The organism is Syntrophaceae bacterium (assembly GCA_013177825.1).
In the GTDB taxonomy this organism is placed as follows: domain Bacteria; phylum Desulfobacterota; class Syntrophia; order Syntrophales; family PHBD01; genus PHBD01.
Map to the genome: position 1 here is coordinate 1 of JABLXX010000008.1, position 115,343 is coordinate 115,343.

Annotated in this window: 101 protein-coding genes and 2 pseudogenes (1 of these 103 running past the window's edge); 41 read left to right on the plus strand and 62 right to left on the minus strand. The window is 57.3% G+C overall.

The window, feature by feature from the left end:
* Positions 1 to 368: 368 nt before the first annotated feature.
* Together HPY65_15150 and HPY65_15155 are read left to right on the plus strand one after the other, a co-directional pair.
* Complete coding sequence (locus tag HPY65_15150; GenBank protein NPU85812.1) at positions 369 to 716, plus strand: cytoplasmic protein; 348 nt, start codon at positions 369 to 371, stop codon at positions 714 to 716.
* Positions 717 to 921: 205 nt separating this feature from the next.
* Positions 922 to 1,209, plus strand: coding sequence for a hypothetical protein (locus tag HPY65_15155; protein NPU85813.1), 288 nt, complete (start codon positions 922 to 924; stop codon positions 1,207 to 1,209).
* On the opposite strand, the gene HPY65_15160 is transcribed toward HPY65_15155, so the two are convergent.
* From HPY65_15160 to HPY65_15175, 4 genes are all read right to left on the minus strand, one after another.
* The gene (locus HPY65_15160; protein NPU85814.1) at positions 1,168 to 1,671 is read right to left on the minus strand and encodes a hypothetical protein; all 504 of its coding nucleotides are present in this window, start codon (positions 1,669 to 1,671) and stop codon (positions 1,168 to 1,170) included. The genes HPY65_15155 and HPY65_15160 overlap by 42 nt on opposite strands.
* Before the next feature lie 21 nt (positions 1,672 to 1,692).
* A complete protein-coding gene (locus HPY65_15165) occupies positions 1,693 to 2,328 on the minus strand; it encodes a cysteine hydrolase (protein NPU85815.1) in 636 nt (211 codons plus the stop codon).
* 44 nt (positions 2,329 to 2,372) lie between these two features.
* Positions 2,373 to 2,789 carry a hypothetical protein gene (locus HPY65_15170; protein ID NPU85816.1) on the minus strand — a complete coding sequence of 139 codons (417 nt, stop codon included), beginning with the start codon at positions 2,787 to 2,789 and terminating at the stop codon, positions 2,373 to 2,375.
* Positions 2,790 to 3,094: 305 nt separating this feature from the next.
* Complete coding sequence (locus HPY65_15175; protein ID NPU85817.1) at positions 3,095 to 4,018, minus strand: 3-keto-5-aminohexanoate cleavage protein; 924 nt, start codon at positions 4,016 to 4,018, stop codon at positions 3,095 to 3,097.
* Between the two features lie 589 nt (positions 4,019 to 4,607).
* Between HPY65_15175 and HPY65_15180 the strand changes: the two genes are divergently transcribed.
* The 4 genes from HPY65_15180 (at position 4,608) to HPY65_15195 (ending at position 8,987) form a co-directional block, all read left to right on the plus strand.
* A complete protein-coding gene (locus HPY65_15180; GenBank protein ID NPU85818.1) occupies positions 4,608 to 6,410 on the plus strand; it encodes a molybdopterin-dependent oxidoreductase in 1,803 nt (600 codons plus the stop codon).
* A gap of 2 nt (positions 6,411 to 6,412) precedes the next feature.
* On the plus strand, positions 6,413 to 6,958 hold the full coding sequence (locus HPY65_15185) for an NADP oxidoreductase (GenBank protein ID NPU85819.1): 546 nt from the start codon (positions 6,413 to 6,415) through the stop codon (positions 6,956 to 6,958).
* 12 nt (positions 6,959 to 6,970) lie between these two features.
* The gene (locus tag HPY65_15190) at positions 6,971 to 8,401 is read left to right on the plus strand and encodes a Ni/Fe hydrogenase subunit alpha (protein NPU85820.1); all 1,431 of its coding nucleotides are present in this window, start codon (positions 6,971 to 6,973) and stop codon (positions 8,399 to 8,401) included.
* A 79-nt stretch (positions 8,402 to 8,480) separates the two neighbouring features.
* A complete protein-coding gene (locus HPY65_15195; GenBank protein ID NPU85821.1) occupies positions 8,481 to 8,987 on the plus strand; it encodes a hydrogenase maturation protease in 507 nt (168 codons plus the stop codon).
* 29 nt (positions 8,988 to 9,016) lie between these two features.
* Here HPY65_15195 and HPY65_15200 read toward each other — a convergent pair whose 3' ends face one another.
* The 9 genes from HPY65_15200 to HPY65_15240 form a co-directional block, all read right to left on the minus strand.
* Positions 9,017 to 10,393: a sigma-54-dependent Fis family transcriptional regulator gene (locus tag HPY65_15200; protein NPU85822.1), complete on the minus strand. Its 1,377-nt coding sequence runs from the start codon at positions 10,391 to 10,393 to the stop codon at positions 9,017 to 9,019.
* A gap of 6 nt (positions 10,394 to 10,399) precedes the next feature.
* The gene (locus HPY65_15205; protein NPU85823.1) at positions 10,400 to 11,479 is read right to left on the minus strand and encodes a PAS domain S-box protein; all 1,080 of its coding nucleotides are present in this window, start codon (positions 11,477 to 11,479) and stop codon (positions 10,400 to 10,402) included.
* A gap of 103 nt (positions 11,480 to 11,582) precedes the next feature.
* Positions 11,583 to 12,527 (minus strand): electron transfer flavoprotein subunit alpha/FixB family protein, encoded by a 945-nt coding sequence (locus tag HPY65_15210; GenBank protein ID NPU85824.1) that lies wholly within the window; start codon positions 12,525 to 12,527, stop codon positions 11,583 to 11,585.
* Positions 12,528 to 12,530: 3 nt separating this feature from the next.
* Positions 12,531 to 13,289 carry an electron transfer flavoprotein subunit beta/FixA family protein gene (locus HPY65_15215; GenBank protein ID NPU85825.1) on the minus strand — a complete coding sequence of 253 codons (759 nt, stop codon included), beginning with the start codon at positions 13,287 to 13,289 and terminating at the stop codon, positions 12,531 to 12,533.
* Positions 13,290 to 13,337: 48 nt separating this feature from the next.
* Entirely contained in the window at positions 13,338 to 13,613 is a 276-nt protein-coding gene (locus HPY65_15220) for a hypothetical protein (protein NPU85826.1), read from the minus strand.
* Entirely contained in the window at positions 13,610 to 14,911 is a 1,302-nt protein-coding gene (locus tag HPY65_15225) for an FAD-dependent oxidoreductase (GenBank protein NPU85827.1), read from the minus strand. Before HPY65_15225 ends, HPY65_15220 begins: the two co-directional genes overlap by 4 nt.
* Before the next feature lie 110 nt (positions 14,912 to 15,021).
* Positions 15,022 to 16,164 (minus strand): acyl-CoA dehydrogenase, encoded by a 1,143-nt coding sequence (locus tag HPY65_15230; protein NPU85828.1) that lies wholly within the window; start codon positions 16,162 to 16,164, stop codon positions 15,022 to 15,024.
* A gap of 63 nt (positions 16,165 to 16,227) precedes the next feature.
* Complete coding sequence (locus tag HPY65_15235; protein NPU85829.1) at positions 16,228 to 17,535, minus strand: hypothetical protein; 1,308 nt, start codon at positions 17,533 to 17,535, stop codon at positions 16,228 to 16,230.
* A 29-nt stretch (positions 17,536 to 17,564) separates the two neighbouring features.
* On the minus strand, positions 17,565 to 18,731 hold the full coding sequence (locus HPY65_15240; GenBank protein ID NPU85830.1) for an acyl-CoA dehydrogenase: 1,167 nt from the start codon (positions 18,729 to 18,731) through the stop codon (positions 17,565 to 17,567).
* A 145-nt stretch (positions 18,732 to 18,876) separates the two neighbouring features.
* Between HPY65_15240 and HPY65_15245 the strand changes: the two genes are divergently transcribed.
* Positions 18,877 to 19,176: a hypothetical protein gene (locus HPY65_15245; GenBank protein NPU85831.1), complete on the plus strand. Its 300-nt coding sequence runs from the start codon at positions 18,877 to 18,879 to the stop codon at positions 19,174 to 19,176.
* A 28-nt stretch (positions 19,177 to 19,204) separates the two neighbouring features.
* Here HPY65_15245 and HPY65_15250 read toward each other — a convergent pair whose 3' ends face one another.
* The 9 genes from HPY65_15250 to HPY65_15290 all read right to left on the minus strand — a co-directional run bounded on the left by HPY65_15250 (position 19,205) and on the right by HPY65_15290 (position 29,270).
* The gene (locus HPY65_15250) at positions 19,205 to 20,386 is read right to left on the minus strand and encodes a pyruvate carboxyltransferase (GenBank protein NPU85832.1); all 1,182 of its coding nucleotides are present in this window, start codon (positions 20,384 to 20,386) and stop codon (positions 19,205 to 19,207) included.
* 195 nt (positions 20,387 to 20,581) lie between these two features.
* Entirely contained in the window at positions 20,582 to 22,225 is a 1,644-nt protein-coding gene (locus HPY65_15255; GenBank protein ID NPU85833.1) for a propionyl-CoA carboxylase, read from the minus strand.
* A 64-nt stretch (positions 22,226 to 22,289) separates the two neighbouring features.
* On the minus strand, positions 22,290 to 22,754 hold the full coding sequence (locus tag HPY65_15260) for a dehydratase (protein NPU85834.1): 465 nt from the start codon (positions 22,752 to 22,754) through the stop codon (positions 22,290 to 22,292).
* A 172-nt stretch (positions 22,755 to 22,926) separates the two neighbouring features.
* Positions 22,927 to 23,571, minus strand: a complete 645-nt coding sequence (locus HPY65_15265; GenBank protein ID NPU85835.1) for a response regulator transcription factor — start codon at positions 23,569 to 23,571, stop codon at positions 22,927 to 22,929.
* The gene (locus HPY65_15270; GenBank protein ID NPU85836.1) at positions 23,568 to 24,758 is read right to left on the minus strand and encodes a PAS domain S-box protein; all 1,191 of its coding nucleotides are present in this window, start codon (positions 24,756 to 24,758) and stop codon (positions 23,568 to 23,570) included. The genes HPY65_15265 and HPY65_15270 overlap by 4 nt, the downstream gene beginning before the upstream one ends.
* The gene (locus HPY65_15275) at positions 24,755 to 25,585 is read right to left on the minus strand and encodes a uridine kinase (GenBank protein ID NPU85837.1); all 831 of its coding nucleotides are present in this window, start codon (positions 25,583 to 25,585) and stop codon (positions 24,755 to 24,757) included. Before HPY65_15275 ends, HPY65_15270 begins: the two co-directional genes overlap by 4 nt.
* A 16-nt stretch (positions 25,586 to 25,601) precedes the next feature.
* Entirely contained in the window at positions 25,602 to 25,820 is a 219-nt protein-coding gene (locus HPY65_15280) for a hypothetical protein (protein NPU85838.1), read from the minus strand.
* A gap of 18 nt (positions 25,821 to 25,838) precedes the next feature.
* Positions 25,839 to 26,558 (minus strand): hypothetical protein, encoded by a 720-nt coding sequence (locus tag HPY65_15285; protein ID NPU85839.1) that lies wholly within the window; start codon positions 26,556 to 26,558, stop codon positions 25,839 to 25,841.
* 9 nt (positions 26,559 to 26,567) lie between these two features.
* Positions 26,568 to 29,270 carry a glycosyltransferase gene (locus HPY65_15290; GenBank protein NPU85840.1) on the minus strand — a complete coding sequence of 901 codons (2,703 nt, stop codon included), beginning with the start codon at positions 29,268 to 29,270 and terminating at the stop codon, positions 26,568 to 26,570.
* Positions 29,271 to 29,409: 139 nt separating this feature from the next.
* On the opposite strand from HPY65_15290, the gene hrpA reads away from it, so the two are divergent.
* The 3 genes from hrpA (at position 29,410) to HPY65_15305 (ending at position 35,511) form a co-directional block, all read left to right on the plus strand.
* Positions 29,410 to 33,249 (plus strand): ATP-dependent RNA helicase HrpA, encoded by a 3,840-nt coding sequence (gene hrpA / locus HPY65_15295; protein NPU85841.1) that lies wholly within the window; start codon positions 29,410 to 29,412, stop codon positions 33,247 to 33,249.
* 139 nt (positions 33,250 to 33,388) lie between these two features.
* On the plus strand, positions 33,389 to 34,933 hold the full coding sequence (locus HPY65_15300; GenBank protein ID NPU85842.1) for a flavocytochrome c: 1,545 nt from the start codon (positions 33,389 to 33,391) through the stop codon (positions 34,931 to 34,933).
* A 53-nt stretch (positions 34,934 to 34,986) separates the two neighbouring features.
* On the plus strand, positions 34,987 to 35,511 hold the full coding sequence (locus HPY65_15305) for a hypothetical protein (GenBank protein NPU85843.1): 525 nt from the start codon (positions 34,987 to 34,989) through the stop codon (positions 35,509 to 35,511).
* A 112-nt stretch (positions 35,512 to 35,623) separates the two neighbouring features.
* Here the strand turns inward: HPY65_15305 and HPY65_15310 are convergent, their stop codons facing one another.
* The 12 genes from HPY65_15310 to HPY65_15365 form a co-directional block, all read right to left on the minus strand.
* On the minus strand, positions 35,624 to 37,009 hold the full coding sequence (locus tag HPY65_15310) for a short-chain fatty acid transporter (protein NPU85844.1): 1,386 nt from the start codon (positions 37,007 to 37,009) through the stop codon (positions 35,624 to 35,626).
* A 202-nt stretch (positions 37,010 to 37,211) separates the two neighbouring features.
* Entirely contained in the window at positions 37,212 to 38,585 is a 1,374-nt protein-coding gene (gene atoC / locus HPY65_15315) for an acetoacetate metabolism transcriptional regulator AtoC (GenBank protein NPU85845.1), read from the minus strand.
* Complete coding sequence (gene atoS, locus HPY65_15320; GenBank protein ID NPU85846.1) at positions 38,582 to 40,447, minus strand: two-component system sensor histidine kinase AtoS; 1,866 nt, start codon at positions 40,445 to 40,447, stop codon at positions 38,582 to 38,584. The genes atoC and atoS overlap by 4 nt, the downstream gene beginning before the upstream one ends.
* A gap of 297 nt (positions 40,448 to 40,744) precedes the next feature.
* Complete coding sequence (locus HPY65_15325) at positions 40,745 to 41,056, minus strand: hypothetical protein (protein NPU85847.1); 312 nt, start codon at positions 41,054 to 41,056, stop codon at positions 40,745 to 40,747.
* A gap of 132 nt (positions 41,057 to 41,188) precedes the next feature.
* Positions 41,189 to 41,725 carry a phospholipase D family protein gene (locus tag HPY65_15330; GenBank protein NPU85848.1) on the minus strand — a complete coding sequence of 179 codons (537 nt, stop codon included), beginning with the start codon at positions 41,723 to 41,725 and terminating at the stop codon, positions 41,189 to 41,191.
* Positions 41,726 to 41,741: 16 nt separating this feature from the next.
* Positions 41,742 to 42,608 (minus strand): hydratase, encoded by an 867-nt coding sequence (locus tag HPY65_15335; protein ID NPU85849.1) that lies wholly within the window; start codon positions 42,606 to 42,608, stop codon positions 41,742 to 41,744.
* Positions 42,609 to 42,716: 108 nt separating this feature from the next.
* A complete protein-coding gene (locus tag HPY65_15340) occupies positions 42,717 to 43,901 on the minus strand; it encodes a hypothetical protein (GenBank protein NPU85850.1) in 1,185 nt (394 codons plus the stop codon).
* A gap of 122 nt (positions 43,902 to 44,023) precedes the next feature.
* Complete coding sequence (locus HPY65_15345; GenBank protein ID NPU85851.1) at positions 44,024 to 44,620, minus strand: nitroreductase family protein; 597 nt, start codon at positions 44,618 to 44,620, stop codon at positions 44,024 to 44,026.
* Positions 44,621 to 44,699: 79 nt separating this feature from the next.
* Positions 44,700 to 46,085 (minus strand): PAS domain S-box protein, encoded by a 1,386-nt coding sequence (locus HPY65_15350; protein ID NPU85852.1) that lies wholly within the window; start codon positions 46,083 to 46,085, stop codon positions 44,700 to 44,702.
* Between the two features lie 125 nt (positions 46,086 to 46,210).
* Positions 46,211 to 47,878 carry an AMP-binding protein gene (locus HPY65_15355; protein NPU85853.1) on the minus strand — a complete coding sequence of 556 codons (1,668 nt, stop codon included), beginning with the start codon at positions 47,876 to 47,878 and terminating at the stop codon, positions 46,211 to 46,213.
* A 13-nt stretch (positions 47,879 to 47,891) separates the two neighbouring features.
* Entirely contained in the window at positions 47,892 to 49,286 is a 1,395-nt protein-coding gene (locus HPY65_15360; protein NPU85854.1) for an NAD(P)/FAD-dependent oxidoreductase, read from the minus strand.
* 89 nt (positions 49,287 to 49,375) lie between these two features.
* Complete coding sequence (locus HPY65_15365) at positions 49,376 to 50,179, minus strand: enoyl-CoA hydratase/isomerase family protein (protein NPU85855.1); 804 nt, start codon at positions 50,177 to 50,179, stop codon at positions 49,376 to 49,378.
* An 856-nt stretch (positions 50,180 to 51,035) separates the two neighbouring features.
* Between HPY65_15365 and HPY65_15370 the strand changes: the two genes are divergently transcribed.
* The 6 genes from HPY65_15370 to HPY65_15395 are packed head-to-tail and all read left to right on the plus strand — an operon-like array spanning position 51,036 to position 57,614.
* Positions 51,036 to 52,586, plus strand: coding sequence for an asparagine synthetase B (locus HPY65_15370; protein NPU85856.1), 1,551 nt, complete (start codon positions 51,036 to 51,038; stop codon positions 52,584 to 52,586).
* A 14-nt stretch (positions 52,587 to 52,600) separates the two neighbouring features.
* Entirely contained in the window at positions 52,601 to 53,479 is an 879-nt protein-coding gene (locus HPY65_15375; protein ID NPU85857.1) for a carbon-nitrogen hydrolase family protein, read from the plus strand.
* Entirely contained in the window at positions 53,472 to 54,797 is a 1,326-nt protein-coding gene (locus HPY65_15380) for an extracellular solute-binding protein (GenBank protein NPU85858.1), read from the plus strand. The genes HPY65_15375 and HPY65_15380 overlap by 8 nt, the downstream gene beginning before the upstream one ends.
* Before the next feature lie 4 nt (positions 54,798 to 54,801).
* Positions 54,802 to 55,728, plus strand: coding sequence for a sugar ABC transporter permease (locus HPY65_15385; GenBank protein NPU85859.1), 927 nt, complete (start codon positions 54,802 to 54,804; stop codon positions 55,726 to 55,728).
* Positions 55,725 to 56,549, plus strand: a complete 825-nt coding sequence (locus HPY65_15390; protein NPU85860.1) for a carbohydrate ABC transporter permease — start codon at positions 55,725 to 55,727, stop codon at positions 56,547 to 56,549. Before HPY65_15385 ends, HPY65_15390 begins: the two co-directional genes overlap by 4 nt.
* 3 nt (positions 56,550 to 56,552) lie before the next feature.
* Positions 56,553 to 57,614, plus strand: a complete 1,062-nt coding sequence (locus HPY65_15395) for an ABC transporter ATP-binding protein (GenBank protein ID NPU85861.1) — start codon at positions 56,553 to 56,555, stop codon at positions 57,612 to 57,614.
* Between the two features lie 108 nt (positions 57,615 to 57,722).
* Here HPY65_15395 and HPY65_15400 read toward each other — a convergent pair.
* The 4 genes and pseudogenes from HPY65_15400 to HPY65_15415 form a co-directional block, all read right to left on the minus strand.
* Positions 57,723 to 57,977: pseudogene (locus HPY65_15400) on the minus strand (hypothetical protein).
* Positions 57,978 to 58,062: 85 nt separating this feature from the next.
* Positions 58,063 to 58,905 carry an enoyl-CoA hydratase/isomerase family protein gene (locus HPY65_15405; protein ID NPU85862.1) on the minus strand — a complete coding sequence of 281 codons (843 nt, stop codon included), beginning with the start codon at positions 58,903 to 58,905 and terminating at the stop codon, positions 58,063 to 58,065.
* A 115-nt stretch (positions 58,906 to 59,020) separates the two neighbouring features.
* Positions 59,021 to 60,427, minus strand: coding sequence for an NAD(P)/FAD-dependent oxidoreductase (locus HPY65_15410; protein NPU85863.1), 1,407 nt, complete (start codon positions 60,425 to 60,427; stop codon positions 59,021 to 59,023).
* Between the two features lie 33 nt (positions 60,428 to 60,460).
* On the minus strand, positions 60,461 to 61,777 hold the full coding sequence (locus HPY65_15415; protein ID NPU85864.1) for a 4-hydroxybutyrate CoA-transferase: 1,317 nt from the start codon (positions 61,775 to 61,777) through the stop codon (positions 60,461 to 60,463).
* A 171-nt stretch (positions 61,778 to 61,948) separates the two neighbouring features.
* Between HPY65_15415 and HPY65_15420 the strand changes: the two genes are divergently transcribed.
* The 4 genes from HPY65_15420 to HPY65_15435 all read left to right on the plus strand — a co-directional run bounded on the left by HPY65_15420 (position 61,949) and on the right by HPY65_15435 (position 67,126).
* Positions 61,949 to 63,418, plus strand: a complete 1,470-nt coding sequence (locus HPY65_15420; GenBank protein NPU85865.1) for a sigma 54-interacting transcriptional regulator — start codon at positions 61,949 to 61,951, stop codon at positions 63,416 to 63,418.
* A gap of 141 nt (positions 63,419 to 63,559) precedes the next feature.
* Entirely contained in the window at positions 63,560 to 64,057 is a 498-nt protein-coding gene (locus tag HPY65_15425) for an SH3 domain-containing protein (GenBank protein NPU85866.1), read from the plus strand.
* On the plus strand, positions 64,054 to 64,968 hold the full coding sequence (locus HPY65_15430; GenBank protein NPU85867.1) for a M48 family metalloprotease: 915 nt from the start codon (positions 64,054 to 64,056) through the stop codon (positions 64,966 to 64,968). Before HPY65_15425 ends, HPY65_15430 begins: the two co-directional genes overlap by 4 nt.
* 10 nt (positions 64,969 to 64,978) lie before the next feature.
* Positions 64,979 to 67,126, plus strand: coding sequence for an adenylate/guanylate cyclase domain-containing protein (locus HPY65_15435; protein NPU85868.1), 2,148 nt, complete (start codon positions 64,979 to 64,981; stop codon positions 67,124 to 67,126).
* A gap of 238 nt (positions 67,127 to 67,364) precedes the next feature.
* On the opposite strand, the gene HPY65_15440 is transcribed toward HPY65_15435, so the two are convergent.
* The 14 genes from HPY65_15440 to sppA form a co-directional block, all read right to left on the minus strand.
* Positions 67,365 to 68,291 carry a sulfurtransferase gene (locus HPY65_15440; GenBank protein ID NPU85869.1) on the minus strand — a complete coding sequence of 309 codons (927 nt, stop codon included), beginning with the start codon at positions 68,289 to 68,291 and terminating at the stop codon, positions 67,365 to 67,367.
* A 212-nt stretch (positions 68,292 to 68,503) separates the two neighbouring features.
* On the minus strand, positions 68,504 to 68,899 hold the full coding sequence (locus HPY65_15445; GenBank protein NPU85870.1) for a hypothetical protein: 396 nt from the start codon (positions 68,897 to 68,899) through the stop codon (positions 68,504 to 68,506).
* Positions 68,900 to 69,059: 160 nt separating this feature from the next.
* Positions 69,060 to 69,854 (minus strand): EcsC family protein, encoded by a 795-nt coding sequence (locus HPY65_15450; protein NPU85871.1) that lies wholly within the window; start codon positions 69,852 to 69,854, stop codon positions 69,060 to 69,062.
* Positions 69,855 to 69,899: 45 nt separating this feature from the next.
* A complete protein-coding gene (locus HPY65_15455) occupies positions 69,900 to 70,973 on the minus strand; it encodes an HD domain-containing protein (GenBank protein NPU85872.1) in 1,074 nt (357 codons plus the stop codon).
* A gap of 267 nt (positions 70,974 to 71,240) precedes the next feature.
* A complete protein-coding gene (locus HPY65_15460; GenBank protein ID NPU85873.1) occupies positions 71,241 to 72,227 on the minus strand; it encodes a hypothetical protein in 987 nt (328 codons plus the stop codon).
* Positions 72,228 to 72,414: 187 nt separating this feature from the next.
* Positions 72,415 to 72,687 carry a hypothetical protein gene (locus tag HPY65_15465; protein ID NPU85874.1) on the minus strand — a complete coding sequence of 91 codons (273 nt, stop codon included), beginning with the start codon at positions 72,685 to 72,687 and terminating at the stop codon, positions 72,415 to 72,417.
* Between the two features lie 46 nt (positions 72,688 to 72,733).
* Positions 72,734 to 75,028: a hypothetical protein gene (locus HPY65_15470; protein ID NPU85875.1), complete on the minus strand. Its 2,295-nt coding sequence runs from the start codon at positions 75,026 to 75,028 to the stop codon at positions 72,734 to 72,736.
* A 246-nt stretch (positions 75,029 to 75,274) separates the two neighbouring features.
* Entirely contained in the window at positions 75,275 to 77,101 is a 1,827-nt protein-coding gene (locus HPY65_15475; GenBank protein NPU85876.1) for an alpha/beta hydrolase, read from the minus strand.
* A gap of 460 nt (positions 77,102 to 77,561) precedes the next feature.
* Positions 77,562 to 77,903, minus strand: a complete 342-nt coding sequence (locus HPY65_15480; GenBank protein ID NPU85877.1) for a DsrE family protein — start codon at positions 77,901 to 77,903, stop codon at positions 77,562 to 77,564.
* Between the two features lie 38 nt (positions 77,904 to 77,941).
* Positions 77,942 to 78,544: an oxidoreductase gene (locus tag HPY65_15485; protein NPU85878.1), complete on the minus strand. Its 603-nt coding sequence runs from the start codon at positions 78,542 to 78,544 to the stop codon at positions 77,942 to 77,944.
* A 36-nt stretch (positions 78,545 to 78,580) separates the two neighbouring features.
* Positions 78,581 to 79,300 carry an HAD family hydrolase gene (locus tag HPY65_15490; protein ID NPU85879.1) on the minus strand — a complete coding sequence of 240 codons (720 nt, stop codon included), beginning with the start codon at positions 79,298 to 79,300 and terminating at the stop codon, positions 78,581 to 78,583.
* Positions 79,301 to 79,343: 43 nt separating this feature from the next.
* Entirely contained in the window at positions 79,344 to 79,541 is a 198-nt protein-coding gene (locus tag HPY65_15495; protein NPU85880.1) for a DUF2892 domain-containing protein, read from the minus strand.
* Positions 79,542 to 79,654: 113 nt separating this feature from the next.
* Complete coding sequence (locus HPY65_15500) at positions 79,655 to 80,686, minus strand: TIGR00730 family Rossman fold protein (GenBank protein ID NPU85881.1); 1,032 nt, start codon at positions 80,684 to 80,686, stop codon at positions 79,655 to 79,657.
* Between the two features lie 87 nt (positions 80,687 to 80,773).
* Positions 80,774 to 81,760, minus strand: coding sequence for a signal peptide peptidase SppA (sppA, locus tag HPY65_15505; protein NPU85882.1), 987 nt, complete (start codon positions 81,758 to 81,760; stop codon positions 80,774 to 80,776).
* A 143-nt stretch (positions 81,761 to 81,903) separates the two neighbouring features.
* Between sppA and HPY65_15510 the strand changes: the two genes are divergently transcribed.
* From HPY65_15510 to HPY65_15530, 5 genes are all read left to right on the plus strand, one after another.
* Entirely contained in the window at positions 81,904 to 82,527 is a 624-nt protein-coding gene (locus HPY65_15510; GenBank protein ID NPU85883.1) for a MarC family protein, read from the plus strand.
* A 437-nt stretch (positions 82,528 to 82,964) separates the two neighbouring features.
* A complete protein-coding gene (locus tag HPY65_15515) occupies positions 82,965 to 84,113 on the plus strand; it encodes an acyl-CoA dehydrogenase (GenBank protein ID NPU85884.1) in 1,149 nt (382 codons plus the stop codon).
* A 226-nt stretch (positions 84,114 to 84,339) separates the two neighbouring features.
* Positions 84,340 to 84,579 carry a hypothetical protein gene (locus HPY65_15520; GenBank protein ID NPU85885.1) on the plus strand — a complete coding sequence of 80 codons (240 nt, stop codon included), beginning with the start codon at positions 84,340 to 84,342 and terminating at the stop codon, positions 84,577 to 84,579.
* Positions 84,560 to 84,748, plus strand: a complete 189-nt coding sequence (locus tag HPY65_15525) for a hypothetical protein (protein NPU85886.1) — start codon at positions 84,560 to 84,562, stop codon at positions 84,746 to 84,748. The genes HPY65_15520 and HPY65_15525 overlap by 20 nt, the downstream gene beginning before the upstream one ends.
* A gap of 235 nt (positions 84,749 to 84,983) precedes the next feature.
* On the plus strand, positions 84,984 to 87,887 hold the full coding sequence (locus tag HPY65_15530; GenBank protein ID NPU85887.1) for a PAS domain S-box protein: 2,904 nt from the start codon (positions 84,984 to 84,986) through the stop codon (positions 87,885 to 87,887).
* 270 nt (positions 87,888 to 88,157) lie between these two features.
* Here the strand turns inward: HPY65_15530 and HPY65_15535 are convergent, their stop codons facing one another.
* Positions 88,158 to 88,784 (minus strand): septal ring lytic transglycosylase RlpA family protein, encoded by a 627-nt coding sequence (locus HPY65_15535; GenBank protein ID NPU85888.1) that lies wholly within the window; start codon positions 88,782 to 88,784, stop codon positions 88,158 to 88,160.
* Between the two features lie 466 nt (positions 88,785 to 89,250).
* Between HPY65_15535 and rsgA the strand changes: the two genes are divergently transcribed.
* From rsgA to HPY65_15570, 7 genes are all read left to right on the plus strand, one after another.
* The gene (gene rsgA, locus HPY65_15540) at positions 89,251 to 90,306 is read left to right on the plus strand and encodes a ribosome small subunit-dependent GTPase A (GenBank protein ID NPU85889.1); all 1,056 of its coding nucleotides are present in this window, start codon (positions 89,251 to 89,253) and stop codon (positions 90,304 to 90,306) included.
* A 264-nt stretch (positions 90,307 to 90,570) separates the two neighbouring features.
* Entirely contained in the window at positions 90,571 to 91,926 is a 1,356-nt protein-coding gene (locus HPY65_15545) for a sigma 54-interacting transcriptional regulator (GenBank protein ID NPU85890.1), read from the plus strand.
* Between the two features lie 239 nt (positions 91,927 to 92,165).
* On the plus strand, positions 92,166 to 92,705 hold the full coding sequence (locus HPY65_15550) for a hypothetical protein (GenBank protein NPU85891.1): 540 nt from the start codon (positions 92,166 to 92,168) through the stop codon (positions 92,703 to 92,705).
* Between the two features lie 10 nt (positions 92,706 to 92,715).
* Positions 92,716 to 93,018 carry a hypothetical protein gene (locus HPY65_15555; GenBank protein ID NPU85892.1) on the plus strand — a complete coding sequence of 101 codons (303 nt, stop codon included), beginning with the start codon at positions 92,716 to 92,718 and terminating at the stop codon, positions 93,016 to 93,018.
* Entirely contained in the window at positions 93,015 to 93,509 is a 495-nt protein-coding gene (locus HPY65_15560; protein NPU85893.1) for an isoprenylcysteine carboxylmethyltransferase family protein, read from the plus strand. The genes HPY65_15555 and HPY65_15560 overlap by 4 nt, the downstream gene beginning before the upstream one ends.
* A gap of 256 nt (positions 93,510 to 93,765) precedes the next feature.
* On the plus strand, positions 93,766 to 94,656 hold the full coding sequence (locus HPY65_15565; GenBank protein NPU85894.1) for an RNA polymerase sigma factor: 891 nt from the start codon (positions 93,766 to 93,768) through the stop codon (positions 94,654 to 94,656).
* A 13-nt stretch (positions 94,657 to 94,669) separates the two neighbouring features.
* Positions 94,670 to 95,116 (plus strand): DUF3795 domain-containing protein, encoded by a 447-nt coding sequence (locus tag HPY65_15570; protein NPU85895.1) that lies wholly within the window; start codon positions 94,670 to 94,672, stop codon positions 95,114 to 95,116.
* Between the two features lie 38 nt (positions 95,117 to 95,154).
* Here the strand turns inward: HPY65_15570 and HPY65_15575 are convergent.
* Together HPY65_15575 and HPY65_15580 are read right to left on the minus strand one after the other, a co-directional pair.
* Positions 95,155 to 95,867 (minus strand): annotated as a pseudogene (locus tag HPY65_15575) (hypothetical protein).
* Complete coding sequence (locus HPY65_15580; GenBank protein ID NPU85896.1) at positions 95,864 to 96,376, minus strand: hypothetical protein; 513 nt, start codon at positions 96,374 to 96,376, stop codon at positions 95,864 to 95,866. Before HPY65_15580 ends, HPY65_15575 begins: the two are co-directional and overlap by 4 nt.
* Before the next feature lie 628 nt (positions 96,377 to 97,004).
* Here HPY65_15580 and HPY65_15585 point away from each other — a divergent pair.
* From HPY65_15585 to HPY65_15605, 5 genes are all read left to right on the plus strand, one after another.
* A complete protein-coding gene (locus tag HPY65_15585; GenBank protein ID NPU85897.1) occupies positions 97,005 to 97,304 on the plus strand; it encodes a hypothetical protein in 300 nt (99 codons plus the stop codon).
* Between the two features lie 81 nt (positions 97,305 to 97,385).
* The gene (locus HPY65_15590; protein NPU85898.1) at positions 97,386 to 97,661 is read left to right on the plus strand and encodes a DUF4242 domain-containing protein; all 276 of its coding nucleotides are present in this window, start codon (positions 97,386 to 97,388) and stop codon (positions 97,659 to 97,661) included.
* Between the two features lie 103 nt (positions 97,662 to 97,764).
* Entirely contained in the window at positions 97,765 to 98,295 is a 531-nt protein-coding gene (locus HPY65_15595) for a hypothetical protein (protein NPU85899.1), read from the plus strand.
* A gap of 249 nt (positions 98,296 to 98,544) precedes the next feature.
* Positions 98,545 to 99,540 carry an aldo/keto reductase gene (locus HPY65_15600; GenBank protein NPU85900.1) on the plus strand — a complete coding sequence of 332 codons (996 nt, stop codon included), beginning with the start codon at positions 98,545 to 98,547 and terminating at the stop codon, positions 99,538 to 99,540.
* A 353-nt stretch (positions 99,541 to 99,893) separates the two neighbouring features.
* A complete protein-coding gene (locus tag HPY65_15605; protein NPU85901.1) occupies positions 99,894 to 100,430 on the plus strand; it encodes an N-acetyltransferase in 537 nt (178 codons plus the stop codon).
* 246 nt (positions 100,431 to 100,676) lie between these two features.
* Here the strand turns inward: HPY65_15605 and HPY65_15610 are convergent, their stop codons facing one another.
* The gene (locus tag HPY65_15610; GenBank protein NPU85902.1) at positions 100,677 to 101,384 is read right to left on the minus strand and encodes an SDR family oxidoreductase; all 708 of its coding nucleotides are present in this window, start codon (positions 101,382 to 101,384) and stop codon (positions 100,677 to 100,679) included.
* Between the two features lie 278 nt (positions 101,385 to 101,662).
* Here HPY65_15610 and HPY65_15615 point away from each other — a divergent pair, with 278 nt between their 5' ends.
* The 3 genes from HPY65_15615 (at position 101,663) to HPY65_15625 (ending at position 105,356) form a co-directional block, all read left to right on the plus strand.
* On the plus strand, positions 101,663 to 102,418 hold the full coding sequence (locus HPY65_15615; protein ID NPU85903.1) for a class I SAM-dependent methyltransferase: 756 nt from the start codon (positions 101,663 to 101,665) through the stop codon (positions 102,416 to 102,418).
* A gap of 129 nt (positions 102,419 to 102,547) precedes the next feature.
* Positions 102,548 to 103,681, plus strand: a complete 1,134-nt coding sequence (locus tag HPY65_15620) for an aminopeptidase P family protein (GenBank protein NPU85904.1) — start codon at positions 102,548 to 102,550, stop codon at positions 103,679 to 103,681.
* Between the two features lie 535 nt (positions 103,682 to 104,216).
* Positions 104,217 to 105,356: a Fic family protein gene (locus tag HPY65_15625; protein NPU85905.1), complete on the plus strand. Its 1,140-nt coding sequence runs from the start codon at positions 104,217 to 104,219 to the stop codon at positions 105,354 to 105,356.
* A gap of 102 nt (positions 105,357 to 105,458) precedes the next feature.
* On the opposite strand, the gene HPY65_15630 is transcribed toward HPY65_15625, so the two are convergent.
* The 5 genes from HPY65_15630 to HPY65_15650 form a co-directional block, all read right to left on the minus strand.
* Entirely contained in the window at positions 105,459 to 106,286 is an 828-nt protein-coding gene (locus HPY65_15630; protein ID NPU85906.1) for an FRG domain-containing protein, read from the minus strand.
* A 61-nt stretch (positions 106,287 to 106,347) separates the two neighbouring features.
* Positions 106,348 to 109,059: a hypothetical protein gene (locus tag HPY65_15635; GenBank protein NPU85907.1), complete on the minus strand. Its 2,712-nt coding sequence runs from the start codon at positions 109,057 to 109,059 to the stop codon at positions 106,348 to 106,350.
* 494 nt (positions 109,060 to 109,553) lie between these two features.
* Positions 109,554 to 111,419: an acyl-CoA dehydrogenase gene (locus HPY65_15640; GenBank protein ID NPU85908.1), complete on the minus strand. Its 1,866-nt coding sequence runs from the start codon at positions 111,417 to 111,419 to the stop codon at positions 109,554 to 109,556.
* A gap of 53 nt (positions 111,420 to 111,472) precedes the next feature.
* On the minus strand, positions 111,473 to 113,149 hold the full coding sequence (locus HPY65_15645) for an AMP-binding protein (protein ID NPU85909.1): 1,677 nt from the start codon (positions 113,147 to 113,149) through the stop codon (positions 111,473 to 111,475).
* 95 nt (positions 113,150 to 113,244) lie between these two features.
* Positions 113,245 to 114,012, minus strand: a complete 768-nt coding sequence (locus HPY65_15650; GenBank protein ID NPU85910.1) for an enoyl-CoA hydratase — start codon at positions 114,010 to 114,012, stop codon at positions 113,245 to 113,247.
* Positions 114,013 to 114,260: 248 nt separating this feature from the next.
* On the opposite strand from HPY65_15650, the gene HPY65_15655 reads away from it, so the two are divergent.
* Positions 114,261 to 114,872 (plus strand): TetR/AcrR family transcriptional regulator, encoded by a 612-nt coding sequence (locus HPY65_15655; protein ID NPU85911.1) that lies wholly within the window; start codon positions 114,261 to 114,263, stop codon positions 114,870 to 114,872.
* Positions 114,873 to 115,041: 169 nt separating this feature from the next.
* On the opposite strand, the gene HPY65_15660 is transcribed toward HPY65_15655, so the two are convergent.
* A protein-coding gene (locus HPY65_15660) for a hypothetical protein (protein ID NPU85912.1) crosses the window boundary here: on the minus strand, positions 115,042 to 115,343 show its 3' portion. 502 nt of this gene lie beyond the right edge of the window; the window shows 302 of its 804 coding nt (coding positions 503–804); the start codon falls outside the window, past its right edge; the stop codon is at positions 115,042 to 115,044.

Consider the following 115,343-nt stretch of genomic DNA (forward strand, 5'->3'; position numbering starts at 1 on the left):
CCGCGTATTCCGCGAAGCTGAAGGTTGCCGTCAGAAGAACCACAATCCCTGCCACCATCATCGTTCCCAGTGTCTTTTTCATGATCCGTCTCCTCTCTGAGGGTTTTTTGTCTTGTTTGACTATCTCTAAAGCGAAAGACGTGCCAGAAGAACAAGCGTGGAGGCTTGCCTTTTCAACCAAATGATATTACTGCTATATTGCCATGACAAAGGGTTCCCCGGGTGGGCCGTGGAAGTGCCGGTACGGCGGTTCCGGTTGAACGGTTCATTCAATCGGTTGAACGGAACGGGAAAGGAGATTCTTTCGGCTTGACCGCCCGGCATGCTCCCCTTTACAATGCCGCCAATATGCTGACGGGATGGAAATTATGAAAAAGATTGCAATTTTTGCTTTTCAAGACGATCCCATGTGCTTTATCCATGTGCTTCTCAATGCCCTGGATCTGAAAGAGCGGGGGATCGAGGCGAGGGTGATCCTCGAGGGAAAGGCCACGGCGCTGATTCCGCTGCTGGCGGCGGAGGATCATCCCCTGCATCGCCTTTGGAACCGGGTAAAGGAGTCCGGCCTCGTGGACGGCGTCTGCAAGGCCTGCTCGTCCAGGATGAAGACCCTGGAGGCGGCCATTGCGCAAGAACTCCGGCTGCTGGATGAAATGGCGGGCCACCCGTCCATGGGACGCTACCGCGAGGATGGATTCGACATCGTCACCTTCTGACGTTCCGGTCGGGTGATCGTGATTAACCGGGACCTGCAGGCGCGAGTGTCTCGCATGGAAAAGACGGTCTGCCGAACGACCCGACAGACAACCCTTCCTGCGTGCTATGCGGCGTCTGCATGCCTGCAGAATCCCCGAGGGAAGCCGCGGATTCTGCAGCCGGCGATTAAACCGCAAGTGAACGCTGGAGGGGACGTTTCCCCTGATGGGAAAGCTGTCCTGGTATCATGATTCCCTGCCCACGAACTGCGTGACTGATTGGGTCTGTGCCGGAGGTTCCGGATATGTGGATGCGGAGGAAGTATTCCGGATCGCCGGGTTCATTGCGTCCCTCGACCCTTCTATTCCCTATGATCTGCCGGCCTTCCAGCCCCGGTTCATCCTGTCCGATCTGCCGCTCCCGACCCGGGAGTTCATGGATGCCTGTCTCAAGGCCGCCCGTTTAAAGGGCCTAACGAATCTCCGGGTCAGCAATCCAGATCTGATTCAGTGAAGGCTTGGCAAGAGGCGGGGAGGCGGGCTGTCGGGCGGGAATCCGTTCCTTGGTCGGGAAATAGGCCTCCAGCCCCGGTGATGCGGGCCGCTTTTTCCCCTGTCCCCACAGGCAGTTCAGGCGCGGGTAGTTGTCGGGATCGCTGACATGGAGGCAGGAAAACGTCAGCGCATTGGGACTTTCCCCATGAAAGAGGAGGATGTCGGACTCCCCGACGGAAGTCTGCTCGAAACATCCGCGGAAAGTCGTTTCCTTTCCGTCCACGATCCTCACGAGTAGGAGCCCCTCCCCGGCAACGGATATTCTTGCGCTGCCGGTGTAGGAGGCGCCTTCATCCGGCATGGATCCCACGATGTTGTAGTCGCCGGCAAAGAAATCGTATGGAGGAAGGCCTGACGGCGCTGCAAAGGCAGTGACTGCCGCCAAGATCAGGACGAGTGATGCAAACGTGATTTCCCGCATGAAGAGTCCCTTTCCCGTTGTTCAGGCTTTCCGACGCGTCGGCGAGGCATGGCTTGTCCGGTCGGCATCATGTGACTTCTTCGTTTGTTTTTTCCATCGTTCCCGGAACTCCTTCAGGGTGACACAGAGGACGCCGATGTTCTTCATGTCCAGAATGTTGGCTTCGCAGACGGCCCGGGTCTCTCCGGCCGTGGCGTCCGTGATCAGCGTGACGGTGTAATCCAGGCTCACGGCGTCAAGGACCGTCGCACGGACGCAGTTAGGATATTGAAGCCCGCAGACGACAACTCCGGTGATTCCCCTTCGCCTGAGAAGCAGGTCCAGTTCCGTGTTCATGAATCCGCTGAACCGCTTCTTGAAAACCACCGGCTCGTTCTCCGTGGGCGTCAGTTTCTCGATGATCTTGGCGCCTCGGGTCCCCTGAACGACAAGTTTCCCCCCGGCCTGGAATGCGGGAAGGCGAAACGCCTCCACGTCGCTGCCGTCGGGCCGGTAGGTCCGGATGACGTGGACAACAAGTCCCTTGCGCTCCCGGACGAAACTGCTAAGCCGGGCGACGGAATCGACAATCCGTTCGGCTCCCGGGATGTAGCCGGGAGATCCGGGCAAGACGAAGTCGTTCTGCATGTCGATGATCAGCAGGGCGATACGCTGCATGGGAAGACCTCTTTGATAAAGAAACGGTTTCGGGGCGGGCACTTTCAGTGCGGGTGGCTTTGCCGGGCCAGATTGTCCAGGATCAGGCCGAAGAAGCTCTCCGCTCCTGAATCATAATGCCATCCCAGGTGGAGCCCGCAGCGCCCGCAGCTGCAGAAGCGCCACCGGAATCCGGGAAACCAGGTGAATGCATGAGTCGGAACGCCGTGTAGAATGCAGTTCCAGGCCTTCGAGAAGCATCCGAGGCGAAAGGTATACCCCGCCGGGTTGTCGAAGGTGTGCTCAAATCGGCCGTGCCGGTGGATGCCGAAGTCGGCCTCCGTGATCTCGTTTCCGCAGGCCTTGCAGCGCAGAGGGTCCCTTCGTTCTTCTTGGTCTTCCTCTTCCTCCCGGGATAGAAGCCGGACATCCGCTTCGTCCTCCCCTGACTCTTTCAGGAATTGGAAAATACGCTGTCCCATCGATTCCCCCGGGTCCGGTTGGTCCGTCCGTCTGCCCGCCCGCCCGCCCGCCATGGCTTGCCTTTCCCCTGCCGAGAAGATAGCGTTTCGGAGGATAAAAAAGAAGCATTTTGTCAACGGCAGTCCTGCGAACCGCAGTCAGGTGCATGGGAACTGGAAAACGGGTAGATCGGAGCCTTTTCCGCCGGGATGGAACCGTTGGCGTTGCATGTTTTTTTAGAGCGAGTTCGAAATAAGAGGGAGGCTGGTCCGATAAGGGGGGAGGGGGCCGGCAAAACTCCCGCCGGCCCCCTCCTGAGGGGGGATCAGTAATTCACGTTGGCAATGCCCTTGAGGCCCAGGATCCGGCGGGCTTCATCCGGTGTCGCCGGCTCGATGCCGAGCTCTTTGGTAACCCGGACCATCTTGGCCACCTGCTCGGCGTTGCTCTTCGCCATCCTGCCCTTTTCCAGCCAGAGGTTGTCCTCCAGGCCCACCCGGCAGTTGCCGCCCAGGAGCAGCGACTGGGTGCAGATGGGAACCTGGGCCCGGCCGGCAACGCAAACGGAGAACTCGAACTCGCCGATGTGCCGCTTCGCGTGCTCCACGAGGAACATCAGGTTCTCGGGGCTCGCTGAAAGCCCGCCCAGGATGCCCAGGACGAACTGGATGTAGACGGGCTTCTTGATGTAGCCGGCCTGGATCAGGAAAGCCACGTTGTTCACCATGCCCGCGTCGTAGATCTCGAACTCGGGCTTCGTGTTGTTTTCGCTGAAGACCGCGCAGTACTCCCGCAGGGTCTTGAAGGTATTGGTGAAGATGAAGTCTTCCGTCATGCCCAGCATCACCTTCTCCCACTCGTGCTTCCACTCCTTGTAGCGAGTCAGCATCGGGAAGAGCCCCCAGTTCATGGACCCGGCGTTGCAGGAGGCCAGCTCGGGCTTGTATGCCGTAACCGGGGCAACCCGCTGTTCCAGGGTCATGCCGGCTCCGCCGCCGGTGGTGATGCAGACGACGGCGTTGCAGCGGCTCTTGATGTTGGTGATGATTTCCTTCATCAGGTTGATGTCCGGGGAAGGAAGCCCGTTTTCCGGATTACGGGCGTGAACGTGGACTACTGCCGCTCCCGCCTCGTAGGCCCGGACGGCCTCGTCGGCGATCTGCTTCGGCGTGATGGGGAGGTAGTCCGACATGGTCGGGGTGTGGATGCTGCCGGTGACAGCGCAGGTGATGACCGCCTTTTCTTTCATGAAAACATTCCTTTCTCTTTCTCTTTTTTATCCCTTTGGGAAATCCGGTTTTGCCTCACCCGGGATCGGCACAGGCACAGAGCCCCTCGCCCGTCTTCGCAACCGGCTCCTTTCGGTTGATCATGTCCTTGAACACTGACGTTACAAACGCACAAAAGGTGCCAAGGGGCAATGAGCTGATTCATTTATTATAACAGCTTGTTGTCCATTGATCGGGAATCTGCGGAGATTCCCCGGCGGTCGTTATGCGGTCAGATGTTCTTATTTTGACACTCCTTCTTTTGACATTTCCATGGAGCATCGTTCCCGTGAGCCGAAAGTATATCCGGGGTGAAAGGCGGCCCATAAATCGAATCGGTTCAGAATATTTCGCTTTCTCCCTCCCCCTTTCCGCACATCGAACTGGACTATTTATCATTCGTGGAGTAAAAATAACCCTCGAGATCAGGTATGGAACGCAAAGCCGTCAACCATCCACCGAACCGGGCGAATTCCAGCCTCCGGGATGAATTCAAACAATCCGCCGTAAAATAAAGAACCTCTGAACCACAGGGAAAGACGCCTTGGCAGGAAAGGAGGAAAACAACCGATGGAGATCGTAACGCTCACCATTACCATCAATGGTCAGACCATCAAGGCGCCGTTCGGTTCCACCATCCTCCAGGCGGCACGACAGGCGGGCATCGACATCCCCACGCTCTGCAACCATCCCGCGCTCGTTCCCGTCGGCGCCTGCCGCGTATGTCTCGTGGAGGTGAAAGGACAGCGCAATCTGCAGCCCGCCTGCACCTTTCCCGTCGTGGACGGCATGGAGGTCCAGACGGAGACGCCGGCGCTGGTGAAGGCAAGGAAATTCGTCATCGACATGCTTTTTTCCCAGCGCAACCACTTCTGCATGTTCTGTGAAATGAGCGGAAAGTGCGAGCTTCAGGACCTCGGTTACCGCTACGGGATCGACCACTGGATTTATTCCACCTATACGAAGCGCTTTCCGGTCGATGCCACAAGCCCTTATTTCCTTCTGGACCACAACCGGTGCGTCCTCTGTTCCCGCTGCCTGCGCGCCTGCGACGAACTCCCGGTCAACCGCACGCTCGGTCTCGGACAGCGGGGCGCCGACTCCATGATCTGCGCCGACGGCATCGCCCCTCTCGGTTCATCGACCTGCATCTCGTGCGGCTCCTGCGTTCAGGTCTGTCCCACGGGAGCCCTGTTCGAGAAACACAGCGCCTTCATGGGGACCGACGAAAAGATGTCCTGCACGAAAAGCATCTGCAGCTTCTGCAGCATCGGCTGCGGGATGACGATTGTGACCCGCGGCGACCAGGTCCAGCGCATTGAAAGCGACTGGGAGGCGCCCGTCAACGGCGGACGCCTGTGCAGGAAAGGCCGCTTTGAACCCCTTTACGACGGACGAAAGCGGCTGACGACACCGCTGGTCCGGCGAAACGGAAAGCTGGCCGAAGCAGACTGGGATGAAGCGCTGCAGATTGCATCCGAGCACATCGGCCGGACCGATGCAGCGGCACTGGGAGCATTGAGCTCCGGCGATGCCACCAATGAGGCTCTTTATCTGTTTCAGCGGCTGTTCCGCCGGGAGTTGGGCGCCGCCGGCGCCGGTCTTCTCCGGGGCGGCATTTCCCGGCTGACCGGCATGAAACCGGGGAAGCTGTCCGACCTGGAAAACAGCGACCTGATTCTCCTCATCGGTGCCGATCCGACCAAGGATCAGCCTGTCGCCTCCTTCCTGATCAAGCGGGCCCTCGACAAGGGTGCGAAGCTGGTCATCGTGGATGACCGGGAAAACTCCCTTTCCCCGTTTGCCTGGCAGACCGTACCGTCCGGCGACCTGGACAAACTCCTGGTCATGGCCGTTCAGGCAAGCCGGCCTGTCGTCTTGCATGGGGCCGAAATGACGGCGGATGCCGCCAAATCCCTGATGCAGCTCGGCAAAAAAGCCGTTGCCATCGCCCTGGAACCAGCGGGCAACGGCTGCGCTGCAAGAGCCCTGGGGTTTCAGAACGGCCTTCCGTCCGGTACGCACAGGCTTCTTTACATCCTCCTGGGAGAAGAAAAGGATATCGGCGAGAACCTGCAGCAGGCCATCGCCCCGGATGCATTTCTCATCGTTCAGGCCAGCTACACCTCGCCGTTGGCGGAGAAGGCCCATGTGCTGCTGCCATCGGCCATCTGGTCGGAGCGGGACGGGACCCTGACCAACACGGAAGGCCGCGTGCAGAGAGCCCGCAAGGCCCGGGAACCCCTGGGTGAAAGCAGGCAGGACTGGGAGATTCTTGCCCTCCTTGCCGACCGGCTTGGCAGGAAAATGGGCGAATCCTTTGACGACATCTCTGCACAGACCGTCCGGGAAGTTCAGGGAAAGGAGATCTGAAAATGGCCAAAATCAAGATTGCCACAGACTGGCTTGCCGGCTGCGCCGGTTGCCACATGTCCTTCCTGGATATCGATGAACGCATCGTGCAGCTGCTCGATGCGGTGGAATTCACATCGAGCCCCGTCACCGACCTGAAACACCCCCCGAAGGAAGGCGTGGACATCGGCATCCTGGAAGGGGCGATCAGCAACACCCACAACGTCGAAGTTGCCAAACAAATGAGGGAGCGGGCCAGGTTCCTGATCGCCGTCGGCGACTGCGCAACCTTCGGCGGGGTCGTCGCCATGCGGAACCTCTGCGGAACCGATGCGGCGCTGCGGCGTGCGTACCTCGAGACGGAAAGCGTGTGCGGCGGCGTGATTCCCGATTCCCAGGAGCTGGGGAAACCTCTGGAAATGGTGACCGGGGTGGACAGCGTAGTCAAGGTGGACCTTTTCATTCCGGGCTGCCCGCCCCGGGCCGACGCCTTCTTCTATGCCCTGTCGGAACTGCTCGCGGGACGGACTCCCGTGGTTCTTCCACCCGAACTTTTCCTGTACGACTGAAGGAGGGGACCCATGAGTGCCAGAAAGATCACGATCGAGCCGGTGACTCGCATCGAAGGACACGGCAGGGTCACCATCCATCTGAACGAAGAGGGGCAGGTCGAGGAGACCTTTTTTCACGTGGACGAGTTCCGCGGGCTGGAGAAATTCTGCGAGGGGCGTCCGTACTTCGAGATGCCTCAAATCACCCAGCGGATCTGCGGGATATGTCCCGTCAGTCACCACCTGGCCGCCTCCAAGGCCTGCGACGCCGTAGCCCGGCTGGAGCCGCCGCGGCCCGCAAAATTGCTGCGTGAGCTCATCCACATGGGACAGCTTGTCCAGTCCCACGGGATGCATTTCTTCCACCTGGCGGCGCCGGACCTGCTCCTGGGATTTGACGCCGATCCGGCGGTCAGGAACGTCTTCGGCATCATCCGGGCGAACCCGGAGCTGGCCCTGAAAGCCGTGAGCCTGAGGCGTTTCGGACAGCAGGTCATCGAGCGGCTGGGAGGCAAGCGGGTTCATCCGAATTTCGCCGTGGCCGGCGGGGTCAACGGCCCCCTGTCCGACAAGGACCGAACGGAGATCGCGGCGGAACTCAAGGCCATGACCGGCATCGCCGGCGAGGCCATCGCCATCGCCAAAAACTGGCTGGAGTCCAACCAGTCCATCGCCGAGGCCTTCGCCTCCTTCCCGTCGAGTTACATGGGCCTTGTGGACAGCGAGGGCGGCCTTCAACTCTACGACGGAGAGATCCGCGTCAAGGACGCCGCCGGGAATTTCGTCGCCCAGTTCAGGCCCGAGCACTACCTCGCCCATGTGGCCGAGCACGTGGAGCCCTGGTCCTTCCTGAAGTTTCCCTACTACCGCAAGCTGGGATTCCCGGAAGGAACCTATCGCGTCGGTCCGCTGGGACGCCTGAACGTCATCGACAGGATCGGTACGCCCATGGCCCAGGCAGAGTTCCTGCAATACCGGCAGATCAACGGGGGCAGGCCCATCGAAGGGTCCCTCTACTACCATTACGCCCGGATGATTGAGGCTCTCTATTGCCTGGAGCGCATCGACGAACTTCTGGGCGACCCCGAGATCATGTCCAGGGATCTTCGATCCGTTCCCTCGGAGGTGAAAGTACCGGGCCAGGGAGTTGGCGTCATCGAGGCCCCGCGGGGAACCCTCTTCCACGACTACAGCACCGATGAAGACGGCCTCCTGACCCGTGTGAACCTTATCGTTGCCACGGGGAACAACAACTGGGCCATGCACACGGCGTCGGGCCTTGTGGCCAGGGCGTTCGTCGACGGCAACAAGCTGAGCGAGGGGATGCTGAACCGGGTGGAGGCTGCGATCCGCTGCTACGACCCCTGCCTGTCGTGCTCCACCCACGCCATCGGGCAGATGCCCCTGGTCGTGACCCTTGTCGGGGCCGACGGCAGCGTTCTGGACCGCATTTCGCGCTAGAATGGTATATTTATGGACGTGGCGGGCATACCGGCATCCGGTTTGCCCGCCTTTTCCTTGTTCGGATCACCGTTGACTCATGCCCAGAACCCTCGTTGTCGGCTATGGCAATCTCGACCGTGCAGACGATGGCGTGGCCTATCACGTCGTCAACGCCCTCCGCCGACGGCTGGGCCGGCCGCCGCTGCCCGAAGACGCCACAGGCCTGGACGATCTGGGGGACCGGGTGGACTCCGTATTCCTGGTCCAGCTGGCACCGGAACTGGTCGAGATCATGAAGGATTACGGGATTATATGTTTCGTGGACGCTCATGTTCGCGAGCGGGTGGAGGACCTTTACTGCACGCATGTCAGTCCGGAAGACGCCTCCCTGACGTTCACACACCACATGACGCCGGCCCTGCTTCTGGCCCTGCTTCAGACCCTCTATCGGCATCCGGTCGCCGCCCATCTTGTGTCCATCCGCGGCCGTGATTTCGATTTCCACCGCCGGCTCTCCCCCCGGACACAGGCACAGGTGGAACCGGCCGTCGCCCGCATCCTCCATCTGACGGATATGGGCGGGACGGACGGCGGGTCGGCCTGACGTTCCCCACCTTGAAAACGGACATTGTTTTACTGCCCCTTCAATGGAGACATGGAACTCAAGTCGATATTCAGCTTCTTGATGCGATAATACAGGGTTCTTTTGGGCATCTTCAACGCCTGGGCACATTTCTCGATGTTCAGGTTGTTTTCGATCAACGCCTGCTCGATGGCATGTTTTTCCGTCGTCTCGAGAATCTCGTTCAATCCCAGATTCAATTCCCGGAACGCCCAGTATCCCTGGTTCAATTCCAGCGGAAGGTGGCTGATTTCGATCACCTGGCCCTGCCCCATCAGAATAAGCGCTCTTTTGATTACATTCTCCAGTTCGCGGATGTTGCCGGGCCACTCATAGGAGGTCAGTTTCATCGCGGCTTCCGTGGAAAGGGACACGCCTTTCCTGATGCCGAACTTGTTGATGAAAAAATAGGCAAGGGGAATGATGTCCTCGGCGCGATCCTTGAGCTTCGGCATGACGAGGGTAAAAACGTTCAGACGGTAGTACAGATCGTGGCGGAAGGTTTTCTGCTTCAACATTTCCTGAAGGTTCTGGTTGCTGGCGGCAATGATCCGGATATCCAATTTATGAAGACGATTGCCCCCCACCCTTTCGAATTCCAGATTCTGGATCAGGCTCAGTAGCGCAGCCTGGGCATTGAAATCCAGGAGGCTGATCTCATCCAGAAAAAGCGTCCCCCCGTCTGCCCGCTCGATTTTTCCCTGCTTCTGGCTGGAAGCACCTGTGAATGCCCCTTTTTCGTAACCGAACAGCTCACTCTCCACGAGATTGCTCGGTAGCGTGGCGCAGTCCACCCTGACGAAAGGGCCGTCCTTGCGGCGGCTCCGGTCGTGAATTTCTTTCGCAATCAGGCTTTTCCCCGTCCCGCTTTCCCCTTCGATCAGAATCGGGGAATCGGACTGGGCGATCTGGTCGATAAACTGATCGAGCTTTTTCGCTCCGCACGAAATATCCGAGAAGTAAATGCCGGGGGAATTCAAACGGGCATCGTTCTGGGCCTGCAGGTTTTCATAGACGACCTTCCACTTCCTGGAGGCCTTCTCGATGACGGACAGAAGGTTATCCACTTCGAACGGTTTCGTAATGAAGTCGTAGGCGCCTTTTTTCATCGCCTCGACGGCTATATTGATGGTGGCGTTTCCCGTCAGGATGATGACGATCGTTTCCGTACTGATTTCTTTGACTTTCTGCAGGACATCCAGACCGCTGATTTTCGGTATCTTCAAATCCAGCAGAACGATGTTCGGGGAATGGGCGGCAAAGAGATCGAGGGCCTCCTGTCCGTCACGGGCCAGGAGTGTCGTGTAGTTTCTCCCCTTCAGGCATTCGTCGAGAACGAAAAGCATGCTGACGTCGTCTTCCACCACCAGAATGGGGGATGTGTTCATTCTTTCTCAATAACCTCTTTTCACGGGCAATCGAACCGTAAAAACCGTGCCGTTGTCTTTGTCGGAAGCGACCTCAATGTGCCCGTCGTGCTTGCTGATTGTCGTATGTGTAATGGAGAGGCCGAGCCCCGTTCCGCTGTCCTTGGTCGTATAAAAGGGATCGAATATCCTGTCCAGGCAATCGCCGGGAATGCCCTTCCCCGAATCCGTTATTTTTACCACGATCCAATCGTCATCCGGAAAGGCTTTGATCCGGATACGGTCTTTGTCCCCCGTGGCCTCCATTGCGTTGATCATCAGATTGAGAAATGCCTGCATGAGCATTTCCTGGTCCCCGTATATGACCGGCAGGTCCGCGGCGATCTCCTCTTCAATCACGGTTTTCTTCAGTGGATTGTTCAATTGCCCGAGATAAACGACTTTTTTGAGCAACTCCGCGATATTCAGGGACGCGACGCCGAGATTCGATTTCCCCGCATAGGCCAGAAGCTCGCGGCTTAGTTTATCCAGCCGGTCCACCTGGCTGACGATCATGTTCAGGTAAGTCAGGCTTTTCTCGTCGCTTTTGGTTTTCTCCTTCACCAGCGTGGCCAATGCCTTGATGGTTCCCAGGGGCGTCCTGATTTCGTGGGAGATGCCGAGGGACAACTGCCCAAGGGCGGCAAGCCTGTCCGCCCGCTGAACCTCGGCTTCCAGTTTCTTTTCTTCGCTGATGTCCTGCGTCCACATGATCACGCCGAGTTTCTCGCCCGAGGCATCCCGGCATAACGTGGCAAAGCAGTTGATGTCGAGAATCGTTCCCGCGTGGTTCTGAAACACGACCCGGGTGGCTTTTATACCCTGTTCCGTCCGGATGACATACTCGAAGGTTCTGTTCATCCGGGCTCTTTCATGCTCCGCAAGACAAAGAAGAAAAGACTTGCCCATCAGCGCCGCTTTCCGGAATTCCCACATCTCTTCGGCGGCTTTGTTGAAGGCCAGGACGTTCCCGTTCAGGTCGGTCAGGAGGATGCCGATGCCGATATTTTCGAGGATGCTTTCCTGAAAATCCTTTGGCCTGGGCAGTTCTATCTTCTGGATATCCACGGTTCGCTTCCTGTTTGAGCGCTGCATCCCGTCATAACATATCTGCGAATGGACCCCAATACGAAGTTTCCCGTTCTGTTCCATACCCGGTCAGGCGGTTGGATCAATGTGCCGCTCCCCCCAGCATGTCGTCGAGTTCCTGAAGGATATCGTTCAGATCCACCGTCATGACATAGTCTGCGCATTGCATGACGTTGGCATTCTCGTCGCGGTTGACCGCAACGATCGTTCCGGCATCGCGGATGCCGACCATGAACTGAACCTGTCCGGAAACACCCAGCAGCAGTGCCAGTTCCGGCTTGCAGATTTTCCCCGAAAGCCCGACGACCCGGTCTTCCGAGAGCCACTTCCTGTCCGTGGCCACCGGCTTCGAACAGGCGACCTCGCCCTTCAGGGCGGCGGCGATTCTGTTCACGATCGCCAGATCCTCCCGGTTCTCCAGACCGCATCCCACGACCACGAGAACGGGTGCCACTTCAATCTGGACGGCATCCCCTGCCCTCGTGCGGGATTCCAGAAGCCTGATGCCGGAGCCTTTGACGTCCAGTGCCAGATCGCTGATCCGGCCGGCGCCTTCCGGGGCGGCGGCAAACGCCTTGGCTGCGAGGGCGATCACCTTCCTGGGGGTTGTCACGGCCTGGACGGCAACGGTGGCACCGCCCAGGGCATTCCGCGTGCACTCGATCCTTCCCGACCGGACTTCCAGGGCGCTGACATCGGTCAGGCATCCCGCGTCGAGCATCTGGGCCAGACGCCCCGCCAGTTCCTTGCCCCGCCGGTTGGAAGACAGGAGGACGACGTCGACGTCCAGGGCCTCAACGGTTTTTTTCAGGACCCGGGCCACTGCGGCCGTGTCTTCAAGCCGGATGTCGCCGCCTTCTACCCGGCAGGTGTCGGCTCCCCGGCCGGCGAGCGCTTCCGCCTGCCCCGGATTGTTGATGCTGACCGCCTTCACGGCGGCTCCCGTCTTTTCGGCAATGGATCGAGCCGCCGTCAGCAGCTCGAAGCCAAACCGGTCCTGATCGCTGTAAATGAGTATCCCCGCCATGTTCTACCTCCCCAGGAATCCTTCCTTTTCGAGCGCTGTGCGCAATGCCTCACAGGTTTTCACCGGCTCACGCCTGCGAGAGGTTTCCGGCGCCAGGTTGCTGACCGTTTCGATGCGCTGCTTGCCCGTTTCGACGGCCAGATCGGCCGCATCCATGATTTCCCTTCGTTTTTTCCCGGCCTTCAGGATCTGGGTGACGGACGGAATCCGCGGTTCGTTGATGTCCGCCAGAATGCCGACAACGACGGGCAGCTCCACCTCGACGGTCTCTTCGCATTCCTCCAGCACCCGGGTGATTCGGGCCGTCCGGCCGTCCATCTCCACGCGGCCTGCGTAGCCGACCTGTGGTAAATCGAGAATCTCGGCCACCCTCGGCCCCACCTGTCCCGAATAGTTGTCGCCGCTGCCTTCGCCGAAGAGAAGCATGTCCACCGCACCGATTCTCCTGACCGCTTCGGCCAGGAGAGCGGCACTGACGGAGCTCTCCCGTACGCCGGCGCCATCGTCCACGACGATGAAGGCCTCGTCGGCCCCGGCTGCCAGCGCTTCCTTGACGGTATCCTCTACGTCCGGGGTTCCCGCCGACACGACGATGACCCGGCTGTCATCCCCCATGGATTCCCTGATCCTCAATCCCTCTTCGAGGGCGTTCCTGTCGATTTTCCCGAGCGTCAGGGGAACGTCTTCCATAACCGGGCGGCGGTTCCGGATCCTGATCTGCTGCAGATCGGGAATCTGCTTCATGGCAACAACAATATTCACGATATAACCTCCTTGTATGGTGCAGCGACGGTCCGTTCGAACCGGCTTTCAGCCGAACCGGAACTGAACGCCCGCACCGCCGTTCGGATATTGCCAGTCCAGGATATCCTCTCCGCACACCCTCAGGCATGTCCCGCATTCCAGGCACCCGTCCTGGCTCGCTGAGACCGCCCCCGACGCATCTTCGCGGTACAGGCCGGCGGGGCAGATCAGGACCATTCTCCTCAGGCGGGGGTCCCGCTCACGTCCCGCCCGGATGACAATGGGGAAGTCCTTGTCTTCCTTGAAAACGTCCAATGCCAGTTTGGCCTTCAGGTCGTTCATAGCTTCATCATCCTCCGGCACAGCGAAGCCATTGCCCACAATTCACGCACTCCGAGATGTTTTCTCACGGTGGGGAATATGCGGGCCTTCGGCCCCGCGGGTATCTCGTACAGGTCTTTCATGAGCCCGAGAATCCATTGGGGGTACCGCCCGTACAGCGGCGGATATTCGAGAACGTTGAGGGAATCCCTGAAGCTTTTGAAGTCCGTGAGGACGAAACATTCGTTCAGCAGCTTTTCGTAAACGGACAGGGTGGATGCACCGAAGTCATTCTTCTTCCTGGCCTCGATCACAGCCCGGGCGGCGTAATAGCCCGAAGCCATGGCGTATTCCATCCCCCTGACGGTGATGCCGATGTTGACGGCAAAGCCCGCGGCGTCCCCCGCAACCAGAATGCCGTCTCCGTAAAGCCTGCCCATGGCTTTCAGTCCCCCTTCCGGGATCATGTGCGCAGAGTACTCGACGGCTTCTCCTCCCGAGATCAGCCGGGATATCTCGGGCCGCTGCCGGAAGCCCTCCAGGAGACCCGGCACCGAAACCGCCGCCCCGTCCCTCGTGAGAGCGCCGATTCCCAGGACCACTCCCAGGCTGACGCTGCTCCTGTTCGTGTAGAGGAAACCGCCCCCGAATTTTCCCGCCGTGACGTCGCCGAGAAAGAGACGGGCGGCGCCTTCGTCCCCGGTCAGGTTGAACCGCTCCTCGATCACGGCGGGGTCCATTTCGATCACTTCCTTCACTCCGACGCCGAAGTGGCCGGCTTCGGGCGTTTTGTTCAGCCCGGCCTTTTCGGCGGTAAAGGAGAGGACGCCGTCGCAGGCGATCACGACGTCGGCCGTGAGCCTGTCCCCCGCCGCCACGACGCCGACGACCCGTCCGTTCTCGCGGATGACGTCGTCCACCCGGGTCTTGCAGACGATCGTGGCGCCCTTGCGCTCGGCCTGCCTGGCGAACCACTTGTCGAACCGGCTGCGCAGGACGCTGTAACTCCGGCGCGACTCCTGCGACAGCTCCCGCCCGTCGTACCTCATGGTCAGGGAGCTGTCGCGGCCCATCAGGCAGATCTCTTCGTGGGCGATGAAGCGCTCGAGGGGAGCTTGCTTCCACAAATCCGGGAACAGATCCCGGATGGGGCTCACGTAGATCCGGCCCCCCGTGACATTTTTGGCTCCCGGATAATCGCCCCGCTCGAGAACCAGCACATCCAGACCCTCCGCAGCGAGGGTGTAGGCGGCGGAGAGTCCCGCCAGGCCCGCACCGACGACAATGGCATCAAATCGTATATTCTCTTCCCGTTCCATGGACCTTCGTTCCCATGAAAAAGCGCCGGCGGAAGGATTCTCCGCCGGCATGGCCCGCGCTTCCCCCGCGGCGGGATCGTCCTGATGAACCCGGTGGCGGGGGATACGGCTTAACCGTTCAAAATAATTCCGGCGCCCATAATTTTCAGGAGCGGCGCCGTGCCTTCCACCTGCGGGCCGATGACGACATCTCCCCAGGTATGGGAAATCGGGTAATCGTCCATCAGGCCGTAGGACCCGTGGATGCCCATGGAGATCCGGGCAATGTCGATGGCCGTTTCGGCAACAAACACCTTGGACAGGGCCGCTTCCTTCATGAGCTGCATCGGATCGCGGTAATGGTCCGCCGCCCAGCCGAGGTGATAGGCATGCCATTTGGCGGCGTCGTATTTCATCATCATGTCGGACACCGAGATCTTGATATGCTCGAATTTCCGCCCGATAGGCTCACCGCGGTGCGTCTTTTCCGTGGCGTACCGGATGCCGTCTTCCAGCGCAGCCAGCGCCCGTCCCAGAAACAGGCCGGCCAGGCCGATCTTTCCGTAAACCATGGCCGTCTTGAGCGTCATCAGGCCGTCGCCGTTCCGTCCCACCATGTTTTCCGCGGGGATCTTCACGTCCTTGAAATAGACGTCGTAGAGGCCACCGCCGTGAGCGCCGATCTTCTTCCAGGGCTCGGAAAGCGAATACCCTTCGCAGAATTTTTCGATCACAAACGCCGTCGCCTTGCCCGTATCGTTTTCTTTGGCGACAACGACCATGGGCCCCTCATGGCCCGCGTTGCTGATGAATCGCTTGGTGCCGTTGAGGATGTAGCTGTTTCCGTCCTTCGTCACGGTGGTCGTGAGCTGTTTGGGATCGGAGCCCGTGCCGGGTTCTGTAAAGGCAAACGACATGATCTTCTTCCCGTCGATGCTCGGGGGAAGATGCGCCTGCTTCTGTTCTTCGGTGCCGAATACATTGATCACGGCCTGCCCCACCGTATTGACCGAGATGACCATCCCCACGCCGGCCGAAGCCTTGGAAAGCTGCTCCAGGGCAAGGATGTAGCTCAGGTAGCCGGCTTCACCCCCGCCGTACGTTTCCGGAAATGGAATACCGAACATGCCCAGCTCGGCCAGGCCGGACAGGATCTCCCCGGGCATCGCGTTGTTTCGCCGGATGTCCTGGGCGACCGGGACGATTCTCTTGTCCGCGAATTCCCTGGCCGCTTTCTGGATGAGTTGTTCTTCTTTGCTGAAACCGAAATCCATAGTCCCTTGACTCCTTCTCTCGTCACGGGCGCCGGAACGCCCTTGTTTGCGAGGGGCAATCCTTCAGCGAATCCAGCCGTATTTCCTGGCTTCCAATCGCAGTTCGTCCCGGAAATCGGGATCGGCGATCCGGATCATGGCCTCGACCCGCTCCGGAATGGTTTTGCCTTTCATGTTGGCGATTCCGAATTCCGTAACGACATATTGGGTATTCCAGCGGCTCATGCCCACCGTTCCCATCGCTTTGGGCAGGATGTTGGAATGCTTCTTCCCTTCCTTGTCGACGCGCGATGCGGCCAGGGTCAGAAACGCCTTCCCGCCGTTGGACCAGTATGCGGCCAGGGTGAAGTCCTGCTGGCCGCCCAATCCGGAATAGGTCCTGCCGTTCATTTCTTCCGAAACGCATTGCCCGGTCAGATCGGCTTCCACAATTCCGTTGATGGCGATCAGATTGTCGTTCTTGCAGGCCGTACGCGGGTCGTTGACAAAATCCGCCCCCCACATCTCGATCCCGGGATTCATCGTTACCCATTCGTAAAGCTCCTTGCTTCCGAACACGAAGGTGCCGACGCCCCGATGGGGCATGAAGTTCTTCCTGCTGTTGTTCAACGCCCCGGCCTTGTATAGATGGAGGAAGGCGTCGCAGATCATCTCCGAGTGAATACCCAGGTCCTTCTTTCCCTCCAGGAGTGTGCCGATGGCGTTGGGTGTCCCGCCGATCCCGAGCTGCAGGCAGGCCCCGTCGGGTATCATCGTCACGATCTGTTCGGCGATCTTCATGTCCGACTCGCTAGGGGGGGCCGGGGGGACGGCGATGATCTGCCAGTCGTGCTCCACGATAGAGTCCACTTCCGTGATGTGCACCCGGTTGTACCCGAAGGTGGGGGGAAAGTGTTTGTTCACTTCAAAGATCACGCGAAGCGGCTTGCCGCTTTTGATGACCGGGAACGTGTAGTCCGGTTCGATCCCCATGCTGAAGAAGCCGAATTCGTCCATCGGCGAGACCGTCTGAAAGACCGTATCGTATTCCGCCGCGAGCTCGACGGGACCGTCCGACAGCATCGTCGGCTTGTATTCGACGAGTCCCGATGGAATCAACTTGCGGACGTTGACCGTGGCGTAGGCATCGCGATAGTGGCACAGGCCCGATACGGCGGGATCGGCCATGATGTTGCCCATGACCGCCAGCGTGTTGAAGTAGCACAGGTCCTTATGGTTCCCCTGTTTGACCAGCTGGGCCAGCCCGCTCAGAAGCCCCTGGGGCTGGCCGTTTCCGATGCCCGACATGATTTTTGCCCCGTTGGGGATGGTCGCCATAACCTCTGGAATGGTCTTTCGTTTTTCCTTGTACAGATCCTGCCAGCGATTCATTTGTCATGCTCCTTGTCAGCGGTAATCCGTTAAATCGTCAACGAACGCGTGCCCGTCACGAGCCTCGCGATCAGTTCCAGGAGCATCTGCTCCGAGCCGGCACCGATCTGCCCCAGTTTGGCATCCCGCAGGGACCGTTCGATCTTCATCTCCTTCATCAAGCCCATACCGCCGAAGATCTGGATCGCCTCCAGCGCGCTGCGGCAGCTGGACTGCCCCACGAACACCTTGAACTCCGTGGCCTCCATAGGCGCCGGCTTTCCTGCATCCTTCCTGGACGCGGCGGCGTACATCATCAATTTGCAGATGTCGTAATCCATTTTCATGTGGGCGATTTTTTCCCTGATCTGGGCGTATTGAACGATCGGATGACCGAACTGTACCCTCTGTTTGGCATAGGCAACGGCGAGATCGATGTTGTACCCCAGGTTTCCCGTCCAGATCGATGTCAGGCACGTCCGCTCGAATTCGAGATTCTGCACGCCGACCTTGATGAACCCGTCCCCTTCTTCCAACAGGCGGTTCTTCACCGGGATCTTCACGTTGTCGAAGTGGACTTCGCTCTGCTCGCTGCCGCGCGGGCCGATCTTTTCGAAGGGTTCGCTGACGGTGATCCCCGGCGCATGCATGTCGACGATGAAGGCGGTGATCCCTTTGGCGCCCTTGCTCTTGTCCGTGGTCGCCATGATCATGCCGACATCCGCCCGATAGGCGTTGGTGATGAATGTCTTGGTGCCGTTGAGGACATAGAAATCGCCCTCGCGCACGGCGGTGGTTTCGATGCCTGCCGCATCCGATCCGACGTTCGGCTCCGTCAGCATGAAGCAGCTCATCCACTCGCCGGAGGCCATTTTGGGCAGGTAGGCTTTCTTCTGTTCGTCGTTTCCGCAGATCAGAAGCGGAACGCTGCCGATGGAAAGGTGCGTCGCCCAGGCCAGCGTCGATCCGATATCGCCGCCCGCGTGCGTCGCCGCCTCCAGTGCAATACAGGTGTTCAGCAGGCCGAGACCGGCGCCGCCGTATTCCTTCGGGATCATCATCCCGCACCAGCCTTCTTTTTTGAAGCGCTCCCAGAGCCACATGGGAAACCGGTTCGAGTCGTCGATCTCAACGGTCCGCGGTTCCCACTCCTCTTTTGCAAACTTGTAAATGGTGTCGTGCAGCAGTTTCTGTTCCTGACTCAGATTCAGATCCATCGTACTCCTCCTTCTGCATTGCCGTTCAAGATTGGGCTTATTTACAAAGCCGCTCTGACCCGTGGAGAGCATCTTGCGTGCCAGATCCCGAACTACACATACTGCACTGAAAATACTGCGATAAGCGGAAATCAGAGGTGGAGGTTTGCAAGAAGTTGCATGCCTTTTTTCGGATCCCGAATCGAAGGAAATGCGAAAGCAGAACAAAATCAAAGGCGTGACGAATGTAAGAATCCGCACCGACGTTTGCAATTTATTGCACGACGGCGTCGGCTGCTGTCGCCAACGGAAACCGGATTATCGCGCACCTGACCCGTTACAAATGTCTGCGAGCGAAAACCGAACGAACATCAGCGACCTGAATCCGGATGAGGAACATCTGACAGGCAGGAGTCCAAAAGTGATCACCACGGAACCGGGCGAGAAAAAAGGGGTTACCGTGTGATGTGTAACCCCTTTTGGGTATTCTCTATCTATCCCACCCAGACCTTGGGTCCCCATTGGGAAGGCAGGACGGCCAGCTCAGGCCACTCGGCCGGAACGAGTTGTCCCGGCTCTTCCCCTTCCCGTTCGATCAGTTTCCGAAGGCCCGGGCGACGGAACTGCGGGTTGCCGCCCTTCTCCGTCCGGCCGTTGTAGATGGCCTCGGAGCGAAGCCGCCGCCCAATGGTCTTCTCCATCTTGTTTCCCAGCCACAGGACGCGGTCCACGTCGTAGCCGTGTTCGATCCCCAGTTCGTCGATCTGGACAAGGAGGTCCTCCAGCGTGACGAGGCCGACGTACCGGTGGTCCTTGTAGTAGTACTCCCCGGTGCCCCGGACGGGGCAGTCGTCCAGGAAGTTGGCGGGCTGACCGCCAATTCCGCCCAGTGTCCCCTCGAACCGGGCGATTCCCGCATGGAGGGCCGCGAGGATCGAAGAGGAGGCGACCCGTTTCGTCTCGTGAAGGTGGCACAAATGGGCCTCCGGGTCGGGCATGGCGTCCATGACCATCGAGAAGTAGCGGTAGACCTCCGCTGCCGAGGCGGAACCGTCGTGATCCGCGTGCTCGATGTCGTGGGCACCGATGGAGAACCAGCGCTTCGTGAACTCCACGGCGTCCTCCAGCCTCGTGGCGCCGCTGATGGGGCTCCCCCAGATGGTGCTGACGACACCGCACATCTTGATGCCCACGTCCCGGCATTTCCGGATGCAACGCTCGGCTTCCCTCCAGTACTGGGACAGGGTCGTGCCGGAATTGGCGAAGTGGTGCTCCGGGTCCGTGGAGACCATCATCAGGACCCGGTCCGGGCCGATCCCCCGCTTTTTCAATTCCACGGCACGATCCACGGCGTTCTCGCGGATCGTAACGGCGCTGAAGACGAGTTCCCCGTAATTGATCCCTTTCCGTTTGCAGCGTTTCCTGAATCCATCACTCCGGAAGTGGGCAAGAACCTCCTCGGCGTCCCGGAACTGGGGGATGGCCGAGGGGTTGCCCAGGTTCGTGACCTCCAGCTCCGTGCAGCCGGCCATGATGATCTCCTCTCCATAGAAGATCTTGGCGGCCGTGGAGATGAACTTCTCCTCATGCTGGAAACCATCACGGATCGTGATGTCTCCGATCATGACCTTCCGGGGCATCCGGGGGAATATCTTCCAGTAATCATATTCGGTCATGCTGTTTCCCTCCCTCATGCTGTGTTCGCGGGGGTGAGGCCGGGGGGTCTTGACGAAAAGCAAATCCCAGCGACCTCGCAAAAAGCCCGCAGGCAAGGCGCGCAAGTCCTAAGGAGTGAGTCGTACTCTTAGTACGTCGCAACGACGAAGGACGCAGCGCAACGTAGCATCCGGGCTTTTTGCGAGGTCGTCTCATTAGAACTTGAAGTTGCCAAAGTTCGACTCCCTGATCGGTTGCAGGAGCGCCACCTCGAATCCCAGCGCCAGGGCGTCCCGGCACTGTCCGAGGGGCAGCGTCCCGTCGTTGAACAGGCGTGATTCCATGTAGAACGGGTGTGCCTCCCGATTGTACTTGTCGATCATCATCTGCCGGAATTTCGCCGCCGCCTCTTCATCCATCTCCTCGCCCCGCTTCTTCCGGTTGACCCGCTCCAGGCTCGTCAGGATGAAGCCCGCCGTGTCCCCCGACATGACCGAGGTCCGCGACCGCATGGTGGCGAAGATGAAGAGCGGATCGAAGGTGCGGCCGGACATGCCGAAGTTCGCCGCCCCGTGGTCCGGTCCGATGATCCACTGGATCCTCGGCACTTCCGCACAGGCGCAGGCCCGGACCATCCCGGAGCCGTACTTGCCGATGCCCGCGTACTCCTCCGCCGTGCCCACCATGTAGCCGGGGGAGTTCTGGATGTAGAGGAGGGGGATCTTCATGGTGCAGCAACGGATAACCCACTCGATGGCCTTCCGGGCGGAGTCGACGAAGATGACGCCGTTGTTGTTGCTGGCGATGACGCCGACCGGCAGGCCCTTCAGGAAGATCTTTCCGCAGACGATGTTGTCCCCGCGTCCGATGTTGTACTGCCGCTTGTACTCGCTGAACCAGCTGTCGTCGGCGATGGCGGCGATGACCTCCCGGACGTTGATCCCCTTGGAGGTCTCCTTCGGCAGGACCCGGTAGAGGTGGTCGGCGGATACTTTCGGGTCGGCGGGCTTGCGCCGGTCCGCGTACAGGGTCTGCTTGGGATCGAAAGCCAGCAGTTCCCGAAGCTTCTCGATGCCCTCGTCCTGGGACTTCACGAAGTGATCTGCCCCGCCGGAGATGTGCGTATGGACCTTCGCGCCCCCCAGGTCCTCCATGGAAACGGTCTCGCCGATGGCCGACTTCACCATGGGCGGCCCGCCCAGGAAGGAGTAGGACAGGCCGTCGATCATGATGGATTCGCAGGCAAGATAGACGATATAGGCACCGCCGGCGGTGTTGCCGCCGGTGCTCAGTGTGTACTGCTTCAAGCCCTTCGCCGACATGCGGCACATGTTGTAGAAGAAGTGGCCGAACTGGTTCCGTCCCGGGAAGATCCGGTCCTGCAGGGGAAGGTAGGCCCCCGCCGAGTCGGCGATGTAGACGAAGTTGAGCCCGCACCGCTCGGCGATCTCCTGGGCCCGGAGGTGCTTCTTGCAGCTGATGGGATAGTAGGCCCCGGCGGTGACCCGGCTGTCGTTGGCCAGGATCATGACCCAGTTGCCGTGGATCTTGCCGATCCCCGTCACCAGCCCGGCGGAGGGGACGTCCTCGACGCCCTCGTAGCCGATCCCGAAGCCGGCGCCCCGGGAGAGCTCGAAAAACTCCGTCCCGGGGTCGATGAGCTGCCGGATCAGCTGGCGCGGAGGCTTCTTCCCCTGCTTGGCCAGGCGCTGGTTCTGGGCGTCGCCGCCGGGGTTGTAGGCCTTCTCCCATAAAGCATGAATCCGCTTCTCCTCCTCCAGCCAGTGCAGCCGGTTCTCCTCGAATTCCGCTTCCTTTTTCTGTGCCCGGGAAATCTTCTTTTCCGGTTGGTCCCCCATCGTTCCTCTCCTTTCCGTCATCGCCCGCCGCGCGGCGGGCGTTTCTTCCAGTCGATCCTTCCGGTCACTGAGGCCTCTTGCCGCAGAACAGCTTCATCACAAAGGAGACAACCGCTTCGCCCCGCTGGTTCCTGATCCGGTTCTGGATGGTGAGGATCCCTTTTTCATTTCCCTTGTGTATGATGTCGACGACCTCCACCTCGCAGTGGATGGTGTCGCCGATCCGCACCGGCGCCGTGAAGCGCACTTCCTCCATTCCGTAAAAGGCGATGAATGACTTCGGCAAGTAGCTCGAATATGGACCCAGCCGGAACGGAAGGGCCATCCCGATCGACAGCGTCAGCATGCCGTGGGCGATCCGGCCCTCGAAGGGCGTGCCGGCGGCATATTCCACGTCCGTGTGCAGCGGGTGCCAGTCTCCGGTCAGACCGGCAAAGGTGATGATGTCCGCCTCCGTGACGGTCCTGGCGGGCGATACCATTTTCTCGCCCAAGACATAGTCATCCAGGTACGCATATTCTTTTGACATGGCTCCCCCCTCCAGTGGCTGGCCGCTCCCGCACCTGCCGTGTCTTCACGGCTTCCGTACGGCTTCGTATCGCAGGATTGGAATCTGCGATCACATAGCCCGTGAAAGGGATTCTGTCTGTCGGGTAACCTTGACGATCCGTGAGGGGGAAACAGGAAAAACGCTTAAGGGGTTATTCCAGGGAGGTGAGTCCCTGCTGGATGGCAAACTTGATGAGGCCGGGGATGTCCCGGATGTTCAGTTTCTGCATAAGGCGGCTCCGGTACGTCTCCACGGTCTTGACAGACAGGAAAAGCATCCCGGCGATCTCCGCGCTGGTCCGACCCTCCACGACCAGCTGCAGGACTTCCCGTTCGCGACTGCTCAGGACGGACAGCGGATCTTTGAACCTGTCCTCTTTCACGTATGCGCCGACGACCTGGTCGGACACCTTCGCACTCAGGTAGCGGTGTCCGGCAAGGACGGCATGGATGGCCTGGATCAGCTCCCTGCCGGCGGATTCCTTGAACAGGTAGCCCCGTGCCCCCGCCCGGAGTGCCCGTAGGATGGACTCCGTCGAGGACTGCATGGATAGGATGATGATGCGCATGTCCGGGAACTCGCGGCAGATCTGCTCCGTGGCCTCGATCCCGTTCAGGTCTGCCATGACGATGTCCATGATCACGACATCGGGCCGGAGGTTGCGGATGGCCCGGACTGCGTCCCGGCCGTTACCAGCTTCGCCCACGACCTTGATGTCGCCGTCGGCCTCCAGCAGGTACTTGAGGCCGTCACGGACGATCGTGTGGTCGTCGGCCAGGAAAACGCTGATCTTCAAAGGGGCACCTCGACTGTCACCCTTGTTCCCTTCTCGATCTCCGATTCGAGGATGAAACGGCCCCCGATCACCTCGGCGCGCTCAGCCATGTTCATGATCCCCCAACCGCCCTGTTCTTCCATTCTCCTCGCCCGGGACGGATCGAATCCGACACCGTCGTCGGTGAGGACGATCCGGAGTATGGAACCGTGGATCTTGACCCGGATCCTGGCGCAGGTTGCCTGGGCGTGCTTCCCGATGTTGGTGAGAACTTCCTGGACAATCCGGAACAGGTTATTCTCCACATCCGGGTTCAGCCGGGGACGGATCTCCTCCCCTTCCACGACGACCTCCACGCCGGTCCGCATGGAGAAGCGCTCGGCATACCAGCCGATGGCCGCCACCAGTCCCAGGATATCCATGTCCGGGGGCCGGAGGTCGCTCATCAGGGTGCGGGTGAATTCGGTGATCTCTTCGACCAGGACCATCGAATCCTCCAGCCGGGCACGGAGCATCTTCATTTCTTCCTCGGGAAGTTTCGATTTCACGATGCTCAGGTTGATTCCGACCACCGTCAGATTCTGTCCCACCTGGTCGTGCAACTCCCGAGCGATCCTCTTCCTTTCGGACTCCTCCGCCTCCGAGAGCTTTGCGGAAAGTATCCGGAGCTGTCGGCTTTTCTGCCTCAGGATCTCCTCGGCCCGCTTGCGCTCTGTGATGTCCCGGCCGATGCCGAACCGCCCCACGGCCTTTCCCGCCAAGTCGTACTGGGTCGTGACCAGGAATTCGACGGGAATGCGTTCTCCGTTCCGGTGAACGAGATCCGCGTCGTAGGGAAGGGTGTAATCGCCCCGAATCCCTTTCCTGAAGCGCTGAATCGTCGTCTTGATGTGCTCGGGAGAGACGAGGAACGTAAAGGGCTGCCCGATCAGGTCCTGAACGGAATATCCCGTCACGCGTTCGAACTGGGGGTTGACATAAGTGTAGATCCCCTTCTCGTCAACGATGAAGATCAGGTCTCCCGTCGATTCGATCAGGGTACGGTATTTTTCCTCGCTCTCCCGCCGCGCCGCCTCCGCCTTGCCGCGCTCCACTTCCGCCTTTTCCAGCCTGGCGACCTTGCGCTGCAGGAGGGCGATCTCTTCGATCAACTGTTGTCTTGTTTTTTCCCCGATGTCCTTGTTGCACTCAAGAGGTTGCTTTTTCATGATTTGGATATGACCGTGCCGACCGGTTTTCCGGCCAGTGCCTTCGTCAGATTTCCTTTCTCCAGGCCGTTGATTACCTGGATCCTGTCCACGACCTCGCTGTTCCGAAGGATCTCCAGGCAGGGACGCTCGATGATCAGGTCTTCCAAGTTCCTCTCCAGGAGCTCCTCGACGCTGATTTTCGGGATGAACTCCGCCTTTTCGTTCTTCTTCGGATCGTCCGTGTAGAGACCCCGCTCGTCCTTGACGAAGATGCAGCTTCGGGCGCCGATCAGGTCGGCCAGGACAAGGGTGCCCACGTCCGTCCGGTGAATCGGGATCCGCTGCTTTGCCGACGGCAGGGCGAAATAGTCGTAGGGCGGCATGCCGTGCATGACGGGGATGCAGTCCTGGGCAAAATAAGTCGACAGCTTGATGACCTCGTCGTGGCCGATCTTGATGCCGCCCCAGGGCGACAGGAGGGTGGCGACCAGGAGCGCGTTCTGCTCGGAGATGGAACTCCCGAACTTCGCGATGATCCCCGTGGGCATGCCCAGCTCCAGGCCGATCGTGTAAATGTGCCGGCTCCGGGTGCCTCCACCCGTGGTGATCAGCATCTTGTGCTTCTTCTTGCAGGCGACGATCTCCCGGACCAGACTCGGCAATGCCTTGATCCCGCGGTCGCAGATGGACTGTCCGCCGATCTTGATCACATTCACGTCGGGGAAGAGCCTCTGCTGCGGCGCGACCTTCAGGCTTTCCAGAAAGGTCTTCCCCACTAGGCTCTCCCCCATCAATCGACTCTTCACATGGAGACGGCGTCCGTCCCGTTCTCGGAAAAGGGCCATGGATTTCGTCTCTCCTTCAGTCCTTCAGCTCGATCTCGTCGTCCTTGTCCTTGCCCGATTCCAGAAGGACAAGCTCCGCCCCCACGGCTTTCGCGATGTCCTCCAGCTCTTTCTTCCGGAGATGCTCGCTGTAGAATTTCATGTCCACGCCGGCGATGGCAACGAGTTTGAAACGGGGTTTCTTCTCCTTTTCGCCGACCTTCCTGCGCTCCCGGTAAAAAATCTTCCCTGCCATGGTTGCACCTCCTCTTTCTTACGATTTGTTTCTCTTCTCTCCCATCGTCACCCACTCGCCGGGCCCCGCCGGCAAGACCGGCAGGACGGCTCCGGATCCCCACAGCCGGGGCCGGAGCCAGCCCTTCGTGTGCACGACATCCTCGGGACGGGGAAACAGGGCGTCCCGATCCAGGGAGACCACGCGGATTCCCTTCCCTTCCAGCGCCGAAACGGAGACAGGGTCCGGCAGGGACCGCAGCGATGCGTATTCGATGAAGCGTCCGCTCCAGCCCGAGGCGGTGAGGCCGACGGCGGCGGCGGCGCCGATGATCCCGTCGTTCGTCCCGCCATGCCCGGAGAGGTGGGCCTTCCCGGCGGCATCCAGGGCCTCGCTCTGTTTCACCAGCCGCCGGGTGCAGCTTCGGCCGAGTTCCATCAGCGCCGCCAGGGTCGGATCCCCCTCCCGGACGATGCAGAGTCCCGGGTCGCTTCCCGGGGACGACACCTCTTCGATGTGCCCCGCCGCCTGCCGCACCAGATCCTCCAACAATGATGGATCGGGAAGATCCAGGACCATGCAGGCGGAGCTGTTGTGCGATGTGTATGGAATGCGTGGATCCACCAGGAGCTGCTGGCGGACGACGCCCCAGATCCCGGCCTCCGCCGGTACGTATGAAGCGAATCGGCGGGCCACCTTGCCCGTTCCGAAATCCGCTTCCAGGTTGTCCGTATCGTCAAATCCGATGTAAATGCGCATGTACCTTTCCTAAAATATGGGCCGGCCTCCGTTGAGCCGTTCGTAAATTCGCATGTATTCGGCGATCATCCCGCCCAGGTCGTACCGCTCCCGGGCCTCCCGCATGATCCGCCGGATTTGCGCCTCCCGGACTTCCGGGGGCTTCCGGTGAAAGGCCAGGCTCTTTTCCAGGGCATACCAGAGCCCGCCCGTGTCGTAGTCCCGGAAGAGAAATCCGTTGCCTACGTCGAGGGGGGAGCCGTCGATCTTGAGCCTCAGCTCCCTGATCTTGTCGTGATATCCCCCCGTGTCCCGGTTCGTGGCGGTGCATCCGAAGAGATTGCCCACCTGGTCGATCTGGCCGCAGGGTTCGTAGAGGGAGGCGCCGAAGACGTCGCTGGCGGCGGCGAATCCGAGCATGGACAGGTCTTCGCTGTATGGCTGGAAGGTGATGCGCCCTTCCGAGCTCCAGGCGATCCGCCCCAGGATGTCCGCATGGGTTCGGTCTGTGCCTACGGGATCGGCGACGACGGCGATCTGGGCGTCCCTGTGCACTCCCGTGAAATGGCCGGCCACGGCCTCCAGGAGATCCACCCCCTTCTGAACGGTGTCGAGCCGCGACGGCCAATAAAACAGGATGGCGTCAGGGTCTACGTTCAGGCCCGTCCGTCGCTGGAACTCCACCCGGTTTTCCCGCTTCGCCTCCAGGATGTCGTCCTCGGGACCGTATTTCCGGGCGAGGAGATCGCAGTTTTCCGGATACATGTTCGAGGCCGGCGCGTTGATGATCGCCCGGGCGGCGTCGAAGTAATATTTCTCTTTCACTTCCCGGCGAACGCTCGGGGGAACGATGGGCCGGTCCAGGAAATAGTCCCCCACGACCTCCCGGAGAAACCTCTCCCCGACGAAATTGACAATCGTGGCGTTCTTGATCGCCGTGGCCTGGCAGTCGATGCAACGTCGGCCGAAGGCCTCGCTGAAATAGAGGCGGGGATGGAGATTCGCCAGGTTCACCCCTTCCAGCAGATCCAGGGGCAGGTCCGCCGTGAAGACGTTGTGGACGGTGTGGAGGATCGGGAGACCCGTAGCCGCTCCGTAGGCCGTGATCGCCCCTCCCGCCATCCAGTCGTGGCTGTGGATGATCAGCCTGCCCTTGTGCTTGGCCCGGACCTCCTTGATGAGGCTGTTGACGACTTCCCGCTGGAACTCCGCTGCCGTCCGCAAAACGTCTCCCGCGTAAGCGCCGGCGTTGTTCTCGAAGATGGAGGAGCTGACCAGGTGGATCCGCCCGGCGTCGATCTTGTAGCGGATCTCCCGCCACTCCTGTTCGTCCAGCCTCGATTCCCGCTGGAAGCGTTTTTTCAGATTCAGAGTGGCCAGATGCACGTCGATTCCGCGTTCCGTAAGTCCTTCGCACAGAGCGGACACCACCTCTCCTAGACCGCCGCTTTTCCCGGAGACATACTTTGCCAGCGGCCCCATCTCCTCGGGCAGCCGCCCCGTTTCCGGCGTAATCATGAGAATCGCCGTCGTCTCCCGCTTCCGGAGGACCTCGAAGCGAACCATGGCAACCTGGAGATCGTCGATCTTCCGGGTCAGGATCTGCGTAGGTCGGGCGATGGAGCCTCCGTAGGGGTTGAAATAGGCGTGAACCGCATGATCCTCCCCGATCCGCTCGTGGATGAAGTAGACGTGGTCCGACGTCGTGAGTTGCCGCCATTGCAGGAGCAGTTCCCCTCCGGCCCGCCTGGCCCGCGGCTCCATCATCTGGATGTCCCGGAACAGATCGTACTGGGTCGGGTTGCCGAGCCACCCGAACGTGTCCCGTCCAGCATCGGCCCACGACGACGTCGAGAGGTCGTGGATGTCGACGACCGGGCAGTCGGCCTCTCGGAATCGTGCGGCGACTTCCGTCGGGGTCGACGGGACTACGTTTCCATGGCGCTCGAGGGCCTCCGGAAGGCCGCGCCAGAACTCGAAGATCCCCTTGTCGGCCCAGATGTGCTCCCCGATGTGCTCGAAGTCGTACCCCAGGAGGACCGCCTCCCCGTCGATTTTCGCGATGTAGGAGGCATAGACTTCCGGCAGGATGGGCTGGTGGGGGAACCGGAAGGCCACGTCGTCACTCAGCTCCCGATTGCGGGGAAGAACGACGAGGGGCGAGCCGGCGGCCCGGAAGACGGCGTTGGGGGAGATTGGAACCTCGCTCCCGGTGAACATGTCGTTCCGCTTCTCGCAGAGGATGGAGGCGTATCCCATGTCCGCTACGACTTCGGCGATGCGGTTGTTGTACATCAGCTCCGTGTTCCGGAAGGACGTGGGAAACACGCCGAAGAGCTTCCGGATCAGGTCCCGGTGCAGGGAGACCTGGTCCCGGAATTCCTGTTTCCGCGGATCGTCGAAGAGGCTCGCCAGGGAGTGGTAATACGTCTCGCTGAGGAACTCCACCCGCTCCCCGTCTCGCCCCGCATCTTGCAGCGCCTGGAGCGCCTGGATCACCTCGGGCCGGTACTGCTGGGCCTGTTCCAGGAACGTCCCGGACATGCCGAGGGTGATCTTGAAGCGGGGATGTCGCGCGACCAGGTCGGTGAACATCTCCACGGCGGGAAGATAACACTTCTCCGCCACCTTTTCGAAGATCGCCTGATTCTGCTCGTCCCACAGGAATTTATCCCGATCCGGGTGGAGCCTGAGCGGCTGGTGGAGCTGGAAATAGAAAATAGCAAGCGGCATGTCCGTTCCCCGTGCAATGCCCGAATCCACTTGTCAGGCGGGGGCGATTCTGATAGCTGCCTTATACCACACTGCAACCCGTTTTCCAAAGGCAACCGCCCCTTTAAGAAATCCGGCCGAACGGAGGGAAGCACGCGGCATGGATCCGCAGGCCCCGAAACAGCCCATTGACCGTCCGAAAAACCCGCCCCGTCCGGTCCGCACGCCCTACCGGGACCTTCACTATCCCCGGGCCCTGCCCATCGTCCGTCGCCGGCGGGACATCGTCGCGGCCATCCGGGACAATCCCGTCGTGATCATCACCGGGGAGACGGGCTCCGGGAAGAGCACGCAGATTCCAAAGATGTGCATCGAGGCCGGACGCGGACGCCGGGGGCTCATCGGCTGCACACAGCCGCGCCGGGTGGCAGCGGTGACGGTGGCCCAGCGGATCGCGGAGGAGCTGGGGGAGGAGCCCGGCGGAACCGTGGCCTACAAGATCCGCTTCGAGGAGCGGTCGGGCCCAGCCACCCGGATCAAGATGATGACCGACGGAATCCTCCTCATGGAGGCCCAGGCGGATCCGCGCCTTTCCCGCTACGATACGATCATCGTGGACGAGGCCCACGAGCGTAGCCTGAACATCGATTTCGTCCTGGGGATCCTGAAGAACCTCCTGCTCCGCCGCCGGGACCTCAAGGTGATCATCACCTCCGCCACCATCGATGCCGAAAAGTTCTCACGCTTTTACGGGGGCGCCCCGATCATCGAGGTCTCGGGCCGCCTCTTTCCCGTTGTGGTCCGCTGGCGTCCCCTCGACAAGGCCCTCGAGGAGGAGGGGGAGCTGACCTACATCGACGCCGCCGTCCGGAACGTGGAGGAGCTCCTGGCGGAAGATCCCCGGGGGGACATCCTCGTCTTCATGCCCCGGGAGCAGGACATCCGCGAGGCCTGCGATCTCCTGGAGTCCAGGGCCGGGGGGGACGTACTCGTTCTCCCGCTGTTCGCCCGCCTCTCCTGGGGGGAGCAGAAGCGGATCTTCCAGTCCGCTTCCCGTCGGAAAGTCGTCGTCGCCACGAACATCGCCGAGACCTCCATCACGATCCCCGGCATCCGCTATGTCGTGGACACGGGGCTGGCCCGGCTCCTCCAGTACAACCCGCGGACCCGGACGACGAGCCTACCGGTCAAGAAGGTCTCCCGGAGCAGCGCCGACCAGCGGAAGGGGCGCTGCGGCCGCGTCGAGGGCGGCGTCTGCATCCGGCTGTATGACGAGGGGTCCTACGAGGAGCGTCCTCTGTTCACCCCCCCGGAGATCTCCCGGGCCAACCTGGCGGAAGTCATCCTGCGAATGCTCTCCCTCAACCTGGGAAAGATCCAGTCCTTCCCCTTCGTGGACCCGCCCCAGCCCCGAAGCATCAAGGACGGTATCGAGCTTCTCCAGGAGCTCGGCGCCATCGCGTCCAGAAAAAAAGATGAGCGGGAGGGGGACGACCGGCCCTATACACTGACCGATCTGGGCCGCCGGATGGCCCGCCTGCCCATGGACCCGCGGATCTCCCGGATGATCCTGGAGGCGTCCGGCCTCGACTGCGTCGACGAGGTCGCCGTCATTGCCTCCGCCCTGTCCATCCCGGATCCCCGGGAGAGGCCGCTGGAGAAGGAAGACGAAGCGGACCGCATGCATGCGCCCTTCCGGGACCCGTCCTCGGATTTCCTGACGATGCTCAACATCTGGAATGCCTTTCACCGCCAGTTGGAGAGCCTCAAAACGCAGAACCGGATGCGGAAGTTCTGCAAGGCCCATTTTCTTTCATATCGCAGGATGCGGGAGTGGCGGGATGTGTACGACCAGATACGGGGCATTCTCGCCGAGGGAGGCGCCCGGCAAAAACGCGGCGGGACCGATCGCGCTCGTACCGACCAATCCCCTGCCGGAACACCGGAAGAGCGTTTCGCCGCCATCCACAAGTCGATCCTGAGCGGCTACCTCTCGAACATCGCCGTCAGGAAGGAGAAGAACATCTACACCGCCACCCGGGGCCGGGAGGTCATGCTCTTTCCCGGCTCGGGGCTCTTCGGCCGCGGGGGCGCCTGGATCGTGGCGGCGGAGATGGTGGAGACCTCCCGCCTATTCGCCCGCACGGTTGCCTCCATCGAAAGCGCCTGGCTGGAGGAACTGGGTGGCGAGCTCTGCCGTTTCTCGTACGCCGACCCCCGCTGGGTGAAGGACCGGGGCGAGGTCGTGGCGACCGAGCAGGTCCATCTCTTCGGGCTCGTGATCGTTCCCGCTCGTACCGTTTCCTACGGCCCCGTCGATCCGGACGAGGCGTCGCGCATCTTCATCCGGGAGGCCCTGGTGGAAGGCAACGTCCGCCATCCCCTGCCCTTCCTGACCCACAACCTGGAACTGGTGGAGGAGGCATCTGCGGTGGAGCACAAGCTCCGCCGGCGGGAGTATCTGGCCGATGAAAACGACCTGGCGCAGTTCTACGAAGAGCGGCTGTCGGCTGTTTACAGTTGGCCGCTCCTGAAGAAGATGATCCGGGAACGGGGCGGCGACGCCTTCCTCCGCATGTCCGAGGCGGACGTCTTCCTCCGCCGTCCCGAACGGGACGAGCTGGACGCCTTTCCGGACCAGGCCCGCATCGGCCGGCTCCGCTTCCCCCTGGACTACCGGTTCGATCCCTCCGGGCGCGACGACGGCGTGACCCTGAAAATACCCGTCCAGGCCCTGCCGGCCCTCTCGCCGGGCCGCATGGAATGGACCGTCCCGGGTCTGCTCCGGGAGAAGGTGGCGGCCCTGCTCCGGGGTCTCCCGAAAGAATACCGGCGCCGCCTCCAACCCATGCCGCAGGCCGTTTCCATCATCATGGAAAGCCTGGAGGAATCCGACACGCCGCTTCTGACTGCCTTGAGCCGGCTCATCCACGAGCGCTTCGGCGTGCACGTCCCCGCGTCCGTCTGGTCCGTCGAAGCCGTGAGCGACCATCTGAAACTCCGCTACCTCGTGGTGGATGAAAAGGGACAGACCATTGCGGAGACCCGGGATATCCGGGCGCTCCAGGCACACGCGGCGGCAGACGCAGAGTCCTCCGCGTTCGACCGCATGCGCCGGGAATGGGAGAGGACAGGCCTGACATCCTGGGACGTGGCCATGCTGCCGGAGGAACTGGCCGTGGAAAACGTCGGCCTCCTCTTTCCCGCCCTGATCCCCGAGAAGGAAGGCGTCTCCCTCCGGCTCCTGAAGAACCGGGCGGAGGCCCGGGATCTGCACCTCAAGGGTGTGGAGGCCCTCTACGCGCAGCGTTTCTCCGAGGAGTTGCGGCATCTCAAGAAGGCCCTGGTCCTGGCAGGTGACATGAAGCTCCGGGCGGAGGCCCTGGGGGGCTTCCGGGAAGTGGAAAGGCTGCTCATGGACAAGGTCCGGCGGGACCTTTTCGCGGTTCCCGTCCGCTCATCGAAGGAATTCCTGGATCACGGAAACATCGTGCGGTCCCGGATCCTGCCCCGGGGCCAGGAAGTCCTCCAGGCGGTGCGGCCGATCCTCCAGGCGGCCCATGAAACCCGGAAGGCCCTGCGGACGCTCGAACAGGGTCACCGCTCCAACGCCCCCGCCAAGAGCTATCTCCAGTCCATGGAAGAGGAATTCCATCGCCTCCTGCCTCCGGATTTCCTGATCCGTTATGACGGGGAGCGCCTCCGGCATATCCTGCGCTATCTGAAGGCCCTGGCGATCCGGGCGGAGCGGGGACTCCTGCACCTGGAGAAGGCCCTGGCGCGCTCCCGGGAGATCGAAGCGATGCTGGCCCGCTACAGAGCCCTGCAGGACAGCCTGCCGGTCGACTCCTCGCCGGAGAAGAAGGCGGCCCTGGACGACCTGTACTGGATGATAGAGGAATACAAGGTGTCGCTCTTCGCCCAGGAGCTCAAGACCCCCTACCCGGTTTCCCACAAGCGTCTGGACGAGAAATTCCGGGAGTTCGAGCGGATGGTGTGAGGGGCCGCGACCGTTCCCGGAAATCCCTGTTTGACTTCACGATTCCCGAAACGCTATATAGTCGCGAACACAATGTTCTTTTCCCCGTCGTCCACGGTTACTCCCATTTCAGACCCACCAACAGGAAAGGAGAAATCACATGGCGGATCAAGAGGAAAAGTCCCGGTCTTTAACCAGGCGCAATTTTCTGAAAACAACAGGGGCTACCGCCTTGGCGGGCATGGCTCTGGGTGCTGTTCCGCTCACCGCGGGAGAGGCCTCCGCCGCGGGCGACGATCTGCCGGCAAAGTGGAATGAAACCGCCGACGTCGTCATCGTGGGCAGCGGATTTGCCGGCCTCTCCGCCGCCATCGAAGCGCGGAACGCCGGGGCCGAGGTCCTGGTCATCGAAAAAATGCCCGTACACGGGGGAAATTCGATCATCAACGGCGGGGATTTCGCCGCCGCGGGAAACAAGCTGCAGAAGGAGCAGGGGGTCAAGGACTCGCCCGACCTCATGTTCAAGGACATGATGAAGGCGGGATCCTACCTGAATCATCCGGAACTGGCCAGGATGGTGGCCGACCACTCGAACGAGGCGCTCGAGTGGTGCGAAGAGTACGTGGGCGCAAAGTTCGCGCGCCTCAATTTCCACGGCGGCCACTCGGTCAAACGTGCTGTCCAGACCGTCAACGCCTCCGGCTCCGAACTGGTCAACAAAATGCTGACGAAGGCCCGGGCACTGGGGATGAAGCTCCAAACCAGGACCAGGCTGGTGCGGCTTCTGGCCGACAGGGACGGACGGATCGTCGGCATGGAGGTTCGCAGGAATTACCGCTTCCCCGATGAGAAATCGGGCCAGCCGGCATTCATCAGGGCACGGAGGGCGGTCGTCCTGGCATCGGGAGGATTTTCCCAGGACGTGGCGCTGCGGCAGGTGCACGATCCCCGGCTGACGGACCGGTTCGACTCCACGAACCACCCGGGCGCCACGGGGGAAGCGCTCCTGGCGGCCTGCCGGGCCGGGGCCATGGACGTCCAGATGGACTGGATCCAGCTTGGCCCCTGGACCAGCCCGGACGAAAAGGGATTCGGGTATGTGCCCCTGTTCTGTGAGCGCCTCGTCGGTTACGGGCTCATGGTCGATCCCAAAACGGGAAAGCGTTTCTTCAAGGAGACGGGAAACCGGAAGGAGCGGGCCGACGCGATCATCCTCATCGGTCACCCGGTCCTCATCCTCGGCGATTCCTACGCCGTGCCCAAGCAGGTTTTTCCCAACGCCCTGGCAAAGGGAATGGAAGCGGGCGCCATCCGGAAATTCGACACCCTGGAGGCGCTGGCGAAGGGATACGGCATGTCCGTCGCCGACTTCCAGGCACAGGTCGCCCGCTGGAACGCCTTTGTCGAAAAGAAGAAGGACGATGACCTGGACTGCATGATCTTCCCCGACGCCAGACCCACCGTCACCCCGCCCTTCTACGCCGCCCGGCTGTGGCCCCGGGTCCACCACACCATGGGCGGGCTCGTGATCAACACGGACGCCCGGGTCATCGGCTTCGACATGAAGCCCGTCAAGGGGCTTTTCGCGGCCGGGGAAGTAACCGGCGGCGTGCACGGTGCCGTGCGTCTCGGCAGCGTAGCCATGGCTGACTGCGTCGTTTTCGGACGCCTCGCCGGACGGAATGCAGCGAAAGAAAAAGCCTGAATTCGGATCACGACGGGCTGACAAAAAGTGAAGTGAATTTTTGGAGGTAGGAGATGTCTTTAAAAGAAAAACGAAGGAACAGGAGGTTGATCATCCTCGCCGCTTTCTGCCTGCTTCTCCTGATCGCGGCCGTTCAGGCCGTCTCGGCGGCACCTAAACAGGTACCAACGGCAAAGGCGGGGGATTGTGCGGCTTGCCACGGACAGGACAAGGTCCTCCCCGAGAGCCATCCCGCCGTCTCGGAGATGAAATGGAAGGAATGCCAGGCCTGTCACGCGGAAGGGAAAATGTCGCTCGTAGGCAAGATGCCCGGCAGCCATCGCCACCAGCTTTCCGGGATCAACTGCGCGGCCTGCCACGGAAAGGGAACACCAGAGCCCCTGGCCATGGACAAGTGTGTTTCCTGCCACGGCCCCACGGCCAAACTGGCGGAAAAGACGGCCCAGGTGAAGCCCTCGAACCCCCACACCTCGCCCCACTACGGGACGGAGCTGGACTGCACCCTGTGCCATAAGCAGCACGCCAAAAACGAGAACTACTGCGCCCAGTGCCACAAGTTCGACTTCAAGGTACCCTGATGAATCGTAACAGTCACCCGGCGTGACGGCAACCGTCCCCGCCATGCAAAAGGGCCGCCCCCCGGTCAGGAGGGCGGCCCTTTTTTGATGTGTTTTGCTGTTCTTCAGCCGTTTAGAAGATCTGCGGCAGAATGAAGAACGACAGGGACATGACGATGAACATCCAGAGCCAGCCGATGAAGGTGTAGGGGAGGATGTCCTTGAACTTGAGCCGGAAGGCGCCCAGGATGGGCAGCGCCCAGAACGGCTGGATCATGTTCACCCAGAGGCTGCCTGCCGTGTAGGCGTTCAGCACATCGCCGTAAGCGACGCCCAGGTTCTTGGCGGCCGGCAGGATGTAGGGGGCCTCGATGACGAACTTGGATCCCGCGGAGGGGACGAAGAAGTCGACGATACCCGTGTAAATGAAGACAATCCAGGTGAAAGTCGTGGGCGTCGAGATGTCGATGAAGAACCTCGTGATGATCTCGGCCAGGCCCGAGAAGCTGATCATGCCGAAGATGCCCGCGTAGAGGGGGAACTGGATAATGACGCCGTACACCGTGGCGGTGCCGCGCTGAACCGACTCGATGAAGCTCTTGGAGTTTCCGTGGAGAATGAAGCCGATCATGAGCAGCAGGAAGTTCAGCGTGTTGAGGTCCAGGGCGGCGATTCCCTTCATCCCGAATAGCTTGGCGCACCCGAACACGCCGGCGGCACCGATCAGGATGGGCAGAACGAATGAGCGGTCCAGGCGTTCCGCCGGAGGCAGGCTTTTCTTGTCCACCGGCGGCTCGGGAGGTGGAACGAAGATCGCCGCCGTGGCGTCGTCGACTTCCACGGCGTGCTCTTTCTTCGGCGCGATGGCCAGAAGGATGATCGGGATGGTTACGAGGAGCACCAGGTTCGTCACGAGCAGCTTGATGTTGAACGTCGACTGGCTGAGCGGAATGACGCCGGCGACCTTCTCCATGAAGTTGCCCGGTGTTGCCATCAGTAGCTGCGCCGCCTGCGAGGGGCCGTTCGACATCAGCGCCGTGACGTAAGAGATGGCGGCGATGAAGGGATAGTGAATCCCCAGCCCCCTCTTCTTGACGGCGATGGCCCGCCCCATGATGATGGCGGCCATCAGGCCGATTCCCCAGTGGAACCACATGAGCACGCACATGAAGATGGAGTAGAACATGATCGTCTGGGTCTTGGTCTTGGGGATGTCGACCATCTTCAGCAGGGCAGCCTTGATGTACTTGGAATCGCCGACGATGAATCCCGTGATCATCAGGAGGCACATCTGCATGGCGAAGGTGAGGAGGATCCAGAAGCCCTTCATCCAGTCTCCGACGAGCTGCCCGGGACCGTGGGTCGTGAGACCCCAGCCGGCCAGGAAGACGATCACCGTCAGGATCAGGGCGAAGACCAGGGCGTCCGGCACCCACCGGAAGGCCCATTGCGCAAAGCCTTCGGTGAACCGGGAAAGAAACGTTTCGCTGTTATTGTTGTTGACCTTTTTTTTACTCATGCACTTGCTCTCCTTTCGTTGAGTCTGGACGGACCACTGCGACCATTCGAAGAGAGCAACGGGCATGCCATCCGGAGAGGATGGGAAGAATTTCTGTAGGGCGCCGTATATACTGAAAATACCGAAGCCGAGGCGGATGGTTTTCCGGAGGAAAGACAGGGGCGGGGTGTGCGCTTTTTTGCGCACTGCGCAAATGTTTGCGCTACGAAATATCGTATTCCTGAAGTTTGTACAGAAGCGACCGCCGGCTGATGCCCAGCTCGCGGGCCGTCCGAACCCGGTTTTCCTGGTTTCGCTCGAGGGCCTGGAGAATCGCCTGGCGCTCGAATTCCTTGACCATTTCCTTTAACGGGCGCTGGCTTTCCGCGGTCTCCTGGGCTTCCGTCTCATGTCCGTCCCGACGCTCCCCGCCAAGAACATGCCTTGGCAGGTCCTCGGAGAGGATCACGCTGCCGGTGCCCATGATCACGGCGCTTTCCACGGCATTTGCCAGCTCCCGCACGTTGCCGGGCCAGCCATATCCCATGAGGACCTGGTAGGCGTCGTCGTCGAAGCTCAGGATATCCCTGTTGTTTTCCGCTGCGAACCGCTGCAGGAAATGGTCCGCCAGCAGGCGGATGTCCTCGGGGCGCTCGCGGAGGGGCGGGACATGAAGGCTCACGACGTTGACCCGGTAATACAGGTCCTGCCGGAATGTGCCGGCCCGCACCATGCTTTCCAGATCCCGATTGGTGGCTACAATGACGCGGACGTCCGTCCGGATGGTCTCGTTGGAGCCGATCCGCTCGAATTCACGCTCCTGAAGGACGCGAAGCAGTTTCACCTGCAGATTCGGGCTGATGTCCGCAATTTCGTCAAGGAAGATCGTTCCGCCGCCGGCCTGCTCGAACCGGCCGCGCCGCCGGGCGATGGCTCCGGTGAAGGCCCCCTTTTCGTGGCCGAAAAACTCGCTCTCCAGGAGCCCTTCCGGGATGGCCCCGCAGTTGATCTTGACGAACGGTCCGCTCTTGCGCTTGCTGTTATAGTGAATGGCCGAAGCGATCAGTTCCTTTCCTGACCCGCTTTCTCCGGTGATCAGAACGCTGGCGTTGCTGCCGGCGATGCGGGTGACCGTCAGGCAGAGATCCTTCATTTTCGGGTTGTCCGTCAGGATGCGATCCAGTCGGTAAGTCGCAAGCAGTTCGCGATGCAGCAGGTTGATATCGTTGCGCATCTGCCGCATCTGGAGCGCCCGCTCCACCAGGAGCAGGATCTCGTCGATGTCAAAGGGCTTGATGACGTAGTCGAAGGCCCCCAGCTTCATGGCCTTCACGGCCGTTTCGACTGCGGCATAGGCCGTCATCAGGATCACCGCGGCGCCGCGGCGCATCCGGGAGATCTCCTCCAGGGCCTGCAGGCCGTCCATCTCGGGCATGCGGATGTCCATGATGACGATGTCCGGCGAGGTGTTGCGGAAGGCGTCGAGTCCCGTCAGGCCGTTGTCCGCGCAGGTTACGTCATACCCCTCCTTTCCAAGAACGACCGAAAGAAGCTTCCGCACGCTTTCATCGTCATCGACAACCAGGATCCGGCTCATGCTTCTTGTGTTTCCTCCATATCGGAAGGTGCTCCGGGCAGTTGGATCGTCACGGTCGTCCCCTTCCCCAGTTCGCTCTCGATCCCGATCACGCCGTTGTGCCCGCTGATGATTCGATTCACTACTGCAAGACCCAGGCCGGTTCCGGCCGGTTTGGTGGAAAAAAACGGATCGAAGATCTTTTCGAGATGCTGCGTTGCAATCCCCGCTCCGTTATCCGCCACTTCGATGACCAGCTTCCCGGACGTCTCCATCGACGTCCGGATGAGGATCCTGCCCCCCGAGCTCATGGCCTGGCCGGAGTTGATCAGGAGGTTCAGCAGGACCTGCTTGAGCTGTTCCCCGTCGGCCCGGATCATGGGCAGCTCCGGATCCAGTTCAAGCTCGATCTCGACGTTCTGTTTCGCTGCCCGGTTCCTGATCAGCCGCATGGTTTCCCCGATCAGGTCGTTTACCTGTACGGGTCCGTACTGGGGCGGAGAAGGCTTGGCGAACTTCAGAAGCTCGCCGATGGTCCGGTTCAGGCCGTCCACCTGGCGGATGATGAGGGGGCCGTATTCCATGAGCTCCTCCGGATCGCGGCTCTTCTGGAGGTACTGGACGAATCCGCGGATGGACGTCAGGGGATTCCGGATGTCATGGGCGATTCCGGCCACCAGCTCGCCCAGGGCCGCCAGCCGGTCGGCCCGCATGACCTGCTTCTGCAGTTGCCTGGTCTCGCTGATGTCCTTGAAGACCGCCACGGCGCCAATGATGTTGCCGCTCCCGTCACGGAGGAGGCTCGTACTGGTACTTACGAACAAGGTCTTGTCATGAAGGGGGACATCGATGTTCACGCTAACGTATTCATTGCCGTTTTTCAACGTATCGAGGAGGAAGCTCGTGAAATTGGCTTCCCGGTCGAGGAGCGATTCGTAAGGACGGCCGATCGCCCTTTCCGGGGTGACGCCCATGATTTCCTGTCCGGCTGGATTGATGGACGTGATGTTGCCGTCGACGTCCACGGTGATCACTCCGTCGGCGATGCTCCAGAGGATGTTTTCGGTCAGCGAGCGGGCGTCGATGAGCGCCCTGGCCATTTCGTTCACGGCGCTGCTGATCTCGCCCATTTCGCCTTTCAGCTGCCGGATCGGTTTCCGCAGATCCAGTTTCATGCGGTTCAGGCCGAACTTGATGATGCCGATGTCCCTGGTCAGGCGCTGGGCCATGAAGAAGCTCAGGGCCAAGCTAAGGACCAGTCCGAAGGACACGACGACGATCAGGGCCCGGTCCATGGCCAGCGCCTGTTTCTCGACCGCCGCCGTAAACTCGTTGGCCCAGATGTAGCCCATCACCCGCCCTTCCCGGATGACGGGCCACATGGCGTTCATGATGTGCCCGCGGGCCATCGGTCCGGTCTCGATGGCCGGCTGCCCCTTGGCCATGACCTGCCAGCCGGGATGGTCCACCGGCAGGATCTCGCCGACCTTGCTGCCATATTCCTGACTGGGGCCATACGTGATGGCGGCATTCAGCTCCATGTCGTAGTAGCCGACGCCGACCCCCGGATTGGCTTCGGCGATCCGGTCGGTGAAATCGCGCAGGCGCTCGTTGAGAAAGCGGATCTTTGCAATCCGGTCCCCGGGGTCTCCCCGGTATTCTTTCATGATCGTCCCGAAATCGCTCCCCAGGTAGCTGTCCATGATTTTTGTCAGGCCGAAGAGCTTTGCCGTCTTCTCTTCGAGCAGGGCCTGGCGGCCCTTCCGTTCCAGGACGTAACCGGTCGAGATGATGGGGATGCTGATGGCGATCGCCAACACCAGAAACAGTCTTCCACGCAGGGTCGCTGGAAGAATGCCGGTCGGGAATTTCGGTTTCCTCATGAAACGGATGGCCTCCCCTTCCCCGAAGGGAGAGTACGGAATTCCTCTTCGGGCGGCGGAAATATAGGAAAGTCGCCTGGTCGTGTCAATCTTCCCGAGCAATATGCTCAACCTTACCTTGAACGAAAGGCGGCCCCCGGTCTCCCGAAATCGGGAGCGGGAATGCGCGTTCGTGTCACGTCGACCGCGGAAGGATGAGGAGTGTATGAGCAGGCGGGCTTTCGGCCTGCCGGACGCGCGAGCGACTGCCTGGATTGTCGGCGGATGGATGGTATCTGCGGCGGGAGCCGTCAGTGCCTATGCCCGGACGTCGATGTAGAGTCCTTTTTCAGGGCGGTTCTCCCAGGCCATGGCATAACCGTTCCGTACATCCCGTCTGCGGACGAACCAGTTTCCCTCATAATCGTCGCGGACGTCGATGATCGACCGGTCCGGGACGTCCGCCGCCTCCAGCGTCAGGCTCTGCTGAACGGCATTTCGAAGAATCGGGAGGTTCCGGCGGTCGCCTTTTCGAGACGACTCCACCGTCGGCAGGGTGCGGCTGCTTTCCCGGTCGCGCTGCCAGTCGGAGAGGACCCGCGTCTTTCCGTCCCCTCCCGCGATCTGCATGATGTTGGACGTCCGGTTTATTGCGATGGATGGGCCTCCGGAAACGGCGGCCGTATCCGGTGTCCGTCCCGCCTTCGGGAAACGGAACGAATCACCGTCCCGGCCGATTCAATGGGCAAACACCTTCATTTTTCACGGATGCCTGTAGGGCATCGAGTGCGCCATGTGCCGGTCGAAATTCTTCAGGAAAAGAGCCGCCGCTTTCGAGGACCGGACGATCAGCATGTTCTCCGCGTTCTTTTCCTCCGCTTCCTTCGTGAAATTGAACGACCCGGTGATCACGACGTCCTTGTCGATGATCATCACGTTATTATTGGCTACAACGTGGTCGCTGTCGATGTAGACTTGGATTCCCGCTTTTTCCAGCACGTAGAAGGTCGACTCCTTTTCCCGCTTCTGGCTCCTGTCCAGGAGCAAAACGACCTTGGCGCCGCGCTTCTGGGCCTCCGCGAGGGCTTTGGCAACCTCGTACGACGGGAAGGAGTGCGAGTGGACGACGATCTCGCGGCCCGCCTTGTCGATTTCCTGGACAACTGCCTCGATCAAGCCCCCCCGGGGTGCGAACAAGACATCGGCGGAGGAGATGCCCTTGACCGTCTCGGCCGGAACGGGAGAAGAGATCACGAGGAAAAGAACCGCCAGGAACGGAATGCTCCATTTCGCTTTCATGTTCGATTTCCCTCTCTTATTTAAAAATAATAGTTATCTCGACGGGTCCCTTCGGATCCAGGCCGACGTACCGCGCCCTGACGGTCGTGCCGGGGGCCGTCGGCGTGAGCTTCGTGATCGTGCCGAGCGACAGGAGATCCCCCTTCTTCAGCGCAATGCCGTCTTTCTTGAGGGAATCCCGGATCCACAGCACGACGTTGATCGGGTGGTCCAGGAGGCTGCTGCCGGGGGCCTCCACCAGCAGGGTTCCGCTTTTATCGTAGATCTGGCACTTGAAGGTCTTCAACCGCTCCATCCATTCGGCCGTTGCCTGAACGGGAATCGGCTCTCCGACGACGCCGTACCGGGCGGCCACGTTCACGGCGGCGAGCATGGGGCCGTTGATCTTGACGTCCTTCGCGTAGACGAGATCGGGAAGCTCGATGAAGGGGATTGCCGCGTCGATGCCCTGCAGGGCTTCCATGGGGGTCGCGGCCGTGTTGATGGATTCGCTCCCCACCCGGAGAATCAGGTCCCCCTCGTAGAGGGGCCGGGCCCCGAAAGCAGCCTCGACCGTGGCACCGGATTTCAGGATCATGTTCTCCATGAGGGTTCCGCGCAGGGGGGCGCTGACCCCGAAAACCTTCTGGACGCTCGGATTTGTGAGCCCGGCCTTGTATCCTACGATTTTCCCGAAGACGGGCATCACAGCCTTGTTGTACTCGGCCTGGATTTTCATGGCCTGATCCAGCGTCGGCGGTTGATCCATCGCCGGTGCCGGGATCTTCTTCAGGTAATAGTCGGCAAGCTTCGTCCCCTCGCCCGCCGCAAACACGCCCTGATAAAAGGCCATGGCAAGAAGCAAGCTGACAATCGCCAAGCAGGAAAGTCTGGTTCTTTTCATCGCGATCCCTCCATACGGTTCTATTTCCGGGATTCCATCAATCCATTCATGGCAACACCCTGATCGCCTCTCGGGACGGTTCCGGCTGTTGAACCCACGATGTTTCCTTCAGCGGAGCGTCGTCCCCGCCTCCGTCGATGCCTGCTTCCCGTCTGCCGCGGCCTTCCCTTTCCTGTTCGCGGTCAGACTGTCTGCGACCTCGCCGGCGACGGCTTCCGCCACTTTCCGGTTGCCGCCGGCAGTGCAATGGCAATGGTCCCAGAAATCTTCGCTCGTGAAAGGCCCCGTCCTGACGACGGTGATCCGCTCCTCCCCTGCAATCCGCCTCAGTTCCGTCTCCAGCCGGGTGATGAGATTCTTGAAACGCGGTCCGAACGTCCGGTCCTTGCCGAAATGAGCCGGATCGGGCGACGTGGGCAGGTCCACCAGAACGACGCCGATGTTGCGCCCCCTGCAGAGGAGGATCATGGATCGGATGTTTTCCCCGTAGACGAAGAACCTGTCTTCATTGGCCGAGTAATCCATTTTCCGGAACTGTTCGAGTGTGATGTGCCCTGAAAAATCGCGGAAGGGGACGGCGACCTCCTCACGGAAAACGACGGTCCCGACGACCTTCAGGAAATAGCTGTACCGGGCGGCGGTCCAGAATGCCGAAGGCCGCACACGATGATACGGATTAGGGAATACATGCGTATAGTCATAGCTCATGCCGGGGACACTGTAGGGCAGATAATCGTTGTATGCGCTCTTGACGACAACGATATCGGGTTGGTAGTGGATCAGGCGAAACGCCAGGTAGGACAGATTGAAAGCCGAATTATGAGAGCCGATCCCGGCGTTGATGACCTTCACGCTCTTGTAGCCTGAGTTCGGATTCAGCCGTTTTTGAAGGATCATCTCCAGGTAGTGCGGAAAGGTCTCGTCGGGCTTGACGCCCGTCCCTTCCACGGTGCTGTCGCCCACGCAGACGATCCGGAGCTCGCCCGGGGGCTTCGGAAGCAGGAATTCCACGCCCTTGGTGCCCTTCGAATTGACCTGACCGGCATAGGACGGATGACGGGGATTGAATTCATGATGCCAGAAGGTGTTCGGAAGCATCTGGATCTGATCGTCTCCCGAGCTGCACAGGGCCTGAGCGTTTGCCTTGGCAACGGGAGACACGGCAGCCCGCCAGATCAGAAAACCCCCGAATTCCAGGATGGATACGGACAGAAAGAACGCCAGCAGGACAACCAGTAACCGCTTCCCCCGACCGCTTCCCCCGTTCCCGCTGCCGCTTTGCATCTCCTTCATGCGTTCACGATGACCCCGGCTTTCATTCCCTGCAGCCGCGCCCTTTATTTCAAACTTTTAAAACAAGGTCAATACCATAGAAATCATGGACGATTTCTTTCATTCGCTTCCGGTAGTCGTCATCACCACCGATCCCAGTGAATTTTCTCCTTTTTGTATTTGTCTTTCGGCTTCTCCCCTCCGGCGGCGGGAATGCCGACGGCGATGACGTTCAGGGGAATAACGCTCTGAGGGATGCCGAGGGTTTTTCGCACATGACTCATCCTGTCGTCATACGGATAGGCTGCCGTCCACACACCGCCTAGCCCAAGGGCTTCAACGGCCAAGAGGATGTTTTCGCCGGCCAGCGAGGCATCGATGATCGCGAATTCCTTTATCTTGTCATATGCTTGATCGGTTTCCGTACAGACGATGATCGCCGCCCCTGCCTTTGTCAGCATCTTTGCATAGGGAAGTCCTGAAGACAGATCATTCAGCATTTTTCTCTCGGTCACCACGACAAAAGACCACGGCTGCATGTTGACCGCCGTGGGCGCCGCCATTCCCGCCTTGAGGATCCTTTCCAGGTCGCTCTTGCCGACAGGCGCTCCCGTAAAGGTCCTGACGCTCTTTCTTGCATGAATGACTGAAAAGGTATCTTTCATGTCCGCTCCCTCCCCGGCGTAGACGGATCCTGCCATCAGCAGGCACATCAGAATGCCGATCAAGATATGTCTCATGATTTTACCTCCTGTCTGCACCATGTCATGCACTTTGTCCGGTAAAGGATTGATCCCTTACAGGCGGTGGCATCCGAATTCAATCAGACGGATCGGTTTTCCCTTTCATCGCTTTCTTGCGCCTTTTCTGCTCGTACATGTATGCATCCGCCTGTGACATCAGTTCGTCTATGGAAACAGTCTCATCCGGATTTTTATAGACAATTCCGACACTCATGGAGATTTCATAGTCTCTTTGCGGAAATGCATTATGTTCGTCGATGTGTTGCTGCAGCCGCTTTTCAAGGACATCCGAGTTTTCAGCCGATGTCCCGTAGGCCAGAACCACGAACTCATCGCCTCCCACACGGGCGACGATATCCGACTCTCGAAAGATCTCTTTCAGGATCGTTGCCGCTTCGAGAATGGCCTCGTCACCCTTTTTATGGCCCATCGTGTCATTGATCTGCTTCAAGCCGTCCAGATCCGCGAAAAGCAGGAGCAGTCTCGTCTTCAATCGCTCCGCAATCCTGAAATGCTGCTCTGCCAGCGCCAGAAATCCTCTCCTGTTATAGAGGCCCGTCGGCTGATCCGTCATGGAGAGGCTTATGATTCTCTCCTCCATTTCCTTTCGATCGGTGATGTCGCGAATAATGCCTTGAAATCCCACCGGCTGCCCGTGTGAATCCATCAACAACGATATGGACACCTCGACGGACCGGACCGCTCCATCCTTCCGAACAACCTCGAACTCTTTGATATTGACGGGCCGACACGTACGATAGACCGTACCATATGCCTCGGTAACGATCCGGGCATTTTCTTCGCTCATATACCGGCGATAATTCATGCCCTTCAGTTCGCCTACGGTATAGCCGAGAATCTTATGCGCCGATTCGTTGCAGGTGATCGTATTCCCTTCCAGATCGACCTCATAATAGGCGTCTTCGATATTATCGAATATCAGGCGGTAACGCTCTTCACTTGCCCTCAGGGCCTCTTGTGCCTTTTTCCTTTTCGTGATGTCCCGGCCGACGAAAACGATTCCATAGGGCGAGCCGTCTTTGTCCGTCAAGATATTGCTGTTTATCTCAAAGGGAAGACGCCTTCCATCCGCTGCAAGGATGCCGTATTCCCTGGGCCCCAGTTCGCCTCTCATCAGCAATGTCACATTGGTCAGAAACGTATTCATGTCTTCGGAAAGATTGAGATACAGAATGATATTTTCTCCGATCACTTCCTCTTTCGGATATCCCAGCAATTCTTCATGCAGGTGATTGACGAAAAGAATCCTACCGTTCATGTCCGTTACGACAATGATATCCGGGATCGTGACCATCAGCTTCTCGGCAAGTTCAATCTTGTTTCTTAATGATTCCCGCTCCTGTTGCCGCTCTGTTTCCCGTCGATCCAGTTCGGACACACGAAGGCGCAGCGACGACAGCTCCTCGATCAACTGCTCCCTTGTTATCTTTTCATCTTCCATGACATTTACTCAATGTTGTCGAATCGTTCGCCTGAGCGAGGGATACGTCCTGATCGGCACGGATGATGAGTCGCAGAACGTGTCCTTTCTTCTCGGTATTTCGGAGAATGGTTGGTTCTCCCCTGCTATGGCCGGTTTCCATATTCATCCTTCATTTCGGCATAAAGGTCCAGCTTCTTGACTTTTCCCAGGGGCGTCAGGGGCAGCATCGGCCGGATGATGAAATCCTCGGGGATCTTGAAGCTGGACAGCCTGTCCTTGAGGAACTCCCTCATGCCCTCCGGCGTGATTTCCCTGCCGGGCTTGGGCATGATGTAGGCCCGGCCCACCTCACCCCATTTTTCGTGGGGTCGGCCGACCACCGCCGCCAGCATCACGTCGGGATGGAGGCAGATCGCCTCCTCGATTTCCGGGGGATAGACGTTTTCGCCGCCCCGGATGAACATCTCCTTTTTGCGGCCGACGATGACGAGGTACCCGTCCTCTTCCAGCCGTCCCATGTCCCCCGTATGGAGGAAGCCGTCGTTGTCGAAGACCCTGGCGTCCTCTTCGGGCCGTTTCCAGTAGCCCTTCATGACGACAGGCCCCTTTATGCAGATTTCGCCCGCCTCGCCCCGGGGCACCCCGTTCCCTTCCTCATCCTTGAGTACGAGCTGGATCGACGGAACGGGCCTGCCGACGGAGTAGGTGAGCTTTTCCTCTCCGTCGTCGGGATGGGTGAAGGTCACGGTGCCGCTCGCCTCCGTCAGGCCATAGGCGTTGCGGGGCATGACACCGACCTGCTGCTTGAAAGCAAGAATCAGCTCGGATGGACAGGGCTGGGCGGAGACGATGGGAACCTTGAGCGAGCTCAGATCGTAATTCCCGACGTTGGGATGGGCCAGCTCCATGGCGTACATGACGGGAACCTGGCCCATGGCCGTGCACTTTTCGGCGGCAATCAGACGGAGGGTTTCCTCGGGATTGAACATGTCCATCAGGACCAGCTTGTTCCCCGCGTTGAGCGTGGCGATGACGCCCATGACGGCGGCACCGGCATGACTCAGCGGGAGATTCAGGAGGAGGGAGTCCCCGTGGACGAATTCCGTGGCCGTGAGCTGGGCGTCGGTCATGGCGATGACGCTTTTGTGTGTCAGCATGGCGGCCTTGGGAACGCCCGTTGTCCCCGAGGTATAGATGAAAAGGACCGGATCTTCCTCCCGTACGGCGTCGGTGCTTCTTTTCAGTGCCGACGGATCCGGTTCGGCGAGAAACCTCCCGTAAGGAAGCACGCCCTCCTTTTCCCGGTCGAGGCAGACAACGTGGCGGAGGGAAGGGATGCCGCTCCGGACGGCCTCCAGGTTCCCCATGAAGTCCGCTCCCATGAAGCCGCTCGCCAGGAAGAGGCAGGACATCTCCGCGTCATTGGCAAAGAACTGCAGTTCCGGCGCGGTCGTCCGGACGCTGACGGGAACGGCAACCGCTCCGATCTTGGCCGCACCCAGATAGATGAAAAGCGCTTCCGGCCAGAGAGGGATATAGATTCCGATCCGGTCGCCGCGCCGGACGCCGAGATTCAGCAGCCCCATGGCTACCCGGTCCGTTTCCCGGTCATACTGTCCGAACGTGATCCGCCGATCTCCGAAAACGATCGCTTCGCTGTCGGGTATCTCTTTGCCGTATCTCTTCAGGAAATCCCCTACTCGCATGATCCTCCCCCTTTCTGCGACGTTCATCCGCTCCATGTCCTCCGTCTCCGGCGGGACGGCATGTCCCGAACCGACCCGCCCTTCCTTTCCTCCTTTCCCGATCACCGGGGAAGCTTTCTCAACTCAGGTGTTCGTAGAGCCTGAACGCGGCATCCATGGCCAGTTCCCCGCCGATGCCGTGCTGGCCCGTGTCGGCGCTGCAATGGTAAAGATTCCGGACATACGGATCGACGATCGGGGGACGGTTCCCGCCGACCTGGCCGATGATCTGGCCGATGCCGATCACGGAGCCCTCTTCGCTGCCGAAGTGGTCGATGTCCTTCGGAGTCGTCGAAACGGTCCAGAGGATGTGCTGCCGGATGTCGGGAAACACGACCTCCAGCGAATTCATGATCGCCTGTTCCCATTTTTTCCAGATGGCGGTACCGGCGTTGTACGGCAGTTTCGCCGAGGCGCCGACAATGATCAGCTGTTTCCCTTCCGGGGCAGCCTCCGGATCCATGTTCGACACGACCGGGATCATCAGGCAGGGGGCCATGTCCGGCAGAGCTCCCGTTGATTCGATGCGCTTTTCAAACTCGCTCAAGTCGCTCCGGCCGATGTAGAAGATCATGGAATCGTTCGATATCTTTTCATTCAGCGCGATCTGGATGACGGAGGTGCTGTAGGAATACCGGTAGCGGTTCACCCTGTCCGTGAATTCAGCCGGATACACATCCCGCCCGACCAGCTGATTCACCGTGTCTTTTACGGTCGCGTTGCTGATCACGATATCCGCCCTGATTTTTTTGCCGTTTTCCAGCACGACGCCCGCCGCCTTGCCATCCTCCACGCCGATTTGCCGAACCCCCGTTCCCGTCAGAATTGTTCCGCCGTGCTCCCTGATGATCCGGCAATAGGCCTCGGGAACGGCTCCGGTGCCGCCGATGGGATAGCCGACCGCCTTGTTTCTCCATATTTCGTTCTGGCACCTGGCATACTCGCCGATGGGCGTTTCGTCGTCCCGCGTCACGAAGTAGATGGAGGCAAAAAAGCCGATCAGCCCTCTCGCCAGATCCGAATTCACGTACTTGCTTACATAATCCGCGATGCTGACGTCGTTCAACCGGTCACAGTCCGCATCGGACAGTTGGGAGATATCGAAGAAAAACGTCATGAACCGGTCGGATTCTTCCTTGGTGAAGCCCATTTTCTCCGCATCGTAGGGGAACCGGACCCTTTCCCCTTTGAAGACAACCGCCGGAGAGGGCTTTACCGCGTAGCGCCACTTCACGTAATCCTTACAGCCACAGATATCGAGCGCCCTGCCGAAGGGCCCCTTGTCGCAGTTTGCAAGCATGTGGCAGCCCACGTCCAGATTGAATCCCTCGTTACGATAAGAGGCAAACCTGCCTCCGATCAATCTCGACTTCTCGATCAGCGTTACGTTGTATTTCCCGGTATTCGCCAGCAAAGCGCCGACGGCGCTGCCCCCTACCCCGCTTCCGACAATGATCACGTCTTTTGCAGTCACGTTTCACCTCCGCAGAATTCCCGCTGTCGCTTCCATTCGGTCGAGTTGATGAAATTGCCGGCCTGCCTCGTCATTCTCTGAGACGAATCTCAGTCCCCGGAGCCGCTCTTGAAGAACGGCTGAATCAGTTTGAAGAACTCGCCGGAAAAAACCATGATCGTCTGATTGCGGTTCTCCAGGTCCACCGCCGCCTCGAGCGATGGTGCGTTGATATTCTGGTCGAGGACGCGTTTCGTCATCTTCAGTGCCCCGACCCCCTTGGCGAGCATCGGCCGGGCATAGGAAAGGGCCGTTTCGATGAGGCTCTCCGCAGGCACCACCTGGTTGACCAGTCCGATCCGCTCAGCCTCGTCGGCTTTCACTTTCCGGCCCGTGAGCAGGATTTCCGACGACCGGGCGACACCGATCAGCCGGGGCAGGAAATAGGACGATCCCAGTTCGCCGCCGGTCAGGCCGATGTTTGCAAACGAAGCGATGAACGAGGCCTGCGGCGCGGCCACCCGGACATCGCTGGCCAGCGCCATGGAAAAGCCTCCACCCGCCGCTACGCCGTTGACGGCGGCGATGACCGGCTGGGGGATGCGCCGGAGCCCCAGGGTCAGGGCGGCGAAGCGCTCCTGGACGAGTTTCAGGAATTGCTCCGGGTCGGAAAATACCTGTGTATCCTTATGAATCATCGCATCATTCAGATCCGCACCGGCGCAGAATCCCCGTCCGGCACCGGTGATGAACAGGACACGGATGGTGTCGTTCCTCGACAGAACCGTAAACAGCCTGTCGAAATCTTCCAGCATCGTGCCGTTGATTGCGTTTAGCTGCTCCGGCCGGTTCAGAGTGACAAGCCCCACCCCGGGCTCGATCTCCTCAAACTTGCATGTCTGAAACTCCTTCATGTTCAACACGCATCCTTTCCGATTCCTGTCCCGGCCCACCCGGCGGGCCGTTCCCGTTGCTTCACAGAGACAGATCCTGCCTGAGGGCCTTCCGGACAGACGATGAATGAAATAGGTTGGTGATCGGTTTTATTCTGCGAAATCGGGCAGTCTCTGCGGGAGGTGGTTGAGCCTTCCGCCGTGATCGCCCACCCCCGTTTGACAGCGACGCAAGGCGAAACCGCTGCTTTGAAGAGAATCCCGGACAACACCCGTTGTTCCGGTGTTTCCCGGGACGGAACCCACTATAGCGTTCATTTCGGACTTGTCAACCCTTTTGCATGGATAACCTCCTATTTCTCAAGGCGAATTGATTCCGAATCAATATCCGGAACGCGCATCGAGGAGACCCGGTTTGCGAGATTCCCCGAAGGGAACGCGTCATCGTTTGAAACACATCTCGAGTGCTCGGCAGCCTGTGCGGATTTACCCGGACTATCACCCGGATCCGCCGGTTGGTTCTTATGGACATTGATTCGCTGATATCGCGGTATCATCTGTTATTGCATGTACTTAACCTGTCGTGTTTCCGCCGTTCCTGTCCCCCGGGTTTGACTTTCCCGCCCCAATGCGCTATGGTTCCCGACACATTCAAATCATGGGGGCTCTTTCCCAGGCAAAGGAGCCCTGTCGCTTTTCCCACTGGCCCTGGGATCCGCTTCGGCAAGCCCCTTTCAACCAAGTTCAGGTTATCCCTGTCTTCAATCCGGGACGCATGGAATCAATAAAGGAGGCTACACCTATGTGCACCATATGCGGTCATTTTGCCCAGGAGGAACCCAGACTATCGACAGACGTTTACGATATGATGAAGAAAATGGAGCATAGGGGGCCCGATTTCCACGGCATCTACCTGGACGGCTCCGTCACGCGTCGGGAAACCATTGACGGGCTCAAGACCTTCCTGAAAAAGAAAAGCCGCATCGCCATGGGCCATTCCCGCCTCGGGATCATCGGGGCGGAAGGCCTCTGCCAGCCCTATGTCTCGTGCGACGGGAAACTCACCCTGATCAAGAACGGCGAAATCTACAACTACAGTGCCCTGAAATCGCTTCTTCTGTACAGCCACCGGTTTGAAACGAACAGCGACAGCGAGATTGTCGTCCACCTCATCGAAGAGTCGTATCAGGGGGACCTCCTGGAGGCGGTCCGACGGGTTACCGGGATTCTGGACGGCATGTACGCCTTCGCCGTCACGGACGGTAAATCCGTCGTTCTCGTCAGGGATCCCATCGGCAAGAAACCGCTCTACTACGTGAACCGGGATTCCATCGTCTATTTCGCCTCCGAGAAGAAGGCCCTCTGGAACGGGAAAGACGAGCCCAAGCGGATCCGCCCTGGAGAAATTCTCAGCATCGGCATCGACGGGATCAAGATCCGGCAGGGTACCCGGATTCAGCTTCCCCAGGTTGACATCACGGACTTCCGTGACGCCGTGGAGCGGTACAAGACGGTCCTCGTCAAGGCGATGCAGAAGCGGCTGACGGGTCTCCGGGAGGAGCGTCTGGGGGTCATCTTTTCCGGAGGGATCGACTCGGTCCTCATCGCCAAGCTTCTCCAGCGGGAAGGGAAAAACATCGTCTGCTACTGCACCGGCACCGCCGACTCGGGCGACATCCTGGCGGCCCTGGCCGTAGCGAAGGAGCTCGGACTGGAACTGAAGACCTCGATCATCGACGAGGACCTCGTGAAGGGGATTCTCTCCGAGGTCATCCGCAATGTGGAGGAAAGCGGACTCCTCCAGGTCGAGGTGGCCATTCCCATGTACATGGCGGCGAAAATGGCCGCGGAAGACCGGATCCGCGTCATGTTCACCGGCCAGGCGGCGGACGAGCTGTTCGCGGGATACCCCTGGTACAGCGACGTCCTGAAGGAATCGGGCTATCTCCGCCTCCATGAGCAGCTCTGGGAGGACCTGAACTATCTCTACGACGACACGCTGGAGCGGGAGGACAAGCTGACCATGTCCCATTCCATCGAGCTCCGGGCTCCCTATCTCGACCGGGACGTCATCCGGACGGCCATGCGCATCTCTCCCCGACTGAAAATACAGGGCAGCGAGGACAGCCTCCGCAAGAGGGTCCACCGCCAGGCGGCCGTGGAATTGGGCGTTCCTCCCTACCTGGCCTTCCGCATAAAGGACCCTGCCCAGTCGGGATCAGGCATCCACCAGATCATCGAAAATCTGGCCAACACCCATGCCGGCGACATGGACACGGAACTCGTCAATGAAAACATCCGGACCGACAAGGGCAGCCTTTATCGATACGGGGAAGGCGTCTACGGCGAAGACGGCGCGCGGAGCTATATCCAGATGATCCACCAGGAGATCCAGAACGATTACAGGAAGGCCATTCTCACGGCGTAGGAAAGGGAGCTTTCATGAAAAAGCGAATCACCCTTGCTCAGATCAACTACACCCCGGAGGACCCTTTCGGCCACGTCGAACGCATCAAGTCCATCATCGCCGAAAACCGCGCCTCGGACCTGATCGTCTTTCCCGAGCTGATCCTGCACGGCCATCCCTCCCTGGAGCGGCCGGAGGGTTACCTCTATCGGAAGACGGAGCGGCGCGAAGGACGCCTGTCGGAGGAGATTGCCTCTTTCGTCCGCGAAATGGATGCCCGGGTGATCCTGGGCGGAATCCGGCGCCGTGGCTGCCTCTTCTACAACCTGGCCACCTACATGGACTACACCTCGGTCCACAGCTATGCGAAAACACATGTCCACTGGACCGAGAACTTCATCCCCGGCCGTGAGCTGCCCGTGATCTCGACCCCCGCGGGCCGTCTTGGCCTGACCATCTGTTTCGACTCCGCCTTCGGCGAGATCGGCCGGATCCTGGCCCTTCGCGGCGCGCAGGTCATCGTCAACATCTCCGCCGTCCCCAAATCGTTCCCGGTCCGGTACATGAGGCGCAGGCTTTCGGCCATGGCCCTGAACAACCAGGTCTTCGTCGTTTACGTGAACCGCCCCGGTCCGTATTTTTCCGGCCACAGCGCCGTTTTCGACCCCCGCGGCGACATGATTGCACAGGTCCTGGACGAGGAGATGATTTTTCACGCGGTGATCGACCTCGAGGATCTCCGGAGCTGGCGGGAGGAGGAAAACATTTACGGCCACCGCCGTCCCCTCCTGTACCGCGAAATCGGGATGATTCAGCAGAAAAGGAACAGGAAAGAAATCGTCCCGGCTTCCGTGAAATCTGGAAAAACGAAACTCCGTCAGCGGTTGCCGCAGGAAGGAGTCCACCATGGATAGCATTCGCCAACGCACGACGTTTCGCCGCCTTCGAAAGCGCGGCATCCTTTTCATGGTCGCCCTGCTGGCTCTTGTTCTCTTTATCGCCGGCTGTGGCGGGAAGAAGACGGAAGGGGAGCGAACCCTCCATTTCTACATGTGGAAGCCGAACCAGCCCGAGGTATGGGACGAGATTATCGCCATGTTCGAGGCGGAGCATCCCGGCGTGAAGATCCGGCGGGAGATCGGCCCCCATTCCTCGACGGCCTTCCACGACCTTTTGACGCAGAAACTCAAGAACAAGAGCAGGGACCTGGACGTCTTCCTCATGGACGTGGTCTGGCCGGCGGAGTTCGCCGCGGCCGGGTGGGCCATGCCCCTGGACGACCGTTTCCCCGGCAGCGAGCAGGCCCATTACCTGGACAGCACCATCCAGGCCAACACCTATGGAGGCAAGGTCTACGGCCTGCCCCTGTACATCGACAGCGGCATGCTCTATTACCGGAGGGACCTCCTCGACAAGTACGGTTTCAAGCCGCCGGAGACCTGGCCTGAGATGGTGCGCCAGGCAGGGGCCATAACCGCCGGTGAGCCGAACCTCTACGGCTTTTCGGCCCAGCTCAAGCAGTATGAGGGGCTGGTCTGCAACATGATGGAGTACGTCGCCGGCAACCAGGGACACCTGGTGGACCCAAAGACCGGGGCACCGGCGATCGCCGAGAAACCGGCCCTGGATGCCGTCCGGTTCGTCCGCGACCGGATCGTTGGAAAAACGGCCCCCGAGGGCGTCCTCACCTACGAAGAACCGGAATCCCTGGCCCTCTTCACCCAGGGGAAGGCGGTCTTCCTGCGAAGCTGGCCCTATGTCTGGAAGATTGCAAACAATCCCCAGCGTTCGATGGTGGTCGGTAAGGTCGGCGTCGCTCTGCTGCCGCATTTCCCGGGCGGGAAGAGCCATGCCACCCTGGGCGGATGGCAGGTTGGGATCAGCGCCTATTCGGAAAACAAGGATCTGGCCTGGACCTTCGCCCAGTTTCTCTCCGGCGAGAGGATCCAGAAGCACCTGGCCGTGAAGGCCGGGCTGGCGCCGACCCGGACAAGCCTCTACGACGACGCGGACGTCCTGAACGCCGCGCCCCAGTTCCGGGAGATGAAGCCGGTTTTCTTCTCCTCCCTGCCCCGGCCGAGGAGCCCGCTGTACCCGGCCCTGTCCAACATCCTGCAGCGCTATTTCAGCAAGGCCATCTCCGATCGGCGATCCGACCTTGCTTCCGAGGCGCGCAGCGCGGCGGCGGAGATGGAAAAGACACTGGCCCTCACGCGCGGGACTGCGCCCTGATTCCATGGAAGCAGGTGGCCGCATCATCCGTTATGATGAATCCCGGGGTCGCCGCGAGAAACTCTTCGCGGTGTCCCTCCTTCTGCCCTGCTTCGCCTTTGTTGCGGTCTTCGCCTTCTACCCCATCCTGTACTCGGTCTATCTCAGCCTGCACCGGATCATCCTCGGCCTCCCCGGCCTGGCCCAGCCCCTCGTCTGGCTCGACAACTACCGCCAGCTCTGGAGCGATCCCGTTGCGCGCCACGCCCTCGGCAACACCCTGGTCTTCGTCTTCGTATCCACGGCCTGCGAGATGGTCCTGGGGCTGGTCATCGCCCTGGTCATCAACCGGGCCTTCCGGGGCCGGGGACTGGTCCGGGCCGCCGTCCTCATCCCCTGGGCCATCCCGACGGTTGTGGCCTCCCAGATGTGGCGCTTCATCGACAACGACCACTACGGCCTCCTGAATTATTTCCTTTTCGGCAGTGACATGGCGGCCTACCGGGCCTGGCTGGCGGAGCCCTTCTTCGCCATGTCGGCCGTCATGGTCGCCGACATCTGGAAGACTTCCGCCTTTGCCGCCCTCATCATCCTGGCGGGTCTGCAGACGATCCCGGACGAGCTGTACGAGGCGGCCCGCATGGACGGAGCAACGCCCTGGCAGCGCTTCACTCGGATCACCCTGCCCCTCATCCGCCCGGCCCTCCTCATCGCGCTCCTGTTCCGCACCATGGACGCCTTCCGGGTCTTCGACCTGGTCTTCGTCATGACCCAGGGCGGGCCGGCGGACGCGACGAACGTGCTGCAGTTTTATGGCTACAAGAAGATGTTCGCGGAAGGGCTCCTGGGATACGGGGCGGCCATCTCGGTCCTGGTCTTCTTCATTCTCCTGGCCGTCTCCCTGGTCTACGTCCGGGTCATCGGCATGAGGTTCATGGAGGAGAGGCGATGACGGACCGGACCTGGAACATCATCTTCGTCCTCGTCGCGGCCCTCGTCGTGGCGGTGAGCCTGTTGCCCTTTCTCTGGTTCGTCGCGACGTCGCTCAAGACCCAGATGGAGGTGACGGCGATCCCGCCGGTCCTCTTCCCCTCCTGGTCCCTGGATTTTTACCGCTCGGCCCTCTGGGACTACAACCTCCTCCATTTCCTCAAGAACAGCCTCATCGTGGCGGGACTGGCCACCCTCGGAACACTGTCGATCTCCCTGTTCGCGGGCTACGCCCTGGCGCGTCTGCCCATCCGGCACAAGCCCCTCATCATGGGAAGCCTGCTCCTCGTCTCCATGTTCCCCCAGATATCGATTGCCGGCCCCGTCTGGAAGATCCTGGATTCCCTGGGCTGGCTCAACACCTACCAGGGTCTGATCCTGCCTTACATCACCCTGACCCTGCCCCTGGGAGTCTGGATCATGGCAGGGTTCTTCCGGGAACTGCCGCAGGAACTGGAGGACTCGGCCCGGGTGGACGGGTGCGGCCACTTCCAGACCCTGTTCCGGATCATCATCCCCCTGGCCGCGCCGGGGGTCTTCACCGCGGCGATCCTTGTCTTTATCTATGCCTGGAACGAATTCTTCTTCGCCCTGCTCATCATGACCCAGCAGCCCTACCAGACGCTGCCCGTGGGAATCGCCCTGTTCCAGGGCCAATACACCATCCCCTGGGGGGAGATCGCCGCCGCCTCGACCATTGCCACCGTGCCCCTGGTGCTCATGGTCCTGCTGTTCCAGCGGCGGATCGTACGGGGACTCTCCGCGGGGGCCATCAAAGGATAGCCGATGGCGGAACTCAGGATCGAAAACCTCACGAAGATCTATGGTGATACGGCCGTGGTGGACCGCGTTTCCTTCACCGTTGCGGAGGGGGAGTTCTGCATCCTCCTGGGCCCCTCGGGATGCGGGAAGAGCACCGTCCTCCGGCTGATCGCCGGGCTCGAGCATCAGGACGAAGGCACCATCCACATCGGCGGCACCGAGGTGAGCGCCAGGGACCCGAAGGACCGGGACGTGGCCATGGTCTTCCAGAGTTATGCCCTCTATCCCCACCTGAGCGTATACGACAACATCGCTTTCCCCCTGCGGATCCGCAAGCTGACCCGGCGGGAGGTGGACCGGAAGGTCCGGGAAGCGGCCCGGATGCTAGACATTGCCGATCTCCTGGAACGCCGGCCGCGGGAAATCTCCGGCGGCCAGAGGCAGCGGGTCGCCATTGGGCGCGCCATCGTCCGGAGCCCGCAGCTGTTTCTCTTCGATGAGCCCCTCTCGAATCTGGACGCCAAGCTCCGGGCCTCCATGCGGGTGGAGCTGGCGGGTCTGCACCGGCGCCTGGCGGCCACCACACTCTATGTGACCCACGACCAGGTCGAGGCCATGACACTGGGGCAGATGATCGTCCTTCTGGATCGGGGAATCGTGCAGCAGGTGGGCTCTCCGCGGGATCTCTATGACCGCCCGGCCAATGTGTTCGCGGCATCCTTCATCGGGGTGCCTCCGATCAATCTCTTCGACGGGACCGTGGAACGCGGGAGCGGGGGCCTGTTCATCCGCTGTGACGACTTCAGGCTGGATGCCGGAGGGCGGCAGGATCTCACCGCTTTCGAGGGCAGGACCGTAACGGTGGGGATCCGGCCGGAGGCCGTCCGCGTCGGGACGGGCCTGATCCGGGGTCTCCTTGAGCACGCGGAGCACATGGGATCGGAGACGATCCTCTATCTGCGGACGGACGGTCGAAAAATCGTCGCCCGGGCGGCGGCGGACTTCCGGCCCTCCCTGGGAGAACCGTTGAATCTTGACTTCGACCCGCGGTCATTGCATTTCTTCTTCGAGGGTCGGAGGATCTGAGCGGGGTTCCGGACGCACAATCCGGGGAAGGCGGGGCATCCCCGTCTTCCCGATCCGTGCAAGGCAAGTTTTTAAAGACGTTGCCGCTTCAATAACGATATCGGCATCTTAGCATACTTCTTTCAAGTCGCTTGTGAAGGATATGCCTGCCCTCGCCGCAATGGCTTCCTCCTTGGTCATCTTCCCTTTATCCACGCGGCCGGGAAGGTAGCCGTTCACGAATTGCTCGGCCTTTTCCAGCATGGCCGGCACGACATCGGTGCATTTCGTCTTGTACCCGTAAAGGGCACACTGGAGAGAAATCTGGTGCCCCATATTGCCGGCCCCGACGACACAAATGTTTTACACATCTTCGATTTTCAAGATTTCACCCTTTCAGTCCTGTAATTCCATTTCAACCGTCATCTGCCGTTGTTGAAAACGGGCTCGCCGGTTGATGGACGGGGCATCATTTCCCCTGGAATTTCGGAAGACGCTTCTCCCGGCGGGCGGCCAGCGCCTCCATGAAGTCGGCCGTGGTGAAGGCCTCGTTCAGGCCTTTGTTTTCCAGGTTCAGGGCCGTCGTGAGGGCATCGATCAGCGGCTTGTGGAGGGTCCGTTTGGTCAGGCGGACCGCGTAGCCGGCTCCAGCAGGCGGAATGAGCCGGAGCGCCATCTCGCGGGCGTAGGCCATCACTTGGTCGTGGGGAAGCACCTTGTTGACCAGTCCCAGTTCCAGGAGTTTCTTTGCCGGGATTCGCTCGCCGAAAAACATGATCTCCTTGGCTCGCTGGAATCCGATCAAACGGGGAAGCATGTAGCTGGAAGCAACCTCCGGGACGATGCCGAGACGGATGAACGGCAGTTGCGCCCAGGCGTGCTCGGAGCAGTAGACGAGGTCGCAGCAGGTCAGACACATCGTGAATCCGCCGCCGATAAACAAGCCGTTCACCGCGGCGATGATGGGCTTGTCGCATAGCCACATCTTCAGGGTCATCCTGGCCTCCGCGATGTCCGTCATGTCGATCTCGGCCTTGGCCTCGTCGCTCGCAGGAGCCATGGCGTTCGGGTGGAAGTAGCCGCCGCTGCAGAAGGCCTCTTTCGTCGGATCGTCGGAGTCGGGATCCCTTGCGCCGGTGAGGATCACGGCGTGGGCCGTTTCATCCTTTTCCAGTGCGTCCATCGCCCAGAACAGCTCGTACGTGGTGTACTTGCTGAAGGCGTTCTTCCGTTTCGGAATGTTCAGCGTGATGGTGACGATGCCGCTGTCGTCCTTGCTGTAAGTGATCTCCTGAAACTCGTTCACCTGCATCATCTTCCCCTCTTTCCTCCGGCGGTTCCGCCGGCTCTTCCCGTTACCGATGACCGGAGAGGCGGTTTCGCAACGCCTCGCGGTCCGGAAACCGCCTCTCCGGCCGGCAGACGGCCTAGCCGCCCTGCAGGACCGTTTCGGCACAGAGCATGGCACTGTTGGCGGCGGCGTTGATGCCGATTCCCCTCCCGCGGTACGTGTCCCCGGCGAAATAGAGCCCCTCTATTTCCGGGGCCTTGACGTCCGGCTTGAACTTGCCGGTCTGCATGGGTTTGCGGGCGAGTCCGTCACAGCCGATGCACTTGTAGGGGATCCGCCATTCGACTTTTTCTTCCATCCCGGGCCACATATCCGTCACCATCTCTTCCCACATCGCTTCGAGAAGTCGGTTCATCTCGAAACGGTCCTGTATCTGCGGAATTTCCACGACGATGTCGGAGTGGATGATCATTTTCCCCTCGGGGGCGATGCCTTTCATGTGATTGGAGGGGGCGTACCCCTGAAACGGCGTGCCCGTCCGTTTCAGCTTCAGGGCGGTCCTGAACTCCACGTCGTCGAACAGGGGCTCGCTCAGGCCGATCATGTAGCCGATCAGTCCGGTGGTCTCCATCCGGATGTCCTTGATCCGCTTCACCCACCACTCGGGGAGCGGCGATTCGCCGCCGTCCAGGGGAAGGACGTTCCCCAGGTCCCAGAGCGGCAGGGCGCATACCACCCGGTCGGCCCCGATGACTTTCCGTTCCGGCTGGTTCCAGGCGTCCTGGTAGGGGGCCACGCTTCGGCCGATGGCCACGCCGACGGCCTTTGTACCGTCGAACAGAATCTCCTCCACCGGGGAATTCAGGTACAGGGTGCCGCCCGCCTCGACGAAGGCATCTTTCAGGGGATCCATCATGCCCTGCATGCCTCCTTCCGGGTAGCTCGACCGGATGATGTTGCCGGGCTTTGCATGGCGCATGTTTTCCCGCATGATCCACAGGCATTCCCCCGCGGACATCTCCTCGGTCTCCAGAACGGTGGTGCAGAGCATGCCCGCATTGGCGATCATCTCCTCGACGATTTCGTGCCGGACGTTTTCCCGGAACCAGTCCTTCAGGCTCCGGCCGTCCCACGGATCCAGTTCCTCGTCGGTGATCTCCTGGATGATCTTCATCACCCGGAAGTACTCCCGGATTCCGTTCTTCGTCTTTGCCAGCCTGGCGCCCAGGTCGCGCCACTGTTTGTCTTCGGGGCTGTAGATGATCATCTTTTCACAGTACCTCTCTCCCCACTTGACCTTCTTGCCCACTTTCTCGATCAGGATGTTTCCGCCGCCGAACTCGCCCATCTCCACGGCGTGGAGACCGACATCGAGGAGCCATTCATCCCTGTACGTCCAGGACTGCATCCGGCCGCCGACCTGCCCGTAGCGATCCACCAGGAGGACCTTCTGTCCCGCCCGCTGCAGCAGGCCTGCGACTCCCAATCCGGCGATGCCGGCCCCGACAACAATCGTGTCAAAACGCTTTTCCGCTGAATTCATGATCGGCCTTCTCCTTCTGCATCTTTCTTCGGGCTATGATTCGTAAAAATGATTTTCCCGGGCCTCTTTTTCCAACTGATCCCGGAACTGCGGGTGGGCGACCCTGATCATCTCCCGGATCCGGTCCTTGATCGATTTGCACTTGAGGTCGGCGATGCCGTGCTCCGTGACCACGTACTGTACGTCGGTGCGGGGCGTCGTGACGACGGCACCGGGAGGCAGGGCGCAGGTGATGCGGGACAGGAGCGTGCCGTCCTTCTGTTTCGTCGTGGACTCGAGGGCGATGAAGGACTGCCCACCCGGGGAGAGCTGGGCGCCCCGGACGAAATCGAGCTGACCGCCCGTGGCGCTGAACTGCCGGTAACCGACCGACTCGGAGCACACCTGTCCGGTCAGGTCGCACATGAGGGCGTTGTTGATGGAGACAAACTGGCTGTTCCGGCCGATGGTGTAAGGATTCCCCACGTAATCGATGGGATGGGCCTTCACGGCATCGTTCTTGTGGACAAAGTCATAGAGCTTTTTCTTCCCGAGGCCGAAGCTGAAGATGATTTCGTTCGGATGCAGGGTTTTCCGCTTCCCGTTTACAACCCCCTTCTCGGCCAGGCTGATCATGGAGTCCACGAGCATCTCCGTGTGGATGCCCAGGTCCTTGTGGCCCTCCAGGAAGAAGCCGACGGCGTTTCCCAGGCCGCCGATGCCGATCTGGATGGTGGCGCCGTCATCGATCCGGGAGACGATATGGTGGGCGATCTGCCGGTCGATGTCCGTGATCGGCGCATCGGGAAGCTCCGGAATCTCGTGGTCGTGCTCGCAGATGTAATCGACGTCCTTCACGTTCACGAAGGCTTCCTTCGGACCGTAGACATAAGGGGTCCGCTTGTTGACCGAGACGATGACCGTATCGGCGTGCTCCACGGCGATCTTGCCGCAGAGGGTGCCCATGACGCCGAAGCTCATGTCGCCGTTATCGTCGGGCGGAGACACCTCGATGCAGAAGACATTGCCCTTGAAGACGTTCCGGGTCGTGTAGTCGATTTTGCCGAACTGGTAGGCGAAGACGTCAACCGTGCCCTGGGAGCAGCCCATCCGTTCGAAAGGGCCCATGAAGACGGATGTGAAGCGGATCCCTCCCTGGCTTCCCGGCTTGAAGAATTCGTAAGGGTAGAGCACGATGCCGCTCATCACGGTCACGTTCTCCAGCTCGTTCCTGCGCTTGTCGATCTCCTTCAGCAATTCGTACGGAAGGCCCGACGCGGCCATGGCGAATACCCTGTCGTTCGACTTGATGACTTTTGCCGCTTCCTCCACGGACACCCGTTTCTGCTTGTAGATTTCCCTCCAGTCCACGCTGAGAACCTCCTGTTCAGGATTTTTGCTGCCTCGAAGAGGTCCCGGGAGCACCAATCATACCATCATCACATGCCATTGATATTATTAGATATTAAAATTGATACGCCCTTGCATTGTTCAAATGTGTTTACTTTTGTCTTTATTTGTCTTAATCGGTTCAGGAACGTCATGAGGAGTGATATTGTGCACGGAAAACAAATACCTGTAGACGTCTATGCCTATCTGCCGGAGATCCTGGACTCCGTCTCGGACGCCGTCGTTATCGTCGACGTCGAACCTGAGCCCCACCTCGTTCTGATCAACAAGCTGGCCTGTGAAATCCTCAAAATTAAGGCGGAAGACTGGCTCGGGAAATCGCGGAGCGAGTATATCGGCGGGCTCATAGACCGGTCTCTCATCAACGACAGCCTTCGGGAAGGCAAAGAGACCATGGGCCTCATCCATACAAAAGACGGCGTGGAGGTGCTGTCGAGAACCCGCCCCGTTTTCGACGCCAACGGGAAACTGAAATTTGCCATCGTAACGACGATGACCCTGAAGGAGCTCTTCGGCCTCAAGTCAAAACTGGAAAAGGAGCGCTACGAAAAAGAGAAATACCGCCAGGAGGTCGAGCACCTCCGCCGGTATGTTATGGCGGCGAACGATCACATTTTTCAGCGGGAGGGGACGAAAAGCCAGATCGAGTTTGTGAAAAAGGTTGCGCCCGTGGACTGCACGGTCCTGATCATGGGGGAGTCCGGGGTCGGCAAGGAAGTGCTGGCCAAGACGATCCACACCAACAGTCCCCGGGCGGATATGCCTTTTGTCCCCGTCAGCATACCGGCCATTCCCGAGAATCTGCTGGAGGCGGAGCTGTTCGGATACGAGGAAGGCGCTTTTACCGGATCGAGGCGGGGGGGAAAAACGGGCCTGTTCGAGATGGCCCAGGGAGGGACACTGTTTCTGGATGAAGTGGGCGACATTCCTCCCGTTACACAGGTCAAGATTCTGCGGGCCATCGACAATGGTGAAATCATCCGGGTCGGCGGGACGAAAAGCATAAAACTGGATGTGCGGATCATTTCGGCGACCAACAAGAACATGGCGGAGGAAGTGAAGGAGGGCCGGTTCCGCGGCGATCTCTTTTACCGACTCAATGTCGTTCCTTTCATCATCCATCCTCTCCGCGAGCGGAGGGAAATCATCATCCCCCTGAGCGTGGAATTTCTGAAAGTGAATAATCTGAAATACGGATTCGACAAGAAAATCACGGAAGAAGCCCTTGAGGAGCTCAGGAGGCATTCCTGGCCGGGAAACATCCGCGAACTGAAAAACGTCGTCGAGCGGCTGACCATCATGAGCGACAGTCAGGTCATCACCGATTCAAACGTCCGGGAGATTCTTTCCACCACGGAAGAAGGACAGGGTGTGCTTCTGGGCCTCAACAAGTATCCCGCTGTGCCCGAGGCATCGCCGGGCGTCGTCTCCATCATGAGCGAATACGAATCCTACGAGCAGTCCAGGATCCTCGAAGCCCTCAAGCAGGCGGGCGGCAGCAGGACCAAGGCGGCCAGGATTCTGAACATCTCTCGCACCAAGCTGTATCAGAAGCTGAAAAAAAACTCTTCCTCCATCGAGCCGGCCAAACGGACGTCCTGACCATATCCGCCGGAAGCACTGCACCGGCGCGGAGTCTCGAATGTTGTGGCCAGTAAATCGTTGACGGACAAGATGTTCTTGCCCTATGCTTCTCCGGCGATAAGGCAGCTTTTTGCCATAGCTTGCGGAAAGGAGGGTAAAATGCGTCGTTATACTTTTTTGGCGATATGCCTCTTCGTTCTGGGCGTCTTCTTGATGAACGCCGCGGTGGCCGCGCAGAAGGCAATGAGCGTTCAGGTCAAGGAGAGCCAGTTGAGGGCGACACCGTCCCATCTTGGTAAAATCGTGGCCAAGGTATCCTACGGTGACCGGGTGACGGTGATCGAGGAGCAGGGCGACTGGAAAAAAGTGTCGCTCAACAGAAAAGCGCAGGGATGGATTCACAACTCGGCCCTGTCGACCAAGCAGATTGCCCTGAGGGCCGGCAGCAGCGGCGGCTCCTCCGTTTCCGGTGGCGAGATCGCCCTCGCCGGCAAGGGGTTCAACAAAGAAGTGGAAGCCCAGTACCGCCAGAACAACAAAAATCTCGATTACGCCTGGATCAACCGCATGGAGACCTACAGTGTATCTCCGAGGCAGATGGACGATTTTATCAAAGTCGGTCGTCTGACCCCCGACGCTGAAGGAGGCAAGCCATGAAGAACCTCATTTGGCGGACAGCGTCGATCTCCCTGATATTCCTCTTTTTCATCGGTTGCGCGGGGATGGATGCGGTAACCGGTGTGGCCACGGACGTGGGCGTGGCAACGGGGACGATCAGCAAGCAGCAGGGGCAGTCGATCAAGAAAAGCACGAAGGCCGTGGCGAAAAGCCTGGAGGAGTTTACGCCGGAACAGGAATACTATATCGGACGGACCGTCGGTGCGGTTGTGCTCGACAAGTACAGGCCTCTGTCGAATACAAGGGCCAACACCTATCTCAACATCCTGGGCCAGACGCTGTCGCAGTTTTCGGATACGCCGGAACTCTTCGCCGGTTACCATTTCCTGGTGCTCGACTCCGACGATATCAATGCCTTTGCCACGCCGGGCGGACACGTTTTCATCACCCGAGGCCTGATCCGCTGCTGCAAATCGGAAGACGCGCTGGCGGCCGTCGTGGCGCATGAGATCGGCCACATCCAGCTCCGGCACGGCATGAAGGCCATCGAAAAGGCGCGGACGACGGAAGCCCTCACCATCCTGGCGCAGGAGGGGGCGAAATCCTTCGGCTCCCGGGAAGTCGCCCAGCTGACGACCGCCTTTGGCGGCGTGATATCCGACATCACCAACACCATGATCAACAACGGCTATTCCCGAGCCTACGAATACCAGGCCGACGCGGCGGCGGTGACCATTCTCCGGCGGGCGGGCTATAGTCCCGGCGCACTCCGGGAGATGCTGGAGGTCATGGCCAGACAGATCAAGCCCGGCGGAACCGATTTTGCCAAGACGCATCCGTCACCGGAAAATCGGATTGCCGAGTTGAAGGATGGCGGAAAGCCTTTTTCCGCGGACGAAACGCCGAACGCCCGAAAATCCAGATTTGCCAAGGCAATGAGCCGTCTGTAGGATCCGGGAAATGTCTTTCGGAGAATTGCTCCGGCGCAGCAAGCTTGTACAGGGAATTGCGGCGGGCGTCATCGGCGCCCTGACTGCCTTTCTCCTTTTCTTCCCGGGCTGGCTTGACCGCTGGGAGGCGAAGACGTGGGACTGGCGGGTCAACCTGCTGGCCGGCCCGTCGCCCGCCACTCCGAAGATCCGGCTGATCCTGCTCGACCAGAACAGCCTGGACTGGGCCAAGAACGAAAACGGCCTGTCCTGGCCGTGGCCGCGCGAGGTGTACGGCGCGATCGTCCAGTTCTGCCGGCGAACGGGCGTGCGTTCGCTGGCTTTCGACGTTCTCTTTACGGAACCTTCCAAATACGGCGTGGCGGACGATCAGGCCTTCGCCTCCGCAATCGGCGGCTTCAGGCACTTTGTCGGGTCCGTCTTTCTAAGCCGGACGGGGGGCAGCGAGAAAAGCTGGCCAGCCTTCGCCTCCACGCCGGGACTGAACATCCGGGGACTCGATCCATGGCTGGCTGAGACCGGACACGCCGCCTTTCCCCGGGCGACCTTTCCCGTACCGGAGATATCGTCCGCTTCCGGCATCCTGGCCAATGTACAGCACGATCCGGATTTCGACGCCGTCTATCGCCGGGCGGCGCTGTTCGAGGTTTTTGACGGCAAGGCCCTGCCTTCGCTTGCCCTGGCGAGTTACCTGATATCCCACCCGGGAACCCCTATGGCCATTTCTCCGGGACGCCTCCGGGTCGGGGACCGTGAAATCCCCATCGACGCCAGGGGAAAAGCGATCCTCAATTTCCGCGGTCCCTCGGGAACCCACAAGGCCTACAACGCCGCAGCGGTCATCCAGAGCGAACTGAGGCTTCAGAACGGGGAAAAACCCGTCATCGAAAACCTGGAAGAATTCAAGGACGCCTACGTCCTGTTCGGCTTTTCAGCCCCCGGCCTTTTCGATCTTCGCCCTACTCCCGTCTCCGGCGTCTATCCCGGCGTTGAGATCTCCGCCACGATGCTCGACAACCTGCTGGCCGGCGATTTCATGCGGCCTGTCTCCACGGTCACGGTGGTCGTCCTGACCTTGCTCGTCGCCCTTCTGGCGGGCATGGCGACCTCTTCGGCGTCCGGCATCGCGAGAAGCATCCTGGTCTATGCCCTCTTCATCTGCGCCCCCGTGATCCTTTGTGTCGTTGCCTACCGGATGGGACTCTGGCTGCCGCTGATGGTTCAGATGGCTGCCGTCGTCGTCACGCTTTTCAGCGCGGGCCTGATTTATTACACCACCGAAGGACGCCAGAAGGTTTTCATCAAAAACGCCTTCAAGCAGTACCTGAGCCCGGAGGTGATCGAGCAGATCATCGCGCACCCCGACCGCCTGAAGCTGGGCGGCGAGCGGCGCATGCTCTCCATCTTCTTCTCGGACCTGGAAGGGTTCACCACCATCTCGGAAGGCCTGGATCCGGAGGCGCTCACGAATCTGCTCAACGTGTACCTGTCGGCCATGACCGACATTATCCACGAGGAAGGCGGCACCGTGGATAAATACGAGGGCGACGCGATCATCGCCTTCTGGAACGCGCCGCTCGAACAGCCGGATCACGCCGTCCGCTGTGTCCGGGCCGCGCTCCGCTGCCAGGCCAAACTGGCGGAAATGCGGCCGGGCTTCAAGAAAAGCATGGGCAAGGACCTGAGAATGCGCATCGGCATCAACAGCGGATTTGCCGTCGTGGGCAACATGGGCTCCAGCACCCGCTTCGACTACACGATGATCGGGGACGCCGTGAACCTGGCGGCCCGCCTGGAAGGAATCAACAAGCAGTTCGGAACCTACACGATGATCTCGCAGACCACGAACGAGGAGATGGCCGGCGCCTTCCCGGTGCGGGAAATTTCCCGGGTCGCCGTGGTCGGCCGCCGCGAGCCCGTAGTGGTTTATGAACCGTACCTGCCGGGGGCCCCCGATGAACGGAAGCAATCGCTTCCGGCCCGCTTCTCGGAAGCACTTGCCCTCTTCTACAAAGGTGAGTTTGAGAGTGCCAAGGCAGGGTTTTCCAGCCTCGAACAGGATGACGCCGTATCGCGCGCCTATGTCCGGAAATGCGGCGAACTTATGGAAAAACCGCCGGAAGACTGGAACGGTGTCTGGGTGATCACGTCGAAATGACAGCCCTGCCCCGGCTATCTTCCACGCCCGCCGGATGGAACCGTCCCGAACGATGCCTGTGCCGGATTGAGAGAAACCCCGCCTCCCTCGGGAAGCGGGGTTTCCATGCGTTCGCCCTCCGGCCGCGGCGGAGCCGATTTCCGTAAAGCACAGCCCCTGCCTGAACGCCCGCCTGTATTGCCGGTTACATCAACTTCTTCGGTCCATGATCCCGTCGTTCTTCAACCCGGCTCCATCATCAGGGCTCAACCTTTGCGTTCGGGTCTTTAGACCACTCCTGCATGGAGCCGTCGTAGTTCCGGGCATTCCTGTATCCGAGCACTTCATGCAGAATGAACCACCAGGCGCTGGCCACCCGTCCCGTGTCGCAGTATACGATGATCTCACGGGAGAGATCGCTTCCGACCACGCCGGACGCCATATTTTTCAGCTGCGGCGTGTCTTTGAACGTATAGCAGCATGTTTCAAGATGTTCGCCCGGCGGATACTTGTCGAAGACCTGTGCGGTCGGGAGATTGACCGCTCCCGCGATTCTTCCTGCCTTCGGGACGAAGGGAAGCTTGTTCTTGCCATTGAAGAAGTCCGGCTCCCGTACATCCACAATCAGGGCCTTGCCCATCCGGCTCGCCACGTAATCTTTTGTAGCCAAGAGGTTTTTGTTGAATTTTCCCTTGTAAGGCTTTGCCTTGGGTCTAACAAAATCCGCCGACAGGGGCCGTTTTTCCCGGATGCTCCACTTGGTGTACCCTCCGTTCAGGACACCAACGGTCTCGACCCCGGCATACTTGAGGGTCCAGGCAACCCGGGCTGTGTTGACCCGGTCAGGACCCGATTCCGTTATGCCGGCGACGACAACCACCGAATCGGGGCTGATGCCCGCGGAACTCAACGCATCGACGAGTTCGTCATCCGGGGGGATCTGGTTGTCGAGGTCGCCCCTTTTCGTCGCCCACATCCCGTAGAACGCGCTGATTGCACCTGGAATGTGGCCCGACCGATAGTCTTCAACCTTGCGTATATCGAGGATGATCAAATTCGGATTTCCGAGATTCTGCTGGAGCCAGTCGGTCGACACCATCGGGGAAAACGCCTGGGCAAACGCCGCCAGGGGCAGCAAGAGGAAGACGATTACGACAACGGGCACAAATGCGCGCTTTTTCATCATGGCCTCCTTCCTGTTTGAGGGGATTGTGTCCGGACAGGGATTTACGATCAACTCGAAAACCGTTTTTTACCCGTTAATCTTTTGTTTCCAATTCTTTACTTTTGCCGCTGCAGTTCTCAGCGATGCGTGTCGCCCCGTCTCTTCCCCGACGACAAAAGCGTCTGCCGGGTTTTGACAACGTGTGTATACTTCTCTGCGTATCACGCGTCCTTTCAGGGGGTCACCTCAATGGTGCATCCGCCGCCGTCGATCCATTCCCGGGCGGTTTTGTAAGACTTCCCTGCCCTCGCCCTGTAACAGGCGTTGCTGCACATGTCGGCCACCTGCGTCACGGTCTTTTCGACCAGCGCGTCCGGCGCGTCGCCCGGCTTCTGCTGCCGGAGAGCCCCTTTTGTCTCCGGAGAAGTCAGGACCTTTGCGATTTCCGTGCAGGTCTTCATCGTCGCCGCCGCGGTCGCCTGACATTGAGCGATGATTTCAAAGACCGCCTGGCAGGCTTGCGTTCTCAGGTCCTGTGGGCTGTTCTCCGCACGGACAGGCGTGGGGCACAACAGAATCAGAAGGACGAAAAGCTTCACGGCATAGGCATTTTGCAATCGCTTCTTCATCGATTCTCCTCCTCTGAAAGTCCGATTTTCCTCAGAGTATCAACGCCAAGGCATTGTTTCGACGCAGATCACGGGGTCCCGGTGGAAAAGATTTCCATGTCCGCGATTCCTTTTCCGCTTTCAGGTCATAGACAGAAAGAGGGCAGATTTGTAATCCGGCTTATGGTTTCGATCCGCGTTGATTCATCTTTTCATAGCTTATCTCAACACGGTCCGTCCCGTATTTTCTCTCCAGGCTCCGGATGATGAAATGGCCCCTGGCCACGTTCTGAAAGTGGTCGATGAAAATCGTGTTGATCAGGGCGCCCCCGGCTGCGCCGATGATCGGCACGGCGGAGGCGGCGACCTTCTGCGATACCGTAACTCCAAACCTGGAGGTAAGGGTGGCGATCAGCCGGATCAGCGCCGGCGCCCCTTCTTCGGCAATCCCCTTCTCGACGATATACTTTGCCGCTTCCGACACCTGCTTCGCCAGAAGCGTCTTCACGGCATAGTATCCGCTTTCCGTTGAGTCGTCTTTCCCGGCCCCCCCCCCCAGTGCAAAGACCTCCAGGCAGGCCAGCCTTGTCTCCACAAGCCGGACGTCCTCGCCTTCGCTCTGTGCAATGTCGGCAATGGAGCGAAACATGATGACGGTCGTGGCGGGCAGCTCGATCGCCAGGGCGGGAAGCCCGAAGGCGCCTCCGATCCCTCCGGAAGCGACCGCGAGAATTTTGTGGAGCGTGTCTCTGGATGCCTTCCTCCCGCCGCGGTCGATGGTTTTGACCGCAACGTCGAGGGCGTGGCTTAACGATTTTCGGGTGATTGCCTGAATGGCGCCCATCCATTTCGGAGGCAGATGGTCGAATGCTTTCTCGAAGGGCATCCCGATGACATTGGTCAGCCTGGCGGCGAGACCGGGATTTTCGAGAAGGTCTATTGCGTATCTCAGGCGGCGACTATCTTCCGGCGTCATGATCACCTTCCTTCCACCCGAAGATAAACCAGATTCAGCCGGAAGTCATCCCTCCAGTCGCACACTGCCGAGAAACACGATAAATTTCTGGAGCAGATCCCTGTCGAAGCATCGCCTCATTCCCAGATCGCGATCATCCTGCTCCTGCTCGTCCTTCCTTCCCTCCTCCTCCTCCGGCGCTCCTATCATGATCCTCACCGCCTTCATGGGCGGCGTGGGATCCTTGTAAGGCCTGCGCGACGTCATGGCGTCGAACACGTCGACAATCCTGAGCACACGGGCCAGGGTGTTTATGTTCGTCCCCTCCAGGCTCATGGGATACCCGCCGCCCTGGAAATCCTCATGGTGATGCAGCACTGCCTTTTTGACGAACATGGGGACGTCCGTATCGATCAGCATGGCCAGGCCGTTGAGGGGATGGCGTTTCATGATTTCCCACTCCACCTCGTCGAGGGGACCGTTTTTTGAAAGTATTTCGTGAGAGACAAAGGCTTTTCCGATATCGTGCATCAGGGCGCCGACGCCACACTGACGCAGTATTTCCATTTTTTGGGTCTCATCGAATGCCTGATACCCCGGAACGACCTGCTCCAGAATACCCTGGTTATGCTGCAGGAACGCCACGGTAAACCAGAAGACCTTGGTGGCGTGTTCATATGTCTGGTAGTCATGCCCGATCATTTTCGCCAAAGCGTTGATGGATCTTGCTTCCCTGATGAATTTCAGGGAGTTTTCAATCAAATGCTTCGTCCGCAGGAGATCGGAGTCACCCATTGTACCCAACCCGTAGGACGTTTCAAAGGCGCCCTTGACGACATTGGTGGAAACCCGGGTGAATATCTCCGCCTTCTGTTCATCCGGCGTCGATTGATTCTCAAGAATATTACCCAGATTGGTTTCAAGATACTGTTCGTATTTGAAATGTTCATCGAGGTTGACAAACACCTCTTTGGTCTCGTTCTCGGAAAGCCGGTCAAGCTGTTCCGAGCTGACGTTGTTGCCTTTCAGCGCCCAGAGGACATATTTCCCCTGCGCCGTGAGGACGTAAATGCTGAAATCCGGCAACGTTCCGGGGATGATCGCACCCGGAGGGATGGCCATGTACCTGCCTTTGTTCATGGGACACGCTCTTCTCTCTTTGCCCTTTTCACATAAATGAAGGAAATTCGAAAGGTTGAATTATCCTGATTGATCCACGCTCATCTGCGCCAAGCATCGTACGTGAACCGATTCAATCTTATATTCGGCATTTTTCACGAATATCTGTAACAGACCTCATGGGAACAGAACAAGAGACTCGTGAGGAATAGGTCTATAAACTCAATGCGATGAAGAAGATAAGAGCATCCTGGCTTTCTCTGCTCTTCCTTGAAGAGCGGAGGACGATCATGGGGCGAACGACATGCTTAAGCCCCATGATAAGCCGCTGAATACATTTGATTTAACGTAGGATATCCCGATACCTGCCCAGCCGAGCATCCACCGGCCTTTCATATCTCCCACCACGAGACGGCCGCCCAGCGTGTATACGGCACTGCTGTCCAGCCCTGCGCGAAGATCATCTCCCAAGATACCGGCGGAAACGGAATATCCCGTATGCAGGGGAAAGCCGAACATTTTCAGGGGCAGCCTGACGTCCAGGTCGGCATTGTTATCCCAGTACGATGAGTTGCCTGAAATCCTGATATAATTGGATGATGTTGCAATATCCCTGGTCTTGAACCAGCTGTAACGGGAGGTTAGAGTCAGTATCCATTTTTCCGCAAATTTCTTCTTATATTGAACATCCACGGACGGGACAAACGATACGGTGTCGACATACCAGTCGACAAGATGCCTGTCGTATTGTCGCTTCAACTCGATCCCTGCCGGCGTAACCGCGTGGAACGAGCTTTTTGTCTGCGAATAGATCATACCAAAGGTCGGGCCGATACTGAACGTGTCCGTCAGAAGAATTCTGACTCCTGCCTCGATTCCTATTGCGTAGGAGGCATATTTTTCATCATTGCCGACCAGCAGGGGGGTGTCTGAAAAATTGTTTTTGGCCTCGGAATATCCTATGCATCCGCCAAGAAGCGGAAGCCATCTCAGCCCGGTATCGCCAATCGGTTTTGGTTCGCCTGGAGTTCCACGTCCTCCGAATTTCGTGATGCTCAACGTCGATCCGTTCGTGTCGAAGTTATAGAATCCACCTGAAATCCCGTCTTCACCGTCCAGAATGGCAACGGTTTCGACCCTGGTGCCCACCATCTTGTTGAAATTGTCCAGTTGTGACTGAAGCACGGGAGCAGCAGCCGGAACAGGCAAGACGAGAGAAAAGAAGGCCACCGGAACGAGAAGGCAGACGATCAGGAATATCCGGGTAATCTTCATTTTTTTCCAAATCATGAAAGGGATTTGGCGAAGGTAACGGCAGGCCCCCCGTGACTGACCGCGGGATGCCACTTTGGAACACAAGACCGGTTGCTTCACCGGTACCGATTCGTTGTATCGATGAAGGCCGTTGAATCATGATAAAAAGGCAGGATCATTTCTGATCCTGCCTTCCAGGGACTTCCCGTCACTTCACGCGGAATGCGCCGGACGGGATCTTGTCTTCAGGCGCATAGACATAGCCCCTTATTTCCATGCATTCGCGGAGTCTCTGGTTTATCATGTCCGTGTTGCCGGCCTGGCCCATGTCCCTGCTGTAAGTCACGGCGGCCTCTTCGCACTCGAACTTGTCGACCTTCGCCGCACGCATGTCTTTTCTGGTGTTGTACCAGTACATGCTTTGCGGTGCGCAGCCCGACACGATAAACACCAGGATCAACAGGATGGTCAGTTTTTTCATATCGTGAGCACCTCCTCCATGGTTGTATTGTTCGCCGCTGCAGTTGTCATTTACAGCCTTCAGCCGGTACGCCTGGATGAAGCTCGTTCCTGGATTTTCCCCATCCCATTACGGCACTCGACGCCGCAGACGAGCACTGGGGTTGCGTGACACCGGAATCCAGGTTCAAGAAGCCGTTGGAATACTTGGCCTGGCAGGTCATTGTCTTCGTGGCATCTGAGCAGGTCGTGGTCATCCTGACCGTATCGCCTTCTTTCAGAAACAGTTCGATCGGGTTGGGGCCTGCATACGCTGTCTCGGCATTGTTGTTGATGCTGACGCGGGTCTTGAAGTCACTTCCGGCATAAATAATGAACTTCGAGACCCCCTCCTGCTTCGGTGTGCAGGCCGACGGGTTCGGTCGTGCAAAACCGAGCTGGCGGACGTTGCCGGTGCTCCAGATGATGCTGCAATTGTTGTCTTTGCAGGCTGGACTGCTGTCGTCATCCGGTTTGAGTCCGATTGCCGGATCATACGTTGCCTTGCAGGAGACCTGTGTAAGACTGTCGCATTCGTTGTTGATGATCAGCTTGTAACCGGCGTCCAGATAGAGGTCGATCTCTTTCGTGTCTACATTGAACGCAAAGGTCTGCTTGGCCGAATCCGGAGAGGTGATCACAACCGATCCGGATGTCTTGCTCGTCAGGAATTTGAATTTCCGTCCGGTCTGTCCGTCCGGTTTGCATACCGACGGGTCGGGCGGGCCTAGCTGGAGGGCTCCCTTGGCGTAGACGAATCCGCTCAGGGGGTCGGCACAGTCGGGATTGTCCTTCGAGGGATTCAGCTTCCCAGTTGTGGCGTCATAGATGGTTTTACAGATAATCATCTGTTTCGGATCCTGGGGAAGGTACGAGGTGATTGTAACCTGATCCTTATCCTTCAGGGCTTTCAGTATGGAATGGTCTCCAAAGATATCAACGGCCTTCCCGTCGTTCACAGCGATTTTGCCTTTCACGCTCTTGTCCGGATTGATGGAGAATGCATATGCATCGCCGTTGGTGCTCCGGGGGCGTGGCCCGATTGTGATAAGGAAGGATTGACCCGCCTTGCTGGCGCAGCTCGTCAGGCTGTCGTCGTCATGGTATTGCCAGGTGTAGGCCTTGGGGATGCGATCGTGGATGGCCGTCACGTACGGCTTGTACCGATCGGGCCAGCCCGAGCACGAGGGAACGGATTTCTTGCCCAGGGGATCGCAAACGCGCTGATTCAAGGCAAGTTTGTCCTCTGTTCCGTTCTTGAGAATGTATGGATTGAATGGAGAGCAGCCACTGGAGTTGATCGTGACCTTCGTACCATCCGGACTCGTCAGGGTATAGCTGTTCTCACACCGAGGAAGCGTGATTTTGGCATTCTGCTCGGCCGTGCACTGATTGCCGCAGCCGCAGATCTTGTCGGCGGGCGATGCGCACTTTGCCGCGAGGGTGTAATAGTCCTGTTCGTAAAGATACCCCGGGTTGTCATACCGATACTGCATATAGGGGCCAAGACAGACGCCGTTGACGGTCGGCCAGGGGCATCCCGGCAGTTGTCCGACGGCGAGGATCTGGCACTTTTCCGGGTCTGTCGCGGGATCGCAGTTCTCCTTCTTCGATCCCCCCAGGAGCCCGCAGTTCGGGTCGTTCGACTGGATCATGACCGGGAAGTTGTAGCCGTCGACATAACTGACGTCATACCAGGTGACACCCAGCGGCGACTTGACCGGATCGATATTGGAATCGAAATTGAACTCCGCGAGCGAAGACGGTTCGGCGCCGACGGTACACGCCATCTTGCCGCATGTTTTTCCTGCCTCGCAGCAGTTCCCTTCCCGGCACTGACCGGTCGTGGTATCGCATCCGGCGCGAAAGATGAAGCGGCCGTTGAAATGCCTGTCCACGCACATGCTTCTTATCCCGTTCGGATTCAGCTGCCAGTTTGTCCAACCGTCGGGAGACGCCATGCCGCTCGATGCCGTTGCATCCCAGTATCCGATCCAGACGGTCTCGTCGCTGCCGTTTTTGAACGATATGGAGTATTTGCCGTCTTTCGTGCAAGGATCTTCGTCGTCCTTTGCAACGACCGGCTTCGCGGTCTTTGACTGGGGTGTGGCTACTTCGAGGCACTCCTTCAGGTGCTGATCGTACAAATCCTGATTACCAGATTTGCCCATATTCTTGGTGAACGCCGCCGCTTTCTGCTGGCAGTCGAAAAGGATCTTGCGCGTAGCCATCGTGTCGGTCTCCGCAAGTGCGGCAACCGGTAAAAGCATCAGATAAAGCAGAATCAGCATCATCGCTACACGAGGGGACTTCTTTACCGGCATGTTGCTTCCTCCTTTGCTGTTTCAATATGGGTCAGTTTCATATACGGATGAAATCATTTATGATTATCCCCCGCCCGAATATGATAAGGTCGTACTTCCCATCGCTGAATGCCTGGCAGCGGCCATGCAGGAAACGGCTTCGACCATTCAATAGGGTTTGGCAGTGCAACCATGAATGGAGCCCTGCTCTTACAAAAAGAAGCGAGATCCCGGGCCATGGAAGAGTCTCTTGCCACGTCGCCCGCCTTATTTCGTGATGAGCCTGAAAGGCGGCGGCGGTGTAAATTCGCCCGGTTTGACGGAGACCTTCGCGGTATAAAGTTCGCAACCGTCAGCGTGAATGGCCAGGGTATAATCTCCGGCAGGAAGATCAAAGAATACAAAGCCGTTCCGGGAGAGATAATCCTTCGACGAAAGAAACGTCTTCAGCACTTCCTTTTCGCTCATGCCGTCCGAAGGGATGAGCGAGCGCCTGATCCCCATTCCTTCAAGGGTGACGGAGCGGACTTTGTGTTTCCCGGACAGTTCCAGAAAGTATCCCCAGTAGCTGTCGGCAGCCCCGGCAGCGGCCGTAATGATACCGGCAACCATGCCCTGGGGGATCAGGGTGTAACGGACATCGGTGATCTTCCCGGCATTGATGGACACGGGAAGATTTGCCGGCTCGGATTTGAAACCCAGCGCGCAGAGGGTCGCTTCGTAATCGCCGGGCAGGATCGCCCCGGTTTCCTGCCTCAGCGTCGAAGGATTCAGCTTGAATTGCGTTTCCTGGGCGTCTCCTTTCGCGGGTACGAGTACCAGCGACATCTGCAGGGGGATCGTCGTATCCGGTGGGCGAAAGCTGTGCCGGACATCGACATATCCGCGGGAGGAGGTCATGTTCTTCTTGATGTTGGCTTCCGTCGATTCCGCGATTGCCTCGTACTGTTGAAAGACTTCAGGACTGCTGAGAATGCTGATGTGATCTTCGTTGAAGCCCATTACCTTCAGTGCATCGGCCTGTGCTCTCGGGTCGAGCATGCTTTCCAGCGTCACGGTGTTGTCGTTGTTCTCACGAAAAAGACTCCCCCCACCCTTGTGACCGAAGAAGAGGTAATATCGGATATGGTCGGGGATTTTCCTGGAAAAGACATGGCGGATGAAATCGCTGTTCGGCTCCATGTCTTTCCAGCTGGGGATGACAGCGGGAGAGTTTTCTACGCCGGTTTTCGCTCTTTTTTCACCGTTCCAGGGCGTCGAGATCGAGAGGAAGAGCTTCACGCTCCGGTTGTGCAGATCCTTCTCGATCAGGGCCGACCGGGAAACCAGGCCGCCCATGCTGTGAGCCACGACGAACAATTGATCGAAATTGTATTTCCCGTAGAGATCGTACAGCTTCTTTCTCAGGAAAAAAGATGTCGTTTCAAGCCGGGCCCCCGAAGGATAATGAAATATCCAGGGCTGATAACGGGAACGGTCCAGGGCCTTTAGGAAATACTTCCAGTCCTGCGGGGAACCCGCTGCGCCATGGACAAAAAGCACCGGTATTTTTTGGGGATTGTAAGGTTCAAGAAAATATATGCTGCAGCCGGTATATTGAAACGAATCCAGGGGCTCCCAGAACGCCTTCTCTCCCTGTTCCGCGGAGAAGGAGGGATCGTCCAGATCGGCGAGTGCGCCTGCCGACGTTGAATGCTTTCTCTTTCCGCCGGAATATAATGTCAGGGGACCGGCGAACGGAGGAACATGCTGTGCACCATCCGGTGAGATCTCGAAGTCGAGTCCCCATGCGACTCCTCCTGCCTGAGGTGAGAGGGGGGCTCCCTTTCCATAATGACCCGCCCATTCTCCCGGATCATAGGCATAATTGCCGTTGGCGTCTTCGAATGCAAAAATCCGGTATCGCCCCTGCCGAACGAGGAGTTCGTAAGGCCCGGGCTCCGACAGCACGGTGTAATCGCCGACGGAAAGGCGGCCGTCGTCCATGCTGTAGGCGATTGCGAAGACTGGTTTTGTGATGGGGGATCTGCTGACGATTTCACCGAAAAGGAGGGAAGAATCTTTCGAAAACTGAACATCCTCCCTTACCTTCACGAGCGCACAGCCGCTTAAAAAACAAGCGGTTAAAAGAATCGCCAGTGTACATCCGAATCGCCTCATTCGAAGACCCAATAGACGTAGTTCACAGCATTCACATGAAAAATCAATTCGCACGGGCACTGCTGCCTTCAGTAAAAGCATGCTTAAGCATAATAAATGCCAAGACGGCCAATGACCTGATCAGCCATTTGTGATCGAATGACTGGAACATGCGAGCGACAGGACAACACGTGGAGACCGGAACCGATTAGACTCCAACTTGTCTTTATCACTTACGTAATTACAACAGGAGCGGGCAGGGGACGACTCAGGCGAGATAATGACGATCACAGATTATCTGTGTAATCGCACGAATTTGACCGACCGCAACGTCAACGAAATGACTGCGTCAAGATCGGGACGTTAACGGATTTTGTTGAAGAGATAAGCCAAAGGTAACGGATACCCGTTGTCACTAGAATGTCAGTATGTGTTCGCCTTTCTTGATATAATCCGTCAAAGGCATCCCCATATATTTCACTTCGATCCCAAGATTCTCAAGAGAGCTTGAAACGCCATATTGATCTGAACACGCTTTACAGGCTTCCAGTTTAATCCCTTCCGCTTTCATTTCAGCGATCTTCTGTTGCAATTCGGCATCCTCACTCAGCAATTTCGATGAAGGGCCCCAGACGATTAACGTGACGGCATCCCACCACTTTTTCTTCTTTGCATTCAAGGTATACATAAACACCATTTTCGTCGCGACTTCCCTATCCCCGCTTGTCCAGAGAACGACCAATGAATCATTGTTCATCCTGATACCTCCTCGGGTCTTTAATATTAGGTGTTTGCTCAGATTGTCTTCAGGACCAACTTGTCCAGAGCAAGGCGCGGCCTTGCCCTGGGTGACTGATCGGGATGACCCACCGGCAAAAGCACCACCGGGTGGACGTTCTCATCCAGTGCCAACTCCATCTTTACTTTCTTGCGATCGAACCTTCCAAGCCAGCAACTGCCCAGCCCCAGATCGACGGCCTTCAGAACGATGTGCTCCACGGCGATCGCCACATTCATGGCAAGGTAGGCCTTGACCGCTTCCTCGTCCATGGCGGGGCTGACGGCGGCCGGGTCATTCATGTCGATATCCACCCCCTCGAAGACGCCTTCCTTCAGCAGTTCTCCGATACGCCCCTCCCTTGCCGCCATGGCCGTCAGGTCGGCGCAGCACACAAAGACAACCGCTGCCTTGACGATGAACTTGTAGGGCGTACACCGGCCGAGGGCCTCCTTCGCGGCAGCCGATTGTGCGACGACGAAGCGCGCGGGCTGGACGTTTGACCCCGAAGGGGCAAGCCTGGCGGCATCCAGGAGCAGGCGGACGGTATCAGCCGATATATCCTCGTCCCTGAATTTTCGTATGCTCCTCCGTGATGCGATAACGTCTGACAGTTCCACTGTGGCACCTCCCGTGTTCGGATCATAACGGAATGCCTATTCTCTGCCCGTTCCGAGAAACCACTTCCCGAACTCGACCAGGGTCCCTCTCGCAGGAGTATCAACGGCCTTCCTCGATTCAGTCGCATTATTGACCCAGTAAACCTGCAGACCGGCCTTCATCGCAGGCGCCATGTCGTTGCCCCAATCGTCGCCCACCATGATGCATTCTTCCGGACGCCGTCCGATGAGTCCGACAATCTCCCGGTAATAATTGGGATTCGGTTTGGCAGAGTGCATCGTTTCGTAAGATGTGACCAGCTTGAAAGGAAAATCGGAGACATCAGCCCATTCCATCCGCTGCCGGATCGCCGTCTCGGGAAAGATTGGATTCGTGGCGATGACCACGTCACACCCTGTATCGAGAGCAGCCTGGATGGCCGCGCGGGCCGAAGGGTTGGGACGGGTGAGCGATCGGAGAGTGCCATACGGCTTCGCATAGAATTCGTCGAAGAGATGCATCATTTCTTCCGCCGTCCGTCCGACCCTCGGGAAGAAATGATCGATGAACACCTGCCGGTTCGTCAGAGCAGGGTCAGCGTTTTGAATCATCGCAGAGGTTGCATGAAAGAGCGCGGACACGAATTCCTTCGGGGGAACCAGATGTGCCATATGCGGGGTCAGCAATCCAAAATACTCTCTCACAAAACGGTGCATGTCGTTTTCCAGGAGCGTGTCGTCCAGATCGAACAGAACCGCACGAATCGTTTTGCTCACGGCAGGAAGCCTTTTCTTCTATCTTACGGATGATCCATTCCGGTTAGACTGTTTTCCTGATTCCCAGCATTTTATAGAGCGGGCAGTGTCCCGAGGCTACGCTCGAGAGAAGCATGCCGGCAAGGACGGCAAGGACGAGACCCGTGATTCCCGTCACCCACCCCGCGATATTGGCGACAATGAAAAGAACCGCGATCAAGAGCCGAACGATCCTGTCGATGGTACCCACGTTTCGATCCATGTGCAATCCTTCCCCCGGCGTTGCCGGATATTCCATTTTTGCCCGACAAGACACGGTTGTATAAGCCCGGCGATCGCCATTGGAGAGCGTGGCGATTCCTACCGCTTCTCCAATTAGAAACTGTTGATGACCTGGATCATCTGCCGGAGCCGGCCGTAATCGCGCCTGTTGAATTCGAAGGCGATGCGCGGGTACTCCAGGTCCGATCCATCCTCCCGCTCTTCGGGCGTCGGCTCGATCCGCTGCACCCTCCCCCGGCTGATGATGTCCTGGAAGTCGATGTTGAGCCCGTCGATTGCATGATCGGTAGGAGCGAATTCCATCCGGATGACAAGGAGGTCTTTCACGAACCGCATGGAGTGGAAATTGCGGTAGAAGCGGGTGATGGTTCTAACCGCGGCTTCCACGTCGTCCACCATCTCGTAAAGCTCGAAATCATCCCGGGAAATGAACTGGTTTCTCAGCAGATGTTCACGGATATGTTTGTCCCAGGTTTTCCAGTAGGTCCCTCCCGGCCGATCGATCAGAACCAGCGGCATGAGGCGGCTCTTCCCTGTCTGCATCAACGTGATGGCTTCATAGCATTCGTCCAGGGTGCCGAAGCCGCCGGGGAAAAGGACGATGGCATCGGAATGGCGCATAAACGTCAGTTTTCGAGTGAAGAAGTATTTGAAGGTGATGAGCTTGCTGTCTCTTTCGATAACGGGATTGGCATTCTGTTCCCAGGGAAGACGGATGTTGGCGCCAAAGCTTTTTTCGCTGCCGGCGCCCTCGTGTCCGGCCTGCATGATGCCGGGACCGGCGCCGGTGATGACCATCCAGCCCTCCTCGGCAATGCGCCGCGCAAACTCAACGGCCTGCCGATACTCCGGTTTGCTCGGTTGGGTTCGAGCGGACCCGAACAGAGTCACCTTGCGCGTATCGGCATAGGGGGCAAACAGTTTGAAGGCGTAGCGCAGTTCCCGGATCGCCGTTTGAACGACGCGAACATCACCACGGTGCTCCACGTCCGTGAGGAGCTTCAGGGCACTTTCGACGATATCGGCCACCAGGTCCGAGTTGTATCCGCCACCTTGAAGATCGATCAGTTCCTGAATCCGCTTCTTCAGTTCCGGAGCCCCCGGGCTTCGATTTCTTTTTCCCATATCTGTTCCTGACTTGTCTTTCTCTCAACGAGCGGCATTGCAAATTGTTTGCGGGCATATGCTGCGAACGCCGCTTCCTGTGCGCGGTTACCGTTCCCCCCCAATCGCCCCCGGCCAGAGGTAGTAGAATCCCGTCGTCAGGTTCAGGATCTCCGGCAGCTCGACGTTGATCAAGGAAAGCTTTGACCCTCCGGCCGCGGCCGTCGCGATGTTGTAGAGATTGTCGTCGGGATACTCTTCGCGGCGATACACCACGACCCGGGCGTCATCCGGCAGGCCGGCCAGCTTTTTCGTTTCTTTCACGGCATCGCTCAGGTAGCCGATCCGGTCGATCATGCCCGCTTTCAGTGCCTCCTCGGCCAGGAAGATCCGGGCCGTGGACATATCCGCCAGCGCCTGCGGATCCAGTTTGCGGTGCTTCCTGACCAGCGAAACGAAGCGATCTCCGAGGCGGTCGACGGTCGCCTGAAGGAGTTTCTGCTCTTCCGCCGTACTCTCCCGGAAGGGTGAGCCCATGTCCTTGTTCTTTCCGAACTTCTGCACATCCACGCCCAGGCCGATCTTTCCCATCAGTCCCATGGCTTTGGGCTGGATGAAAATGACGCCCACCGAACCCGTCAAGGTGGTCGGATGCGCCATGATCAAGTCGGCCGGCAAGGACAGGTAGTATCCGCCTGAGGTTGCCATATCCATCATGGCGGAGACGACCTTCGCCGACGTCCTTTGCTTGTAGGCCGATATCTCGTGATACAGGATGTCACTGGCTGTGATGGTGCCTCCCGGCGTGTTGACCTTGAACAGGACCGCCTTGATGCGCTTGTCCTTCTCGGCCTTCCTCAACTGGGAGACAACCTCCTGGACCAGGCTCGGATTGCTGGTGATCAGGCCCTCTCTGGGACTGTCGGAAATCAGCCCCCTGACGGGGATCAGCAGGATCTTGTCCGCGCCGGCACCTTCGATGGTGAACTCCTTCAGGGGATCCTTCGCGTCCGGGAAAAGCTTGACCTGGGGGCCCACACAGGCAGTGAGCAGAACCAGGGCCAGCAGGGCCGCAATGAGATAAAATCGTTTCATTTCATCCTCCTTTTCGAGTGATCTTGCGCAGGCAGCGGCCCCCCGTCGGGGCCCGTCGCCTGCCCATGCTTTTTTCTGGCCTGCTCTTCTGAAATGATCTAGGTTGTGCCCGTGTTTGCAGACCCTGTCACCGGAGTATAGGATTGTTAAAGCATATTATCGAAGCTGCTGTCATCTTCATTGTTGTCATCGACCCGATCGGCACCGTTCCTCTTTTTCTGACCGCTACCCAGGGCAGAACCGCCATCGAACAGCGACGCATCGCCGCCAAGGCCATTGTCATCTCGGCCGTTATCCTCATCTTCTTCATCGCCCTGGGACAAATCCTTTTCGACTATCTGGGCATCGGGCTTCATGCATTCCGCGTTGCCGGCGGCCTCGTGCTTCTCCTGGTCTCGCTGAGGATGATTCTGGCGGCGGAGGTGGAGGGTATCCACCTGGATGAAAAAGACAAAAGCAGGCCGCCGGCGGGCGATCCCGCAGTCTTTCCCATCGCCATGCCCTATATCGCCGGGCCGGGAACGATCATGGCCGTCGTCCTGCAGACCGACAACGATCTTTATGCGCCGCAGGAACAGGCCGTGATTGCGTGCGTACTTCTGGCGGCCCTTGCCCTTACCTGGCTGACGCTGCTGAGCGCCTCGTTCTTTCAGAAATGGCTGGGGAAAACGGGCATCGACGTCGTGACGCGCGTCATGGGGGTGATCCTGGCCGCCCTGGCCGTCCAGACCATCCTGATGGGCATCAGCGGGTATTTCAAGATATAGCTCTGCCGGGAGCCGTTCATTCTTCCTTTCTCTCCCCTGCCCCGGTCATGCGTTTGAGATTGATCTCGCAAACAAAATGAGATCCTTTCGTCGAGATCCCGTTTAACCCTGGGGAATCAGGACCGCAGGGTGAATCCGGACCGGTTGCCGGTCCAATCCGTACCGCCCATCCATCCTCCGGGATACATTCAGCTAACTCCAGACACAGCAGGCCGTATTCCTACTGAAAAGGCCGCGGTGGATGAATATCAGCCGGATCAGAGGGAATTGCCCGGACACCACCCCATGAAACGGAATCGGGGATGACCCCCTAAGCCGCCATTATCAAAAGGATCATGATAACGGTAAACATGAACCGCCCGCACAGGGAGTCTGGCAGATTCATTGCTTGCATCTTTATCGGGTAAATTCCCCACATCTGAAAAAGGAGCCGTTTCATGGATTACAACGTTTTTCATCCGGAGCATCAGCAATTCAGGGAGCAGATTCGGCGTTTTCTGGCAGACAGGGTGACGCCGTATGCGGAGGAATGGGCAAGGGAGCGCCGGATTCCACGGGAGGTCTGGCAGGAAATGGGACGTCTGGGTTTCCTTGGATTCTGCTATGACCCGGCGTACGGAGGCTCCGGAGCGGATGAGCTGTACCGCGTCGTGCTGAACGAGGAGATGGCCCGCAGCGGCGCCGGCGGCTTCTGTCTCGCCGTGACCGGCCATAACGACATGTCCACGACGTACATCAATCTCCTGGGCTCCCACGAGCAGAAACAAAAGTGGCTGGCCCCCTGCATCGCCGGTGAAAAGGTCTGCGCCATCGCCGTCACCGAGCCCGGCGCCGGCTCCGACGTGTCAGGGCTGACGACGCGGGCGGAGCGCGTCGGCGACCGCTACCTGATCAACGGCCAGAAGACGTTCATCACCAACGGGCATTACGGAGACGTTCTCGTCACGGCGGTCAAAACGGACATGAAGGCCAATCCGCCCCACAAGGGAATTTCGCTGTTCGTCGTCGAGAAGGGAACGCCCGGAATCACGTCGCGCAAGCTTGAAAAGATCGGGGCGCATGCCTCCGACACGGCGGAGATCTTCTTCGATCAGGTGGAAGTGCCCGCGGAAAATCTCCTCGGCGCCGAGGGACACGGATTCTACGCGATCATGGCTAATTTCCAGATGGAGCGGCTGGCTATCGGGGTGCTGTGCGTGGCGACAGCCCAGCACATACTGGACAAGGTCCTGGATCACGTCCGTCAGAGGGTGGCATTCGGGAAGCCCATCGCAAAATTCCAGGTGGTCCGGCACAAACTGGCGGACATGGCAACGGCGATCGAGCTGAACCGCGCCCTGGCGTACCAGTGCGCCCTTCAGTATTCAAAGGGGGCCGACGTAACAAAGGAAATCTCCATGCTGAAGGCCTCCGCAGCGGAAATGGTCAACCGGATCGCCTACGATGCCACCCAGTTGTACGGCGGATACGGTTTCATGGCCGAATACGAAGTGGCGCGCCTGTACACGGATCTGCGGCCGGTCAGCATCGCCGGAGGAACCACGGAGATCATGAAGGACATCATCGGCCGCCTGATGGGCCTGTAACGGGATGGGAAAAAGGGGAGTCCACCTGCCTCCCCCCTCGGTTTTCCCTTCCATCATCCGGCTGCCTCTGCCCGCCGCCGCTTGCCTCCCCTTCCCCATGCACCGGCCATGGCCGGCTCGGGCCCAAGCCCCACAGCGCCCCGCCAATACGATCAAAATTCATGCTCTTTTCGAACTCCTTATGGTAAAAGGTTCCTGACCAATACAACCGAGGAGGGAGGCAGCCATGGACGTTCGGGATATGAAAGGCAATCCGGGAATGTGGGAAAAATTGTCGTGGGCGGATCTGAGCAGCAAAGAAAAAGAACTCTGGACTCTCCTCGGCTGGGAGGCGGACAAATGGGACAGAAATGAAGCGCCGCCAAGCACGGATAAATTTTGGAAAGACTTGAATTATCAGGAACGAACGGCCGCAGAGGGCCTCGGCTTCACGGAGAAGATATGGAATGGTTTTGAAGACGAATAACGAGGAGAGAACCGTGTTACGCCGAAACGAAATCATCACCGTAATCCTGGCCGTGGTCACGCCGAGCCTGTTTTTCACCGATCCGGCCTTCGCTGAACTTTCATGCAGCGATGTCAACCGCGACAATCCGGCTTATCATGAAAAGATTGTGAATATCTCAGTGAAATAGATGTATTATGCGGAACACGTGAATGATGCTGACAGATATGACGCCTGCCTAACCCTGCCATTGTGGTGACTAACATGGGCCGATGAATAAAAACCCCGCTTCCCGGACAGGTGCGGGGTTTCATTTATGTCGAAAAAGCATACGCAGCAATGGAGCATGCTGCACTTCATAGATTGATGCGGACATACCATTTCACTGGCGGCAAAATTCCGCATGGATGGGGGGATGGCCGGAAATGAAACACAGATTTATTCTGGCGGCGATCATTATCACTGTTGGACTCAGCATCTATTTCTTCGCTTCATTTTATAACGATGCCAAACAGGAAGCGATTAAGAACGTCAATAACGAACAATTCATTCAAGCCAGGCATGCCGCACATGCAATAGAAGACTTTTTTGACAATTGGACACGCATCTTTGTTTCAATGTCAAAAGCAAGGTCCATTGTAGATTTCGATGAGACGGGCAAGAAATACTTTGAATTCCTATATGAAGCTAGTTCTCATAAAATTCGAGCGATTACTCGTGTGGATGCGGAAGGAAAGATTGTCTATACCTATCCGTTCAATGCTGCCGTCATCGGAAGAAATATTTCCCGGCAGAAGCATATCCGCGAGATTATGACCACCCACAAGCCTGTTATCAGCGATGTATTCTTCGCCGTGCAGGGGTATGACACCGTTGCTCTCCATGTGCCCATTCTGCACAACAACACGTACAAGGGTTCGATCGGCATAACCATCAATTTCCAGGCACTGGCAAAACGCTACCTGGAGGACATAAAAATCGGGAATTCCGGTTATGCCTGGATGATCAGCAGGGACGGGACGGAGCTCTACTGTCCCGTCCCCGGGCACACGGGGCATTCCGTATTTGAGAACTGCAAGGATTTTCCCTCCATCCTGATCATGGCGGAGGACATGCTCAAAGGCCTTCAGGGGTCGACCACCTACACGTTTGATAAAATCCGCGGGAGTCAGGTGGAAAACGTAACGAAGCATGCCGTCTACATGCCCATCAAACTCGGGAATACATTCTGGTCCATTGTCGTCGCCTCGTCGGAAGACGAAATCATCGCCTCCCTGGAGGATTTCCGGAACAAGCTTTTCGTGGTCATCGGCCTGCTGCTGCTCGGCGGCATTCTGTTTTCCTATTACGGATTGAGGGCCTGGTTCTTCTTAGAGGAAGAAAAGAAGCGGCATCGTGCCGAAGAGGCATTGCGGGAGAGCGAAGACAAGTACCGCAGCCTGGCGGAAACGGCGAGCGATTTGATACTCACCATCGATTTCAATGGAATCATCACCTATGCCAATCGGGCAACGATACAACTGGCCGGGGGAAGGAACATTGTCGGGATGCGGGTGACGGACCTGATCCCCCCGGATACCCTGGCACCGCAAATGGAAATGCTGCGGGAACGAAGCCAGGGATATGAAGGAGTCCGGTCCTATGAATGGACACTCCCCTTACCCGACCAGGCCCCCACCTCCATGTCGCTGGAGATCAAATCAGCCCTGTTGATCGATCAGGGAAAACCGTCGGGAGTCCTGATCACGGCAAGGGACATTACGGCCCGCAAGCGAGCGGAGGAAGCGCTCCGGCAGAGCGAGAGAAACTTCCGGAATCTGACGGAGGCATCCACGGTCGGGATTTCAATTACCGACGGAGAACGCTTCCTGTATTGCAATCCCGAGGTTCTGAGAATGTCGGGATACAGCGAAGAGGAATACTACTCCAAGCCGATCTGGGATTTTGTCACCCCGGAGTCGCGGGATCTCATCATGCATCGGGGCAAGGATCGACTGGCAGGCAAAACGGTCCCCGCCAGTTATGAAATCCAGGTTCTGACCAAAGACGGCGGCATCAGGTGGGCGGAAGTCGGAGCGGCAACCATCGAATACAACGGCAAACCGGCTATTGTCTTTACCCAATACGACATCACGGACCGGAAAAACGCCGAGGCGGAACGAGAAGCCCTCCAGATGCGGCTGAACAGCGCCCGGAAGATGGAGGCACTCGGGCAGCTGGCCGGTGGAGTAGCCCATGACCTGAACAACATTCTGGGAATCATGAGCGGGTATTCGGAATTGCTGCTGCTGGAAATTCCGGAGGGGCAGCGGGCAAGGGAACATGTTGAGAAAATATTAAAGTCCACGGAGAAGGGGGCCAACATAATCCAGGACCTTCTCACCCTGGCCAGGCGCGGGGTGACCACCTCGGATGTGATCAATCTCAACAACATCGTCTCCGATTTTCTCAAGACCCCGGTGTTCGAGAATGTGAAATTCTATCATCCCCGAGTGACCTTCAAGACAGAGTGCCAGGATCATCTGCTTAATATAAAAGGTTCCTCCGTCCATCTGGAAAAGACTTTGATGAACCTTGTCTCCAATGCCGCGGAATCCATTTCCGGGGAAGGAGAAGTCCTCATCAGAACGGAGAACCGTTACGTCGACAAGGCAATCAAGGGCTATGATGAGGTTCGGGAGGGCGATTATGTCGTCCTGAGCGTATCCGATACGGGGCTGGGCATCCTTCCGGAGGATCGGGATAAAATATTCGAACCCTTTTATACAAGGAAGAAGATGGGCAGAAGTGGGACCGGGTTGGGACTGGCGATCGTCTGGGGAACGGTAAAAGACCACAACGGGTATATTGATGTACGGAGCAAAATTGGAGAAGGAACCACGTTTACCCTTTACTTCCCGGTAACGCGGGAGGAGATGACCTCAACCCGGCAGTCAATTCCCATGGAACGGTATATGGGGAACGGAGAATCGGTTCTGGTCGTCGATGACATTGCGGAACAGAGAGATATCGCCGCCGGGTTGCTTGCAAAGCTGGGGTATGAGGTATACACGGTGTCCAGCGGTGAAGCGGCGCTGACATACCTCGAGGGCAACAAGGCCGACATCCTGGTTCTGGACATGATCATGGATCCGGGCATAGACGGCCTGGAGACCTACCAGAGGATTATCAGGATCAACCCGAAACAGAAGGCGATCATCGTCAGCGGATTTTCCGAGACGGATCGCGTCAGGGCGGCCCAGCAGCTGGGAGCGGGCGCTTACGTCAGGAAGCCCTATGTACTGGAACAGATCGGCCTCGCCATCCGGGACGAACTGGCCCGTTCATGAGGTTTTCCGACCCCTTTTCCCATTTCACTCCGTTCCGGACAACTCAGATCCCACGGAGTTTGACGCTGATTTCTCCGGAAATTGCGGCCACGGTCATGAGAAAAGCGCCGCTGAGCGGATCTTCCATCGCGCAGATAATCGGAGAGGGGCAGCGGGAGGGAATACAGGATGAATGAGCAGGCCGGGGAGCCCGAGATGCACCGTCGGTATTCAGACTTCTATGCCTGCGAGTTCTTCATCGCGCGCTGCACCTGACGGCTTCGACCTGTCTCATATCTTTTCGATGGTGAGCTTTGTAACTCCTTTTTGGACGAAGCCGAGTTGCTTGGCCATCGCATAGGAAACGTCAACATCCCGACCCTTGATGTACGGTCCACGATCGTTCACAATTCCTTCGGCAACCCTTCCGTTATCAGGATTGGAGAGCCGCACTTTCGTTCCTATCGGCAATGTTTTATGGGCCAGGGTGTTTTTATGCATATCGAAACGTTGTCCACTGGCCGTTTTCTTATTGTGATGCTCCGCCCCATACCAACTGGCAGTCACTTCCCCGCTCACTTTGGGTTGAACGGTTTGTACAGTTTGGGCGGCTTGGGATGAAGAAGAATTTATGATTAATTTCTGGCCGATCCTGATCATATTTGGATTCGACAAGCCGTTATCCCTGGCTATCTGATAAGGATTCATCTTGTATGTTTTTCCGATATTCCAAAGATTGTCCCCCTTCTTGACAATGTATTCAACCGGCTTGTTGCCGACCGGAGCCGTTGTTGCCGACTCCTGTCCCATGGCGGTCTTCAATTCAGCTGAAAATGATTTTGACTCTTTCCGGCCGGAAGTTTGGGTCTTGGTTCCATTGAGATCCTGTACACGATTACCGGTGGGTTTTATTTCCATAACTTCGTGGCCCTCCCTCTCTAAACCTGAATTTGTGTCAAAACAATGACTCCCGTCAATCCCATGCTAATGCCTGTTCTTATATTCTTTAGCGAAATAGATTAGTTGCGTTGTTCGTCAAAAAAGGGACGTCCTTTGCTGCTCCATTATATTGCAATGGTGATGCCATCCCCCAGCTTCCCGCAGAAACACGGTCTGCTTCCGAATCCAGACATGATCGGTATGGAAATCAATAGGTTGGGATTGAACGAAGGATCGTTGATGCTTGGTCGGGATGAGTACGAGGAAGGAGCACCGTGTTTCCTGAAGGATCCGCGGCGGAAAAGGGAATCCGGTTTGGGCAGAATATGCTATATCGCTGCCCGCAGGAACCTGCATTCATTGATTATGGATCGGCAGATTCAATGCTTTTACAGTCAGCATAGATACAATTCGTGTATTTTCAGCATCCGGTGACGTCATGAACATGAAATTGAGCGACCTGGGTTTTGACGAGTGGTTTGAGCCGCATATGGGCGAAATCCATGAGGAAGGTACGGGCATTGCGCGCATATCGGCAGTGGATCGCGGTGGATACCTGATCAGAAATGAATCGGGAGAAGTCCCGGCTGAACTCAGGGGGAAGCTTTCCTGGCAAATCGAACGTTCCGTCGACCTGCCATGTGTCGGAGATTGGGTAACGGTGCAATACTACGACCATGGTACTGCGGCAATCATCCACAGGATCTTTCCACGGAAGACGTTCCTGCGCCGTAAAACCGCAGGCGACCAGGTCGACTTTCAGATGATTGCGGCCAACATCGATACGGCTTTCATTGTTCAATCATGCCATTTTGACTTCAATCCCCGACGTCTGGACCGATATCTGGTCATGGCGGCGGACGGGCATGTCGAACCGATCGTTGTTCTCACAAAGACGGACCTGATCGCCCGGAATGAATTGGAAGAGAAAATCGCGATCGTCCGCTCCGTCTCCCAGGCGCAAGTGCTCGCCCTCAGTAACATCAGCGGCGACGGGATGGAGCCGTTTCAGCAGACACTCTGCTCCGGAAGAACCTATTGCCTGCTTGGGTCATCCGGTGTCGGGAAAACGACCCTGATCAATCGCCTCCTTGGCCGGGAAGCTCTTCATACGAAGGCCGTCAGCGGTACGGGAGAAGGCACCCACACGACCTCCCGCCGCCAGCTTGTCGTTCTTCCCGAAGGTGCGATGTTGATTGACACGCCGGGCATGCGGGAGCTTGGCCTTCTCGGGGCCGCCGAGGGAGTCGGCATCGGGTTTGAAGACCTTGTCCGTCTTGCCGCGAATTGCCGCTATACCGACTGCAGCCATGCAAACGAGCCCGGATGTGCCGTCAGGGCGGCGGTCGAAAACGGCGAATTGAGCCATGATCGCTATTCCAATTATATCAAGCTGAAGAAAGAGACGGAGTACCACGACATGTCCTATCTGGATAAACGGAAGAAGGACAGGGCCTTCGGACGTTTCATCAAATCGGTCAAGAAACAGATGAAGGATTAAAATGCAATCACCCGGGAATGGATGGAGCCGACTCCTTATTCCGATGTGACATGAAAGAATGCCGATCGTTACATGGTCCGGAAGCCGATACGGTTCGCGTTTCGCTTCATATGAATCGGCGACGGAAATCCCTTCATTCAACTGGCGCCGAACATTCCTGTACGGTATGAGAAGGGCACGGGAGTACAAAAGGCAAACCTCCGCTTCACCCAACCGACAAGGCAACGAGCACGAGAACAGCAAACGGACAAAGAGGAACGGCCGATGGCGGATCTTCATTTCTCACAGGAATTTACCGATTCGCTGATGAATGCAGTCAGTGACGGTGTGACAGCCATCGATCGGGATCTCTGCATCATTTACCAGAATGAAATCATTCGGCGTCAATACGGCTCCTGTCTCGGCGAAAAATGCTTCGCCGCCTACCGTGGCCGTGTCGAGCCATGCGAGGACTGTCTCATCCAGGATGTATTGAAGGACGGCAAACCGCGCAGCGGAGTGCGTGATATCCGGCTGCCGGACGGAAACGTTCTGATCGTTGAATTCAAGTCGCTGCCGCTTTCCGATGCGGACGGCAACATTGTCGGCGCAGTGGAGGCGGTCAGGGACGTTACGCAGCACGTCCGTCTCGCGGATGAATTCAGTGTGCTGCGGCGGGAGATGGTGCGCAGGGCGCAGTTTGAAAACATTGTCACCCAGTCCAAAAAGATGAAGGCCGTTTTCCGGCTGATCGAACGGGTGGCGGCGACGACAAGCTCCATCATGATCTATGGAGAATCCGGGACCGGCAAGGAACTGGTCGCCCGGGCGATCTTCGCCAATTCCAACCGCCGGGATAAACCCTTCGTGTCCCTGAATTGCGGCGCCATTCCTGAGAATCTCCTGGAATCCGAACTGTTCGGCCATGTGAAGGGAGCCTTCACCGGCGCGGTCCGGGATCACATCGGATTGATCGAAACGGCGGATCAGGGCACCCTGTTTCTCGACGAGATCGCGGAACTGCGCGCGCCCCTGCAAGCGAAACTCCTGCGGTTCCTGCAGGAGGGGGAAACCCGTCGCGTCGGTGAGAATCGAGTGCGGAAGTTTAACGTGCGCATCATCGCGGCGACGAACCGCAACCTGGAACAGGCGGTTCGCGAAGGCACATTTCGGGAAGATCTTTTCTTCCGGCTGAACGTGATCCCGATCTCCCTCCCCCCTTTGAGAGAGCGCCCGGAGGACGTCCCCCTGCTCGCCAGCCACTTTCTGCAGCGTCTGTGCGAAGAACACGGACGCAAAGTAAGCAGCTTCGAGCCGCAGGCGCTCAAGGTACTCCTGGAATATCCGTGGCCGGGGAATGTACGCGAGCTGGAAAACGCGATCGAATACGCGATTCACCTGACGGATGACGACGAGCCGATCAAGGTAGCTCAAATCCCTGGCATCATTGCCGGGAAACCCGGTGCGGCGGACGACGTACTGTTGCCGCTGTCACTGGAAGGCTATACCAGGCACATGATCCTGTCCCTCCAGGCTGCACATACCGAAGAGGAAATCGCCGCCACATTGGGAATCAGCCGCAAGAACCTGTGGGAAAAACGAAAAAGGCTGGGCATCCCGCGAGCCGCTTCTTCCCGCTGAGCCCCTGTCTCCCCTACCCCCCGTTACCAACCGTAACACCCTGCTTCCGACAATTCGTTACCAATCGTAACGTGCTGCACATGACGTGACGCCGCGCCCTCCCGACGCATTGCATATATTCTCAATATATACGTGTTGTTACAAAGCTTGGTTGACCTCTCCCAAGTGGAGACCGGGCCATGGCATGGGAAGTGCTCTCTCCGGGTTCTAAATAAATTCGGAAAGGAGTCACAAGAACCATGGAAAAGACAGAACGCGTCATGAGCGACGGAGAGAAAATCCTGGTCGCCCTGGGGGCGGCAATCGGCGGAGGCTGCGAGAAATGCGCAGAAAATCTATTCCGGATTGCCGATGGACAAGGAGTAACCGCCGAGGAGCTGATGTCGGCATGCCGGATCGGATTCGAGGCCAAATCGGAAGCCGTCCGGTCCATGAAAGACCGGCTTGCCGGGATCCTGAAAGGAAACGGGGCCTCTTGTGATGAAAGCCGGAAGATGGACGTGCAGAAGCTCGCGGCCATGATTCGTGCTGCCGCATTTGCCGCGGCGAACGCGGCGCCGGACGCCACCGGGGAACTGAAGCAGGCTTTCAAACAGGGAGCGGGCAAAGGGGATTTCAGGATGTGCCTCTCCATCGTCAAGACAATCCGCGAAAAGGCGGCCTCGTTTTCCGACCAGGACATTCTGGAAAAAATGGGCAACCTCATGAGCGACGGGCGGAGAGTCGACAAGGAAGCCGGAAGCGCATGCTGCACGGGCGCCTCCTGCGGATGCAATTGAGGTGCGAGCCATGGATCGATCAAACGGGAAGGAAAGAAGCGCTTGTTTTTCCGGTACTGGAGACCGGGCAGATCATAGGGAATGGTGCCGCCGGTCCAGGCTGGGCATCCTGTTCATCATTATCGGGACACTGTGGCTGATGGCAGGTGTCGGCTGGATTGCCGGCGACCTGTTCTGCCCGCTGATGCTGATCATCGTCGGGCTGTGGATCTGCATAACGTCCGTAATGTCGAAAAATAAGAATGTGTTACAAGGTACTATCTTGACAGGCATCAAAAAGAGCGATCAGCCAACCGGAAAGGAGGCAACATGATTTCGTCCCGTATGCCCTGGTGGAAAGGCGCCCGCGGCGAGTGGTACGTAGTCGGGCAGGTCGCACTGTTTTTGCTGGTCGCATTCGGCCCGAGAAACTGGCCGGCGTGGCCTGCCTGGTCATATCCGTATGTACAGGTTGGGCTCGTCATGGGCGGCATTCTGCTGCCGGCGGGCTTTCTCCTGATTGCCACCGGCATGCTGAAACTGGGGAAAAACATCGCGGCCGTGCCATGCCCCAAAGACGGCGCGACTCTGATTGTGAGCGGCCCGTATTCGCTTGTGCGCCACCCCATGTACGGGGGCGTAATCATCATGGCCTTTGGGTGGGCATTCTTCATCCAGGGTAGCCTTACGATTCTTTATGCGCTGATTCTGTTTCTGTTTCTTGATCTCAAGGCACGGCGGGAAGAACTGTGGCTGCAGGATGCGTTCTGCGGCTACGAGGAATATCAAAGGCATGTCAAGAAACTGATTCCGTATCTGTACTGACATCGGCCCGTTGACCAGAACACCGCCTGGAACCGGCAAGTTGTTCATCTCGCGATCGAACATGCCATCGGCATTCGGGCGCGGCGCCTCCAGGCGGGCGTTGTGCCTTGATTTTCTATAATCACCGGCCTGGCATGCCAAAAGTGGAGAACGGCATTTCTGCCGGATGCGTTTTGTCTGTCACACCCGCCCGGAATTTTCGTATAAGAGGCAGGAGAGAAATCCCCCTCCCGGGGGCAGCAAACAGGAACAGTCGATGAAACCGTTCTTCAATCCATTCAGAGAAACCGTCGGCGACGATCCCGCGGAGACGGAGCTGATATCCCGCTCCCTCCAGGGCGACCGGCGCGCCCTGGAGGCGCTCATCCTGCGGCACCAGTCCTGGATCTACAACATCGCCCTCCGGATGGTGTACGACCGCGCGGCGGCGGAGGACGTCACGCAGGAGGTCCTGATCAAGGTCATCACGAAGCTGGGCACCTTCGATCCGACCAAGGCCTCGTTCCGAACCTGGCTGTACCGCCTCGTCGTCAACCACATCATCAACGCGAAGCGCAGCCGGAACGAGGCCGCCATGGAGGAGGCCCTGCGGGGGGATGGATACGACCGCTTCATCGAGCGGCTTCCGGACCGGCGGCTTACCGCCCAGCCCGGCGCGGAGATCTACCAGGAGGAGGTCAAGATGGCCTGCGTCCAGTGCCTGCTCTTTTCCCTCAGCCGACGGGAGCGGATGATCTTCCTCCTCGGGGTCGTCTTCGGCGTGCCGGACACTGTGGGCAGCGAGATCTGCGACGTCTCCCGGGCGAATTTCCGCAAGATCCTCTCCCGGGCACGCGCCAGGATCCACTCCTTCTTCCAGGACCGGTGCAGCCTCCTGGACGAGAAGAACCCCTGCCGCTGCGCCTATTTTCTCAACCCCCTCGTCCGGAGCGGCCTGATCGACACCGAGGACCTCCTCATCCGGCGGGATTCCCACGGCACCATCGCGGAGACCGTCACCGGCGCGGTCCGGCAGATCGAGGCATCCTACGGGGAGTTCCTCTCCCTCTTCCGCAGCCAGCCGTTTCTCAAGGCTCCCGACATGGTCCGCTGGCTTCGGGATCTGCTCAACCACGAAGACATCAAACCGATATTCCAGATCGCCTGACAGGAGGACAACCATGTACAACAAGGAACTGATTTCCCCGTGCGGACTCTACTGCGGCGTGTGCGGCATCCACAAGGCGGGCGTCGATAACGACGAAGCGCTGAAGGAGAAGCTGGCGAAGCTCTACGGAGTCGACTCCCCGGCCAAGATCCAGTGCGCCGGCTGCCGCTCCGAGGAACCTTTCTTTTTCTGCCGGGTCTGCACCATCAAGTCGTGCGCCGAGGAGAAGAGCTTCGAGGGATGCCACGAGTGCGAGAGCTTCCCCTGCGAGAAGATCCAGGGCTTCCCCTACCCGGAAGCAAAGGGAAACATGCTGCGCGCTGTCCCGCGCTGGCGGGAGCTGGGCACCGATGCCTGGGTGAAGGAGGAGGAAGAGCGCTTCCGCTGCAAATCCTGCGGCACCGACTCCTTCCGGGGCGCGAGGAAGTGCCGGCATTGCGGGACCGTCTTTGCCTTCTGAGGAGAGGGTGAAGGGCGGGCATTCCCTAGCTTGGAGTTTTACCGATACCGTTCTGGATCAGCTATCTTCTCTATACTTTTGATGAGCCGTGGTAACCTGGCCTGGCTTGCCTGATCGGTGGGCAGATGTCCCGGGAGGGCATCTCTGAATGCAGACGTGTCCAAAAACGACCGAAACATATGTGACAAGAATCTCTTGAGATCTTCCGGAGAATTTCTGATCTCAGCCACAATTTCAGGTCGTCCATCCAATAGCGTTACGATGTCTTCCATGTCATGACTGGCCATGTAATCGTCCCCACCGCGTCCTTTGAAAGCCTCAATTTTTGTAGCCAGGGAAAATGGTGCCTTCAGGAGGTTAATCGATAATCCCTCTTTGAGCTCAACCTGAATTGCATTCTGAATGGCTGGAAGATACCAGATGTTTGAAAATCCTAAGATATCCTCATCAGTCGGCATTACATCGACTTTAATTTCATCGATCAACCAACGGCAGACAGGGGCACCTTCACTCATATCTTGTTTGAACCCCTTCTCCCGAAGTTCTTCCTCAAGCCGATAGTAATCCATTCGTGATGCAACTTCGACAATGACATCGACATCTTGCGTGGCCCGGACGTCAGGCATGGCGGGATCGGAAATAACAGCCCTGTTGCACAACCACCGGCGAAAACGACCCTATCCTTGATCTCTCCAAATCGCTGCGCCACATGAATGATCAGGCGCTTGTTGACATCCCTGCTTCGAATCATGACGTCCCCAGGCGTACCTTTAGTTCCTCGGAGGCAATTTCACGTTCCCGGGTTCTTCCGTCACGAATGACATCAACGATGACCAGCAATTCATAAAGAACGGGATCTTTTAACGCAGCTTTCGGAACAGACTTATAGAGCGGTGAGAATTCATAACCTCGGGTCCCGCCGTCCGGATCCGGCCAAACCGGGGGTGGTTCATCCCGCTGGATAATTAAATCCCTGAAGGGTGGTGCCGCATATCCCGTGGGGACCCCCCGGGTCAAGCCACCGCGATCGGGCGGAAAAGCGTACTTCACACCGTGTATCAGAAATTCTTCCAACGATTGTTTTAGAGGTCGTCCACTATCCAAGCCCATTAAACGGGCGGCTGCTGCACGTTTGATTCCGGCATGAACTTCCGAGGAGCTCATAAAAAGATCGTTGGCCAGCAACGAGTATGACCACTGGTTTTGGCCAAGGGCGACCAGTTTCAACAAAATGTAAATATCTTGCGGTTTGAGATTCATGACCATACCCTATTCGCGATTCGCGAATGGCGCAAGCATTTTTTGTATACATTCCACCGGATCTTCATAAGCGAGCCGTGCCAGAACCGCTGAGCAGTATTTTAAAGTGGCGATCAAAAAAACGGGGGATGACATGCGCGTCCCCCGCCGTCACTACATCTTTGCCATGCCCCCATTGATGACCAACCGCATGGATGCCCACCCAAGAATCCAGACCTCATAATATGCTAACAATAATAATGCTTTACATTATGCCACAAATTTGTTTTTCATTTTAGCACTACTGCATGAACAGCAGTACGACATAAGAAGGGCGACAATCCTTCGGGTTCCAATTCATTCCGTTTCCAGCCTCCCGCACCTCACCTCTGCCGCCGCATCGATTGGCTCCATACCATCGGGCTATTCGTTCTGTAGGGCTTCTATCGGCAACCATACCATCCAGCCATCGGACGCATTTACCGGAAAAAGCTTCCAGAGAAACCCGCTCACAGAAAGAATCTGAACCACAGGGATAACTCATGCCAAGTTGTTTTCAGCCGTAGTGACGAGGCAAAACAACAGGGTGCCACAGATCGTCTTCTTCAAATTATGTCCCGTTCATGCAGAGCAGAAAGGAGGTTCCAAAATGGTTATCGTCGGCATCATGTCGTTCCCGCCGGAACAATCGAAAGAAATTGGCAAGCGTTTCCTGGCGTTCCCACCCCTTCCCCCATACATGACACTCAAAGGACCCTATATCACCCACGAAGTCGGGGCAGGAATCAAGACGGTCACCATCTACGAGTTTGATCAATCCAAGACGCGGGAGGCAATTGAATTTGTTTCCAATCGTTATACGACATTCTACGGCGTACCGGGCTATACCTGCTCCCATACTGCATGGCTCGAGGCTACCGAAGCCCTGAAGATGATCGGTCTGGCGTAATTGGCCCATCCTGACGGTGCGCGCGCTGGAGAGGACATCCGGATGAACAGATAAAAAGCCTAGAAAAAGGAGTGAATGAACATGGCTAAATTCCTGGTTGTGCACCCTGTCGGTAAAGACCTGACCCTGGAGGCCGTCACTCCGGTTGCCAAGGCCATCAAAGCCAGTCTTTCCAAGGACGCCTATTGGATCAAGACCAGCTATGCCCGGGAGGCAGGCAACCTCTACTGCGAGTGGGATGCCAAAGATGCCGACTCGATCCGCGACCTCTTTGCCAAAGTAGCCCCGGGTTTTCCGACATCAGACATCATAAAGCTGGATGACGCGTTCCACGTCTTCTCGGAAATCTTCCGGTAAACAAGGGATGGGGTAACTTCAACGGGGGGAAAAGGGAGCTGATCCCTTTTTCCCTTCTGCAGTCGAAAAGGCCTGTGTGATAGATTGAAAGGAGTAACAAGATATGTCCGGTCCATTCATGCCCAAACCAAATAAATTCAACTTGTTTCTATTTGCTTTTTTAATCGCCATAGGTTGCGCAATAGATGCAACCGCCCAGAATCATAACGAATGGATATCTTCCGAAGTAAGTCGCAACCTGCCAGGTCAAGAAGACGTATCCGGCAAGACATATTTTTCAAATCAGTTTGGTATGAAGGAAGGAACATTTAAAGCAAGTTACCGTTCTATTTTTGATAAAAGAAACAAAGTGTCCGGAAAATTTATCGTCGCAAAATTCCGTTATATTTATGACGATCCTATAGGGGAAAAAGGTTCATCGATTGATCCTTTGCATAATGAGTCTATCTCAACCGTAATGCTGGATTGCAGTAATAATTTCGTTGCAACTCTTAAGTCTGTGTATCTGTTAAATGGCAAGACGGTTTCAGAAAATATAATCCCCGATGAAGATATAGAAATGAAGCAGATAAATATGTTAAATACCACCGTCGGCGATTTATGTGCTTATGCAAAAAAACAAGGTGCTTGGTGATTATTTGTCCGGTTAAAATAATTCCAGTAATAAAATAGGTATGAATTGAAAGGGATTCAGGGGGAAAAGCTCGGATCAGCTTTCACTCATCTCGATATAATGACCATTCCGGGTAAGCTTTCCTTTTTTTAACGGCTTCTCAGGTTGACAAATACTGCGGTATTCGGGTTTATATACCGGTCCGTCTGAACAGGATCAGGCAGCATGCGGCCTTGTGTCAAGGCCGGGGTTCAGGATAAAGGAGGATCTATGATTACACGCAATCTTGGGAAATCAGCGATTTCCGTATCGGCCATCGGATTGGGCTGCATGGGTCTCTCCGAGTTTTACGGGCCGCCCGCGCAGGAGAAGGAAGCCATTTATTTACTCCACGGGGCGGTAGACCTGGGAGTGACCCACTTTGACACCGCGGAGATCTACGGCCAGGGGCGCAACGAGCAATTGCTGGGCAAGGCCTTTGCCGGGCGCTGGGAGAAAATCGTGCTGGCCACCAAGTTCGGGCCCCAGAGGGATCCGGCCACGGGTGCCTTTCTGGGAGTGGACGGCTCCCCGGCCAATGTCCGCAGCTCCTGCGAAAAGAGCCTTCGGCGACTGGGCACGGACAGGATCGACCTGTACTATCTCCACCGGGTGGATCCATCGACGCCGATCGAGGAAACGGTGGGAGAGATGGCGAAGCTGGTTCAAGAGGGCAAAATCGGGGCGGTCGGGTTGTCGGAGGCCTCGGCCGAGACGATCAAGCGGGCCAACGCCGTTTATCCCGTTGCCGCCCTTCAGACCGAGTATTCGATTTTCAGCCGGGATGTCGAGCGGGACATCCTTCCCACGTGCAAGGAGCTGAACATCAGTCTGGTCGCTTACTCACCCCTGGGCCGGGGAATGCTGACGGGCCGCTATACCTCGACCGGCGAGTTGCCCACCGGCGAGACGGATTACCGGGCCCAGATGCAGCCCCGATTCCAGCCGGGCAATATCGAGGCCAACCTCAAACTGGTGGAGGCCATCAAGGAAGTGGCCAAGAGAACGGGATGCGCCGCGGCGCAGGTTGCCCTAGCCTGGGTGCTCGGCCAGGGGGATCATGTTGTCGCCATTCCCGGCACCACCAGGCTCGCCAATCTGGAGACCAATCTGGGGGCGCTTGACTGCCGGCTGACCGATGAAGACCGGGGGGTGCTCGACAAGCTGGCCGACAAGGTCCTGGGGGATCGGTACTCCCCTGGAGAGATGGCGGGGGTCAACCGATGAGCGTTCCGTGAGGGGCCGTTTTACGTTGCTGTAAGACGAAGTTCGGTTGACACCTTTTGTAAAGATGGTAACAGAAGATTTCTTCCTGAAAGAGAGTACGACGTGATTTTCAGGGGAATGCTCGCTTTCAAACGGCATTCTTTTTTTCTGTTGCCATCTTTCCCACATTTTACCAACATGTCTTTTGGTCCATATTAGCACAAAACACCAAATGGCGTAATTTCTATATGTTAATTTTTTAGGCGTAATATCCTCTTTTTTATTTTCCGTGATATTTTGTAGCAAACACAAAATATCGGGAAAGACCAAATTGGTATATTGATTGTTAGCGATAAATCAGAAACGGAGAAGAAATGAAAATTCGAGAAGCAACCGATTCAGACTTCAGTGATGTATTTTTAGTTGAGAAAGATGCGTTTGGATATGACAAAGAGGCAAATCTCGTAAAAGATCTATTAAGTGATTCGAGTGCAAAACCTCTATATTCTTTCCTTGCTTTCAATAACGATAGAGCTGTAGGGCATATTTTGTTTACATCGGCACGCATCGAAGGCGAACATAATGGCTTATCTATATCGCTCTTAGCTCCTTTAGCGGTACTCCCTGATTTTCAAAAACAAGGTGTAGGGGGTAAGCTCATCGCGCATGGATTACAGCACTTAACAAACTCTGGCGTTGATTTAGTCTTTGTGCTTGGGCACCCTGGTTATTATCCCCGTTATGGTTTCAAGCCTGCCGGTGTTCAGGGATTTGAAGCCCCTTATCCAATCCCAGAAGAGCATGCTAATGCATGGATGGTTCAGGAATTACGCCCAGGGGTGATAGGTAGCGTATCTGGTAAAGTTAAATGCGCGGATATGTTGAATAAACCTGAACATTGGCGAGAATAGAGGTGTCCTTGCGGGATCATCTATTGGTTTGAATGGAGCCCTGAAGAGATCGATCCCAGCCCTCTAAATTCGCTGGTCAACAGTTGCAACGGCCATCATTTGGCTTCGTTGCACATCCTTCTTCCCGATCGGATTGTCGTCTGTCGTTGCGCTTCCTACCCCCACCCGACGTTAAAGCTGAGCGGAAGCCAAAGGCCCCTTGCCTTGGCTCTCCGCTTGAACCAAGGCTTCGGCATCGCTGCAACATTAGCGGACAGCCCACCCCCCGCAGATCGGGAACACCTGGCCAACAAAGCAATCGGCAGCGTCACTGCAAAGGTAAGCCGCAAATTCGGCGTCCTCCCTTGCGGAGACAAGGCGGCCCAGTGGAACCTCGCGTTTCAAGCGTTCCTGAAAGCGAGGATTTTGCTGAACCTCTTCCGGGAAGTAAGTCGGGTTGTCCACGAAGTTCTGCGCGATGGCATTGACCTGGATATTGTGCTGGGCAAGCTCGACGCCGACCGCCTGCACGTAGGCGAGTTGCGCACCCCGGGCGGCGCTGTAGGTAGACGCCCGTCGTATGCCGCGAAGCGCAGAGGCGCTTCCAATCACCAGGATCTTGCCACGGCCTCGAGCAATCATTCCGGGAACGATTGCCCGAACAAGCCTGGGCAGCGGATCAACCATAACGGCGAAGGTTTGCCGCCATTCGACATCTGTTACCTCCGCAGCGGGCGTGCTCGGTGCCGGAATGGCAAGATTTGCGACAAGGACGTCAATTGCTCCCGAGGTGGCGACAAGATTCTCAACTGCACCCGGATCTGACAGAAGAGCCTCACTGGCAACAACTTCCGCGCCGCGTTCCGTGAGGACCTGGCAGAGCATGGGCCCCATGAAATCCCCAGCCTGCGTTACGAGAATTCGTTTGCCTTGAAGTATTCCCGCTCGTTCTTTGTTTGTCTCGCCGAATTCCATACGGACCTCCAAAGCGTGTATTCCATTCTTCGCCCGTGAAAAAACGTTATTGCAAGCCGTTCAAAAAAGAAAGCCGGTTGTTCAAAAGGAACTGCCGCCGCTCAACACACACTGCCCGACCACATCAAAAACCCCTGTTTTTAATGCAGCATACGCCTTGACGGGAAAAGTCATCCCTCCTATACTCCGAACCGCCAACAGCAGTACCTTATCATCGAAAATAAAACGCACTGTCCGATATGAATCGTTCGGACGGGATTGATAAAGGAGATATACGCATGGACATGTTGAGGTTCTTTAACATCATTCATCTAGAGCACATTCTCTTAAACCCGATGAGTCTTGAGAAACTGGAACAGCTGATCACACTTCTGACTCTGAAACCCGAGGCACGCGTGCTTGATATCGCCACTGGAAAGGGCGAGTTTCTCATCCGGCTTGCAGAGCGGAACCGGCAAATGACAGGGACAGGAGTTGATCTCTCTCCCTACTTCATTGCCGATGTCAAAAAGAAGCATCAGGAACGTGTTCCGGATGCCCAACTCCATTTCCTGGAGATGGACGGGGCCGAGTATGTCCCGGAGACCTTGCAGAGCTTTGATCTGGCAGCCTGCATCGGTGCGAGCTGGATTTTTGGCGGGCATCGAGGGACGCTGAGCGCGCTGCAGAAGATGGCAGCCCCGGAAAGCTGGATCGTTGTGGGAGAGCCGTACTGGCGGCATGAGCCGGAACAGGAGTATTTAGAAGCGATCGAAATGGCACGGAGCGACCTCGGAACACATGATCAGAATGCAGATGCCGGGCGAGACCTCGGATTGGAGCTGGTCTACACGCTCGTGAGCAGCCAGGATGACTGGGATCGATATGAAGGGTTGCAGTGGTATGCCGCGGAAACCTGGGCGAGTGATCATCGGGACGATCCGGATGTGGAGACCGTGCTGAAGCGAGTGCGAGAGAGTAAGACCGCGTATCTGCGGTGGGGACGGGAAACGCTGGGTTGGGCGATTTATGTGTTCAAGAAGGGAGGGGTATAGCTCCTTTCTTGTCGGCTGACGCGCCTTATCGGGCATGCCTACGACTCCTGTACTCCAAACCGTCAACAGAAGTATCTTGTGAGTGATCGAACCAAAGAAAAGAATTAATGAAATGGAGGACGCTGTAAGATGAACTATTCTTTCTTCAGGAAGAATGCAGAAAAAGTCAGGCAGGCGATGCAGAAAGAGGGAATCGATGTGTTGATCCTGACGCATCAGCAAAAGTACTCCTATGTCGCCGGAACGTTCCACAACGACTTCAACCTCGGGAACTGCCTGTTCGTGTGGGCAAAGGAAGAGCCCACGCTCCTCGTCTCGCTTGCGGAGATGGGCAGGCTCATGACGGAGGGGTACATCAAGGACATTCGCTTCTGGATGCCCGCGTATGCCGGTATCGAGCCCATCAGCTTTCTGGACACGGCTGTCACGATCCTTCGTGAGCGCGAATGCCACAACAAGGTGATTGCCGTGGAAATGCCGTCCATTGCCTACCTGATGTACGACCACCTCGCCAAAAATCTGCCCGATGCAACCATCGTGGATGGCGAAAAGATGATCAACGACGTCATGATGAAAAAGGATGAAGAGGAGCTGGCGTTGATTCGCCGAGCCTGCGGCATCGCCGATGCGGGCACCAGCAAAATCCTTGAAAACGTGCGGGTCGGAGTTACCGAGGCGGAGCTGATCGGCCATGCCGAGCTTGAAATGCGGAGGCTGGGCGCCTCCTATTACTACACGCCGAACCAGTGCCTCTTTACATCCCAGATGGGCTACGGCGATCACCTGCCGACCGACAGGATTCTCGTAAACGGAGACCGGATCTATTACGATCTGCATCCCGTCTGGGATGAATACCGCACGGACAGCTTCCGGACGCTGGCGTTTGGGAAACAGTCAAAGGATTACATGAAGATGGTCGATTTTATCAGGCCGGTCATCGAGGAATTGAACGGGATGTTTGTGCCCGGTGCGAGCACCAAGGAAATCGAGAAATGGTATATCAGCCGTCTCGCAGAGGGAGGCTATCCGGATTTCGGATCCGTTCCTCTCGGGCACGGCATCGGCACAGGCCATCTGCCTCCGACGTTTTGCCATGACGACGACTACATCCTTGAAGAAAACGTCATGATCGTTCCCTGTGCGCATATCTACGATTTCAAGACCAATTGCGGTGTCTTCGCCCTGGAATACGTCGTTTGCGTGAAACCCGGAAAAGCGGAGGTCTTTACGAAATACCCGCTGGATTTGATTACCATCGAATAGAATGATTCAGCCCCACCGCCCATGCAGGACAAGCTTCTGCATGGGCGAATCCATTCCGGGGTCATAACACCTTACATTTCCTGCATCAATTCTTGGAAAGAGGTGTTGTGTCCCCGGAAAATCCTTCTGCGCAGGCCCTTCCCTTCCAGTGAAAGTCCTCTTTCGTCCCCTTGTGGCACCGGAGCTTGTCCAAGTCCACCAGTGCGAAAGCCCCGTCAGCTTCTGCGGACATCACGATTTTCGCCGTCTTTCAATCAGCGGGATCATGAACAGGAGGCCATCTATAAGGGTGCAAAGCATGACAAATCTTGTGACAAATATTGTGACATCATTCATCATGCACATTGACTCATCAGTCTGTATTCATGCATTATTCTTGTGACAATTTCTCTGACATTTCTCTTGACGCCAAGGTCATGCCATGCTACGCATTCCCTGCCGGGCGGAACATGTTAGCTCAACATCTTGTGTGACAAATATCGAAGGCGTTTCACCTTAACATATTATTTTCATACAGAATAATGGTGACAAAAACATGGACGAAAACAGTGTCAGGAAAGTCATGACGTTCAAATCGGGCAATTTCGCATTCAGCTCGAAATATGATGCTCAAAAAATTAACCCTCTGATACTGGAGGGAAGAATGTCATATGAAGCAATCGCCGATCTGCCGATTCTGCCTGAATGGTCAACCTATCTGGAAGAGGAATTGATCCGCAGGTCGATATTCAGCACGGCTGCCATCGAAGGCAATCCCTTAAAAGAAGAGGAAGTTGGAATAATTATAAAAGATACAGGGAATGATGGAAAGGCCAGCCAAGTTGAAAAGGAAATAATCAACCTGAAAAATGCGTATGCCTATGTGAAAAAACACGATGCATCAGGCGATGCCGCTCAAATATCGGAAGTTACCATCAGAGACCTTCATAAAATCATAACGGATGGGCTCGATTATCAGGATAACGTCCCAGGCAATTACAGAAACCACGTGGTGAAAGTCGGCGACAATGAACATGGTGGAATATACACGCCGCCAAAGTGTTTGCCCGATATACAAAACTTAATGAAGGAATTCATCGCATGGATCAACTCGGATCAAATCATGCAATTGGATACGCTTGTGAGAGCCGCATTGGCCCACTATCACTTAGGGTTGATTCATCCTTTTGGAAATGGCAACGGAAGGACCATTCGGATTGTTGAGGCTATTATAATTAGGAAATCCGGCATTAAATACGTTCCAACCATGCTTTCAAATTACTACTACCGAAATATCCATCATTATTATTCAGCTTTTTCCATGGCCAGAAAAAACGTCGGTAATGACATATCGGCCTTTCTTACATTCGTGATGAATGGAGTTATTGAATCGCTTGCTGAAATCAAGCGTAACGTAACATTCATGATTAAATTTCTCGTCATGAGGGATTACTATTCTTCTCTCAGGTCCAGTAAAATCATCACCCAGAGACAGCATGACCTGTTAACGATCATGCTGGATACCTTCAAGAGTGTATCCTTAAAGGATCTTTTCTCTGTTTCCCCATATAACGCACTATATCGGAATGTGAGCGAAAGAACGGCCAGGAGAGACTTAAGTAAGTTGGTAGAGATGTCCCTTATGAAGCAAGAAGATGACGGCTCTTATAATCTGAATATTAGAACGCTCGGATAGAGGATTTAACGATGTCATCTACTGGCTTACGTCTTGCTCTTATCATTAATAAATCGTCAAGATTCAAGCTACTGCAAATTTCATTTTATAGTAACATAATTGTCAGCATATTTTTTCCAATAGTTTAATATTATGCATAACTTCGTATCTAAGTGAACGACAAAATCCTTCCAAACCAGGGAAAAGCGATTTTGTTGTTATATTCATTCTCTGAAGTCTTATATTTCCTTCTAAACGTAATGACGATGGTATAATAATTTTTTTGCATGCTATTCTCTTAAGATTGTAATGCTTTAGAATTTCATTAAATGTTTCATAGTTATTACTTGGCACTAAAAAAAGCCCTTGCTGTGCTAATATTCTTTCAGTTTTTAGTGAAGGGTCAAAAGGAATAATGAAAGACCTATCTCCTTTACGATTAGCGAATACTTCTTTAGCGAAATCTTCTCCAGAGAAATATTCTTCGTCAAACTCTTTTAATATTTTGTGATTGAATGCAAAAACACAACAATCAGTGCTGCCCTTTTCTAGGGCGAAATACATTGCAATATAGGGCGATAGCGTCACATCAAGGAGCCTTGTCGGGGTACCATAATGCTGCATTATCGCATTCCATTCTAGACGATTTGTGTGTTTATCATTTATTTCTGGGAGAGAATGTTTTAAATATAGATGTGCTGTTGATTGAAACTTTTCAAGAAGTATCTCCTCCCTTCTATCTTTAACTAGTTTTTGCCTTTTCCCTTTTTTCTTTTCAATTAAATCCTCTACTTCTTCCAGCATTCTGTATAAAGATGTTTTAAGTTCAAAAGAAGCATCATAATGGCCACGAAAGACCCATGTTCTAAAATCTAGTTCTCTTACTGCTTCGTCAAAGTCTTCCCATTTACAAATTTTAATTTCTTCATAACCTGATGATTTTTTTATCATTATTATTTATCCTCAAGTAATTATACATTCTCAACAGCTGTTTATCGATCGTATCTTGTCGTCAACTGTCTCCTGTTGTATGTTTTGTGCTCATTTGATTTGATAAAACACTCTGAACATACTCGATATAATTCCTCTCTCTTTCATTAAATATTGAAGTATCAATTGTATTGGATAATATTTGATCTAGAATATCTCTTTTTTTTCCAAATAGGTCTTGTAATCTTTTCTCATTAATTGAATATGTTAATTCACCTCTGCCTGTGTTCAACTCATCGCAGATTAATGGTACTAACTGGGGAATAATAATCCGACTATTTATTTTTGCTGATTCTAAGATAGTATTGACAAGCCAGTCCCATTCTGACGCATTAAATCCACTGCCACCATATTTTGTTTGACTAAAAAATATCATCAAGTGATAAATACTATAAATATACACTTCATCAAGGGCTTTAATAAACACATTTAAATCTGATTCGTAACATTTCCTTGCTGCCTCAACAAATCTCTTACGTAAGCTTATATGGATATTTGTTATATCAATATCGGTGCGGCTTCCTTTTGACCAATAATAGTACAACGAATTTGCGAGTCTTAGGCTAATAGGTAAAGCTTTTTCAATTTCTACAAGAATCCATTCATAATGATTTTTGGATGGATTATCCAATGATAGTCTCCATAATTCAAAAAAACCAAGATAACTATCAACATCGAAGTTGCTATTTTTTGAATTCCTTATATTTTCGAATACTTCACTAGCCAATTCTCTAATATTGCCACCATCCAACAAATTTCCAAAATGCTCTATTTTTCGTGCAAAGCCATCTATATTAAATATTGCTTCAGAAAGATTAAGATTTTGATAAATGATTGTGCTTTTATTCTCTTTCCATGATTGAACTGCATGTAAAATTGTCTGATCACGTAGTTCATCCATCGCTACCTCTTCTCTGTTTAACCTAACCCAGTAATCTGTGGGATCTGATTGTAGAACACCTTGGGGCACATTGTCTTGATAAAAATCATCTTCATTCCACCCTGGAAACAAGTAAATAATCAAATGCTTGAGCATTATTTTGTTCCAATCACACTGAATCTTTTCCCATTCCTTGTCTAGTACTTCGCGATTTTCTCCTTGTCTTTTCCTAGTGAATTCAGATGTGCTATCAGTATTAAAAGATCGAAGTAATCCGATATTTTGATTTATAAACGAAAAGGCTTCGGGTGCAATTGTATATATTACTCTAGTTACAAATAAATCATCAAAATCAATTTCACCATGTAGGGATTGCCATGATTGTAACGAATGACGTAATGTCGTTTTCAACATCCTAGGATTGTTGAGTAGTTTAGAAACCACAATTACAGGAGAATTCACTTCGCCGAACAAAGATGAGTGTTGGTACTCCCTGTGAGTCTTTTTAATTCCAAGATGTTGATCTCTCATTTCTCTCCTACGACAATCGATATCGCTCTCTATATAATCATCAATACATATATTTCTGAAATATTTTATACAATCTAATACCTCGTTTCTTGCTAAAGCTGGGATGAACTCAATATGCTCACACACCCTAAACAATGAATTATTTTTGATACTACTTTGACTAATAGCTAAAACAAAAGAAATATTATCGAGATCCTTTAAATTATCAAGAAGAGAGGTTATTTGTTCTATATAATTAGAACTCATTACATTGCGGTCAAGATCTTCTAAGAATATTACAACTCTCATACCGATACATGTAAGAACAAGATCCATTTTCCGAAGAATTTCTAGGGGCTCTTTCGCTTGATTTGACAATATAGCGATTGATCTTAGCCATGAATATCCAGTATTTGATAGAGCATGTCGGTAGTCAGTTGGAATATATGATAGCCCTAGGCAATCTACTTTTGTTGACATTTCAACTAATACACTTTGTAATATATGTTCTATAGCCGCATTTCTCTGTAATCCCCATCCACGAACATTACAGAACATTATATTCTCTTTATTAAAATAGTTTATATCAGAGCTTTGCGATCGCAAGTCTTCTTCAACCATGTTAATAATGCTACTCTTACCACATCCATATGAACCAACAATAGCAATTGTCTTTAAATTATTATCTTGGAGCATTCTACTGATCCGTTTCGCAAATACCGATAAGCCAAAGATGTCTTCAGTGGATGTATTTATGGGTGTCTCTTTATTAATCCAACGAATGAAAGCAGGCTTATCATGAAGTATTGATCTATAATTATTCAGTAAATGCGAATTATAAATATTTTCAATACTCATAGATACTAATTTTTTGTGTGAAAAGAGCTTATCTAAAAAGCATGCCGTAATAATTCCAGGAACAAAAGAAATAATTGATGATCCTATTACGAACCATTCGAATGTGTATGTTTTCCAAAATATTGTTCTTCCCCAATAGTAAAGAATGCCTCCCAAAAATGCAAAGCACCATGTAGGTGGGTATAAAAACCTTATTTTAAATGACTTAAATATTTCTTTCGATAATAATCGAAACCCACCGAGACGAATTATCACATACCATATTATAATTACTGACAAGAATTCGATAATGATTAAGGAAACAGAAAAAATATTAAAGGTCTCTGATCGAGGAAACAAATTATATAGCTGTCTTGTCAATGTACCTATAAATGGATTTAAACTAATGAATAAAAGAGCCGTAATTACACTTAATACTATAAGATCTGCCCACCGTTTTATAATCAAAGTGTTTTGTCGAGACTCCAACCTAAGTTTCTTATTCATTTCCTAAATATCAACTCCCTACTTTATTCTTGACGTCTTCAATCTTCAAAAATAGTACACTATTCAAGTTATTGTAGCTGATGTTGCTCACCGATGATAAATTGAAATATAGTTAATTTCAACGATGAAACCCCACCTCTCATCCAAGAAGTGGGGTTTCGTTTTGTCAGCTCATCTTTCTGTACCGGTTCTGCTGAAACGGTTTATGGATCTGGAACGTGTATCTTCCGGTCTTTCTGCTCCTGTGGTTCCACAAATTTGGGGCACACTATATCGCCTGAAACGGAGAAGTCAAGCGTTTTGAGCGGCAACCTGATAATATCATGCTATTTCTAACCATAACCATATAGGGATTCGCTTTATTAATTTGATTGAAATAATACCGGATTCAGCCTGTGGGAGTAGGAAGTAAGAAGATCAAGGACTGAGCCGACAGTTAGAACGCTTTTGTCGGCCCAGCCCTTCAGGCAGGCTTCTGATCCTGGCTTCTTTAACTAAACCGCAAACCCCTCGTCCGGGATGTCGATCGGGGAGAGGTCTTCGCTTTTGATGGCCTTCATGCCGGCGGCTACTTCCGGGAGGATGTGCTTGATGAAGTACCGGCAGGCGGCGATTTTCCCAGTGTAGAAGGCCGCTTCCGAGTCTTCCGAAGAAAGCGCTTTAAGAGCCGCCTTGTCGTCCGCATCGACTCCCTTCTGCGCGCAAATCTTCTCCAGAGTCTCCCGGGCCACGCGGGCCTGCCAGAGCAGGAGCCATCCGAAGACGGCCTTTCCCATCATGGTGAGGAACGTGTAGGCGTTCGAGACGGGGATCATGAATTTCCCGCTGGAGGCGCTGCCCGCGAAGAACATGCCGGCCTCGGCCAGGGTGTTGGCGGCCTCCTGCACGTCGGCGGCCAGGTCTCCCACCCCTTTTGCCGTAGCGCACTCCTGGATCGTCTTCTGCATCTCCCCCAGGAGCTTCATGAAATATAGGCCCTTCTTCATGCCGAGCTTCCGCCCCACCAGGTCGAGGGCCTGGATGCCGTTGGCGCCCTCGTAGATGGAGGTCGGCTTCACATCGCGCAGGAACTGCTCGACGGGATACTCGTTGCAGCAGCCGTACCCGCCGTAGACCTGGATGGCCGTCTCGCAGACCCGGAAGGCCAGGTCCGAGCAGTAGGCCTTGCAGACGGGTGTCAGCACCTCGATGATGCCGCGATAGGTGTCTTTCACGGCGGGGTCGGCGGTGCTCTCCATGACGTCGACGCACCAGGCCGTGTAATAGGAGAGCGCCCGCATACCTTCCACATGGGCCTTCATCCACAGGAGCATCCGCCGGACGTCGGGATGGCGGATGATCGGCACCCTCGGGGCCAGGGGGTTTTTCATCTCCTCCAATGCGGACCCCTGGAGGCGCTCCTTGGCATAGGCGAGGGCGTGCAGGTAGGCGATGGAGGCGCTGCCCAGGGACTCGACGGCCACGAAGATCCGGGCCTCGTTCATCATCTGGAACATGATCCGGATCCCCTGCCGCTCCTCCCCCAGGAGCTCGGCGTAGCAGGCCCCGTTCTCGCCGAAGCTCATCTGGCAGGTGGCGCTCCCGTTCAGGCCGATCTTATGCTCGATGCCGGGGATGGTGTAGTCGTTTCGCCTCCCCAGGGAGCCGTCTTCGTTGACGAGGAACTTGGGCACCAGGAAGATGGAGATGCCCTCCGTCCCCGCGGGATCGCCCTCGATCCGCGCCAGCACGGGGCTGATGACGTTTTCCGTCAGGTCCTGGTCCCCGCCGGTGATGAACTGCTTCGTCCCTTCCAGGAGGAACGTGCCATCGGGCTGCCGGATGGCCTTCGTCCGAATGTTGCTGAGGTCGGTCCCGGCGCCGGGCTCCGTCAGGCACATGTTGCCGCCCCACACGCATTCATACATCTTGTCCATGTACTTCCGCTTCTGGGCTTCCGTTCCATACGCCTCGATCAGGTGGGCGGCCCCGGCGGTCAGGAAGGCGTAGCCGACGAGGCTGAAGTTGTGCATGAACCACTCCTCGGTCATCATGCCGATGATGAGGGGGAATCCCTGCCCGCCGGCCTCGGGGGACACGCTGACGGTCGTCCAGCCGCCTTCCCGGAAGATGCGGAAGCTGCGGTGGAAGCACTTCGGAACGAGGACGTTGCCGTTCTCGACACGGCACCCCTCCCGGTCGCCCTCGACCAGGACCGGGAAGACGACCTCCTCCGCCATCTTCCTCGCCCCGTCGAGGACCATGTCGCACATGTCGCGGGAATAGTCGCCGAAGTGCTCCATCTTGAACAGCTCCTCAATCTTGAGCATTTCATACATCACGAATTTCTGGTCTCTTTCGTCGCATATCAGGCTGCCCATCGTCTTTGATTCTCCTTGTTTTTTTCGTTCTGGAAGGTCCTGGTCGATCCGCCCTACATCATGGTCCTCAGCTCCCGCTTGAGGATCTTGCCGACCCCGCTCAGGGGAAGCTGGTCCATGAACTGGATGACCTTCGGCACCTTGTACGGCGCCACGTTCTCCTTCAGGAAGTTCAGGATCTTCTCCTTCTCGGCCTCGCTCTTCTCGATGCCGGGCTTCAGCATGACCGCCAGGGCGACGCGCTCGGACCCCGGGCGCTCCGGGTCGGGGATGCCGATGGCCGCGGCCATCTCGACGTCGGGATGCAGGGCCAGCAGATCGTCCAGCTCCCGGGTGAAGACCTTGAAGCCGGAGACGATGACCATGTCCTTCACGCGGTCGACGATGTAGAAATACCCGTCCTCGTCCATGGTCGCGATGTCTCCCGTGTATATCCAGCCGTCCCGGAGGGTGCGGGCGGTTTCTTCCGGATTCATGTAGTAGCCCGTCATGATCTGGGGGCCGCGGATGATGATTTCCCCCGGCTCACCCGGCTTTGCGAGCTGTCCCGTCTCGGGATCGACGAGCTTGAACTCCGTGTCTGACATGGGGATGCCGATGGAGGAGGGCTTCTTCTTCCCGTAGCGGGGATTGAAGCAGGTGACCATCGATTCGGTCATCCCGTAGAGCTCGATCAGCTTGTTCTCCCCGACGATGTTCTCCAGCTCCCGGATCTTCTCTCCCGGGAACGGGGCCGCCACGCTCAGGCAGAACTTCAGGCCGCTCATGTCGACCTTCCTGAACTCGGGATTCTTGATGAGCTCGAAATAGACCGTGGGAACGTGAGTCATGAACGTGGGCCTGTAAGCCTTCAGCGCCTGGATCATGAAATTGGAGTCCCGGGGATTGGGCACGCAGACCTGCGTGACGCCCGAGGTGATCGAGACGCCGCCTAAGGTCAGGCCGGCGATGTGGAACAGGGGGAAGGCCGACAGGGCGATATCGTCGGGCCGGATGTCGATCCACGTCAGGAGCTGCTGGCGGTTGTACATGTAGCTGCGCTGGGTCAGGACGGCACCCCTGGACTGGCCCGTGGTCCCGCCGGTGTACATCATGAAGATGGTGTCGTCCATGGTGCGCCGGACGGCCACCGGGTCGGCCGGCATCGAATCGACGGCCTCCATGAACCGGACGACCGTCTTGCCCGGCAGGGGGCCGATCGGCGCCGTGGGGATCTTCTTCAGGAGCTTCCCCAGCACCTTCTTCACGCCGGGCAGGAAATCGGCGACCTCCGTGACGAGGACGCTCTTGAACGGGGCCTTGTCGGCCACCTCCGCGACCTTGTCGAACAGGAGGTCCACGGTGATCACGGCCTTGGCCCGCGAATCGTTCAGGTGGTGCTCCATCTCGTGGGGCGTCAGGAGCGGGCTCAGGCCCGTGGAGACGCAGCCCGCCTTCTGCACGGCGATGATGGCGATGAAATGGGCCGGGAGGTTCGGCAGGTGAAGGCCCACGACGTCGTCGGGCTTCAGGCCGATCTTCTGGAAATACCGGGCGAGACGGTTGGACAGGAGGTCGATCTCGCGATAGGTGATGGATTTCCCCATGTAATGCAGGGCCGTCTTGTCCGGGTACCGGTCGGCCACGACCCTGAACTGCTCTGCGAATGTCCTGTTCTCGTACGGGAGCTCCGGCGGGACATTCCTGTCATAACTCCTCAACCATGGCTTTTCCGCGTAAACATCACTCATAGACATCCTCCTTCAAAATGTTCATGGCAATGCCCGGCGGACGAAAACAACTCTGTCTTCGTTCGACGCTCGCTGTATACGTTATCGATCTGGGATTATTTTTTGCTCCTTGACTGGATGAATTTGATCACGGCCTCCTGGTGCTCGGTGCTCCGGATCCGCTCCGTCTGCCTCTCGGCCTCCCAGGCGAGGACCTCCTCCAGGGACATGTCGTGGCTCTTGTCCAGCCCATTCTTGATCAGGGACATGGCGGTGGGGGCTTTCTGCGCCAGCGTCTCGGCCAGCGCGGTAACCGCGCCGTCGAGCTCCTCGTCCGGCAGGGACTTGTAGATCAGGCCGATCGAGGCGGCGTCCCGGCCGCTGAGCCTGTCCCCCAGCATGGCCAGCTCCCGGGCCTTGGCCAGCCCGACCAGCCGGGGCAGGAAATACGTCCCTCCCAGGTCCGTCATCAGCCCGATGTGAATGAACGGCTGGATGAACTTCGCCTCGTGGGCGGCTAGGACGAAGTCGCCGGACAGGGCGAGGTTGGCGCCGCCACCCACGGCCATCCCCCTCACCTTGCTGATGACGGGCTGCCTCAACTCCCGGACGGTCTGCACCCAGCGGCCGAGGCGCTTCATGATCTCGTGCAGGTCGTCGTGGCTCAGCGAGTAGTTCCGCGGCGAGAGCTCCGCCCCCGACGAGAAGTTGCCGCCGGCGCCCTGCAGGACGAGCACGTTCACCTCCTCGTCCCTGCCGATGCGGTCGAGGGCGTCCTGGAAGTCGCCGAGCATCTCTTCGCTGAAGGCGTTCATCACGTCGGGACGGTTCAGGGTCAGGGTGCAGATACGGTTCCGGACATCGACAAGGACGGTCTTTTCCATGGGATCTCCCCCCTTTTTGAAATGAATGGACAGTCCGGCCTGCTGAAATGCAGATTGACAGGCGTGTAACCAGTGGTTACAGTAGAGAACACGCGACAGGAAAGCAAGCCTTTTTCATCACCGGAAGCCGTCTTTTCCGGGATTCATGACGGGGAACGATTCCTTCCCGGTGGACAAATCGTCCGTCGTCGCGATATCTTGACAGCGGTTTTGTTTCCCGACGGCACGGCCGGGAAGAAAGGAACCCCATGGAAGAGAACGCCACGTTTGCCGATCTCAAGAGCGAGGCGATCCTCGCCCGCCGGGAGCTGATTGTCGAGGCCGCGGAGCGCGTGTTCGCCGTCAAGCCGTTCCACAAGGTGAGCATCCGGGACATCGCCCAGGAGGCGGGCATCTCGCACGCCTTGATCTACCGGTATTTCCCGGACCAGCAGTCGATCTTCGTGGAGGCCTTCATCCGGGGCGCCGAGGAAATCGGCGGGGTCATCGAGCGGCTCATCGACGAGAGCGAGACGCCGGACATCGCGAAGATCAGCGACGCCTTTCTCTCCTACTGCATCGACAACGACCAGTACCTGAGAATGCTGACCCACTTCATGCTCGACGGCGAGCTTTCCCCGGAAAAAGTCGAGAAGATCAACGCGGCGGAGCGCCGGTTCTTCGACCAGTTCGACAGGCTCTTCCGTAAGATGAAGAAACCGGAGCCCGTGCGGCCCCTGTCCCATGCCTTCTTTGCGGCCCTGAACGGGGTCCTGATCACCTTCCGGAACTACCCCGGCCGCACGCCCGACGAAGTGAAACAGCACATGCTGAACGTCGGCCGGATGATCGACCTTGGTTTCAGCAATATCCGGACATGAGCACGGAAGGCTTCAAATAGGAAGGATTGGGAAGGAAGGACTAACCGTCAATTCCTGCGTCTGTGACGGGATGGCGTTCGGGATGCCGCACGAGCAGGACAATCAGGCTTATTGAAGAGGATAGAATCGGCACCATATTCATTCCTTATGAACGATCCCCGCACAGCGGTTATCGGAGGTCAGCCTTTACCATTTTCGAAACGAGATCATCAACCGCGGCCCGCAGTGAATAAGAGGCCTCTTTATACATATTGCTGGAATATTCTTTCTTTATGTCCTTGAATTTGTTGCGGACCTCTCCACTCCACACAATTCGATCAGACTTCAGATCCATCAGCTTGATGTCCGTAAGAGCCGTATTCCCTTCAATTTTAAATGATAGTGCGTTATTTTGATCGGCCACAATGGCACCAGCAATCGCTCCGGCCACTGCACCGCCGATGGCGCCTCCGACAACGCCACCGACGACGC

Excerpts from the sequence above, each read along its gene's own strand:
- HPY65_15555 (NPU85892.1), top strand. The coding sequence starts at position 92,716 with ATGGATCGATCAAACGGGAAGGAAAGAAGCGCTTGTTTTTCCGGTACT.
- atoS (NPU85846.1), bottom strand. The coding sequence starts at position 40,447 with ATGAGGAAACCGAAATTCCCGACCGGCATTCTTCCAGCGACCCTGCGT.
- HPY65_15195 (NPU85821.1), top strand. The coding sequence starts at position 8,481 with ATGCCCAGAACCCTCGTTGTCGGCTATGGCAATCTCGACCGTGCAGAC.
- HPY65_15270 (NPU85836.1), bottom strand. The coding sequence starts at position 24,758 with ATGAAAAAGCAACCTCTTGAGTGCAACAAGGACATCGGGGAAAAAACA.
- HPY65_15330 (NPU85848.1), bottom strand. The coding sequence starts at position 41,725 with ATGAAAGCGAAATGGAGCATTCCGTTCCTGGCGGTTCTTTTCCTCGTG.
- HPY65_15260 (NPU85834.1), bottom strand. The coding sequence starts at position 22,754 with ATGTCAAAAGAATATGCGTACCTGGATGACTATGTCTTGGGCGAGAAA.
- HPY65_15500 (NPU85881.1), bottom strand. The coding sequence starts at position 80,686 with ATGGGAAAAAGAAATCGAAGCCCGGGGGCTCCGGAACTGAAGAAGCGG.
- HPY65_15160 (NPU85814.1), bottom strand. The coding sequence starts at position 1,671 with ATGCGGGAAATCACGTTTGCATCACTCGTCCTGATCTTGGCGGCAGTC.
- HPY65_15655 (NPU85911.1), top strand. The coding sequence starts at position 114,261 with ATGGAAGAGAACGCCACGTTTGCCGATCTCAAGAGCGAGGCGATCCTC.
- HPY65_15180 (NPU85818.1), top strand. The coding sequence starts at position 4,608 with ATGGAGATCGTAACGCTCACCATTACCATCAATGGTCAGACCATCAAG.
- HPY65_15380 (NPU85858.1), top strand. The coding sequence starts at position 53,472 with ATGGATAGCATTCGCCAACGCACGACGTTTCGCCGCCTTCGAAAGCGC.
- HPY65_15520 (NPU85885.1), top strand. The coding sequence starts at position 84,340 with ATGGACGTTCGGGATATGAAAGGCAATCCGGGAATGTGGGAAAAATTG.
- HPY65_15190 (NPU85820.1), top strand. The coding sequence starts at position 6,971 with ATGAGTGCCAGAAAGATCACGATCGAGCCGGTGACTCGCATCGAAGGA.
- HPY65_15620 (NPU85904.1), top strand. The coding sequence starts at position 102,548 with ATGAACTATTCTTTCTTCAGGAAGAATGCAGAAAAAGTCAGGCAGGCG.
- HPY65_15350 (NPU85852.1), bottom strand. The coding sequence starts at position 46,085 with ATGGAAGATGAAAAGATAACAAGGGAGCAGTTGATCGAGGAGCTGTCG.
- HPY65_15440 (NPU85869.1), bottom strand. The coding sequence starts at position 68,291 with ATGATGAAAAAGCGCGCATTTGTGCCCGTTGTCGTAATCGTCTTCCTC.
- HPY65_15240 (NPU85830.1), bottom strand. The coding sequence starts at position 18,731 with ATGGATCTGAATCTGAGTCAGGAACAGAAACTGCTGCACGACACCATT.
- HPY65_15280 (NPU85838.1), bottom strand. The coding sequence starts at position 25,820 with ATGGCAGGGAAGATTTTTTACCGGGAGCGCAGGAAGGTCGGCGAAAAG.
- HPY65_15515 (NPU85884.1), top strand. The coding sequence starts at position 82,965 with ATGGATTACAACGTTTTTCATCCGGAGCATCAGCAATTCAGGGAGCAG.
- HPY65_15340 (NPU85850.1), bottom strand. The coding sequence starts at position 43,901 with ATGAAGGAGATGCAAAGCGGCAGCGGGAACGGGGGAAGCGGTCGGGGG.
- HPY65_15150 (NPU85812.1), top strand. The coding sequence starts at position 369 with ATGAAAAAGATTGCAATTTTTGCTTTTCAAGACGATCCCATGTGCTTT.
- HPY65_15455 (NPU85872.1), bottom strand. The coding sequence starts at position 70,973 with ATGAACAAAGGCAGGTACATGGCCATCCCTCCGGGTGCGATCATCCCC.
- HPY65_15300 (NPU85842.1), top strand. The coding sequence starts at position 33,389 with ATGGCGGATCAAGAGGAAAAGTCCCGGTCTTTAACCAGGCGCAATTTT.
- sppA (NPU85882.1), bottom strand. The coding sequence starts at position 81,760 with ATGAAACGATTTTATCTCATTGCGGCCCTGCTGGCCCTGGTTCTGCTC.
- HPY65_15230 (NPU85828.1), bottom strand. The coding sequence starts at position 16,164 with ATGGATTTCGGTTTCAGCAAAGAAGAACAACTCATCCAGAAAGCGGCC.
- atoC (NPU85845.1), bottom strand. The coding sequence starts at position 38,585 with ATGAGCCGGATCCTGGTTGTCGATGACGATGAAAGCGTGCGGAAGCTT.
- HPY65_15595 (NPU85899.1), top strand. The coding sequence starts at position 97,765 with ATGTCCGGTCCATTCATGCCCAAACCAAATAAATTCAACTTGTTTCTA.
- HPY65_15545 (NPU85890.1), top strand. The coding sequence starts at position 90,571 with ATGGCGGATCTTCATTTCTCACAGGAATTTACCGATTCGCTGATGAAT.
- rsgA (NPU85889.1), top strand. The coding sequence starts at position 89,251 with ATGAAATTGAGCGACCTGGGTTTTGACGAGTGGTTTGAGCCGCATATG.
- HPY65_15650 (NPU85910.1), bottom strand. The coding sequence starts at position 114,012 with ATGGAAAAGACCGTCCTTGTCGATGTCCGGAACCGTATCTGCACCCTG.
- HPY65_15410 (NPU85863.1), bottom strand. The coding sequence starts at position 60,427 with ATGAATTCAGCGGAAAAGCGTTTTGACACGATTGTTGTCGGGGCCGGC.
- HPY65_15525 (NPU85886.1), top strand. The coding sequence starts at position 84,560 with ATGGTTTTGAAGACGAATAACGAGGAGAGAACCGTGTTACGCCGAAAC.
- HPY65_15495 (NPU85880.1), bottom strand. The coding sequence starts at position 79,541 with ATGGATCGAAACGTGGGTACCATCGACAGGATCGTTCGGCTCTTGATC.
- HPY65_15565 (NPU85894.1), top strand. The coding sequence starts at position 93,766 with ATGAAACCGTTCTTCAATCCATTCAGAGAAACCGTCGGCGACGATCCC.
- HPY65_15235 (NPU85829.1), bottom strand. The coding sequence starts at position 17,535 with ATGAATCGCTGGCAGGATCTGTACAAGGAAAAACGAAAGACCATTCCA.
- HPY65_15325 (NPU85847.1), bottom strand. The coding sequence starts at position 41,056 with ATGCAGATCGCGGGAGGGGACGGAAAGACGCGGGTCCTCTCCGACTGG.
- HPY65_15175 (NPU85817.1), bottom strand. The coding sequence starts at position 4,018 with ATGAAAGAAAAGGCGGTCATCACCTGCGCTGTCACCGGCAGCATCCAC.
- HPY65_15200 (NPU85822.1), bottom strand. The coding sequence starts at position 10,393 with ATGAACACATCCCCCATTCTGGTGGTGGAAGACGACGTCAGCATGCTT.
- HPY65_15375 (NPU85857.1), top strand. The coding sequence starts at position 52,601 with ATGAAAAAGCGAATCACCCTTGCTCAGATCAACTACACCCCGGAGGAC.
- HPY65_15535 (NPU85888.1), bottom strand. The coding sequence starts at position 88,784 with ATGGAAATAAAACCCACCGGTAATCGTGTACAGGATCTCAATGGAACC.
- HPY65_15640 (NPU85908.1), bottom strand. The coding sequence starts at position 111,419 with ATGGGCAGCCTGATATGCGACGAAAGAGACCAGAAATTCGTGATGTAT.
- HPY65_15465 (NPU85874.1), bottom strand. The coding sequence starts at position 72,687 with ATGAAAAAACTGACCATCCTGTTGATCCTGGTGTTTATCGTGTCGGGC.
- HPY65_15550 (NPU85891.1), top strand. The coding sequence starts at position 92,166 with ATGGAAAAGACAGAACGCGTCATGAGCGACGGAGAGAAAATCCTGGTC.
- HPY65_15185 (NPU85819.1), top strand. The coding sequence starts at position 6,413 with ATGGCCAAAATCAAGATTGCCACAGACTGGCTTGCCGGCTGCGCCGGT.
- HPY65_15645 (NPU85909.1), bottom strand. The coding sequence starts at position 113,149 with ATGAGTGATGTTTACGCGGAAAAGCCATGGTTGAGGAGTTATGACAGG.
- HPY65_15155 (NPU85813.1), top strand. The coding sequence starts at position 922 with ATGGGAAAGCTGTCCTGGTATCATGATTCCCTGCCCACGAACTGCGTG.
- hrpA (NPU85841.1), top strand. The coding sequence starts at position 29,410 with ATGGATCCGCAGGCCCCGAAACAGCCCATTGACCGTCCGAAAAACCCG.
- HPY65_15480 (NPU85877.1), bottom strand. The coding sequence starts at position 77,903 with ATGAACAATGATTCATTGGTCGTTCTCTGGACAAGCGGGGATAGGGAA.
- HPY65_15590 (NPU85898.1), top strand. The coding sequence starts at position 97,386 with ATGGCTAAATTCCTGGTTGTGCACCCTGTCGGTAAAGACCTGACCCTG.
- HPY65_15305 (NPU85843.1), top strand. The coding sequence starts at position 34,987 with ATGTCTTTAAAAGAAAAACGAAGGAACAGGAGGTTGATCATCCTCGCC.
- HPY65_15615 (NPU85903.1), top strand. The coding sequence starts at position 101,663 with ATGGACATGTTGAGGTTCTTTAACATCATTCATCTAGAGCACATTCTC.
- HPY65_15600 (NPU85900.1), top strand. The coding sequence starts at position 98,545 with ATGATTACACGCAATCTTGGGAAATCAGCGATTTCCGTATCGGCCATC.
- HPY65_15395 (NPU85861.1), top strand. The coding sequence starts at position 56,553 with ATGGCGGAACTCAGGATCGAAAACCTCACGAAGATCTATGGTGATACG.
- HPY65_15210 (NPU85824.1), bottom strand. The coding sequence starts at position 12,527 with ATGGCGGGGATACTCATTTACAGCGATCAGGACCGGTTTGGCTTCGAG.
- HPY65_15580 (NPU85896.1), bottom strand. The coding sequence starts at position 96,376 with ATGAATCTCAAACCGCAAGATATTTACATTTTGTTGAAACTGGTCGCC.
- HPY65_15275 (NPU85837.1), bottom strand. The coding sequence starts at position 25,585 with ATGGCCCTTTTCCGAGAACGGGACGGACGCCGTCTCCATGTGAAGAGT.
- HPY65_15420 (NPU85865.1), top strand. The coding sequence starts at position 61,949 with ATGAGGAGTGATATTGTGCACGGAAAACAAATACCTGTAGACGTCTAT.
- HPY65_15435 (NPU85868.1), top strand. The coding sequence starts at position 64,979 with ATGTCTTTCGGAGAATTGCTCCGGCGCAGCAAGCTTGTACAGGGAATT.
- HPY65_15165 (NPU85815.1), bottom strand. The coding sequence starts at position 2,328 with ATGCAGCGTATCGCCCTGCTGATCATCGACATGCAGAACGACTTCGTC.
- HPY65_15390 (NPU85860.1), top strand. The coding sequence starts at position 55,725 with ATGACGGACCGGACCTGGAACATCATCTTCGTCCTCGTCGCGGCCCTC.
- HPY65_15220 (NPU85826.1), bottom strand. The coding sequence starts at position 13,613 with ATGAACGACCTGAAGGCCAAACTGGCATTGGACGTTTTCAAGGAAGAC.
- HPY65_15370 (NPU85856.1), top strand. The coding sequence starts at position 51,036 with ATGGAGCATAGGGGGCCCGATTTCCACGGCATCTACCTGGACGGCTCC.
- HPY65_15605 (NPU85901.1), top strand. The coding sequence starts at position 99,894 with ATGAAAATTCGAGAAGCAACCGATTCAGACTTCAGTGATGTATTTTTA.
- HPY65_15625 (NPU85905.1), top strand. The coding sequence starts at position 104,217 with ATGGACGAAAACAGTGTCAGGAAAGTCATGACGTTCAAATCGGGCAAT.
- HPY65_15445 (NPU85870.1), bottom strand. The coding sequence starts at position 68,899 with ATGAAGAAGCGATTGCAAAATGCCTATGCCGTGAAGCTTTTCGTCCTT.
- HPY65_15430 (NPU85867.1), top strand. The coding sequence starts at position 64,054 with ATGAAGAACCTCATTTGGCGGACAGCGTCGATCTCCCTGATATTCCTC.
- HPY65_15570 (NPU85895.1), top strand. The coding sequence starts at position 94,670 with ATGTACAACAAGGAACTGATTTCCCCGTGCGGACTCTACTGCGGCGTG.
- HPY65_15425 (NPU85866.1), top strand. The coding sequence starts at position 63,560 with ATGCGTCGTTATACTTTTTTGGCGATATGCCTCTTCGTTCTGGGCGTC.
- HPY65_15560 (NPU85893.1), top strand. The coding sequence starts at position 93,015 with ATGATTTCGTCCCGTATGCCCTGGTGGAAAGGCGCCCGCGGCGAGTGG.
- HPY65_15250 (NPU85832.1), bottom strand. The coding sequence starts at position 20,386 with ATGACCGAATATGATTACTGGAAGATATTCCCCCGGATGCCCCGGAAG.
- HPY65_15460 (NPU85873.1), bottom strand. The coding sequence starts at position 72,227 with ATGAAGATTACCCGGATATTCCTGATCGTCTGCCTTCTCGTTCCGGTG.
- HPY65_15450 (NPU85871.1), bottom strand. The coding sequence starts at position 69,854 with ATGACGCCGGAAGATAGTCGCCGCCTGAGATACGCAATAGACCTTCTC.
- HPY65_15365 (NPU85855.1), bottom strand. The coding sequence starts at position 50,179 with ATGAAGGAGTTTCAGACATGCAAGTTTGAGGAGATCGAGCCCGGGGTG.
- HPY65_15470 (NPU85875.1), bottom strand. The coding sequence starts at position 75,028 with ATGCCGGTAAAGAAGTCCCCTCGTGTAGCGATGATGCTGATTCTGCTT.
- HPY65_15290 (NPU85840.1), bottom strand. The coding sequence starts at position 29,270 with ATGCCGCTTGCTATTTTCTATTTCCAGCTCCACCAGCCGCTCAGGCTC.
- HPY65_15345 (NPU85851.1), bottom strand. The coding sequence starts at position 44,620 with ATGAGACATATCTTGATCGGCATTCTGATGTGCCTGCTGATGGCAGGA.
- HPY65_15335 (NPU85849.1), bottom strand. The coding sequence starts at position 42,608 with ATGAAAAGAACCAGACTTTCCTGCTTGGCGATTGTCAGCTTGCTTCTT.
- HPY65_15635 (NPU85907.1), bottom strand. The coding sequence starts at position 109,059 with ATGAATAAGAAACTTAGGTTGGAGTCTCGACAAAACACTTTGATTATA.
- HPY65_15630 (NPU85906.1), bottom strand. The coding sequence starts at position 106,286 with ATGATAAAAAAATCATCAGGTTATGAAGAAATTAAAATTTGTAAATGG.
- HPY65_15225 (NPU85827.1), bottom strand. The coding sequence starts at position 14,911 with ATGGAACGGGAAGAGAATATACGATTTGATGCCATTGTCGTCGGTGCG.
- HPY65_15285 (NPU85839.1), bottom strand. The coding sequence starts at position 26,558 with ATGCGCATTTACATCGGATTTGACGATACGGACAACCTGGAAGCGGAT.
- HPY65_15385 (NPU85859.1), top strand. The coding sequence starts at position 54,802 with ATGGAAGCAGGTGGCCGCATCATCCGTTATGATGAATCCCGGGGTCGC.
- HPY65_15170 (NPU85816.1), bottom strand. The coding sequence starts at position 2,789 with ATGGGACAGCGTATTTTCCAATTCCTGAAAGAGTCAGGGGAGGACGAA.
- HPY65_15585 (NPU85897.1), top strand. The coding sequence starts at position 97,005 with ATGGTTATCGTCGGCATCATGTCGTTCCCGCCGGAACAATCGAAAGAA.
- HPY65_15610 (NPU85902.1), bottom strand. The coding sequence starts at position 101,384 with ATGGAATTCGGCGAGACAAACAAAGAACGAGCGGGAATACTTCAAGGC.
- HPY65_15530 (NPU85887.1), top strand. The coding sequence starts at position 84,984 with ATGAAACACAGATTTATTCTGGCGGCGATCATTATCACTGTTGGACTC.
- HPY65_15405 (NPU85862.1), bottom strand. The coding sequence starts at position 58,905 with ATGCAGGTGAACGAGTTTCAGGAGATCACTTACAGCAAGGACGACAGC.
- HPY65_15255 (NPU85833.1), bottom strand. The coding sequence starts at position 22,225 with ATGGGGGACCAACCGGAAAAGAAGATTTCCCGGGCACAGAAAAAGGAA.
- HPY65_15310 (NPU85844.1), bottom strand. The coding sequence starts at position 37,009 with ATGAGTAAAAAAAAGGTCAACAACAATAACAGCGAAACGTTTCTTTCC.